We start from the raw sequence: 112,871 nt of genomic DNA, 5'->3' as shown, positions 1-112,871 counted from the left end.
AGAGATCCATGACCGCCGCTCCGCTTATTCGACGATTTCGTATTGCTGGATTTCGGGCCGCCCGGCGAGCACGGCGCCGAGCTTCGGACCTGCGGCCTTGAAGTACTCGGTCTGGCCATGGGCGGCGAGCGCGTCGGCGGAGGCGTACTGCTCCATGAAGATGTATTCGTCTGCCGAACCTTTGGTCTTGTAGAGCTGGTAAGTCAGGCAGCCCGGCTCGTTCGCTTTGACCTTGGCCATCAGGTCCTTTGCAACTTTCTCGAACTCGGACTGTTTACCGTCCCGGATCTTCAGTTTTGCGACGATGCCGATCATGTTCATTCCTCCCGAAATTGTTCTCAATCCACAGTATGTGGTCCGTGGGCACGGGCAAGCCCGTCCCCTAGGGTATGGCTGGAAATCAGGTTTGAGGCGTCCGGAAATTTCCAGCAAAAACAGTTCGGCTATTGGAATCCTCGCCTTTGGAACGAATTTTGCTGCGGGGCACGGTCAGACGGGAGCCTATTAACCGATGCTCGACATGCCCAAAACCCAGCCTTCCCTGCACTGCGATAGCCCGATGCAGGCTGATGCGTCAGCGATTCTGGCCGTGATTCCGACGTTGAACGAAGCGCGCCATATCGAGACATGTATCCGCTCGCTCATGGCGGGATCGCCGGAGCTGCGGCGGGTGCCGCTGACGGTCGCCGATGGCGGCAGCTCGGACGAGACGGTGGCCATCGTCGAGCGCCTGATGGGCGAGTTCCCGAACCTGCGCGTGCTGCACAATCCGAAGCGCCTGCAATCGGCGGCGCTTAACCTTGCGGCCGAAGAGCATGCGGGGCCGGAAACCGGTATCCTGGTGCGGTGCGATGCGCATTCGATCTATCCGGAAAACTTCATTCTCGATGTGGCCCGCGCACTGGCCGACTCCGGCGCCGCGTCGCTGGTCATCCCGATGGATGCGGTCGGGGAAACCTGTTTCGAGAAGGGCAACGCCTGGATCGTGGATACCCCGCTCGGATCGGGCGGCGCCGCCCACCGCGGCGGCAAGGTGTCGGGCTGGGTGGACCACGGCCACCATGCCGGCTTTCGTCTCGACTGGTTCCGCAGGATCGGCGGCTATGACGAGACCTTCTCGCACAACGAAGACGCCGAATATGACGTCCGCCTGAAAAAGGCCGGCGGGCGGGTCTACCTCAATGCGGGCATCCGGATCCGGTATATCCCGCGGGGAACGGTGCGCGGCCTGTTCCGGCAGTACAAGGGTTACGGCAAGGGCCGGGCGCGCAATGTGCGCAAGCACGGCACGCGGCTGAAGCTGCGCCAGCTCATTCCGATCGCGGTGCTGCTCGGATCGGCAGCGGGCGCGCTCGCCTCGTTGGTGTATCTGCCTGCGCTTCTGCTACCGCTGGGTTATATTTCGCTGCTGGCGGCCGCTTCGATCGTGACGGCCATCAGGTATGGCTCGGCTTGCGGCCTGTTTGCCGGGGTCGCTGCCGGAACGATGCATGTTGGTTGGGCAGCCGGCTTCCTGGGCGAAGCACTCGGCCGCAAAGGTTAACGAAACTCATGCGCGGCCTTGGTTTTGCAAGCCGGATTGCGTAGTCTGAGGTTCAACGGGACGCTAATCATGGCCACGTCAATCGACAGGTTCTTGTCGGCCTCGCGTGATCGGCTGAACTTCTTCGGCCGCACGGCCAGCGCATTGCGCAACCGCATCCAGCAGGGACGCGGCCGCGCCGAGCGCGGGAACGACGCAGAACAATCCGCGCCATCGTCAAGGGCGCAGCCGCCGGTCCACCGCAAGTGTGCGGTGCCGGAGGGGGTGTGCCTGTACGCGGTCGGCGATATCCATGGCCGCCGCGACCTGCTTGAGAAACTGGTCGACCTGATTGCAGAGGATGCGGCCAACCTGCCCGACGGCATCAAGCCGCAGATCGTGTTCCTCGGCGACTATATCGACCGCGGCCTGCAGTCGCGCGATGTGATCAACTATTTCACCAGCGGCGCGCTCGACCGGTTCGAGCCGATCTACCTGATGGGCAACCATGAAGAAGCGCTGCTGCGCTTCCTGCAGGAAGCCTCGTTCGGCAGCCAGTGGGCGCGTTATGGCGGATCGGAGACGCTGTATTCCTATGGCCTCGCCCCGCCCAACCAGCGCGCCAGCCTGAACTCGCACGAGGAAATGTCGGCGGCGCGCGATGCCTGGACCCGGGTGTGGAACGAATTCCGCGCGCGTTTCCCCGCAGAGCACCTCGCCTTCTTCCAGTCGCTCCTGCCTTACTATTCTGCGGGCGATTACCTGTTCGTCCACGCCGGCCTGCGTCCGGGCATCGACCTTGCCGAGCAGAGCTCGCGGGACATGCTCTGGATCCGGGACGAATTCCTCGAGGATGAGGCGCCATTCGAGCAGATGGTGGTGCATGGACATACACCAATGGATTCAGTGCATTACGACAACCGGCGCATTGGCCTCGACACCGGCGCCTTCCTGACCGGACGCCTGACAGCGGCCCGGCTGACCGGCACGGATGTTGCTTTCCTGAGCACCTGAGGCATTAAATCGGGCTCTGCTTGGCAATGCCACCGAACGATCTTTTGGAGTAATTCGCCGCCATGATGACTGTGTTTCGTCCCGTCTACATCCTCCTTCTTTCCGCGTTGACCCTGGTGCTCGCCGCGTGCGGCACGACCGGCGGCCAGTCTGCCGGCGCCCGGGAAGCGACACCTGATGCCGTGACCCAGATGACTTCGGCTTATGCGCTGGGCTCCAGCGACCGGTTGCGCGTCACCGTGTTCGGCCATCCTGACCTGTCGGGTGAGTTCGAAGTCGACGGCACGGGATCGATCTCGCTGCCGCTGATCGGCCAGATCAAGGCTGAAGGCCTGTCGACTGCCAACCTCGAGAAGTCGATCTCGGCGTCGCTCGCCAGTGGCTACATCCTTGATCCGCGCGTCAGCGTCGAAGTCATCAACTACCGCCCGTTCTACATCCTCGGCGAAGTCGGCACGCCTGGCGAGTATCCGTACACCAACGGCCTGACCGTCCAGAACGCCGTGGCCGCCGCCGGTGGGTTCACCTACCGCGCCAACAAAAAGGTGGTCTACATCAAGAGCATCGATGGCAAAGCGGAAGTTGCCTACGACCTGACGGCGAACACCGTCGTGAAGCCTGGCGACACGCTGCGGATTGGTGAACGGATCTTCTGATCCGGGCTTGCCCCGACCAAACGAACAAGGCGCGGCGAACCATCGCAGCGCCTTTTTCTTTGCCAGCAAGGCCGGGCCGGATGGCTCGATTTGGGGCATGCGCGCCGGGCCGGATCGCCCGAAACTGCGCAAGATGCACACGATCCCGGCATTCACGGCATTTCAGTGCCGTAATATTTAACGAATACTTCTCCCCACAGGTGAAACTTTTAATTTCCCCTTAATTCGCAACCGCAGCAGTGGTATAGGGTTTGCAGTTGCCAAGTTCAGGACAAGGGAACGTTTCGAATGGCTGCCGTGGGGGCGCCACCGAAGCAAGCCCTGAACCTGGCCCGTAGACTTGAAGGGGAACTACATGGAATTCCGGTTCGGCGATCAGACAGGAAGTCTGACAGACGACACCTACGCGCAGGAAGAGCTGGAACGCTCGCCGAATGGCGGCGATTTCAGCCCGAAGCGCATCTTCGACGTGGTGGCCGCTTCCGCAGGTCTCCTTTTCCTCGCGCCGCTCCTGCTGCTCGTGGCGGCGTTGATCCGCCTCCAGGACGGCCAGAAAGCGCTCTATTCGCAGCCGCGCTGGGGCCTGAACGGCGAGAAGTTCGAATGCTTCAAGCTGCGCTCGATGGTGCCGAATGCGGCCGAGAAACTGCAAGCCGTGCTGGACGCTGATCCGGAAGCGCAGCGCGAGTGGGACCTCACACAGAAGCTGACCAATGACCCGCGCATCACGCCGCTCGGCAAGTTCATCCGCGCCACCTCAATCGACGAGCTGCCGCAGCTGCTGAACATCATCCGGGGCGACATGTCGGTCGTCGGCCCGCGTCCGATTCCGCTCTATGAGCGCGCCAAATACGGCGAGGATTTCGAGCATTATTGCAGCGTTCGTCCCGGCCTGACTGGCCTGTGGCAGACCAGCGGCCGCAGCAACACGACCTATTCCGAGCGCATCCAGCTCGACAAGACCTACGTCCAGACCCGCACCTTCTGGGGCGACCTCTGGATCATCGCGAAAACCGTGCCTGCAGTGCTTTTGTCCGTCGGCGCAAAATAAGATCCGGGGCGGGCGCGCGCCCGCCCCGATCATCCTGCAAGCTGTCTGAAACCTCCGCTGGCGGTTTCCTCAACCAAGAGACTCCAGCACATGGCCCGGCACGGCAGGATTCCGACTTTCGACGTCTGGCGGATTGGCGTTTTCGTGCTGATGGCCGCCGTCTTCCTGGCCGCGCTCGCCGCCGCCATGTCGCCGCCACCCCGGGAAATGGACGCCGCTTCGCTTCCTCGCGATACATCCGTGCGCCAGCTCGGCGGTTCGTTCGTCCACCAGTTCGCCGGCAAGTATGACGAGACGAACTGGCTGAAGTCTGACTTCTACTATCCCAACTCCGACCACCCCGCCTGGAAGGCCGGGCTGGTGCATTTCAAGCGCGACCGGCTGGAGCTGGAAGTGCGGCGACAGAAGACCGCCTACAAGGCGATTGCGGGCGGCGAACTGCAGCGGCGGGGCTTTTACCATTTCGGACGATATGAAGTTGTCATGCAGGCCGCGCCCGGTTCAGGCACGGTCTCTGCAATGTTCACCCACACGCATAAACAGTTCGGTGATCCGCATGACGAAATCGACATCGAATTCCTGGGTAAAGACCTCACCCGGATGCACGCCAACTATTTTACGGACGGCAAGCAGCACGGCTCCATCTACATTCCGCTCGGGTTCGATGCGAGCAAACAGATCCACCTCTACGCGTTTGAATGGGATCCGGACGAGATCCGCTGGTATGTCGATGACCGGCTGGTACATACCGCGCGGCCGTCGGATTTCCCGATTCCGCAGGCACCCGGGCGCCTCATGCTGCACCTCTGGAGCGGCGGTCGCGACCAGGTCAGCTGGGCAGGCGAACCGACATTCCGCGATGGCGCCCGTGCCAAGTATTACTGCCTCAGCTACCAGGCCGCGGGCGATTCGAGCAGCCAGTGCTCGGACACGTTCGTTCCCAGGCGTTACAAGAAATGACGGCGCCAGCCGCGCCGCGTGGGTTGCGCTAGCGGCGTCCAGCATTGCAAACCTGATCCATGACTGATCCCCGCCCCCAACCTGCGACGCCGGAGAAGGCCTCCGACCGCCATGAGAAGCGGCTGGCGCACGCCTTCGGCTCATCGATGGTCTGGAACATTGCGAACAACCTCGCCACCAACGGCGTGACGCTGTTCGTTTTCATCTTCCTGACCTACCGGCTGGATGCGGCGGTCTTCGGCCTGTTCGCGCTGGGCGTGATCATCGTCGACTACTTCAACTTCCAGGCCCGTTCGGCCTGTCTTGATGCAGCGGTGCAGCGCCGGCTTTATTCCAAGCCGGAGATGGACACGATCTTCTGGGCCATGATGGGCGTCACGGCGTGCGTGATCGTCGTATGCGCGTTTGCCGGCAGCTGGCTGGCAAGCGCAAACCGCGAACCGAGCCTGACCTATATCATGCCGGTGCTGGCGCTGACGCTGTTGCCGGTGCCGCTGTCGATTCCGCCGAATGCCGTGATGCTGCGCGATTATGATTTCCGGGGCGGCGCCATTCGCGGCATCATCGGCGCAATTGCCGGCGGCGGCGCGGCCCTGCTGGTGGTGTTCAGTCCGTATGCGGACTGGGCGCTCGTTGCGCAGCGCGGAACCCAGGTCGCGGTGTCGGCGGTCATCATGGCCTGGCGCGTACGCTGGTGGCCAGGCTTCCATTTCTCGGGACGCCTCGCCGCCGGGTTTCTCAAGGATGCCGGGCGCATCTTCGCGGCGCAGGGCATCGCCTCGTCCTACATGCGCGTGCTTGACCTGATCGTGGCCTTCAGCTTCGGCGCGGCAGCGGTCGGTTTCATGCGCATCGCCAGCCGCTTCGTGGACATCATCTACGGCACGTTCATCGCGCCGATCAGTTCGCTCTGGGTTGTGCTGCTGTCCGAAGGCACGCAGTCCAGGGGCGACCGCGACATGATCTACCGGCGCCTGTCGCAGATGTCAGCGCTGATCGCCCTGCCGATCTTCGGCGGACTCGCGCTGACGAGCCACGATGTGGTGGCCGTGACGCTGAGCGCCGACTATGCGCCGACCGCCACGATGCTGGTCATCCTGTGCATCGTCGGCCTGCTGTCGCCGCTCACCTATTTCCGGAATGCGGCGCTCGTGGCCGTCAAGCGGCTGAACCTTCTGATCGCCTATTCGGTGCTCGATCTGGTGATCGTGATCGTGGCCGCGCTTGCCTTGTCCAGATATTCCGCCGAAGCCGTCGTTGGCGCGCTGGTGGTGATGGAAGCGGTGCGCCTTGTGCTGACGGTGCCGGTGCTCTTGAAGGACATGCACACCAAGGCGCTCGGGCTGCTGCTGGCGGTGTTGCCAGCCTACGTCGCCTGCGCCGTGATGGCGGGCGCGGTGCTGCTGGTGCAGACGCAGACGGAGAGCCTCGACCCGTGGGTGCGTCTCGGAATTGAAATAGCGACAGGCGGCATTGCCTATACGGGCTACCTGCTGGCCTTCCACCGCGACTGGTCGATGACCGCAATCCGGATGTTGCGCCCGAGCGGCCGGCCGGTTGCGGCGCCAGAGGCCGCACCGGCGCCGGCGTGACGCCTAGCGGCGGCCGCCGGCCTGGCTGCGCGGCTGAGCGCCGGTTTCCGACTTCATGCTGAGGGCGATACGCTTGCGGGCGGCATCGACTTCCTTGACGCGCACGCGCACCACCTGTCCCGCTTTGACGACCGTGTGCGGATCCTTCACGAAGGTGTCCGACAATTCGGAAATGTGGACGAGACCATCCTGATGCACGCCGATGTCGACGAAGGCGCCGAAGGCGGTGACGTTGGTGACGACACCTTCCAGCGTCATGCCGGGCTTCAGGTCTGACAGGGTCTCGACACCATCCTTGAACGTAGCGGTCTTGAACTCGGGGCGCGGATCGCGGCCCGGCTTTTCGAGCTCCTTCAGGATGTCGGCCACGGTGGGTTCACCGAACGTGGCGTCAGCGAAATCTCGCGGCTTAAGCTTCGACAGGAAGGCCTTGTCGCCGACCAGGCTTTTCACGTCGCGGCCGGTCTTCTCGGAAATCCGTTCGACCACGGAGTAAGCCTCCGGATGGACACCGGAGCCATCCAGCGGGTTCTTCGCATCGCGGATGCGCAGGAAGCCGGCCGACTGTTCAAACGCTTTCGGCCCCATGCGCGCAACCTTTTTCAAGGCCGAGCGCGACTTGAAAGCACCGTTCTCATTGCGGAAGGCGACGATATTGGTCGCAAGTGTCTCGTTCAACCCGGAAACCCGTGCGAGCAGCGGGACCGACGCCGTGTTCACATCCACACCCACCGCGTTCACGCAGTCTTCGACGACGGCGTCCAGCGAACTGGAGAGCGCCGACTGGTCGACATCGTGCTGGTACTGGCCAACGCCGATCGCCTTTGGCTCGATCTTCACAAGTTCGGCGAGCGGATCCTGCAGGCGCCGCGCAATTGAGACAGCGCCGCGGATGGACACATCAAGATCCGGGAACTCCTTCGCTGCGAGTTCGGAGGCCGAATAAACCGACGCGCCGGCCTCGGACACCATGACGCGTGTGAGGCCGAGTTCCGGCATCTTCGCCGTGAGTTCGGCGACGAGCTTGTCCGTCTCGCGGCCTGCGGTGCCGTTGCCGACGCTGACGAGCTCAGCCTTGTGCTTCTTCGCAAGCTTCGCGAGCGTCATGAGCGCGCCGGCCCAGTCGCGCTTCGGCTCATGCGGATAGATGGTGGCGGTGTCGAGCAGCTTGCCGGTCGCGTCGACGACGGCGACCTTGCAGCCCGTGCGGATTCCGGGGTCGATGCCCATCACTGTTTTCGGTCCCGCCGGCGCGGCCAGCAGCAGTGCTTTGACGTTGGTCGAGAAGACCTTGATGGCTTCGGCGTCGGCGCGCTCCTTGACGCGGGCGAACAGGTCGTTTGTGCAGGCGGGCGCGAGGCGCGTCTTCCAGGCGATTTCCGCTGTCTCGGCGAGCCAGGCATCGGCGGGGCGTCCCTTGCGGGCAATGCCGCCCTTGGCCATCACCGTGCTGACGGCGGGATGCATGCTCTTGTCCGCATGCGGAATATCAAGGCCGATCTTCAGGACGCCTTCCTTCTCGCCCCGCAACAGCGCGAGCAGGCGGTGGGACGGCAGCGCCTCGATCGGTTGGTCGAAATCGAAATAGTCGGAGAACTTGGCGCCCTCCTCCGCCTTGCCTTTGGCGACGGTGGAGCGGACCTTGCCTTCGGCCCACATCTTCTCGCGTACAGCGCCGACGATGGCCGGCGTTTCGGCAAGCATCTCGACAACAATGTGACGGGCGCCTTCAAGTGCTTCCGCGGTGGTCGTCACGCCCGCCTTCTTCGAAACGAACTGCGCCGCGAAGGTCGCCGGATCGAGCGCCGGATTTGCCAGCAGCTGCTCGGCCAACGGCGCGAGCCCGGCCTCGCGCGCAGCGGTGGCCTTGGTGCGGCGCTTCGGCTTGAACGGCGCATAGAGGTCTTCCAGCGCTACCTTGGTTTCGGCGGCAAGGATCAGTTTCTCAAGCGCGGGGGTCAGCTTGCCTTGTTCGCGGATGGACTTGGTCTGCCTCCCGCAAAGTGGTCCAGTATTTGAGTTAGTCCCGGCTCCGATTATGGAGTTGAGACATGGGCAAGAGAGCCAAGCCTGAAGAGATCATTGCGAAGCTGCGGGAGGTGGAGGTTCGCCTTGCCCGCGGTGAGACAGCTGCTGCGGCGGCGCGTGCCGTGGGTGTGACGGAGCAGAGCTATTACCGCTGGCGCAAAGAGTATGGTGGCCTGCAGGTCGACCAGGCGAAGCGCATGAAGGACCTTGAGAAGGAGAACCAGCGTCTGCGCCGGGCGGTCTCCGACCTCACGCTTGATAACCAGATCCTCAAGGAGGTTGCTCAGGGAAAGTTCTGAGCCCCTCCCGCAAGCGCGCTGCGGTCGATCATGTGGTGGAAGAGCTTGGCGTGACTGAGCGCCGGGCGTGCCGCGTGATCGGCCAGCATCGTTCGACCCAGCGTAAGCCGCACATCCGGCGAGACGATGAAGACGCCGTGACAACGGCGATCACTCGCCTGGCAGAGCGGTTTGGTCGGTACGGCTACCGGCGGATCACGGCCCTGCTCAGGGACGATGGCTGGCATGAACGAGAAGCGGGTTTACCGCATCTGGCGGCGAGAGGGGCTGAAAGTACCGATGAAACAACCAAAACGCGGCCGTCTCTGGCTGAATGATGGCTCGTGTGTGCGGCTGCGGCCGGCGCACAAAGGCCATGTCTGGTCCTATGACTTCGTCCAGGACCGCACCCACGATGGAAGGGTGTTCCGTATGCTGTGCGTGATCGACGAGTACACACGCGAGTGCCTCGCTATCCGGGTTGAGCGCAAGCTCTCCTCCAGGGATGTCCTCGACACGCTGGGCGAGCTGTTCGTTCATCACGGGGCACCCGAGCACATACGATCCGACAACGGCCCCGAGTTCATTGCTAAAGCTCTGCGCGAATGGCTCGAACGCATCGGCGTGAAGACGCTTTACATCGAGCCTGGCAGCCCATGGGAAAACGGCTATTGCGAAAGCTTCAACAGCAAGCTGCGCGACGAGTTGCTGGCGAGGGAAATCTTCTTCGATCTGCGCGAGGCAAAGATCCTGATCGAAGCGTGGCGGCAACACTACAACACCGCCCGGCCGCACTCGTCCCTCGGCTACAAACCACCCGCCCCAAAAGCCATCTTGCCCGCGGCGTTCATGCCGCCTTACTATGGGGAGGTGGCAGCATGAACGCCGCTACCGTGAAACCGCCGGGCTAACAAATCTGGCGGACCACTGCTGAGGGGCAGGCCAACGACACCCGAAAAAGGAAAACCCCGGTCTCCTTTCGGAGCCGGGGCTTTTTGGGTGCGGGAACAGGATTTGAACCTGTGACCTTCAGGTTATGAGCCTGACGAGCTACCGGACTGCTCCATCCCGCGTCAAACTTGGTTCGTGTGCGGAAGAGTTTGCCCCCGAAACACAAAGTCCGGCCTGCCAGGTGGCGAGAGCCGGACGAAGCCTTGATGACCATCCGGATCATCGCGGCCAGCCGCCCGAGAGCGACTATTCGTTGTAAGAGAAAGAATGTCTGCAAGAAGAATTCGCGGTGACTGGGCTCTGCAGACCCGGCAGCGACCTACTCTCCCACGCCTTAAGACGTAGTACCATCGGCGCAAGGGGGCTTAACGACCGAGTTCGAGATGGGATCGGGTGGGGACCCCCTGCCATAACCACCAGGTCGGCGGAAACCAGTCAGGGATGCGAATACCAACAACTTGTCTGTACAAAGATCATGTCGCGGAAAGCCTGCGCTTTCAACTACACATGAATTAAAGAGATCAAACCTATCGAGCAATTAGTACCGGTTAGCTTCACACCTCGCGGCGCTTCCACATCCGGCCTATCGACGTCCTGGTCTTGGACGGCTCTCAAGGGAAACCTGGTTTTGAGGTTAGTTTCCCGCTTAGATGCTTTCAGCGGTTATCTAGTCCACACATAGCTACCCTGCAATGCGGCTGGCGCCACAACAGGTCCACCAGAGGTGTGTTCATCCCGGTCCTCTCGTACTAGGGACAAATCCTCTCAAGTTTCCAACACCCACGGCAGATAGGGACCAAACTGTCTCGCGACGTTCTGAACCCAGCTCACGTACCACTTTAAATGGCGAACAGCCATACCCTTGGGACCTTCTCCAGCCCCAGGATGTGATGAGCCGACATCGAGGTGCCAAACGATGCCGTCGATATGGACTCTTGGGCATCATCAGCCTGTTATCCCCGGAGTACCTTTTATCCGTTGAGCGATGGCCCTTCCACTCGGGACCACCGGATCACTATGACCGACTTTCGTCTCTGCTTGGACCGTCGCCCTCGCAGTCAGGCAGGCTTATGCCATTGCACTCAACGAGCGATGTCCGACCGCTCTGAGCCTACCATCGCGCGCCTCCGTTACACTTTGGGAGGCGACCGCCCCAGTCAAACTACCCGCCACACAGGGTCCCGGATCCCGATAAGGGATCGCGGTTAGACATCAAAGAAAACAAGGGTGGTATTTCAAGGTTGGCTCCACTCCAGCTGGCGCCAGAGCTTCAAAGCCTCCCACCTATCCTACACATATTTTCTTTAATGCCACTGTGAAGCTGTAGTAAAGGTTCACGGGGTCTTTCCGTCTGACCGCGGGTACCCCGCATCTTCACGGGGAATTCAATTTCGCTGAGTCTATGTTGGAGACAGTGGGGAAGTCGTTACGCCATTCGTGCAGGTCGGAACTTACCCGACAAGGAATTTCGCTACCTTAGGACCGTTATAGTTACGGCCGCCGTTCACCGGGGCTTCAATTCAAGGCTTGCACCTCTCCTTTTAACCTTCCGGCACCGGGCAGGCGTCAGACCCTATACGTCGCCTTGCGGCTTCGCAGAGCCCTGTGTTTTTGATAAACAGTCGCAACCCCCAGTTTTGTGCCCCTCAGACCTGGTTGCCCAGATTGAGGCCTCCTTCTCCCGAAGTTACGGAGGTAATTTGCCGAGTTCCTTCAACATAGTTCTCTCAAGCGCCTTGGTATGCTCTACCAGTCCACCTGTGTCGGTTTAGGGTACGGTCTAGTGGGGAGGCTATTTCCAGGGACTTCCAGGCAGCATTCTCAATCCAATAAGAGAACACTGCTTTCGAAATCCGTCACTCATCCCCTGGCCCACGAATATTAACGTGGTTCCCATCGGCTACGCCTTTCGGCCTGACCTTAGGGGCCGGCTAACCCTGCGCAGATTAGCTTTACGCAGGAACCCTTGGACTTTCGGCGAGAGGGTCTCTCACCCTCTTTGTCGCTACTCATGTCAACATTCTCACTTCCGATACCTCCAGCAAACCTCACGGTTCACCTTCATCGGCTTACGGAACGCTCCGCTACCACTCTTACGAGTCCGCGATTTCGGCGCATAACTTTAGTCCCGATACATTTTCCGCGCAGGATCGCTTGATCAGTGAGCTGTTACGCTTTCTTTAAAGGATGGCTGCTTCTAAGCCAACCTCCTGATTGTCTCTGCAATCCCACATCGTTTCGCACTTAGCTATGACTTGGGGGCCTTAATCGGCGGTCTGGGTTGTTTCCCTTTTCACGACGGACGTTAGCACCCGCCGTGTGTCTGCCACGCATAACTTCCAGGTATTCGGAGTTTGAGAAGGTTTGGTAATCCGGTAAGGACCCCTAGCCCATTCAGTGCTCTACCCCCTGGAGTCTAAATCGTGACGCTCTACCTAAATAGATTTCGCGGAGAACCAGCTATCAGCAAGTTTGATTGGCCTTTCACCCCTAGGCACAGGTCATCCGAGAATTTTTCAACATTCAACGGTTCGGCCCTCCAGTGCGTGTTACCGCACCTTCAGCCTGCCCATACCTAGATCACTTGCCTTCGGGTCTAATGCTACGTACTCAGTCGCCCTATTCAGACTCGCTTTCGCTATGCCTACACCTAACGGCTTAAGCTCGCACGCAACACTAAGTCGTTGACCCATTATACAAAAGGTACGAGGTCACTCCGAAGAGCTCCCTCAGCTTGTAGGCATCCGGTTTCAGGATCTGTTTCACTCCCCTCATCGGGGTTCTTTTCATCATTCCCTCACGGTACTTGTTCACTATCGGTCGGTAAGGAGTACTTAGGCTTGGAGGGTGGTCCCCCCATGTTCAGACAGGATTTCACGTGTCCCGCCCTACTCTTAAAGGTCTTCATTTTACGGATACGGGGCTATCACCCACTACGGCGCACCTTCCCAGATGCTTCTCCTTGTTTCAGACCAGGCCTGGTCCGCGTTCGCTCGCCGCTACTAACGGAGTCTCAATTGATGTCCTTTCCTCCGGGTACTCAGATGTTTCAATTCCCCGGGTTTGCTTTTTAACCCTATGTATTCAGGTTAAAATACCTCTCTATTGAAATGTCAGACATATCATCCGCGAACGGATGATTTATCCAACATCTCGGAGGTGGGTTTCCCCATTCAGAAATCACCGGATCAAAGGGTGCTCTCGCCTCCCCGGTGCTTATCGCAGAGTGCCACGTCTTTCATCGCCTCTTACCGCCAAGACATCCCCCGGATGCCCTTTTGACGCTTGATCTCATGAAATCCATGTGCAGTGAAAAGCGCAGAACGCTCCACGTCACACAGATCTCTGTCAGACTATTTTGTTGGTTTCTTGCAGACTGACCCTTTGCATGCCGGCATTGCTGCAGGCACGTTATCGGCTGAAGCAAGCACGCACGGAACCTCTTGCGAGGTCCACCAGGCGCGTTGCCGGATCAATCTTTCCCTTACGATGACAAATATCCCGGAGCGCGTACGCTCCGGAAACGGATAAACTTCTTTCGTTCGTGTGCGGAGCAGGATGGTGGAGCCAGACGGAGTCGAACCGACGGCCTCCTGAATGCAAATCAGGCGCTCTCCCAACTGAGCTATGGCCCCGATCCTGTACGACTGGATCCCGCGACTCCAAACTGGATGCAGGCTTCGATGGTGGGCCGAGGAAGAGTTGAACTTCCGACCTCACGCTTATCAGGCGTGCGCTCTAACCACCTGAGCTACCGGCCCGAGCCGGGCTGGCCGAAGCCGCCGCAGCCTAGTCGAAGACAGGCGACAGGCGCCCGCGGGGCTCGCAAAACAACCCGGCCGGATGGCCAGGTCAACGAACGAAGGAAGAGAAACGAAGACGGCGTGATCGCCGCATACTGTTTTGTCTTTCCGAAGAAAGACTATGTCTTAGGGCAGCAGAGTTTCGCGTGAGCAAAACAATCTGATGCATCCTTAGAAAGGAGGTGATCCAGCCGCAGGTTCCCCTACGGCTACCTTGTTACGACTTCATCCCAGTCACTGATCCTACCGTGGCTCGCTGCCTCCGAAGTTAGCGCACGATCTTCGGGTAGAACCAATTCCCATGATGTGACGGGCGGTGTGTACAAGGCCCGGGAACGTATTCACCGTGGCATGCTGATCCACGATTACTAGCGATTCCACCTTCATGCCCTCGAGTTGCAGAGGACAATCTGAACTGAGACAGCTTTTTGGGATTATCCCATTGTCACTGCCATTGTAGCACGTGTGTAGCCCTACCCGTAAGGGCCATGAGGACTTGACGTCATCCCCACCTTCCTCCGGCTTACCACCGGCAGTTTCCTTAGAGTGCCCACCCAAACGTGATGGCAACTAAGGATGAGGGTTGCGCTCGTTGCGGGACTTAACCCAACATCTCACGACACGAGCTGACGACAGCCATGCAGCACCTGTCACCGGACCAGCCGAACTGATGGACACCATCTCTGGATACCGAAACCGGGATGTCAAGGGTAGGTAAGGTTCTGCGCGTTGCTTCGAATTAAACCACATGCTCCACCGCTTGTGCGGGCCCCCGTCAATTTCTTTGAGTTTTAACCTTGCGGCCGTACTCCCCAGGCGGAGAGCTTAATGCGTTAGCTGCGTCACCGACAGGCATGCCTGCCAACAACTAGCTCTCATCGTTTACGGTGTGGACTACCAGGGTATCTAATCCTGTTTGCTCCCCACACTTTCGCACCTCAGCGTCAGTACCAGTCCAGTTAGCCGCCTTCGCCACTGGTGTTCCACCGAATATCTACGAATTTCACCTCTACACTCGGTATTCCGCTAACCTCTCCTGGTCTCAAGACTTCCAGTTTCAAATGCAGTTCCGAGGTTGAGCCCCGGGATTTCACACCTGACTTAAAAGTCCGCCTACGTGCGCTTTACGCCCAGTAATTCCGAACAACGCTAGCCCCCTTCGTATTACCGCGGCTGCTGGCACGAAGTTAGCCGGGGCTTCTTCTTCAGGTACGGTCATTATCATCCCTGACGAAAGAATTTTACAACCCTAAGGCCTTCATCATTCACGCGGCATGGCTGCATCAGGCTTTCGCCCATTGTGCAAGATTCCCCACTGCTGCCTCCCGTAGGAGTCTGGGCCGTGTCTCAGTCCCAGTGTGGCTGATCATCCTCTCAGACCAGCTATGGATCGTCGCCTTTGTGAGCCATTACCTCACCAACTAGCTAATCCAACGCGGGCCGATCCTTCGCCGATAAATCTTTCCCAATACGGCGTATCCGGTATTACTCCCAGTTTCCCGGGGCTATTCCGAAGCGAAGGGCACGTTCCCACGCGTTACTCACCCGTCTGCCACTATATCGTTCGACTTGCATGTGTTAGGCCTGCCGCCAGCGTTCGTTCTGAGCCAGAATCAAACTCTCAAGTTGAGTGTTGATCTGACGATACCATCCATTGGAATATGGACGGCCACTTTGCTGTTAAGCATAAGTATTGCGTTCTTTGACGAGAAACCCTTTTAGCAAAGACCAGGTCGAAACCTGATCGATGGAAAAAAGAATTCTCTCAAGAAACACATTCGTCGTGATCGTTTGGACATCTCGCGATGTCCGCAAGCCATCACGCCGCCTGCGTTTCTCTTCCTATCTCTTACGATGTCAAACAGCTGGAGCGGCGCTCCGGGAAGTCTAGTTCCGAACCCCGTGGGGCCCGGCGAAGTGGCGGCTTATATGGGCCACCTTTTACCCCGTCAACACCCTTTTTTCGCTCTTCTGCAGTTCAGTGGATTAACCACAAAGCCTGCCGTTTTCAGAGCGAACAGAACCCTTAGACCGATTGTCTCGGCCCAAAAATTCAGGCGTTCAGAGGAACCGAACATATAGCCTCTGTTCGGGGGAAAGGGCAAGCCCTTTTCTTCCGAGAGGCGACCGTTTCGGGTCTCCGCCTCACCCGCCCCAAGGGGCCGGTTCAGCGAAGTGCGCGAGATAGCGGCGAGCGTTCGAAGCCGCAAGCCCTTTCTCTGCGAATTTCACAGGTTAGGTGCGATTTTCTGCGGTCTCAGTACTGGGCCGACAGATAGGACTTCATTGCCTGCGCTTCGGCCTCGGCTTCGGCGATCTTCCACTTCACCAGATCGCCGATCGAGATCACGCCGGTGAGGCGCTCGTTGTGCACCACAGGAAGGTGCCGGATGCGCCGGTCGGTCATCGTCTGCAGCGCTTCGTCGATCGGGGTCGCGGCATGCACGGTCACCACCGAGCGCGTCATCGCCGCGCCAACCAGCATTTGCAGGGCGTCTGCGCCCTGCCGTGCCACCTGGCGCACGATATCGCGTTCCGACAGTACACCGATGATCTCGTCATTGGCGCCCAGCGTCACCACCGCGCCGATCTTCTTGTCATCGAGCAACTGGGCGGCCTCTTTCAGCGTGTGGTCCGCTTTCAGGGTCACCACCACCCGGCCTTTGTCATTCAGGATCTGCTCGACAATCATCGTTTGGGCCTCCCGTCCCGCATCGCCCGGCTTTGCCGGTGCGTGCCTGCGGCAGGATAGCACACCCCCGCGCCCGAATCGACCGGCTTCCTGGCCCCTACGTCGCCGGCGCCTGCATCCGCCAGATCAGGCCGCGCATGAACAATGCGCCGCCGATATAGCCGCCGACGTGCGCTTCCCAGGCGATACTGGCCCCCAGCAATTGCGGCCCCATGAACGCGAACAGGGCGTTGCCGGCGACAAACATCGCGCTGGTCACCAGGAATCGGCGACTGGCGAGCCAGGTGCCGGGCCCTTCCCTTAGCAGCAGGACCGCCGCCAGGAGGCCGCTGGCGCCGCCCGATGCGCCAATCGCAGGCCCGCCGTCCGGAATGTTCGAGAACAGGTAAGCGAGGCTGCTGACGATCTGGGAGAACAGGAAGAGCCCGAGCAACCAGGCCGATGCCGAAGGTTCGCGCCCCGGCCACGCCCGCCGCAACAGCTCAAGCAACGGCTTTCCCAGTGCCACGATAAACGCCGCGTTGAGGATCACGTGCATCCAGTCGGAGTGGATCAGCGCGCTTGCAACCATCGGCACGAAAGCTTCCACCGGACCGGAATAGGCGGGCAGCCCGGTCACCGAAAACGCCCCCGCCGGCGCCCAAAATCGCTCCGGCATCAGCGCTCCATAATAGAAGACCGCATTCTGGAGCCCGTTCGGCAGCAATATCCGGGCGAGGTGCAGGCCGATCAGCACGAGCGCAAAGCCAGCCACTGGCCAGGGCGCATTGATGATGGGGGGCTGGCGATTCTTGGTGGTCATGCAGGCTCCGGCTTCGGCGAACGAGCGCGCCGCCACTCTATATAGGGTCGCCCGGCCCGCCATCCCTACCCCGCGCCGCCATTGCCGCCGCCGCGCCGCCGCCTACTTACTCCCGCATGCTGATCCGCATTTTCCTCGCCCTCATGGCGCTCATGTTCGCTGCCTTCGGCCTCTGGTCGCTCGTGAGCCCCCTTGAGATGGCCTCAGGGCTCGGCATGCAGGTTTCCGGGCCCAATGGCGCCTACGAGCTGCGGGGTATCTACGGCGGCGTCAGCCTCGCGGCGGCGGGCCTGTGCGGGGCAGGCGCTGCCCGCACCGCACTCCGCCAGCCCGCCTTGTGGTTCCTCGTCGTCTATATGGGCGGCTATAGCTTCGCCCGCGCCGCCGCGCTGTTGCTCGGCCCGCCGCCTGCCCCGGCCTTTGCGACCTTCGTGGCATTTGAAGTCATCAGCTTCGTCCTCGCAGCGGCCGCCCTGCGGGCAACGCACAAGGCCTGAAACGACAAAGGCCCCGCCGTCACCAGCGGGGCCTCCTTCATTTTGGCGTCTGGCGAAGCCTAGAAACGCTTCTTCACCGTCACGCCGAACGTGCGCGGCTGGTTCGGGTAACCCGAGATCGACCCAGCCTGTGCCACCGACGGGAAAGCCACGGTGATGTACTGCTCGTCCGTCAGGTTGCGTGCCCAGACCGTCACGCCCAGACCGCCATCCGTTTCGAAACCGGCCGAAGCGTTGAAGATGCTGGCCTCTTTCTCGATGCCGATGGCCGCCTGGTCTGCCGGCGAGTCGAAGTAGGTCGACGGGCCTTCATACTGCCAGTCAGCCCGCACGAAGGATTCCATGCCGGCAACTTCGAAGAAGTAGGTCGCAGCCGTCGACGTGATGACCTCGGGGATATCCGATGGCACTAGGCCCGAGATGTCGCCCGAAGCCGAATTCTCGAAGCTGTCATACAGCGGATCCTGGAAGGTGCCGGCGAAGGTCAGCAGCAGCGGATCGATCGGCGTCCAGGTGACGTCGACTTCCACGCCCTGGTTCGACTGCTTGCCCGCGTTGGCGAGGGCAAAGCCGGTACCGGTGAACACGTTCGACTGGAACCCGTCGATCACCTGGTCGAACACAGCGAGGTTGAACGCCAGGCGGTCGAACTGGGCCTTGACGCCTGCCTCGATCACCGACGCTTCCTCCGGACCGGCGAACCGTGTGCCGGTTCCGAGGTTCGGCACGGCGAGGCCGGCATCGCGGATCGGCGATCCGGCCGGGGCCGGCGACGAAGCCGGCGAGCCCGGAACAAAGTCCGACGCGAACGGACGCGAGTCGCGTGACAGGTTCCAGGACGTCGCCTTGAAGCCGGTCGCATACGACAGGTAGACGTTCACGTTGTCCGTCAGGTCGAATGCGAACCGCGTCGTCGTGCTGATGTCGTTGTCGTGGGTCTGGCCCGACTCGACCGCGTTCGGGAACGCCAGGAACGGCGGCAGGAACTGCAGCGGACGCAGCGCCAGGAACGGGTTGAAGGTGGGGTTGTTGGCAACCGGGGCCGGAACGCCGGCCGCAACGCCGAGTGCCACGAGATCGAGCGCGGAGAAGGCGTCGGTATTGACGATCCGTCCGTAGGCGTCCTTCTCGTCATCCGTGTAGTTCAAGCCGAACGTCACGGTCGCGCGGTCATTGACATGATAGTCCACGGTGCCGAACAGCGAGACGGACTGGTTGTCCAGACCGAACTCTTCGGCAAGACCTTGGCCGGACTGGCCGAACAGGTTACCGACCGCCGGTGCTCCGCCGAGCAGGAACTCGACCGTGTTGAGCGCGCCGCCCGACAGGACATCCGCATACGCACGGAAATCGTCGCCGTAACGGAAGTCGTTCTCGATGGCGACGGATTCGTCGAAATAGAACGCGCCTAGCATCCAGTCGATGTTGCCATCGCCCGACGACGATACGCGGAATTCCTGCGTGAACGTCTGGATGTCGGTCTTGTTGGCGTTGCGGCCAATCAGGTCTGCGCTGGTGAAGTCGGAGTCCTGGTTGGTGTCCATTTTCGATTCACGGTAAGCCGTGATCGAGGTCAGCTGCACTTCGCCGAGATCATAGTCGGCCTGGAAGGACAGACCGCCATTGTCGATCTTGTTGGTCGAACCGTAGTTGTAATAGACCTCGTAGCTGAACGGATCTTCGGCAGCGAGATTGCCGCCGATGGCCTGGACGATTGCGCCCGTCGGCCCGTTGATCACGTTGCCCGCCGCGCAGCAGACTTCGTCGATCGTGTCATAGTCGCCCATCAGGCGCATTGAGAGGTTCTCGTTCGGCTCGAACAGCAGGTCGCCGCGGATGCCGTAACGGTTGCGCTCGTTCTGGTCCGGGCCGCCGCCCAGGTCTTCAACATAGCCGTCGCGCTTGTTGTAGGTCACACCCACAGCGCCGGCGATATTGTCCGTCAGCGGACCGGTCACGTAGCCGTTCACGCGGTAGCCGTTGAAGTTGCTGATCGTGGCATCCACCACGCCGCCGAACTCGAATTGCGGCTTCTTGGTCACCACCGAGATGACGCCCGCCGAAGCGTTCTTGCCGAACAGCGTCGATTGCGGACCGCGAAGCACCTCAACCCGCTCGATGTTCGGAAGGTCCGAAATCTGCGAGGCCGAACGCGACCGGTAAACGCCGTCGATGAACACGCCGACCGAAGGCTCGATGCCGGCGTTGTTTGCGCCGTTGCCAAAGCCGCGGATCACGAAGTTGGTATTGGCCGACGATTGCAGCTGGCCAACCTGCAGCGACGGAACGATCGACTGGAGATCGTTGAGGTCAACGATGGCCGCGCGCTCAATGGTCGAATCGTCGACCACGGAGACGGCAATCGGCACGTCCTGAAGGGTCTGCTCGCGCTTGGTGGCCGTGATCGTGACGGTCTGCAGCGTGCGCGACTCGTCATCGGCCTCTTCCTGTGCGACCGCCGGGGCGGCCAGCGCGGTGAGGGCGGTCACGCCCACGCCAAGGCAAAGAATCGCCTTAAGCCCGCCGAAGCGGGCCTTGTTCGAATTATAAGAAAACACTCGGAATTTCCTTCCTGGGAGTTGAAGCTCAAACGGTAGTCTCGAGACCGGGTTTTCGCAGGCGAATCCCGTCTTCATTTATTTTCGGAAAGGATAAATCAGCCTGCCAGAACGAGCGCAAGTGCCGCCTCTGCCTTCGGTGCGCGCGCCGGCCCATGAAATCAGCGCTTCCGCGCAAATAGATTTCGCCTGTTGCGGCCAATGCACACCCGGGCAGAGTGTTCCGCCTTGGAACGGCCTTCGAGGCCGGCAGATTGCCGTTTCCCCTGACGCGCGATGGACCACCGGGGAGGGATGCGCTCTTGGGGGATAAGAGGCGTCTTTTGAGGCGAGACTTTCCCATCCCCGGTGAACCGCGATCTGGAATGGATATTGCGATTGTGAGCTCCGGACGGGTCTCCCACGGGCCCGGAAATTGTCACCCGGAGTACTCCCGTTTCATGATCGACAGGTCGATCCACCCGAATACCCGCGTCCTGCTGGACGCCTGGCGCCGCATGCAGGCCGACCCCAAGGCGCATGCGCTTGCCGGCCCCGACGCACGCGACCATGAGAGCCTGATTGACCGCATCTTTGTGGTCGAGCAGCGCGACGACCAGTCCTGGCTGGTGCGCACTTCCGGCGCCGTGCTGAACGTGCTCGTCGGCCGCAACCTCGTGAACCACAACTACCTAGACCTCTGGACCGGCCCCGACCGCGCCATGATGGCCGCCTTCATGGAAGCCATCCGCTTCGACGGCGCGCCCGGCGTCGTGCGTGGCCGCGGCGAGACGCTCAACGGCGAATGTGTCGAACTCGAAATCACGCTGATGCCCCTCAGCGTCGAATCGGGCCGCTCGCCCCGCCTGCGCATGCTCGGCCTCTACCAGACGCTTGCCAGTGAGCCGATGCTCACCAGCAAGCCGGTCTTCCGCCACCGCATCTCGATGCTGGTGCCGCCGGATACCCGCCGGTCAGGCCCGCAGCTGCGGCTCGTCGCCAACCACTAGGCCGGCGCCAATGCGCGCTTTGGCTCCTCTGGCGCCGGCGGCTTTGCGCCCAGGATCATGTCGGCGGCCTTCTCGGCCACCATGATCGTCGGCGCGTTGGTATTGCCGCCGATCAGGGTCGGCATGACCGACGCATCCACGACCCGCAGCCCCTCGATGCCGCGCACCCTGAGCTCGCCGTCGACCGGGCTCGACGACGCCGTACCCATCGAGACCGTCCCCACCGGGTGGTAGATCGTCTCGCCCTTGGCGCGGATGAAGGCATCCACGTCGGCATCCGACACCACGCCCGAACCGGGCATGATTTCGTCGCCCTTGTACGGTGCCAGCGCCGCCTGGCGGCAAACATCGCGCACCATCTTCACCGACTGGCGCAGCGCCCGGCGGTCTTCCTCAGTCGCGAGATAGTTCGGGTCAATTGCCGGATGATCGAACGGATCCGCTGATTTCAGCATCACCGTGCCCTTGCTCTCCGGCCGCAGCTGGCAGGCGTGCACAGTGAACCCATCTTCCGTCGGCTGATGGTTTCCGTGGTTCATCATGATGGCGTTGACGACGTGCAATTGCAGGTCAGGCATCTCCAGCCCTTCACGCGATTTCAGGAACGCGCCGGCCTGCAGGAAGTTGTCGGCGCCGGCGCCCTTCTGGGTCGCCAGATACTGGATCCCGACGAACAGCTTCTTGATGCCTTTCTGCATTGAATAGGCCGACTGGCCCTGCGTCATCTTGTTGATCACGGTCACGTCGAGGTGATCCTGGAGGTTCTTGCCAACGTTTGGCGACGCCGCTTTCACGTCGATGCCAAGCGCCTTCAGCGCGTCCGGATCGCCGATGCCGGACAGCTGCAACAGTTGCGGCGACTGCACGGCCCCGGCGCAAACAATCACTTCCCGGCTCGCGCGGACGCTCGAGGCGACCTGCCCCTTCGCTTCCACGAACTCGGCGCCCACCGCCTTGCCGCCCTCGATCAGCACCCGCGTTACAAGCCCGGTCGAGATCACCTTGAGGTTCGCCCGCGTCCCTTCGATCGGGCGCAGGTAGGCAAACGACGCGCTCCAGCGCTCGCCCCTGTGGATCGTGCGCTGGTAGGGCCCAAAGCCTTCCTGCTGGGCGCCGTTGAAGTCGTTCGTGACCGGATAACCCGCCTCGCGGCCCGCTTCGATGAACGCCTTGTAGATCGGGCTTGTCAGCGGGCTCTCGGAAACATTCAGTGGCCCGCCGCCGCCATGGAAATCATTGGCGCCGCCCTCATACGTCTCGGCGCGCTTGAAATAGGGCAGCACGTCCGCATAGCTCCAGCCCTTCAGACCCATCTGACCCCATTGATCATAGTCGCCCGCATGCCCGCGGATGTAGATCATCCCGTTGATCGACGACGACCCGCCCCAGCCCTTGCCGCGCGGCCAGTAAAGCTTGCGCCCGTCCATGTGCTTCTGTGGCTCGGTGTAAAAACCCCAGTTATGGTCATTGGCCTCCTTGATGAGGCTGCCGACGCCGGCCGGCATGCGCACCATCAGCGCCGTGTCCTTCTTGCCCGCCTCGATCAGGCAGACCCGGATCGCCGGATCGGCCGACAGCCGGTTGGCCAGCACGCACCCGGCGCTGCCGGCCCCGACGATCACATAGTCAAACGTTTCGGTACTCACGTGGGGTCAACTCCTGACATGGTTTATGCACTATTATGCCTAACGCCGTTGCCGCGATCGAGGCAACCAATTGTCAATCTTCCGATCTTATCTGGAAGGCGGGAACGCTGCGGCCGGCGGTGTTCCTGCAGCCAGGATTCCGTCGAGATGACGATGCCAGACTTCCTCCGCCCGGCGCCCACTTCCGGCGCCATCCCCAAGCGGGACCGGCGTAGCTACAAGCGCGTCGACCTTCGCCTGTCGGGCCGTTTCCTGACATCCGAAGCCGAAGACCGCGAACTGCTGACCTCGAACGTCTCCTGCGACGGCGCTTTCATCCTGTCCTCGGTGCCGCCGGATTCCGGCCAGCAGATTGTCTGCTATTTCGACGAGCTCGGCCGCGTCGTCGCCGACGTCGTCCGCATGACCCCCGGCGGCTTCGCCGTCCGCTTCAAGACCTCGACCCTCAAGCGGGACAAGCTCGCTGACCGGCTCACCTGGCTCCTCAACAAGGATACGCTCGGCCTCGCCGAGGACCGAGGCGCCACCCGCTACCCCGCCAACGGGCAGGCGGTCGTTGTCCTCTCCGACGGCACGCAGCTGCAGTGCCGCCTCACCGACATCTCGCTCACCGGCGCCGCGTTCGAAGCGCTCGGCACCCCGCCCTTTGTCGGCGACCGGGTCCACACCGGCAACCTTCCCGCAGAAGTCGTGCGCGTTGCCGGCCGCAAGTTCGCCGTCCGCTACCTGCGCGGCGCCGAGGCGGCCGAGGGCTGACCATGCGCGCACGTCCCCGCATCGACCGCGTCCTGCCGTCCAAGGCGGCGCGTCCCGCACCGGACTCCGCCCTCAACCTGGCCGACCTTGACCCCGCTGTCTGGCATGTGATGAGCCGCAACGAGGCACACGGCCCCTTCACGCTTGGCCAGCTTCAGGCCTTCGCCGATGCCGGCAAGATCAACCCGCTCACGCGCATCTCGTGCGGCGACGGCGAACCCTTCCTGCCCGCACTCGACCACCCGCCGCTGCGCGCCCGCATCGAGGCCTATCTCGCAATCCGCGCCGCACGCCGCGCCGAGGCCTCGAACTTCGTGATCATCGCCGGCGCCGAGACCGCCGCAAGCCGCCGGCACGTCATCGGCGCCGCGCTCAACCTGCTCGGGCGCTTTTCAGAGCCTATGCCCGGCACCTTTATCCTGCGCTCCTCGCGCGGGCTCAGCGACATCCGCCGCGCGCTCGAGGCCGCCGCGCCTGCCGGCGCCCAGTTCCTGATCTTCGAATCCCGGGACGCGCGCCTCGGCTGGACCGGCCTGTCCGCCCAGGGCTCGGAAGCCATCCTTGCCGTGTGGAACGCGTCCCTTCCGTCTGCGGACTAAACGATCTTGACCAGCTTCGCCTGGTGCTTCTTCCAGTTCTCCACATAGTGCAGCGCCGACATCCTGATCATCTGCACCTGCTGCGGCGAGAGCTCCTTCACCACCTTGCCCGGCGCGCCCATCACCAGCGAATTGTCCGGAATCTCCTTGCCTTCGGAGATCAGTGTGTTCGCACCGATAATGCAGTTACGGCCGATCTTCACGCGGTTGAGGATGGTCGAGCCCATCCCGATCAGCGTGTCGTCGCCAATCTCGCACCCGTGCAGGATCACCCGGTGACCCACCGTCACGTTCGCCCCGATGGTGACCGGCGCACCGATGTCCGTATGGATCACGCTCAGGTCCTGGATATTCGTATTCTCGCCGATCGTGATCGGGTCATTGTCGCCGCGCAGCACACAGCCATACCAGACTGATGCATTTTCGCGCAGGATTACGTTGCCCATCACCTCGGCGCTGCCGGCAATCCAGCAGTTTCCGCTCGCCGGCAACGTGGGCCTGACTCCATCCAGTTCATACGTGGCCATTTTTTGGGCTCCCCTGTCGCATTTGTTGTTCCGGCTGCGGAATGTCACTTAACCGTCTGATAATGGTGGTAGTCTATAAAGGTTGTAGATTCGGAGAGGCAATGGCCGTTTACGCGCCAGTTCATCCCTCACCGCCGGGAGCAATCCTTCCGGAGACCGGCTGCCCGCCTCACCACGGGCGCGCCCCCACCTCACCATTTCGCCGAGCCGCTGCGCAGTCGCCAGCGGCTTTTTTCATGCCCGCAGCCAAGGAGGCATCCCATGGGTAAACGCAACGCAGCCAAGCGCCTGAAGACAGCTACCGAGGTTCGTCCCTCGGCCTGGTTCGACGAGCCGGCCCGCAGCAAGGGACCTCAACTCCACGCCATAGAAGGCGGCCGGCGCAGCTGGCATCCGGACGACGGCGACACGATCACCAACGTCCAGCCGCACGAGCGCACCCAGCGCTACCAGAAAACCGTCAAGCCGCGCTCGGAAAACCAGGCCCAGCTGATGAACGCCATGGAAAGCCACGCCCTGGTCTGCGCCCTCGGCCCGGCCGGCACCGGCAAGACCTACCTCGCCATCTGCAAAGCGGTCGAAGCGCTGCAGAAAGGCAAGGTCTCGAAGATCATCCTGTCGCGCCCCGCCGTTGAGGCAGGCGAGCAGCTCGGCTTCCTGCCGGGCGGAATGGAAGACAAGCTCGCGCCCTACCTGCGCCCACTTTACGACGCCCTCGCCGACCGGCTCTCGCCCGCCCAGCTGAAACACATGCTCGCCGAAGGCACGATCGAGATCGCGCCCATCGGCTTCATGCGCGGCCGTACACTGAACAATGCCTTCGTGGTCATCGATGAAGCGCAGAACTGCACCTACACGCAGCTCAAGATGCTCCTCACCCGCCTCGGCTGGCATTCCACCATGGTCATCACCGGCGACCCCGGCCAGTCGGACCTGCTCCCGGAATTCTCCGGCCTCGCCAAAGCCGCCGAGCGCCTCGAAGCGCTCTCCGGCGCCGCCGTCATCCGGCTCGAAGCCGCCGACGTGGTTCGCCACCCCCTCGTTGCGGAAATGCTGGACGTGCTCTAGTATCGGGCCCAGCAAGTAAGAAGCCCGCCCGAGATCTCCGGGCGGGCTTTTCTTTTGGGGCAAGCTTGACGCCCGCGCTGGCTCACGTCCACCTGCCCGCCATGAAAACCTACAGCTCCTTCGACGGCACGCCGGTCAGCTACCATGATCTCGGCAGCGGCCCGCTCGTCTTCCTGCTTCACGGCTTCTCCGGCAACGCAGACCTGAACTGGTTCCAGCCAGGCATCGCGCAAAAGATCGCCGCCGCTGGCTACCGCGTCATCGCGCCGGACCTGCGCGGACATGGCGCCTCGCCCTTCGACGCGCCGCCGGAAGCCTGGCCCGCCGACGCCGTCGCGCGCGACCAGATCGCGCTGGTCCGCCATCTCGGCGCGCCGCCCTTCGCCACCATCGGCTACTCGATGGGCGCCATCTCTGCGCTCCGCTTCCACCTGCTCTTCCGCCAGACCGGCCGCCTCATCCTGGGCGGCATAGGCGACGCCGTCGCGGACGAGTTCGACGCCCGCCGCAACACGGCTTTCCGCGCCGCTATCGAAGAGGGCCTCGCCGGCAAGGACACGCCCGGCGCCAAGGCCATCCTCGCCCGCGCCAGAGCGACCGGCGGCACGTTGAAAGGCTACCTCGGCGCCCTCTCGGCGCGCACCTACACGCCCGCCGACCTGCTTGCGACCTTCGACGTGCCCACCCTCGTCCTCACCGGCGACCAGGATCTCGACAACGGCTCCGGCCCCACCCTCGCAGCGAAAATTCCCGGCGCCCGCTACCAGCAGCTCACGGGCACCCACATCACCGCCGTCATCGATCCGGCCCTCCCCGCCGCCATCCTCGCCGACCTCGCCCTCGCCCGCTGAGCGGCTTCCCCAACGTCCCCCCTCGCCCCGGCTTTCCGTGCGCGTTAAACCGCCGGGACACAGGCTTCAGGGAGTAATGTCATGGCCAAAGGTGATCTTCCGGTCCTCATCGGCGTCGGCCAGTCACTCAGCCAATGGGACGGCAAGTCCGGCGCCGCCGGCGCGCCCTCGCCGCTCTCCCTGATGGCAGACGCCTCGAAGGCGGCCCTCGCCGACACCGGCGCATCTGGTATCGCGGGCGCCATCGACACGATTGCTATCGTGCGTATCTTCGAAGACTCCGTCGGCCGCGCCGCGCATCCGCACGGCCACAACACCAACCTGCCGGGCACCCTCGCCCGCGAGACCGGCACCAGCCCCGCGCGCCTGATCTACGAAACCGTCGGCGGCCAGAGCCCGCAGGCCCTCGTCAACGAGATGGCCCGCCGCATCCATGCCGGCGAAATCGACGCCGTGCTCATTTCCGGATCGGAAGCGAACCGCGCCTCGAAGGGCGCGCGCAAGCACAATGTCGGCATCAACTGGGCCGACAGCGACGATGCTCCGTATGAGGATCGCGGCATGGGTCCGATGATGCTGTCGCGCGAGGAGATCAAGCACGGCCTTGTCGCACCGGCCTATTTCTACGGCCTGTTCGAAAACGCCATCGCCGCCCGCGAAGGCCGCTCGCGCTCCGGCCAGCGCAAGGCCATGGCCGAACTCTTCCAGCCCTTCACCGCCGTCGCCGCTAAGAACAAGTATGCCCAGTTCCCGGTCGAGCACAGCATCGACTTCCTCTCGACGCCGTCGAAAGAAAACTACGAATACGCCGACCCCTTCCTGAAATGGTTCATCGCGCAGGACGCCGTGAACCAGGGCGCCGCGGCGATCCTCGTATCGTCATCCAAAGCCGATGAGCTCGGCGTGCCGGAATCGAAGCGCGTCTACCTGCACGGCGGCGGCGATGCGGGCGACGACCTGATCTCGCTTCGCCCCGTACTCGACCGCTCCTGGGCGATGGACACCGCCGTCTCCCGCGCCCTCGCGCAAGCCGGCAAGGCCCAGTCCGAGATCCGGCATTTCGATCTCTATTCCTGCTTCCCCTGCGCCGTCTTCTCCGGCGCCGCCGCCCTCGGTCTCGACTGGAAGACCGACAAGCGCCCGCTGACCCTGACAGGCGGCCTGCCCTTCTTCGGCGGCCCGGGAAACAATTACTCCCTGCACGGAATAGCCGAGATGGTGCAGACGCTGCGCAAGAACCACGGCAATTTCGGCCTCGTCCTCGCCAACGGCGGCTGGATGACGAAGGAGTCCGCCGGCGTCTATTCGACCACGCCGCCCAAATCCTTCTCACCTGCCGAGCCCTCCGCGAAACCAAAGACGCAGGTTGAAGTCGCCATCGTCTCGGGCGACGCGACCCTCGAGACCTTCACCGTCACCCACGGCAAGGACGGCCCGGAGCGCGGCATCATCTTCGCCCGCTTTGCCGACGGCCGCCGCGTCATCGCCAACAATGCAGGCGCCACCGAACTCGCCGTCCTGCGCCAGGACGCGAGCCCGGTCGGCCGCAAGGTGAAGATCACCGCCGGCGACGAGTCCGCCACCTTCGTCTTCGCCTGAGGCGCGGGGGCGTGGCACTGAAAGTCACTCGCCCCGCCATCCCGCCAACCGTCTGGGCCCTCGGCCTCGTCAGCCTGTTCATGGACATCTCTTCGGAGATGATTCACTCGCTGCTGCCGCTCTTTCTCACCGCCACGCTCGGCGCCAGCGTCCTGCTCGTAGGCATCATCGACGGCGTCGCTGAGTCCACTGCCGCGATCTCTAAAATCTTTTCCGGCTACATCTCGGACAAGATCGGGCGGCGTAAGCCGCTGCTCCTCCTCGGTTACGGCCTCGGCGCGTTCACCAAGCCCTTCTTCGCCCTCGCTGGCGGCCCGATGGTCGTCCTCGCCGCGCGCTTCGCGGACCGGATCGGCAAGGGCATCCGCGGCGCACCCCGCGATGCGCTCGTGGCCGACGTCACGCCGCCAGAAATCCGCGGCCGCGCCTTTGGCCTGCGCCAGTCGCTCGACACCGTCGGCGCCTTCGCTGGTCCGCTTCTCGCCATCGGCCTGATGGCGCTCTTCGCCTCCGACATCCGCGCAGTCTTCTGGGTCGCCGTCATCCCTGGAATGATCGCCGTCCTCTGCGTCATCTTCGGCGTGCGCGACCGCCGCCCGGCCTCCGCCGAAGCCGTCCGCAGGCCACCCATCGACTTCAAATCCATCGGCCAGTTCAGCCACATATTCTGGACAGTCGTCGCCATCGGAGTCGTCTTCACGCTCGCCCGGTTCAGCGAAGCCTTCCTCATCCTGCGCGCCAGCGAAGCAGGCCTGCCGCTCGCGCTGACGCCGATCGTCTTTGTCGTCATGAACCTCATCTATTCCGCAGGCGCCTACCCCGCCGGCTCCGCCTCGGACCGTCTCAACGCCTCAACGCTCCTGCTGCTGGGCCTTGCCGCCCTCATCGGCGCGGACCTTTGCCTCGCCCTCGCTCCCGGCTTGGCAGGCGTCTTCGCCGGCACCTGCCTCTGGGGCGCTCACATGGCGCTCACGCAAGGCCTCCTCGCCAAACTCGTTGCCGACCACGCGCCGGCCCACTTGCGCGGCTCCGCCTTCGGCCTGTTCAACCTGTCCTCCGGCATCGCGCTGCTGCTCGCCAGCGTCATCGCCGGCGCGCTGTGGGACTGGAAAGGCTCCGTCGCCACCTTCCTCGCCGGCGCCGCCTTCGCCGCGCTTGCCGCACTGATCGTGCTCGCCGCCCGCCGCCGCCTCGACGCCGTCACCCACCCCGCCAGCTGAGCCCGGCTTGCCCCTCGCCCCGGCTTCGGCCAAACCAGCGCCATGACAACGCACTTCAAATCCATCGGCGTCATCGGCGGCGGCGCCTGGGGCACCGCCATCGCGCAGATGCTGACGCGCGAGGGCCAGTCCGTGCTGATATGGGCGCTCGAGCCGGAGGTCGTCGAGGCGATCAACACGCGCCACGAGAACACGCCCTTCCTTCCCGGCGTGCCGCTCAATCCCGCCCTGCGCGCCACGACGAACCTCGGCGACCTCGCCGGCTTCGACGCGCTCTTCGCGGTCGCGCCCGCGCAGCATACACGCGGCGTGCTGACCCGCCTGGAAGGCTGGCTGAAGCCCGGCGCGCCGGTCGTGCTCTGCTCCAAAGGCATCGAGCTCTCGACGGCCAAGTTCATGACCGAAGTGCTCGCCGAGGAACTCCCGGAAGCCGTGCCCGCCGTGATGTCCGGCCCCTCGTTCGCGATCGACGTCGCCAAGGGCCTGCCCACCGCCGTCACCCTCGCCATGCAGGACGCCGCGCTCGGCGCCGAACTGATCCAGGCGATCTCCACCCCGACCTTCCGGCCTTATCTGGGTACGGACCTTCTCGGTGCGGAAATCGGCGGCGCCGTGAAGAACGTCCTCGCCATCGCGTGCGGCATCACGCTCGGCAAAGGCCTCGGCCGCTCCGCCCACGCCGCCACGCTCGCGCGCGGCTATGCCGAGATGACGCGCCTCGCCCTCGCCATGGGCGCGCAGGCTGAAACCTTGACCGGCCTCTCCGGCCTCGGCGACCTCGTGCTCACCTGCTCTTCCGAGACCAGCCGCAACATGTCGCTCGGCCTCGCGCTCGGACAGGGCCAGTCCCTCGCCAGCGTTCTCGGTGCCCGCAACTCCGTCACCGAAGGCGTCGCGACAGCGCCCGTGCTGCGCCAGCTTGCCCGCTCGAAAGGCATCGAGATGCCGATCAGCGAAGCCGTCGCCGCCGTCGTCGAAGGCGAAATCAGCGTCGACCAGGCCATCGTGACCCTGCTCGCCCGCCCAGTCCGGGCCGAAACCGCGAAGGCCTGACGCCGCCGCTGGCTGATCACGAACGCGTGATCGAGACGGCCAATCCGCACGGGCCTGCGTATGCGATGCATCGAACCAACAATCCGGCTCGATCCCACATACACGAAGGATACCAGATTCATGAAACTCCGTACCCTGATGCTCGGCGCCGCCGCCGCAGCGCTCGCGGCCGCTTGCACGCCGACCGAAGCCGCTAAGCCTGCCGCCCTCTCTGCCGAGGCCGAAACCACCGCAACCACCAGCGAAAAGATGCCGGAAGAAGCCCCGATGACGACCGTCATGGTCGGCGGCGCCGAAATGTATCCGAACCGCAACATCGTCGAGAACGCCGTCAATTCAGCCGACCACACCACCCTCGTTGCGGCCGTCACGGCTGCCGGTCTCGTCGAAACCCTCTCCGGTCCGGGCCCGTTCACGGTCTTCGCGCCGGTCAACAGCGCCTTCGAAGCCCTGCCCGCCGGCACTGTCGACAGCCTGCTCCTGCCGGAGAACAAGGACACGCTGACGAAGATCCTCACCGCCCACGTTGTTGCCGGCGACCTCAAGGCGGCCGATCTCATCGCCCTGGCAGAGGCTGAAGGTGGCAAGGCCACGCTGACCACCGTCAGCGGCGACACGCTGACCTTCTGGACGAAGGACGGCGCTGCCTATGTCACCGACGAGAGCGGCAATGCCGCCACCGTCACCATCGCCGATGTCGACCAGTCGAACGGCGTCATTCACGTCGTCGACAAGGTACTCCTGCCGAACTGACCCCCTTTGTTCGAACGGATGTGCTGGGAGGGGGAGCGCGTGAGCGCTCCCCCTTTGGCATCCGCAGCAAGGGCTCCCCCCGCGTCACCCCTCGCCGCTCCCCGCCAGCCTGCTACACTCCGCACCAAACGGAGGAACCTGCCCATGCTGAAAAAATCCTACGAGGCCTTCAAGGTCACCATCGAGGACAAGGTCGCCCACATCCAGATGAACCGTCCCGAGGCGATGAACACGATGAACAAGGCTTTCTGGAACGAGCTTCCGGAAATCGTCCGCACCATCGACCAGCACGCCCTCGCCCGCGTCATCGTCATCTCGTCCACAGGCAAGCATTTCTCCGCCGGCATGGACACATCCGTCTTCACCTCGCCCCGCCCCGCCGCCGAGCATGACCGCTATGTCATGGCCGAGGCTTTCCGCACCAACGTGAAAGCCATCCAGGCTTCCTTCAACTGCATGGAAGACGCGCGCATCCCCGTCCTCTTCGCCTGCCACGGCGCAGTCATCGGCGGCGCCATCGACATGATCACCGCCGGCGACATCCGCTGGTGCACGAAAGACGCCTATTTCTGCATCATGGAAATCAACATCGCGATGACCGCCGATGTCGGCACCTTCCCGCGCCTGCAGCGCTACATCCCGGAAGGCTGGGTGAAAGAACTCGCCTATACCGGCCGCCGCATCGACGCCGCGAAGGCGAAGGAAATCGGCCTCGTCAACGACATCTATGACACGCATGAAGAGCTCGTCGCCGGCGTCCTCGCCACGGCCCGCGAGATCGCCTCGAAAAACCCGCTCGCCGTCACCGGCTCGAAAGTTCTGATCAATTACGGCCGCGACCACACCACCGCCGAAACGCTCGACTATATCGGCCTCTGGAACACAGCCATGTTCCCGCCGCCGCACATGGCCGAAGCCTTCGCCGCCCGCGCCGAAAAGCGCGAGCCGGTCTTCCCTGACCTCGCGCCCTATCGGACGGAGCCGATGTAGGCCTCACCAAACAAATCAAACGCTCATCCTGAGCGAAATCGAAGGATGGGCCAAGCCCAGCGCCCGCAAGCCCCGGCTCGTCCTTCGACTTCGCTCAGGATGAGCCGTTCGAGGCAGCCGGATGCCTGCTTACTCCGCCGCCAGCATCCGCGGCGCGTCCGAACGAACGGCGCGCCGCAGCACATCGCCATAGCCGCGCGAGATGCAGTCGAAACCGTCATAGTAGCCGCGTGATTCCAGCAGCCGGTGCAGCTTGCCGAGCCGGTAAGGCGGAATGCTCGCGAACATGTGGTGCTCGAGGTGGTAGTTCACGTCGTTCGGCGCAATGAACACGCGCTGCCAGAACGGCGCCACGGTCGTGCCGGTATTGAGGCGCGGGTCTAGGCTCGTGCGGTCCTTTGCCGTGCCATGCTCGCCGATCTGCCGCAGGCGGACGATCGCCGGATACACGGTCAGCTCCGCCGCCCACCACATCAAGTAGGCCCACGGCGCCCCCGCCAGCGTCAGCGTGCCCAGCAGCAGCACATGGAAGGTCAGCCAGGGCCAGTTCTTCGACAGCTTGAAATTCCGGATCTTGCGCAGCGTGTCGCGGTAGCCCGTCTGGCCCGTCAGGTCACGGATGAATTTCCGGCGCAGGCTTTCCGCCGGCACCGGGTAATTCTTGACGAAACCGATATCCGGGTCATCCGGCGTGCCGGCAAACTTGTGATGCTTCAGGTGATACGCCCGGTAGACATGCAGCGATGTATTGAGCGGCGCGCCGCACAGCCAGTGGCCGACGAATTCGTCCACCTTCGGGTTCTTGAAGAAGGCATGGTGCGCGCAGTCATGGTTCATAACGCCGAGTGCCAGCAGCCGCCCGCCCAGGATGATGACGCCGAGCAGGATCGTCGCCGGGTTCGGCCAGACGATGGCAACGGCAAACGCGCCCGCAATCAGCGTCCAGGTAAACACGAACGAAGCCGCCGCCCGCAGGTCAGACTTCTGCCGCAGGTCGCGCAGCTCGTCTTTTGACAGCGCGTCCGAAAGCTTGATGGTTGCAGCCACGGTGTCCTCCAGAACCTTCCTTAGTGATTTATTACACGATATGTCATATCACGTCAAATGATGTATCATTTTCAACCCCTCGCTCCCGCCGACGTCTCGGCCCGCGCCCTCGTCCTGTCGCTGCTCAGCAGCACGGGCGCGAAGACCGACACGTCCATTGCGCGCCTCGTCCACGCCGCCGCGCTGTTCGGCATCGAGGCGCCCACCCTGCGTGTGGCGGTCACGCGCCTGCTCAAGGACGGCCTGGTCGAGAGCCCGGACCGCGGCGTTTACCGCCCCGGCCCGAAAGCGCGCGGCCTCACCCGCCGCGTGCAGGACTGGCAGAATGTCCGCGCCCGCCTCGCGCCCTGGAAGGGCGACTGGCTCGTCGCGCTGACCCACAATCTCGGCCGCACCGACCGCAAGCAGGTGCGCGCCCGCGAACGCGCCCTCGCCCTCTCCGGCTACCGTGAGGCCGGCGCCGCCCTGTGGGTGCGCCCCGCAAACCTCGCCCGCGCGCTGGATGACCACAGGGCCGACCTGATCGACATTGGCGCCGACGAAGCGATCAGCCTGATGAACGTCACGGCCACCGCCATGCCGGCCGCCCCCGGCTGGCCGGACCTCTGGTCCGCCGGCGATCTCGCCGCCTCCTACGCCGCCGCCATGCACGCCATGCGGGAAAGCCTCGCCTGTCTGCCAGCGCTCGGCGCCGACGCCGCCGCGCGCGAAACCTTGCTCATAGGCCAGGCCGTCATCCGCCAGATCAACTTCGATCCGCTCCTGCCGCCCGAGCTCGGCGACCAGCGCGCCTTTCTCGAAATGGTCGACGGCATGCGCGCCTATAACAGGACCGGCCAGAAATGCTGGCGGGACTATTACGCGAGCGTCGAAGCCTGACCTTCAAGTCCCCTCTCCCCCCGGGAGAGGGGGTTGTGGGTGAGGGGGCGCTACGCCTCCTCCAGCCACTCCGCTTCCAGCGGAATCGCCTACCCCAGCCGCTTCACCAGATCGCGCACCGACAGGCGGGACCGTTCGACCACGGACGAAACCAGCTCATGCGAGAAGGTTGCGCCGCTGAACCAGGTCCGCTTGCCGCCCTGCGCCTCGCGCATCGCGGAAAACAGGCCGTCGGCCACCGCTTCAGCGCGGTACTGCGGGAAATACTTCCACGTCCGCGCATAGATCAGCGTATCGGCCACCACGCCCAGGCGCTCCAGGTCCGCGAGCAGGATCTCGCGCAATTCCGGCGGCGTCAGGCCGTTGGAGAACTGCCCCGTCACGTAGAGATGCGCGCCGTCTTCTGTCATCTCGCCTTCGCGCCGAGAGCCCAGCATCGCGCCGCGCAGCGACGGGTCCTTGCAGGCCCGCGAATAGCCATGCACCTGCGCGCCCGTGAACCAGTTCTTGGATGAGACCAGCGTCGTCGTGTAATTCTGCCACTCCACGCCGTACAGCACTGCACGCTCGGCCGGCAGCAGCGGCGTCAGGCGCATGAACTCGTCCATCGGCACGGTCGATACCGCCGCATCGAACGCCTCGCCCTTGCCGCCCGCGACCACCACCACCCGGTCCTCGCTACGGTCAAGCGCGTCCACCGGCGCCTCGAGCCGCACCTCGAACCTTGTGGCGAACCGGTTCCAGAACTCGCTCCATCCCTCCACCGGCATGTGCATGTCGTTCAGCACGCCGGAGATCAGCAGGTCGAAATCGCACCACTGCACCGTCTGGCCGATGGTGACTTCCTGCGCGTAGCCATAGCCCTGCGCCGGCAGGATCCGGTGCATCGCGAGGTCCAGTTTCGGCAGGTTCAGACGCGCCAGCCAGTCGTTCACGGTCATCGCCGATTCCGCCAGCACCGCCGGGTTCGACGGCTCGGCCGCAATCCGCCGCCGCAGCCGGCCGGCCTCGCTGACGAACTTCAGCGCCTGCACCGCCAGCGGCGGCCCGGCGCCCTTTTTCACATAGTCCACCACCGGCGCATCGTCATACCGCGCCTCGCCCAGGCGCTTCAGGTGGATGCCGTGCTGCTTCATCCAGCGCTTGACGATGACATGCTGGCGGGTCGTGTAGCAGGTGCCCATCTCATTGAAGGCATCCCCGTTCCCGAACGAGAAGGACTTGCCGCCGATCCGGTTTTCGCGTTCGAAAACAACGGGATGATGGCCGGACTCGCGGAGGAACTGAGCTGCGCTCAAGCCCCCCGGTCCGCCGCCGATCACCGCTATTTTCAACTCTGGCATGCCGTTTATTCCCTGCGCGCAGCCTGCTGGTGCCAGCATGTCCGCAGCCTGTCCACCTCGCGATCGAGGGTGCCGGCGCGGCCACGCAGGCAGGCAATCGGGACATTGCCAGCAAGCAAAGCAGGTGTGCTGGTTAACAACCCGGAAATTCCACCGCGAAAATCGATGCGATGGCTCAAGCCTGAAAAAAACGTTTCCCTGCCATAAGCCGGAGAATGAGTGATACGCACAACTTCCTGCGGTATGTCCTGACGGACAAGCCGAATGAGGACGCGGCCATCGGCCCGCGCGTTCGCTTGCAACAACACCTCGACCTGTCGCGCGCCGTCCAGCTGATGGCGATGATCACGATCTTCAACACGATGATCGCCGGCTATGTCGCCTATTCGATGACCCATGACGGCATGGTCGTGGCCTGGGCCGCGACCAACTTCGTGATGGCCGCGCTGATGCTGTTCGACTACCTGCGCAAATCCGGCCGCGCGACTCCCAAGACCGTCAGTGGCCGCTATGTGCGCCGCTCGGAGTCGATGTCGATCTTCACCGGCTTCGTGTTCGGCAGCCTGCCGCTCTACCTCAGGTCCGACCCGTTCGACTCGCTGATCTTCTCGAGCCTCTTCACCGTTTCGATGTGCGCCGGCCTGATGTGCGTCCTGCCGCGCAACCCGCGCCTCGTGATGCGCTACCTCGTCGGCTCGGTCCTGCCGCTGCTGGTCCACATCATCGTCCACTTCAACGACCGGATGATCGCCATCGCGATCGGCCTGTCGCTGTTGTTCTTCACGATCTATTTCGGCGCCCGCGCCGCTTTCAAGCTGTACCTGAAGGAAGTCAAATCGGTCGAGGAAGCCACCCAGCTGCGCGAAATCCTTGAAGTCGCGCTCGACGGGTCCGGCCAGGCCTTCGCCGTTCTGTCCACGGACGGAAAGGTCGTCTTCGAGAACGAACTCTATACCCAGGTCAAACCCGCCCTGCGCAACGTCGAATCCCTCGGCGGCGTCGTCCACGCCCACGACCGCTACTGGCAGACGGCCACCTACGAAGTCGCCAGCATCGGCTCGGTCGAGATCTTCACCGACGTGACGCGCATCGAAGACGCCCGCCAGGAAGCAGAATCGCTGCGCCAGGAGGCCGACGAGGCGAGCAACGCCAAGACCCGCTTCCTGCGCTCCGTCACGTCCGAACTGCTGGTGCCCCTGCGCACCATCCGCCTGCAGGCCTCGATGATGGATGCCGGCTCGCGCATCCCTGTCACCAAGACCGACATGAACCGCGCCGCCGACCAGATCCGCCTGCTGACGGAATCCCTCGAAGGCCGCGTCGAACAGATCATCGGCTATGCCAGCGGCGAAGCAACGCAGGCCGATCTCGCCGCCACCAGCGACCTGCGCGAAACCGACCACAATCCGGTCCTCAAGCTCGAATCCTTCCTTCGCCGTTCGCTGCGCGCCGGCCCGAACAGCTGATCCGGCCGCCCTGCCCTGCGGTCACCCACGTAGTTTCCCGGATTCCGCGCCCGCCGCCCCGGCCTGATCCTCGCGTCCAGATGCAAGGACGCAACGATGGACGGCTGCCTGCCCCTCGCGGAAGACGCCGCTGACCTCGCCGACGGCGAATTCCGCGCCGAGGTCGACGCCTTTCTCGGCCGCGAACTCACCGAAGACCTGCGCGCCGCCGGCCGTGCCACCACGGGCCTCAAGTCGTCGCCCGAGGCCTGCCGCGCCTGGGGCGACAAGCTGCGCGCCCGCGGCTGGTACGCGCCCTCCTGGCCCACCGCCTTCGGCGGCGCCGGCTGGACCACGGCCCAGCGCCTCTACTTCGAGAACGCCTGCGCTGCCCGCGACGCGCCGCTGCTCCAATCCTCCGGTGTGCGCACCATCGGTCCACTGATCATCGCCGAAGGCACCCGCCAGCAACAGGCGCGCTACCTGCCGGCCATCCTCTCCGGCGCCCATGAATGGTGCCAGGGCTTTTCAGAGCCGCAGGCCGGCTCCGATCTCTCGGCCCTCACCCTGCGCGCCGAGCGTGACGGCGACGACTTCATCCTCACCGGCAGCAAGCTCTGGACGAGCTTTGCCCAGTACGCGACGCACATGTTCCTGCTCGCCCGCTGCGATCCGAACACACGCGGCGGCGAAGGCCTCGTCTTCCTCCTCGTCGAGATGAACCGCCCCGGCATCGAGGTTCGCCCCATCCGCTTCCTCGACGGCGAATGCGAAACCAACGAAGTCTTCTTCAATGGCGTGCGCACACCCGCCGCCGACCGCATCGGCGCCATCGGCGAAGGCTGGAAAGCCGCCAAGACGCTGATGGCCATCGCGCGCGGCAACAACACCACCACCGGCGTCCTGCGCCGCGCCCTGCGCGCCGCCCGCCATGCCGCCGCAGGCGCGGGAGACATCGACGCCCGCCTGTCCGAACGCTTCGCCCACCTCGACCTGCGCATCGACCTGTTCGAAGCGCTGGAGCGACGCGCCGGATCGTCCGGCCTCGGAATAGACGACGCGCCCGCCACCTCCGCCCTGAAACTCCTCGCCACAGAGCTGCATCAGGCGATCACCGAAACCGGCCTCGAAGCCGCCCCCTGGTCGGACTTCGCCCCGGCCAAGTATCTCGCGACCCGCGCGGCCACGATCTATTCCGGCACATCCGAAGTCCACCGCAACATCCTCGCCCGCGCCATCGGCTGTCCGTGAGGGGAATGGTGGGCGATGACGGGCTCGAACCGCCGACATCCTGCGTGTAAAGCAGGCGCTCTACCAACTGAGCTAATCGCCCCCAGATCGGTATGCCGCCTCTTTGCCGTTCCGCAAATCGAAACGCAAGGGCAAAGCCCCTCACCTCCCACGCCCTTTGGGCGCGGGCCCCTCCTCTCCCGCGTTGCGGGAGAGGGGTTTCACCTCGCCGCCCCGATCGCCACCTGCCCCCTCTCCCATGAAATGGGAGAGGGGGGACCCATTGCGCAGCAATGGGAGGTGAGGGTCTTTCCGCAACGCCACAAACAAAAAGGCCCGCCGAAGCGGGCCTTTCCAATTATCAGTTCCCCAAAGCTCAGTGCGGCGCACGGATCGTGTCGGAGTCGCCGGCCGAGGTGCCCGGTGTGCCCGAGAGGCTCGCCTGCAGCGCGGCCTCGTCCGCTTCGGACCATTCGATCGGCGTCAGCGGGCGCATCAGCGCCAGCTTCAGCACTTCCTGGATGTCGGAGACCGGGATGATCTTCAGGCCGGTCTTCACATTGTCCGGGATCTCGTCGAGATCCTTCTCGTTCTCCTTCGGGATCAGCACCGTCTTGATGCCGCCGCGCAAGGCCGCGAGCAGTTTCTCCTTGAGGCCGCCGATCGGCAGCACCCGTCCGCGAAGGCTTACCTCGCCCGTCATCGCGACCTCGCGGTTGACCGGAACCCCGGTCAGCAGCGAGACGATGGCGGTCGTCATGGCGATACCTGCCGAAGGGCCATCCTTCGGCGTCGCGCCATCCGGCACGTGCACGTGGATGTCCGTCGTATTGAAGGCCGTCGGCTTGATGCCGAACGTCACCGACCGTGCACGGACGAGCGAGCTCGCCGCCTGGATCGATTCCTTCATCACGTCGCGCAGGTTGCCCGTCACCTTCATGGCGCCGCGGCCCGGCATCTTGACCGCCTCGATGGTGAGGAGGTCGCCGCCGACTTCCGTCCAGGCAAGGCCGGTCACGGCCCCGATCTGGTCGGTCTCGTCGGCAAGGCCGTAGCGGTGCTTGCGCACGCCCGCGAAGGTCGCGAGGTTGCCCTCGGTCACCGTCAGGCTTGAGCCTTCGTTCAGCGCCAGTTCGCGCACTGCCTTGCGGGCAAGGCGCGCAATCTCGCGCTTCAGGCTGCGCACGCCGGCTTCACGGGTGTAGAAGCGGATGAGATCGCGGATCGCGCCATCGGTGACGATCCACTCCTCGGCCTTCAGGCCATGGTCCTCGCGCACCTGAGGGATCAGGTGGCGCTTGGTGATCTCGAGCTTCTCTTCTTCCGTGTACCCCGCAATCCGGATGATCTCCATCCGGTCGAGCAAGGGCTGCGGCATGTTGAGCGAGTTCGCCGTCGTCACGAACATCACATCCGAGAGGTCGTAGTCGACTTCCAGGTAGTGGTCGTTGAACGTCGAGTTCTGCTCGGGGTCGAGCACTTCGAGCAGGGCCGAGGCCGGGTCGCCCCGGTGGTCCATGCCCATCTTGTCGATCTCGTCGAGAAGGAACAGCGGGTTGCCGCTCTTCGTCTTCTTCAGCGACTGGATCACCCGTCCCGGCATCGAGCCGATATAGGTCCGGCGGTGGCCGCGGATCTCGCTCTCGTCGCGCACGCCGCCGAGCGACACGCGCACGAAGTCACGACCCGTCGCCTCGGCAATCGACTTGCCGAGCGAGGTCTTGCCGACGCCCGGCGGGCCCACGAGGCAGAGGATCGGTCCCTTCAGCTTGCCGGTGCGTTTCTGCACGGCAAGGTATTCGAGGATCCGCTCTTTCACCTTGTCGAGACCGTAGTGGTCATCGTCGAGCTGTTTCTCGGCCTTGCGGAGGTCGGTGACGATCTCCTTGCGCTTGCCCCAGGGCAGCGACAGCAGCCAGTCGAGATAGTTGCGCACCACGGTCGATTCCGCCGACATCGGCGACATCTGACGCAGCTTCTTCATCTCGGCCTCGGCCTTGGCGCGGGCTTCCTGGCTGAGCGGCGTGTCGGCAATCTTCTGGTCGAGTTCGGCCAGCTCATCGCGCTCGCCGCCTTCGCCCTGGTCGCCCAGCTCGCGCTGGATCGCCTTCATCTGCTCGTTCAGGTAATACTCGCGCTGGGTCTTCTCCATCTGCCGCTTGACGCGGTTTTTGATCTTCCGCTCCATCTGCAGCATGCCCATTTCGCCTTCCATGAGGGCGAACACCTTCTCGAGGCGGTCCTTGGCATCCGGCAGCTCCAGCAGTTCCTGCTTGTCGGAGAGTTTCACCGACAGGTTCGACGCCACCTGGTCGGCCAGGCGCCCCGGCTCGGTCATCTGCCCGATCGAGGACACCGCTTCCGGCGGGATCTTGCGGTTCAGCTTCACATAGCTCTCGAACTGTTCCTGCACGGCGCGCATCAGCGCCGTCACGTCGCCGCCGGCCGTCTCGGCCTCGGCAATCGCCTCCACTTCCGCCTCGAAATACTCGCCCCGGTCGTGCAGCTGCACCAGCCGCGCGCGGGTCTTGCCTTCCACCAGCACCTTCACGGTGCCGTCGGGCAATTTCAGAAGTTGCAGGATGGTCGCCAGCGTACCCACGGTATGCATGTCGCCGGAGGTCGGGTTGTCGATCGCGGCATCCTTCTGCGCGACCAGCATGATCTCGTTCTCGCTCTCCTCGATCATCTCGAGGGCGCGGACGGACTTGTCGCGGCCGACAAACAGCGGCGCCACCATGTCCGGGAAAACAACGATGTCCCTCAGCGGCAACACCGGCACAGTCTTCGATCTTGGCATATGCAATGCCTCCTTGTAGCGGGCCCCGTCTCAGCGGCGGCCCAGAAACCCTCGACCACCGATATGGCGATTGTCGGGCGGTAAACGGTATTTGGAAACCACGAATGACCGCTTCAAGCTTAACCCTGCTCAACAAAGGTGTGAAAAGAGCTACTGCACAGCGCCCGGTGCCGGCCTGCCCTTCCCGAATCCCCGCGGAACCGCTACGCCCCAACCCCCGAGGTTAACGGCGTATTAAGCGGCGCAAGCCTTGATGGGCCGATACGTGACACGACCGATTTGGAGACCAGAATGGCCGCCGCCAAGCAATTGAAGTCCGACGACCTCCTGTCCCATTCCAGCGCCTACTCCGCCAAGGACATCGAGGTCCTGGAAGGCCTGGAGCCCGTCCGCAAGCGCCCCGGCATGTATATCGGCGGCACCGACGAGCGCGCCTGGCACCACCTGTTCGCCGAAGTCCTCGACAACGCGATGGACGAGGCGGTCGCCGGCTACGCCAACCGTATCGAGATCAAGCTCACCAATGACGGCTACCTCGCCGTCACCGACAACGGACGCGGCATCCCGGTCGACCCGCACCCGAAATTCCCCAAGAAATCAGCGCTCGAAGTCATCATGACCACGCTGCACTCGGGCGGCAAGTTCTCCGACAAGGCCTACTCGACCGCCGGCGGCCTGCACGGCGTCGGCATCTCGGTCGTCAACGCGCTCTCCGAACACGTGGAAGTCGAAGTCGCCCGCGACCGCACCGTCTACCGCCAGGAATTCTCCCGCGGCACCCCCATGGGCAAGCTCGCCAAGGTCGGCACCACGCCGAACCGCCGCGGCACCATGGTCCGCTTCAAGCCGGACCCGCAGATCTTCGGCGACAAGCTGCGCTGGCGCCCGGCCCGCCTGTTCCAGATGGCCCGCTCGAAGGCCTATCTCTTCCGGGGTGTCGAAGTGCGCTGGTCCTGCGACGCAGACCTGCTGCCGGAAGACTCGAAAATCCCCGCCGACGCGGTCCTCTCCTATCCGAACGGCCTCGCCGACCAGCTGGACGAAGTGTTCCACGACAAGGCCACGATCACCGAATCGGCCTTCACCGGCCTCGTCGACATGGGCCATGACGGCAAGGTCGAGTGGGCCATCGCCTGGACCCAGGCCGGCTTCGGCGAACAGGACGGCTTCGCCCGCTCCTACTGCAACACCATCCCGACCCCCGAAGGCGGCACCCACGAGGCCGGCTTCCGCTCGGCCATCACCAAGGGCCTGCGCAATTTCGGCGAACTGACCGGCAACAAGAAAGCCGCCGAGATCACCGCCGAGGATGTCATGGGCCATTCCGGCTTCCTGCTCTCGGTCTTCATCCGCGGCCCGGAATTCGTCGGCCAGACGAAAGACAAGCTCTCTTCCACGCACGCCTTCCGCCTCGTCGAAGCCGCCGTGCGCGACCACTTCGACCACTGGCTCGCCCAGTCCCCCAAGGAAGCCAACAAGCTCCTCTCCTGGGCGATCGACCGCGCCGACGAGCGCGCCCGCCGCCGCAAGGCGAAGGAAGTCTCCCGCAAGTCGGCGACCAAGAAGCTGCGCCTGCCCGGCAAGCTCGCCGACTGTTCGGCGAAGGGCCCGGAAGGCACCGAACTCTTCCTCGTCGAAGGCGACTCGGCCGGCGGCTCCGCCAAGCAGGGCCGCAACCGCGAGACGCAGGCCATCCTGCCCCTGCGCGGCAAGATCCTGAACGTCGAATCCGCTTCCGACGACAAGCTGATGGGCAACCAGGAACTCTCGGACCTCTCCCTTGCCCTCGGCACCGAGCTCGGCCGCCGCTTCAACCTCGATGACCTGCGCTATGAGCGCATCATCATCATGACCGACGCCGACGTCGACGGCGCCCATATCGCCGCGCTGCTGATCACCTTCTTCTACCGCCTGACCCCCGGCCTGATCGAAGCCGGTCGCCTCTACCTCGCCCAGCCGCCGCTCTACAAGCTCGCGAACAAGGGCAACATCCATTATGCGATGGACGACGAGGACCGTGCACGGATCACCAGGGAACACTTCAAGGGCAACCAGAAGATCGAGCTGACCCGCTTCAAGGGTCTCGGCGAGATGAACCCGGCCCAGCTGAAGGAAACTACGATGAGCCCGGGCAGCCGCATCCTCGCCCGCGTCACCCTGCCGGACTCGATGGACGAGCTGACCGAGATGAAGCCCGCCGAACTCATCAACACGCTGATGGGCAAGAAGGCCGAACTCCGCTTCAAATTCATCCAGGAAAACGCCGCCTTCGTCGAAGAGCTGGATATCTAAACCACTTAACCCCTCTGCCTGTGGGAGAGGCTGCGAGGGACAAGCATTTGCACTGCAAATGCCCCGAGCAGGCCCATCGCAAAGCGATGGGAGGTGAGGGTCTTGAATGCAGCCCTTACGCAACAAAAAACCCCTTCCCCAAAAACAAAATCCCCAGCTCCATCAACGGCTTACAAAATAATAACCGGAAACTTACGCCACCCCTCTGCCAGCGGGCGTATACTCGCCACATGGCAAAGACAGCTCCGCGTACGGATCATCCAGAGCGCGCCCTCCTCAGCGAGGCGCAGCACCTGCTTGTCTGGCTGATCGACACGCTGCACGGCCTGCTCGGCGCGGCCGGCGCGCGTCCCACCCTCCGCGAACTCAGGCTCTGGATGCGCGACTACCTCGCCCCGGCAGAAGGCGCCATGCGCCGCGCCCTGCGTCTGCTCGCAGCAACGCTTGCACCTGATCCTGTCCGTACACGGACCCATGCGCCGCCGCCGCCCGCCGGCGGCAAGCCTTCACAACCGGCCCGTCGTCCGGCATTCCGCCTCTTCGAAGCCCCGCCCCGCAAAGGCAGCCTGCCGCTTGCGCGCCGCCCGCAAATCTCCATCGCCGGCGAGGCCCCGCCGCCTGTCCCTGCCGCCCGTCGCCCCGTGGACGAGGCCGCCACTTACCGCCGGTTCCTGCGCCGGCTCGAGGCGCTGGAACTCGCCTTCGAAAACCCGCTGCGCCATGCCCGCCGGCTTGCCCGGCGCCGCCGCCCGGACCGCAAACTCACGCTTGCCTATACGGTCCCGCCCGGCGCCCGCGCCCGCAGCCTCACAGGTGACGCCGCCGATCTCCTGAGCCGCCTCAACCACGCTGCGTTGCAGGCCGAACTGAGCCCGGACTCCTCCTGACGCGCACGCGCAACCTGCCCTGCCACACCGGGCGGCCCCCGCCGCGCCGGCCCTTCGTGCTGCGCGCAAAGCGTGCTAGCTTCCGGCCATGATCCGCGCGTCCCTCATTTCCGCTCTCAGCCTCCTTGCCGCCTGCGCCACTGCGCCCGAAACGGCGGCGCAATCCGCAGCCGCATCGCCGCCGCCGCCCTGCAGCACGCCCGCCCACCACGCCTTCGATTTCTGGATCGGCGAGTGGGACGTGTTCAATGCCGCCGGCAATCAGGTCGGCACCAACACGATCACGCGCGAGGAATATGGCTGCCTGCTCGTCGAGCACTGGACCGATGCCAACGGCATCACCGGCCAGAGCTACAACTTCCTTGATCCGTCGACGGACAAATGGCGCCAGCTCTGGATCAGTGGCGGCGAAGTGACTGACTTCGAAGGCGCACCCGATGCGGCCGGCGTCCTGCGTCTGGACGGCGTCTCCCGCCCCCGCAATCCCGGCGGCACGACCTCCATCGTCCGTGGCACATGGACCGCCAATCCCGACGGCACCGTCACCCAGCATTTCGAACGACAGGACCCCGCGACCGGCAGCTGGAGCGACACCTTCGTCGGCACCTATGTCCGCAAGGACGCGCCCTAGAGCCTGACCACATCCCCAAGCTTCACCCGCACCTGGCGCATCCCGGCCACCTCGAAAACCGTGCCCCGGATCATCACGGGATCGGCCACCAGCGGCAGGATTTCCGGCCCGAACGCGCGCCCCTGCGCATTGAGGAAGAGCAGCGCGCCCTTGCCGTCGCCGCAGCGACCCGTCTCGCAGAACGCCAGCGGCAACCCGCCCCGCGCGCACAGCGCTGCGCACGCCTTGTGCGTCTTGCCATAGCCCGGCCGCATCGCGCCGAACCAGCATTTCGCATCGAGGATTTCGCCAGTCATTGCGACCTCGCCGAAGTCGGTCGGCGGCGGCGCGCGCAGGCGTCCCGGCGCCGGATCGGGATACACCCCGTCGACCGCCATCATCGCATGCTCGCCCCGTTCGATCAGCGTGCCGGTCACCGCCGCCCCGGTGAAGGTCAGCGCCGGGCGCACCGTGATCCGGTCCTTGCCTGCCCCGACGAGGAACACGGGTCGCAGCCCGCCGCCAAGGTCTTCCGTGAGCAGATGCAGATAGGGCTCGGGATAAATGGTCCCCGTCACCGCCACCTTCTTGCCCTGGTCCCACACGCCCGGCCCCGGATGCGGCGAGGCCGCGCCGAGGCCGAGGCCCAGCGCGCCGGCGCCCGCCGCGAGGCTCAGCCCCGCGCCCAGCATCTGCCGCCGCGTCGGCTTCGCCAGCTCGCCGCTCCAGCCGATGAAGAAAGGCTCCTCCGCCATCAGCCCGCCTCGCCGATCACCGACGGCGCCATCGCCGTGCCGGGCGGCTGCGCAACGGGCTCGACCCGCACCCGCCCCTCTACGATCCGTGTACGGTAAGTCGGTATCTTCTCGCTGTAGGGCGGCGGCGAGCAGCCATCTTCCGGCCGGTACTGGAAGCCGTGCCAGGGGCAGACGATACACCCGCCGATGATCCGCCCCTCGCCCAGCGGCCCGCCCTGGTGCCGGCAGGCATTGGCAACCGCATGGATATTCGCCCCGTCGCGGAACACGGCGATCCGCTCGCCCACCGGCGGCACGAGGATCACCGCCCGCCCGTCCGGAATCGCGGCCGCCTCGCCCGCGTCCAGCCAGCCGTCGACCTCGGTTGCCATTGCACGGTCCGCAGCCCGCGTCTTCAACCCCGCCGCCAGATGCAGCCCGCAGACCAGCAGCGCCGACCCGCCCGCCAGCGCCGCCGGCGCAAGCCCCGCCTCGCCCTGCGCGGCGCCCAGCATCACATGCGCCACAAGCAGTCCGTAGGCGGCATAAACGCCCATGTGGATCCACTTCCACAGCCGCGCGCCCAGCACGCCGTTCCAGAAATCATGGCTCGTCGCCGCCATCACGAACAGGATCAGCAGCGCCGCCAGCCCAAGGCTCTCGAAAGGAAACCCGCCGAACGAGGCATAGCGCGGATTGGAAATCAGCAGCGAGACAAACGCGTTCACCTGCGAGAAGCCGTGATACCAGAGGATCACCAGCGCCGCATGCACCAGCGCGATGAGGAAGCAGACCACCCCCAGATGCCGACGGTTGTACAGCACCGGCAAAGCCTTCGGCGTCAGCCGCGCCAGCGGCCCGATGCAGAGGATGATCGTCAGCAGGCTGAACGCCGCCGCTCCGCAGGTGCGGATCACCATCTGGATCAGCGACACCTCCTGCCCCGCCGGCGCCGCCATCAGGCCGGCCCCAAGGTGCGCCGCGAAGAACAGCGCAAGGCCAAGACCCAGCACCGCGTCATACGCCTTCTTGAAGGGGGTCCAGCTGACCACCGTGAAGCGCGCCGCCATCAGCCCGCCTCCACGGCAGCGGCCGCCTCGGCCACCCGTGCGCGCTCGTGGAGGGCGCCGCCGGTCACCGCCGCCAGCCCCAGCGCCAGCAACGGCCAGATCACCCAGTGCGCCGCGCGCTGCCTTCGGGTCACGCCCGGTCCTCCGGCGGCTTCACGCCGATGAGGCGCAACAGGATCACCGGCCACAGCGCCGCCATCCCCGGCAGCACCAGCAGGCGCACGCGCCCTGGCACCTCCGCCGCCGTCAACCGCTTCATGCCGAACAGGATCACGCCGGCCCCGATCGCCAGCCCGATCCCCAGATACCCCGCCAGGGCCAGCCAGACGGCCCCGGCCACGCTTGCACTCATCCGCGCTCCCTCCGGATTGGCGACAGGGTTACGCTGTGAGGGCGGCGGCGCAAGTCACGATTTTGTAGGGTAGCAGACGGCCGCCCCGACCGGACCTACACCGTCACCAACTCGCTGTGGGCAAAGCCTTTGGAATAATCGAGCACCGAAATCACCACCGGTTTCAGCTGGAAGAGCGCGACCGTCTCAGGCGGCGGCGGCTCCATCTGGAAATCCTTCTGGGCGGGATAGCGCGCGAACAGAAAACTGATCGCCTTGCGCCCTTCTTCCGGATCAGTGATGCGCTCCGCCCGCGCCGCCATCGACAGGCCCTTGATGTCCAACACCTGGTCCACATCGCTGTCGATGGTGACAGAGACCCGGTTGTCCTTCGCCAGGTTCGCCGCCTTCTGGCTTTCCTGTCCGCAGAGGAAGTACAGCGTCATGCCTTCGTTGGAATATCCGACCGTCGTGGCCTGCGGCCATCCGTCGGGCCGCAACGTTGCAACCGTCATGATCCGGTGAGCGTCCAGCAGTTCCAGAATCTGTTTCTCGAGCGCCTTGTCCATGGCCAACCTCCGGCTCCGGTGCCGCTCGCTTCTACCAGCCGGGCGCGCGACGGTTGATACGTATGAGCCGCATCCGGGGCGGACCCATGTTGCCCCCCTGCGGGATAAATCCCGCCCAAAGCCGGGAAGCCCGATGACAGGGGACCCGAACGGGCCTAAATGCTCTTTATGAGCAAAAATCTGAAAATCCTTGCGGCGCAGTTGAACCCGGTGGTGGGGGATATCGAGGGAAACCTCGCGCTCGCCCGGGGCGCGCTGGCCGAGGGCAAGGCGCGCGGGGCCGATCTCGTGGTGCTGTCGGAGCATTTCATGCTCGGCTATCCGGCCGAGGACCTGGTGCTGAAGCCGTCGGCGGTCGAGCTGTCGATGGCCGCCGTCCAGCGCCTCGCGCGCGACACCGAAGGCGCCCCGGCGATGGTCGTCGGCGCGCCCTGGCGCGACGGCGGCAAGCTCTACAACTCGGCGCTGTTCCTTGAGGGCGGGCGCATCACCGCCCGGCATGACAAGCGCGAGCTGCCGAACTACGGCGTATTCGACGAGAAGCGCCACTACCAGCCCGGCGAAGGCCCGGCCGTCGTCGTCGACTTCAAGGGCGTGCGCCTCGGCCTTGCGATCTGCGAGGACATCTGGTTCGAGCCGGTGACCCGCGCCGCCAAGGCCGCCGGCGCCGAGCTGATGCTGGTGCCGAACGCCTCGCCGTGGCGCCGCGCCATCCAGGAAGAGCGGGCCGCCGCCTTCGACCGCTGGGCCGACCTCGGCCTGCCCTACCTGTTCGTCAACCAGATGGGCGGGCAGGACGAACTCGTCTTCGACGGCGCCTCCTTCGCCACCAACTCGACCCATGCCGCGCGCTGCGGCCTCGTCGGCCAGTTCGAGACGGGCTATGCGCTGGTGGAGTTTGATCCGGGTACGAAGCAATTCACCGGACTCGGAAAATCCTGCGCGCCGGATCTTGAAGGCTGGGCGGCGGAATACCGCGCGGCGATGCAAGGCCTCGGCGACTATGTGCGCAAGAACCGGTTTCCCGGCGTTGTGCTTGGCATGTCCGGCGGCATCGACTCGGCGATCACGGCGGCCATCGCCGCCGACGCGCTGGGGCCGGACAAGGTCTGGTGCGTGATGATGCCGTCGAAGTATACGAGCACGGACAGCCTCGAAGACGCGAAGGCCTGCGCCGAAGCGCTCGGCTGCAAATACGACATCATCAACATTGCGCCGGGCGTGGGCGCGCTGGGCGAGATGCTGGCGCCGGCATTCGAAGGCAAGAAAGCCGATACGACCGAAGAAAACATCCAGTCCCGCCTGCGCGCGGTAACGCTGATGGCGCTGTCCAACAAGTTCGGCCACATGGTCGTCACCACCGGCAACAAGAGCGAGATGGCGGTCGGCTACGCGACGCTCTACGGCGACATGTGCGGCGGCTACAATGCGCTGAAGGATTTCTACAAGACCGAAGTGTTCGAGCTGTCGAAATGGCGCAATGCCAACGTGCCGCCGGGCGCGCTGGTGAATGCGAAGAATGTCATCCCGGAACGGATCATCACGAAACCTCCGTCGGCGGAGCTGCGCGAAGACCAGAAGGACGAGGATTCCCTGCCGCCCTATCCGGTGCTGGATGATATCCTGCGCGGGCTTGTCGATCTCGAAGAAGACGTGGACGACATCCTCGCGCGCGGCCATGACGCGGCCACCGTGCGGCGCATCGAGCACCTCGTCTACATCGCCGAATACAAGCGCCGGCAGGCCCCTCCGGGCGTCAAGGTCGGCGGCAAGAATTTCGGCCGCGACCGGCGCTATCCGATCACGAACCGGTTCCGGGACGATTGAGTCCGGAACCCGGAGCCCGCCGAGCTCATGCTGAGCGAAGTCGAAGCATGGGCGCGCGGGAAACGTGCCCGCTCGATCCTTCGACTTCGCTCAGGATGAGCTCCGCGCCGAGCGAAGCTGGGTTCCGGCTTTCGCCGGGATGACACGATCGGCAGACCGCTATTCCTCAGACGGCGGAATGACTTCCTCGCCCTGATCGGCGACGCCGTAGGCATCGGTCGCGACCGCTTCGCGCACTGCGTCGACATCGCCGGGCAGGATATCGGCCGCGTCGCCATAGCCGGTGATCGGCGAGGGGTAGACGCCCTTCTCGGTGATCACTTCGTCGAACATCAGCCAGGCCTGCTTGCCGGCGAGGCACGAGACGCGCACCCAGAGGTTTTCCTCGAGCTTCGTGTCGGCGATGTTGGTGACGTTCGAGAGCTCGCCCTCGTTGATGTCGAATTCCTTGCCGTTGAACGACAGGACCGTGAAGCCTTCGCCGATATAGCGCAGGTAGGTCAGCTCATCGCCCTTCTTGAGGCTCAGCTTCTCGATGCCGTTGTCGCCGACAAATTCCACCTCGGTGTCTTCCAGCACCGTGACCGGCACCTTCTTGGTGGCGACGAAATATTCCAGATCGTCTTCCTCGGTGCGGGCATTATTCCACAGCTGGTAGTTGGCATATTGCGGCAGGATGCAGGAGATGTCCTGCGGGTCGGTCGGGTTCGGCCGCGCCCGGGCCGGCACCTTCACATCCGCGTCCAACACGGCGAAACCCGGCGGGTATTCGCCCGGCCAGCCGGGGCTGAGGAACCAGGTTTGCGTGTCGTAGCCGGAGATCGCCGCATAATCGAGCGACGGCTTGACCGCCGCATCCACCGCCACGCTTTCAGCGCCGGCGGGGCCTGCGCCCTCCGCGGCCGTTCCCGGGGCCGCTCCGTCTTTTTGCCCGCACGCTGCGAGCAGCAGCGCCCCAGCCAGCACCCAGCCGAATCTCATGACCCTCTCCCGGATTTGCGGTATCGTAGATGGTCGTTAAACAAAACAATAGCAAGAATGTGGCGCGGGCGCTTGGCTTTTGTCCCGATTTGATGTCGAAAGCGCGTTTTCCAGCCCCTGAAGGCCCCTGCCCATGACCGCCCCTGTCGTCCGATTCGCCCCGTCGCCCACTGGCCGCCTGCATGTCGGCAATGTGCGCACCGCGCTCGTGAACTGGCTGTTCTCGCAGGGCCAGGGCGGCAAATTCATCCTGCGGATCGACGATACGGACCTTGAGCGCTCGACCAAGGAGAATGAGGCGATCCTGAAGGAGGACCTCACCTGGCTGGGCCTGACCTGGGCCGACACGTTCAACCAGTCCGACCGGTTCGGCATTTATGACACGGCCGCCGACAAACTGCGTGCCATGGGCCTGCTCTACCCCGCCTACGAGACGGCCGAGGAGTTGGACGTCAAACGCAAGATCGCCCAGTCGCGCGGCCGGCCCCCGGTGTATGACCGGGCGGCGCTGAAGCTGACCGATGCGGAGCGGGCGAAACTGGAAGCGGACGGCGTGAAGCCGCACTGGCGCTTCAAGCTGTCGGGCGAACGCGTCGAGTGGAACGACCTTGTGCGCGGGCCGCAGAGCATCGACACGTCCTCGGTGTCCGACCCCGTGCTGATCCGCGAGGATGGCAGCTATCTCTACACCCTCCCCTCGGTCGTCGACGATATCGAGGCCGGCATCACGCATGTGGTGCGCGGCGAGGACCATGTGACGAACTCCGGCGCGCAGATCGAGATCTTCATGGCGCTCGGGGGCAAGGCCCCCGAGATGGCGCACATGCCGCTGCTGGTCGGCGCGGATGGCTCGGCGCTGTCGAAACGGATCGGGTCGCTGTCGGTCGGCCAGCTGCGAGATCAAGGCATCGAGGCGATGGCAATCTGCAGCCACCTCGCCAAGCTCGGCACATCGGACAATATCGAGCCGCGCGAGACGCTGGCGCAGCTCGCCGGCGAGTTCGCCTTTTCAAAGATCGGCCGTGCGCCGGCCCGGTTCGATGAAGCCGACCTCGAGAACCTCAACGCGGCGCTGGTGCATGCGATGCCCTTCTCCGCCGTGAAGGATCGCCTGGCGGCGCTTGATCCGCGTGCGGACAATGAGGCCTTCTGGCTGGCGGTGCGCGAGAACTGCGCGCGCGTCACCTCGGCCAAGCCATGGGTGGAAGTAATCTATGGCAAGGCTGAGCCGGACGTGGCCGACGAGGACCGCGACTTCATCGCCGCCGCCGCCGCGCACCTGCCCGCCGGCGAGCTGACCGCCGCCAGCTGGGGCGAGTGGACGAATGCGCTGAAGGCCGCCACGGGCCGCAAGGGCAAAGGCCTGTTCATGCCGCTGCGCAAGGCGCTGACGGGCATGGAGCACGGCCCTGACATGGGCGCCGTGCTGCCGCTGATCGGGCGCGCCAAAGTGCTCGAACGCCTCGGTTAGTCGTAGAGCGCGACGAGCTGGCGGCCTACGAGAACGGGCCGGCCGGCCGCGTCAAACATCTCGGTCATTTGGAACGAGAAGCCGTCCTGCACGAAGCCGCTGGTCGTGCGGGCGAAGAACCAGCCGGACGGCGAGACGTCCGCACCGCAAAAGTCCACGGTCCAGGTGACCGTGCTGATCGGCGCCGGCGCGCTGAACAGCGGAAAGACGGCTGGCGGCGAGGCATCGGCGAGCGCGGTGAGCGCGACGTCGGCCGAGACCGCGCCCGTTTCGCGGTGACGCAGCCACATTTCGAGCGCCGGAACGGCAGCTCCGGAGAAGGGCGCGTGGCCACCCACGAGCCGGCCTTCGAAGTTCACCGTATTGCGCGGCGCGCCGGGGGAATCGAAGAGGGAGAAGCCGCCTTCCGGACCTTGGAAAGGTTCGGCGCGCAGGAGATTGAGGGCATGCCGTGATGGGCGCGCCTGGCCGAACGTGAGGACGGCGCGCATCACGATGCCGCCATTGGCGCGGACATCGACACCGATGAAGGTCGTCGACTTGCCGGACCGGATGAGTTCGGGGCGCACGTGCAGCACGCCCTGCGCTGGGCCCGCGAGGGTGAACTGCGCGCTGCGCAGGGGCGGCAGGTCCGGATAGGCGCGGCGGGCCGCTTCGACCGCGAAGGCCGCGACGAGGCCGCCGAACACGGTGCGCCCCTGCCCCCAATTCTCGTCCGGCTGGACGGTATAGCCGTCAGCTTCGGGTTTCAGGGCGGCGATGGTTTCGGAAAACGGGGTCATGGTGCGTGCGTCTTCAGGCGGGACGCGGGGCGGCCGCGCGGGTGCGCGCACCGGGGAGCAGCGCGGCGACGCCGAGCAGCGCGCCGAGGGTGAGGATGGCGGCGAGCGAGACGACCGGCGCGAAGGGCAGCTGGCTGACGAGGGTCGCGCCGAGCGCGGCCGAGCCCATCTGCAGGAAGCCGAGCAAGGCCGAGGCGAGACCCGCCTGCGCGCCGAAGGGGTGGAGCGCGACGGCAGTGCCAACCGGGTTGGCGATGCCCATGCCGAACAGGAACAGCGAGAAGCCGGTGGTGAGCGGGATCAGACCCGGCGTGCCGGAGGTGCCCAGCACGAGTGCGCCGCCGGCGAGCGCGATCACGGCGCCCAGCAGGGCCGCGACCGGCTGGCCCCAGCGGCGCGCGAGGCGCGGCGCGAGGAAACCGGCGGTGAACACGATGCCGACCGTAGCCGCAAAGTAGATGGCCAGCTGGAAACCCGTCAGCCCAAGGACGTTTATCAGGATCGCTGGCGCGGCGGCAAAGAAGGTGTAGAGGCCGCCGATGATGAAGCTGACGGCGAGCGCCGGCAGCATGAAGCGCGTATCGCGGGCGAGCGAAAGGTATGACCCGGCGATCGCGGCGGGGGAATGATGGATGCGCCGGCTGGGCGGGAGGGTCTCGCCGATGGTGGCGAGGTAGACCCAGGCGATGACCGCGCCGAAAGCGGCGACGCCGGCGAAGATGAGCTGCCAGCTTAGCAGGCTGTCGAGCGCGGTGCCGATCAGCGGCGAAAAGCCCGGCGAGGCCGCCATGGCGACCATGACGAGGGCAAGCGCGCGGGCGAGCGCGTCGCCATCGAACAGGTCCCGCGCGATGGCCCGCGACAGGACCGACGCGGCGCAGGCCCCGAGCGCCTGGATGATCCGGCCAAGGATCATCACGTCGAGATTGGGCGCGAAGGCGCAAAGCGCGCTGCCGAGACCGAAGAGGACAATGCCGCCGAGCACGAGGCCCTTGCGGCCGAACCGGTCCGAGAGCGGACCGACGAAAAGCTGGCCCACGGCGAAGGCGATGAAGAAGCTGCTGAGCGTCAGGGCGAGGTCGCGCTCGTTGACGCCGAGGTCTGCACCGATGTGCGGAAAGGCCGGCAGGATGATGTTGGTCGCAAGTGAACCGAGCGCCGCGAGACCCGCTAGCAGGAACAACATGGCGCCGCTGAGCGACTGGGGGCGTGCGGGCACGGATGCGTCGGGAAGGCCGGTCATTTCTGTATCACCCCTTGAAATCGGACTTCCGGCAATGTAACTCCAATCATAAGAGTTACAAGGGAGCCTGCCCATGAAAGTCAAATCCTTTGCCGGCATGCGCTGTTCGGTGGCGGGCGCGCTGGAGCTGATCGGCGACCGGTGGACCTTGTTGTTGCTGAGGGATTTCAGCTTTGGCCTCACCCGGTTCGACGAGTTCCAGGAGAGCACCGGCATCGCCAACACGACGTTGACTTCCCGCCTGAAGGAGCTTGAGGCGCACGGCATCATTGCACGTCATCCGTATCAGGAGCGCCCGCCGCGGCACGAATACCGCCTCACGGAAAAGGGGCGCGACCTGTGGAAGGTTCTGACCGCCCTGCGCGAATGGGGCGACAAGTGGGACGCCTCCGGCTACGGCGCGCCGCCCATCGAAGCGGTGGACCGCAAGACCGGCCGGCCGCTCGAACTGGCGATGGTTGACCCGGAAACACAACGCGCGGTGCCGCGCGAGCGCGTGGCGCTGAAAGCCGGACCCGGCGCCGACGACAACACCCATACCCGCCTTGCCAAAATTGGAGTGCGCAAATGAGCCAGAAGCTGGAATTCTTCTTCGATTTCGTCAGCCCTTACAGCTACCTGGCGCATAGCCAGCTGCCCGGGCTGCATGCCGATGTGGTGCTGCGCCCGATGCATGTGCTGAGCGTGATGAAGGAAGTGGGCAATACGCCGACCACCGTGACCTGCGCGGCCAAGGGACGATATGCGGGCAAGGATCTGGCGCGCTGGGCGCGCCGCTACGGCGTGGCGGTGGTGGGTCCGGACATGCGGACGCTGAATAACGGCGCCTGCCTGCGCGCGGTGCTGGCTGCGCCGTCGGATGCGGTGGCCGCGCAATCGACCAGGGCCCTCTTCGCCGCCATCTGGGGCCGAGGCCAGACGCTGCTGACCTCGGAGGAGGTCATCCGTGTACTGGACGAGGCCGGCGTCGATACGAGGGACCTTGCGGCGCGCATTGATGCGCCGGACATCGTGCAGAAACTCGCCGACAACAATGCGGAGGCGGCCCGCCGCGGCGTGTTCGGCGCGCCGACGATCCTGATCGGCGAGGAAATGTTCTTCGGCAATGACCGGCTCGATTTCGTCCGCGACCACCTGCTTGAAGGAGCTGCCGCATGAGCGCTGCAAAACCCCTTGCCCTGATCACCGGCGTGGGCCCCGGCACCGGATCGGCGCTGGTTCGCCGGTTCGTTGAAGGTGGCTACCGGGTCGCCATGCTGGCGCGGGACGATGATCGGCTCGCGGCGCTGGCGGCGGAACTGCCGGACGCGTTCGCTGTGCCATGTGACGTGACCGACGCGGCGGCGCTGAAGCGCGCGATTGAACGCGCCGAGGCGCCGAAGGTCGTGGTGCACAACGCGGTGGGCGGCGCCTTTGCGCCGTTCATGGACACAGATCCCGCGGTCCTGCAGCGCAATTTCGACATCAATACCAAGGCCCTGCTGTACCTCGCCCAGCTGACCACACCGGCGATGGTGGCGGCGGGCGAAGGCGCGCTGATCGTGACCGGCAATACATCGGCGACGCGCGGCAAGCCGCATTTTGCCGGCTTCGCGCCGACCAAGGCGGCGCAGCGTATCCTTGCGGAATCGCTGGCGCGCGACCTTGGGCCGAAGGGCGTGCATGTTGCCTACCTGATCATCGACGCCGTGATCGACGTGCCGTGGGCGCGCGAACTGCACAAGACGAAGCCGGATGACTTCTTCATCTCGCCGAAGAGCATCGCGGCGGAAGTGTACCATCTGGCGCACCAGCCGAAGGATGCCTGGTCTTTCAACGCTGAGATCCGGCCCTTCCACGAGCCCTGGTGAGGCGCGGTCAGTCGCAGCCGGCGGCGGCGGCGCAGGAGACCTGCGCCACGTCCCGGCCTTCGGCGAGGTCGCGCACCCAGTCCACGGCGCGCACGCCGGCGGTTTCGGTCGTGTACAGACGGTCATATCGCAGCAAGGTATGGTCCTTGCCGGCGGCTGAATAGGATCGGAAATTCGGGATGTCCGCCGCCAGCTCGTCCAGGTTTGCCTGCATCAGGCCGCGCACCGGATCGCTGACGCCCATCAGGCCGAGGAACATCTGCTGGACCTCGTCGTCGGCATTGTTGAACTGGCTCATCCGCATGCCGGGATGACGCGCGGCGGTGACGCGGTAGAAGTCTTCGGTTGAGAAGGTTGCGCGGTCGAAGCCTGCAAGCTCCGGCCAGTCCGGCGCATCGAGGAAGGTGCCCCAGGTTTCGAGCAGGCCGGCGACGGCGGTGGCCCGGTAGCCGCCTGCCCCGCCGCCATACTGGATGACCTCCGCCTGCGGATAATGGTCGGCCACGAGGCCCGCATAGTAAGGCGAGGCAATCGCCCCGGCGCTGCCGCCGCCGACAAAGATGCGGCCCGGCGCGGGGTATTTGCCGTAGACCCAGTCGAGCGCCGACTGGACGTTTGCCTTGCCGCGATGGTGGATCGTCAGTTCGCTGCCGTCCTGCTTCGGATAGCTGACATCGCGGCCGCCGAGATGGGCGTCGCCGGTGCAGTAGGACACGAAGACCTGCGTCCAGCCGGCGAAGGGGTTTTCCGGATTGGCGAGGTCGAACACGCCGCCTTTCGTGCCCGGCTGGTTGGAGTCCATTTCGGCGAAAGGTGTGTAGGCGTTGAGGCCGAGGGCGGGATCGCACAGCTCGCCGGACCAGCAGGCGCCGCCCCCGTTGAGGAAGATCATCACGCGCGAGGCGTCGCCCTCGCGGACGTGGAAGGTGTAGGGCGTGCCGGTGGCGCAGAGCGTATCGCCGCCGGGCGCGATGGTGGTCCAGGCAGGCGCGGGCGCCGCTTCGGCAAGCTCCGGCGCGGCGGTGCCGGGGGCCTTGCAGCCGGTCAGCAGGGCCGCAGCGGCGGCGGCCGCGAGCGTAAGTTTAAGGGTCATGGCGTTCCTCCCGCGGCCACTTGCGGGCCAGCTGGGGACGAGCCTAGGCGGACGCTGGCGGGCTGGCAATCAGGCCTGTGCGGGGACTTCCGGGACGGCGGGTTCCGGCGCTTCGCCGATGCCGAGCCAGCGGGACAGGAGGCCGACCGTGGTGCTTTGCAGGACGAGGCTGACGAGGACGACGAGGAAGGCGATGTTGAAGAAGTTACCCGGCACGCCGAGCAGCACCGGGATGATCGCGAGGTAGATCGGGATGGCGCCGCGCAGGCCGACCCAGCTGATGAAGACCTTCTCGCGCCAGGTAAACTTCTCGAACGCGAGGCTGATGAAGACAGCCGCCGGGCGCGCGACGAAGATGAGGATGGCCGAGATCAGCAGCGCTTCCGGGATGTCGGCGACGAGGTGCGAGGGCGTGACGAGCAGGCCGAGGATGAGCAGCATGGCCAGCTGGGCGAGCCAGGCGATGCCGTCCATGAACTGCTTGACGACCTGCTTGGCGCGGTAGGCGTGGTTGCCGAGGATGAGGCCCGCGAGGTAGACGGCGAGGAAGCCGGAGCCGCCGAGGATGTTGGCGGCGCCGAAGATCAGGAGGCCGGAGGCGAGCGCGAAGATCGGGTTGAGGCCGAGCTCGAGCTGGATACGGTCGTAGATGAAGGTGAGGAGGCGCCCGCCCGCCACACCCAGCAGCGCGCCGATGCCGAACTGCTGCACGAAGCCTGCCGGGACGGTCCAGGCCGCATCCATCGCCTCGCCGGTGCCGCCGGAGAGGATGAGGCCGGTGAAGGTCAGTGCAAGGAAGATCGCCATCGGGTCGTTGACGCCGGATTCCACTTCCAGCGTGTTCGACACCGCCGGCTTTAGCTTGATGCCCTGCTGGCGCAGCAGCAGGAACACGGCGGCCGCATCGGTGGAGGCGACGAGCGAGCCGAGCAGCAGGGCGTAGAGCGGATCAGTGCCGAGGATTGCCCACATGCCGAGGGCGACGACGGACGTGGTGACCAGCACGCCAATGCTGGCGAGGATGACCGCCGGGCGCAGGGCCTGACGGAAATTGGCCATCGGCGTGTGGATGCCGCCATCATAGAGGATGATGGCGAGCGCGAAGGAACAGGCGAGATAGCTGAGCGGGACATCGTTGAAGACGATGCCGCCGGGGCCGTCTTCGCCGAACAGGATGCCGACGACGAGGAAGGTGACGAGCAGCGGCGCTCCGATGCGGCGCGAGACGAAGCTCGCAAAGATGGCTGCGCAGAGCAGCAGCCCGCAAAAGAAGATCAGCTGGTTGGTCGCTTCCATTCGGCCCCGGGCATGACGTTTGAATTGTGACGGTGACCTGCATTTGGAGGCGCAGGCCCGCCGGCACAACCGCTAGTTTGCGCCCGGACGACAAAATGTTGCGGGTCGACCGTGCCTTACCGGGTCACAACGTCCTTCTGCATGGGGGCGAGCTTGGCCAGGAGCTTGTTCTGGGCGCGGAAGGGCACGCCTTCGGCGCTCATTGCAATCTGAAGGTTTTCGACGAGGGCATTCAGCTCGCGGTTGGTGAGGCCGAGATCCTTGTGGGAGGACTGCATGTCGCGGCCTGTATAGGTGCAGCCGCCGCCGAGGATGTAGCAGAACTGCTCCTTCAGGGTGCGGCGCAGGCGGACAAGGTCGGAGGCGACGAGCACTTCGCCGATCACGGGATCTTCCAGAGAGCGGTCGACCATGGCGTCGACAACGCGGCCGACGCCGGCCTCGCCGCCGAAGGCTTCGTAGAGCGCCGGGCCGTCATAGGGGTCGGCGCCGGCATTGTCGTTGCTCATCTCGTAGGGATCGACGGGCAGTTCGCCGGCCGGTGGCTCAGCGAGGGCGAGACCGGTGGGCAGCAGGAGGGCGGCGAGGAGGCAGTAGAATCTGGTCATCGGTCAGAATCCGATCTGGGCGCTGAGATACAGCCCGCGCTGCTTGTCGAAGAGGGCGACCGAGCCGAGGTCGGCATAGCCCGCGGTGAGTGTCAGCGTGTCGTTGACGGCATAGGCGCCGAACAGGTCGAAGAAATCGTCTTCCTGCGCGAAGGCGAGTTCATCCGGCTTGAAGCGGTATTCGCCGCCGACGACGAGGCGGCGGCTGAGCATGTAGCCAAGCGAGAATTCGGGCTGAAGGCTGGCGTCTTCGCCGAAGCCGAGCAGGCCGGTCTGGTGGGCCTTGGTGTAACGCAGCGTGGCGTTGGCAAGCAGGCTTTCAGCGAGGAACAGCTTGGTGGCGGAGGCGTAGACGTCGACGCCTTCGTGATCGTCTGCCCCCAGAGCACCGACGAAGGCTTCCTGGTTCGACTGCTTGAACTCGGCGCCCACCGCGATCTGCGGCAGCCAGGTATCCTGTCCGTACACGGCATCCCCGGCGACGCGCAGCTTGGCGCCCCAGATGTCCTGCTTGAATTCGAACCCTTCGCCAAGGCCGAGCGCGGCGCCGGCTTCGCGGGTGTCGAAGATCATCTGCGAATACGAGACTTCAAACCGGTCATGAAAACCTACGGCGGCCCCGAAACTGGTCACGTCGAAGTCTTCCAGCGTGACATAGCTATAGTGGGCCGTGGCGCCGATTCCGCGATCGGTTTCGTTGCCGGTGATCAGCGCCCAGGGTGTCAGCGCGCCGCCCCCTGCCCCCTCGAGGTTGGAAATGCCGCGGGTGAGCAGCAACTTTCCGCCGGGCTCGAGATGCAACGCCTGCGCGGCGCTGACTGGCGCAACTGCAGCAGCAAGGCCGGTCGCAAGTAGGATCGATCTGGTAAGCATTCGGGAGGAGGCTTTCTGGCTTCGGGTGAATTGTGGACGCGCGTCCGTCACCCGGTTCGTTGTCATTAAGTGCATGATCTTTAGATAATTTTTCCAAGTGCTTAACGGCGCAGAAATTATATCGTGCGAGGGATAAAATATGATCCATTCCCTCCGTATGCTTACGGTCTGCGCGATGTTTGCAGGCCTCTTCACCGGCGCGGCCATGGCCGAGAAGGTGACATTCTCCGTGTCAGATTCCGCAGGAAACCCGCTGCAGGACGCTGTCGTGATGGTCGCTGCCGATGCGGGCGCGGGCCCGATCAAGTTCGCCTGGCCGCTGGAGATGAAACAGATCGACCTGACGTTTGATCCCTTCGTGCTGATCGTGCCGGTCGGCGCGGATGTGAAGTTTCCGAACTTCGACCGCGTGCGCCATCACGTCTATTCCTTTTCCAAGGGCAACAAGTTCGAACTGAAGCTCTACGGCAAGGACGAGTCGCGCTCCGTGAAGATGGAGAAGGCCGGCGTCGCGGCGATCGGCTGCAACATCCACGACACGATGGTGGCCTATATCCGCGTGGTCGACACGCCCTACGCCGCCAAGACCGGCGCCGACGGAAAGGTCGTGCTTGACCTGCCCGCGGGCGCCGCCTCGGCCACCGTGTGGCATCCGAACGCCTCGCCGGCGGAAGTGAAGGTGGCCCTGCCCGCCGTGCGCACGTCACCTGTCGCGGTGACTCTTAAGGTCAAGCGCCATGAACATTGAGCGCTTTTTCAACGGCTCGCTGCGGCGCAAGCTGACGCTGATCTATTCGGCGCTGTTCGGCGTGATCATCCTGATGGTCGCCGGCGCGGTTTATTTCAGCATCAAGGTGAACGCCGAGCGCACGGTGAAGCGCGAGCTGCTGGCCAGCCTCGCGGCGTTCGAGCAGCTGTGGGACCTCTCGTCGAGCAACATGGAATCCAGCGCGGAAGTGCTCGCGGCCGATTTCGGATTCCGTGATGCGGTGGCGTCGGAAGATACCGAGACGATCGCGTCGGCGGTGTCCAACGCGATGCTGCGTCTCGACGACGTGCAGGTTGGCGTGGCCTTCCCGGACGGACGGATCGTGACGAGCGACGGGCGGGAATCCCAGTTGCCGGACGACGTCCATGCCGCCCTCCTCGATGAGGATCGCCCGCACGGCGTGGTGCATTTCGATGACCGCCATTACCAGACGGTCGCGGTGCCGGTCAGGGCGCCGGGGCTGGTCGGCTGGGCGATGTTCTGGACGGAACTTGACGCAGACCGGATGGCGCAGCTCGAGTCGATGTCGGCGATCAACGTCAACGCGTCGATCGTGCACGGCGACGATGCTCAGCAGGCGGACGGCACGCTGTTCAAGACCAGGGACGCCCTTGGCGCGGTGCACCGGATCGATGCTTTCGGGCTTGTGACGCCGGTCAACCTCGTCATCACGTATCCGCTCGACGCCGCAATGGCGCCCTACCGGCCGATGCTGCTGGCCATCCTGATCTTCAGCCTGTTTGGCGCCGCGCTGCTTGTGGTCAGCGGCGGCTTCGTGGCGCGCAGCCTGACGCGGCCGATTGGCGCGCTGGACAAGGCAGTGCACGCCCTGGCGAGCGGCGACCGTCATCCGGTGGACGTGTCAACCGACGACGAATTTGGCCGCCTCGCCGCAAGTTTCAATGCCATGCTGGGCGACCTTGAGGCGCGCGAGGACGCCATCGTCCGGATGTCGCGCGAAGACAGCGAAACCCTGCTCGCCAACCGGCGCGCGATGGACGACGACCTTGCCGCGCGCGGCGACGAGGCGGGCCTGCGAATCGCGGTGATCCGTGTCATGCGCTTCCGCCATGTGCGCGCGGCGGTGGGCCATGCCGCGGCGGCCGAAGCGGTGCGCCTCCTGGCGCTCAGGGTCAGCGAATTTGCCGGCGGCGCGGTGGCCTACCGGATCAGCGCGGCGGATCTCGGTCTTATCCTTCCGGCCGGAAGCCCGTTTGCTTCGCGCGAAGCGCTGCGCCATCTGGTGATCGGCTGCTCGCAGCCCGCGACCATTGGCGAGGCCTCGGTCGACCTGCTGCTGTGCTGCGGCTTTGCCGAACCGGGCGCAACCGGCGACGCGCCGATCGGGCCGATCGACCAGGCGGTGGTGGCGGCGGACTTTGCCGAGAAGCGCCAGGAACCGGTCAACCGCTTTGATCTGGCCGAGTATGGCAACCCGGCGGCCACGCTCTCGCTGATGAGCGAGATGATGATGGCGATGGGCAATGGCGGCCTCGAGCTTCACTACCAGCCCAAATACAGCCTCTCCTCCGAAAGCGTATCCGGCTTCGAGGCATTGATCCGGTGGACGCATCCGGTTCGTGGACGGATCATGCCGGACGATTTCATCCCGGTGGCGGAAGAGACCGGGCACATCCGCCAGCTGACGGAATGGGTTGTCTCGCAGGCGATCCATGACCAGGCGGTGCTGAAGATGCGCGGCTTTGACCTGCCGATCTCCGTGAACGTTTCGGGCCGCCAGCTGAATGACGAGAGCTTCGCGCTGTGGGCCATCGGCAAGGTGAAATCGTCGGGCGCGAAACTGTGCTTCGAGATCACCGAGACGGCGGTGATCAACGATCCCGAGAAAGCGCTGCGGATCATCAACCTGTTCCGTCAGACCGGCATCGGCATTTCGATCGACGACTACGGCGCGGGGCTGTCCTCGTTGTCCTATCTCAAGCAGATCCCCGCCAACGAGCTGAAGATCGACAAGTCGTTCATCCTGACCCTGACGGAAGGCCCGTCGGACCAGCTGATGATCAAGTCGACCATCGACCTGGCGCATGCGATGGGCATGTCGGTGGTCGCCGAAGGCGTCGAGACCGAGCATGCCATGGCGCTGCTCAAGGTGATGGGCGCCGATACCGCGCAGGGCTACTTCATTTCGAAGCCGCAGCCGCTGGACGGCATGCTGGACTTCCTCGGCGCCCGGACACCGCGCAGGGAATCCGCCTGACCCTCGCGGATCAGTTGACCGTGACAGCCGGCCCCTTGAACTGGGATACCGCCCCGCGCGCGCGGGCCTCGATGGTGAGGTAGCCAGTCTGAGGCGCCTGGCCGGTGACCGCGAGCTTCTGTCCGCGGCCGGAGGAAAGCTCGGCGCCGTCGGCAGCGACAATCATCCAGCGCGTGCGCTCTTCGGCCGGATTGGCGAAGCTTGCCTTGACGACCGTGCCGCCGGCGACCGTGGCGGACAGTGGCGCATCGAGCACGCCTGCCCGCTCCGCGAACAGCTGGACGACGTAGATCTGGCCATCCTTCTGGGCGACGCCGACGCCGAGATGCGTGAAGTCCGTACGCAGAAGGTTTTCAGCGTTTGCCGGATCCGACAAGAGGGCGAGCTGGATGTCCTTCGCCGATGCGCCGGCCGGCACCACGGTGACGTTTGCGCCAAAGGCCCCGAACAGCGAGACGCGGTCAAGCTGGCGCACGCGGTCGAGATGCGAGCGGCCCTCGGGATCGTAGTGGGCCGCGTAGCCGCGCACGGCCATGTCCATCGCGTGGAGGCGGGCAGCTTCATTCAGCGACTCAAGTGCCTGCAGCGAGGACTTGCTGGCGCCGCTGCGGGCGACGCCCGTGAGGCGGACAAGTTCGGATTCCAGCAGCGCGCGGGTCTGCACATCCGGCGTGCCCTTCACACAAACCTTTGCTTCTTCGATGAAGTCCTGGGTCGTGACCGCGAGACCATTGGTCAGGTCACACGCTTCGGCCGCATGCGCCGATCCCCCCGCAACCGCAAAAGCCAGCGCGGTGAATACCGAAGAACATGCAAGTTTCTGTAGGTTGTTTGACATGCCTGTGACAGTACGTCTGTCACACTTTCATGTCAATAACCTACAGTTTTCATTGGGTTTTTTGTAGGTCAGGCCGGGTCGTCCCCGGGAGGCAGGCCGCAAGGCCAGCCGCGGGGACAAGCGTTTCCCAGCCGTCCGGCGTGACGATTGTCACCTGTGCCGCGCGCGTGCGCTGGCCGCCTTCGATGCGCTCGCCCGGCTCAAGCGCGACATGCACCTTACCGCCATCCGGCGCGGCATAGTCGAGACGGGTCATGAACTGCGCGAACAGGTCGCCGGACTGGCGAGCGAGCGTGAGCGTCTGCGCGCCGCCGGGCAGCGAGGCGTCCGCCGTGTTGCTGCCGGCTTTCGTGAACAGGACCAGCGCGCGCGGCGCACTGACGGTCCACAGAAAGAGACCGCACTCGCCTGCCCGCAGGTTCTGGGCCGGAAGGCTGGCGAGCCCGTCGAAGGCGGGCACCGAGGCCGACGCTGGTGCGGGCGGCGCGGGGGACGGCGGTGCGGCGGCACAGGCGGAGAGCATGGCGGCGGCGAAGAGGGAAAGCATCTGGGTGCGGGTCATGGAACTACTCAGTGTAAGGAATTTCTATGGAGACCTGGCCGCTGGCGGTTTCGAGGCCGGCGAAGGCGAGCGCCTGGGCCGTGGCGGGATCCAGCTGCTCTATGCGGATGCGGGTTGGGCCTCGCCGGGCCGCGTCAAGCGTGAAGACGGCGCCGGCTTCCGACGTGCCGGTCAGGTGGAGTGACCAGGCGCCTGCCTCGCAGCGCAGCGTGCCGGTCAGCGCCGGCCAGCCGAGCCCGGCGGCCTGCCCGAGCTTGCGGGCTGCGTCCGATGCGGCGGCGGCTTCGCCGGACTGGCAGGCGCCGTTCGCCAGAATGAAGCGGCCATCCTGCAGGCGCAGGGACGAGGCGGGCACTTCAAGGCCGAAGCCGGCGATGCGGCGCGCCGGCAGGCGAAGGCGCGCTTCGAGGCCGGAAAACGCCGCGCCGCCGGGGCCCAGGCCGATGCGGGCGAAACCATCACTCGACGGGCCGGACCAGTCGGCCACGAGCGGCGGGCCGGCTTGCAACCCTCTCAGAAGGTCGGCGCGCACCGAGACCTGTCCGATGCGCCAGCCCTGCCAGGCCGCGCCGACAATGTCGCCGTCAACAGCGCGGCCCAGCGCCTGCGACCAGGACACGCCCTGCCCTGACAGGCCGGACAAGCGCAGCGCCGCAGACATCGGCATGAACCAGACGAGCGCGGCCACGAAAGCAGCGAGCGAAAAGACGATGGCGGAGACCGTGAGACGCATGATCAGCCCCCCGCGAATGACAGGCTGGCGGTGATCCGGCCATCGGCTTCGGATTCGATGACGGCCTCGGTGGGCACGAGGCCCGCGTCGCGCTCGGCTTCAGCCAGCCAGACGAACAGCGCCTGGGCGCTCACCTTGTCGAACTGGATGACGATGCCGCGCTCGGTGTTCTGGAGGCGCGAAACCGGCAGGCCGGTCCGGTTGGCAAGGTCGATGAGTTTCTGGCTGCGTTGTTCGGCGGGAACCGGCTGCACCACGGAAGACGAAGTGCCCGTCGCTCCTTGTGCGGACCATTCCAGAAGCGCCGAGGCGTCGGCGAGGCGGCTGCGCGCCGCCGCAAGATCGAGCCGGAGCGAGGGAATGATGTTTATGGCCAGGAGACAGGCGAGCGCAACGGCAGCTAACGCGCCGAGCGCGATCAGATCGCGGCGGGTAACAGATGAAGGCATCAGGTTCACGGCATGGCTCCCAGCGTGATGTCCATCTCGAACAGGCCACCTTCGGCGGTGAATTGCTCCTGCCGGAAGCCGGGACTGGCGGACTTCAGGGACGCGGCGATCTCGTCGCCGGCCTGCACGTCGCGCAGGATCAACTTTGCCTGCAGCTGTCCGCTTGCCGCTTCGTAGCGCATGGATTTGATCCGCACACGGCCGCCGGAGGCTTCTACCGATGCATAGAGCCGGGCCGCGAGTTCGCGGAAGCCGGCTGCACGGGCGCCTTGCGGGTCAAGCGCGACTGCCTCGGCCAGAGTGGCGGGCAGGACGGCGCCGGGATGGATTGCCGCATAGTCAGCGGCGGCGCGGGCGCGCAGCCGTGTGTCCAGCGCTTCGGCAGCGTTCAGCGACAGGATGAGGTTCAAGATCGAGACGGCGCCCACGGTGACTGCGAGCGCGGCGGCGACACGCCAGGGCTTCAGCGCCGCGCCGGTTGCCGCGCGCGCGCCGTACCGGCCGGTTCGAAGGTCCACGAGGCGTGCCTGCTGCAGCGCCAGGTTTGCGAGCCAGGACAACGGATCGGAAACGCGCGGCGCCGTTTCGCTGCCGGGCACCAGCACCGCGCGTGCGTCGGGCGGAAAGGCCATGTCGGCGGCAACAGGGCGATCGACCGACCAGCCAAGGCAGACCGGCCCGCAGATTACGGGCGAAGAGGACGGTGTGAACAACGACTGGGGCGGAACGAGAAGCACCGTACCCGGAAGGGTGCGCGCGGCGCCCGTCCAGGCTTCCATCGTGGCGCGCGAGGCGGCAAAGGCCATGCGCGGCGCGCCGGCCCCGAGCGGCGCGGAGACGACCGTGTGAACCTGTTCGGGCGGTTCGGCGAGCTCGTCTTCGATGGCGAAGGTGGCGGCTTCCGGATTGCCTTCCGGCAACTGCCCGCCGAAGCGGAGCGGCGCGGCGATGACGTCCTCGGCGGGCACGAACACGATGACGCGGTCGCGCGGCTGCGGCGCCTCGACGGGTTCGAAGCGCCCTGCAGGAAGCCGCTGGACGCAAGCCCAGGGCTCACCTTCTTCCGGCATGAGGGCAAACAGCGTCCGGCTCATTGAAGCACCTCCCAGCGGGGCTGCGACGCGCGGACACGGCCATCCGCCTGCGGCTGCAATTCCGCCTCGACGATCATCTTGCGGCCAGCCGCCTCGATCAGGACGCGGGCGCGGAAAGCCTGCGGCGCCGTTCGCAGCAGGCTCGCAGACGACTCCGGCAAACCGATACCGCGTTCCGTCAGCCCAAGGATGAACTCATCTACCGTCAGCCAGCCGCCGGCAGGGCGCAGCTCGACTAGGCCGGCAAGCGGCCCGGTCTCCGCGCCGTCCGACAATAGCGCAGCGAGGACCGGCAGTTCGTCGCGTGTCAGCGTGTTGATGTTGACCGGTCCGGCAAGGCCGGGCTGGCGCGCGCAAAGCAGCGGTGCGAGCCGCAGCCGGACGTCCGGCTCAAAGCCCTCGATGGCGCCGAGTTCGCCGGGCGAACGGAAGCCGGGCCAGCTACCGCGCGCGGCGGGATCGCGCTTCTGCGCGGCGATCCAGGCGGCGGTCTGGCGCGTCAGCGCTTCAGCGTCCGTCCCGGTGAGGCCGGCGGCCGTCAGCAAGCGGCGGAAGGCGTCCTCATTGGCCGCCAGCGCGCCGGCATCCGGTTCGGACGCGCCGGCAGCGACGAGGGCGTTGATGTTGAAACAGTTCGTCGCGTCCGCGAAATGCACCTGCGCCTTGCCGGACGGAAGCGCGATGTCGGCGTCGGGCGGCACGCCGTCTGCGGACTGGGCGCGAAACTGCTCGAGCGCGGAGGCGGCGGTTTCGGCGGCGGCCAGCGCCAGCCAGCTAGCCTCCTGCGAGCCGTGCGTGCTGCGCACCGAGGCAATCATGCCGGTGACAGCCTGGGTCGTGGCAAGGGCAGCGGCCGACATCAGGAACGCGATGAACAGCACCGTGAGCAGCGTTGCGCCGCGCTCGGAAGAATGGGGGACCAAGCGACGGCTCATCCGCGCGCACCTACGAGGATGGAGACGACACCGCGGCCGCCGCGGTCGAACTGCAATTCGATCAACCTCGCATCAAGCCTCGTGCGGACGCCGGGGATGTCTTGCAGCTCGCTGCCTGCGGCGACCTTCAGGGCGCAAGCCTTGAGGCCGGAGAGGAGTTCCTCGCGCAGGGCGGGTTCGTGCGTCTGCGGAAGGGCGGACGGCCAGACAGAGCGCGCGAAGGTGCCGTCTTCGCAGGCGTATTCGATGTACTGAACATCGCCGCGGGCGAAGGCTTCGCCGGGGTTGTCAAAGCCGCCGGCGACGAAGGCGGCGCGCCAGCCCTGCGGGGTGCGTTCGACTTCAAGTGACTTGGCGCTGCTCTCGCTACCGATGGGCCCGGAGGCGGCCGCGGCGGTGAAGTCGCGGCGGATCAGGGTGTAAGCGGAGGCGAGCGACTGGCTGCGCGCGGCGGACGCCTCGGCGGCGTCGCCGGCGAGCAGGGTCTGGTGGAGCACGGCGCCGCCGGCCACCGCGATCATCGCCGAGAGGGCGAGCGCGACGAGCACTTCGAGGAGACTGAACCCCGCGCTCATCGTTCGCTCCGGAGCGCGGTGGACTGGCGCGCAAGCACCTGCCCGGTTTCGGCCGAGGCGACTTCGACGGTGATGAGGTTGAGGCCAGCGAGCGGCGACGGCGCAACGGCGAGGCGCCAGTCTAGTTCGGCCTTGCCCTGGATCGAGCGCCCCTTCGTTTCGGAAAAGGCGGGATCGTTGACGGCCCGGAACAGGAGATTGTTCGCCTCGATCTCGGCCAGCAACTTCCGCTCGGCATGCGCGCTGGCGGAGACCGATGTGGGCGCGAGCTCTGACAGCGAGATCGCAGCAACGGCGAAGACAGCCAGCGCCACGAGCACTTCGACGAGGGAGAAGCCGCGCGCGTTCATCCGGCGCGCTCCAGCCGGGTGCCATCCCGCGCAATGACGAGGCGGAGGGTTGCGGACGGCGTGTCGACCAGAAAACCAGCCCCTTCAAGGATGCCTGTGGGTGAGGCGACGAGCGAAGGGACGTCACTGCGGCTGCGGGCGGCATTGCGCAGGCCTTCCAGCGTGACCGGCGGCGTGTGCGGATCGGTGGTCCATTCGCCAGCTTTCCAGACGAGCCGGTGGAGGGCGCCGTCGCCCGCCTGCAGCGCGAGGATGCGGCCCTGCGTGACGGCGTCCTGGCGCAGGCGGGCGGCGGCCTGTGTAAGCGTGCCGGCGGGATCGCTGGCGGCGGCGCGGGTGAAGTCGAGATTCATCACGATGCCGGTCGCCACCAACGTGCTGACGAGCATCGCCACAAGCAACTCGACGAGCGAGAAGCCGGCTTCTGCCGTAGACGGAGGATGGCGTCCCGGAAGCATCATTCGCCCCAGTTGCCGATATCGTCGGCGTTGCCAGCCTGACCATCGGGGCCCGAAGAGAACAGGTCATAGGCCGAGGCGGAGCGCGGACCGGGCGCGGCGTACTGATAGGGATTTCCCCAGGGGTCGTTGCGAAGGCGCTTGATGTAACCGCCGGGTCGGTAGCTTGCGGCGTCGGCGCCGGCCGGGGGCTGACGGAGGGCGGCAAGGCCGACTTCCGGCGCGGGATAGCGCGACATGTCGAGATTGTACATTTCGAGCGCGCTTTCGAGGGAGGCGATGTCCGCCTGCGCTTTCGTGGTGCGCGACTGGTCGCCGACGGGTGCAAGCGTCACGAGGATCGTGGTGGCGAGGAGGCCCATGATGAGGATCACCACCATCAGCTCGATCAGCGAGAAACCAACTTCGGCGCGGCGCTTGGTCAGAGACGGTTTGATGGTCGGGCGCATGCTGCCTCCTATTGGGCCACAAGGGTGTTGAGCTGGATGATCGGCAGCATGACCGCGAGGACGATCGTGCCGATGAACAGGCCGAGCAGGAGGATCACGACGGGCTCCAGCAAGGACAGGAAGGTCTGGGTCTTCGTCTCGAACTCGCGCTCGAGATAGTCAGCGGCGCGTTGCAGCATGCCGCCGATGTTGCGGCCAGCCTCGCCGCTGAGCGCCATGTGGCAGAGCATCGGCGGGAAGTCGCCGGATTCGCGCAGGGCCGCAGCGAGCGAGCCCCCTGCCCGGATCTTGCGGGCGGCGGCCTGCCCCGCTTCGGCAATCACCGCGTTGCCGGCGGCGGCATTTGCGGCGTTGAGGGATTCGATGACGGTTGCGCCGGAGGTCGACAGGATGGCGAAGACGCGGGCGAAGCGCGCAGCGGCAACATCGCGGATCAGCGCGCCGATGATCGGTAGACGGAGCAAGGCGGCGTCGCGCGCGAGGCGCCCTGCCCGGCTTTTCCAGAGCTGGCGGAAGAGAAAGGTGGCGGCGACGATAGCCAGCACGATCAACGGCCAACCCGTGCGCACGGCATCGGACAGTGCGATGACAGCGCGGGTGAGCGGCGGGAGCTCAGAGCCGTGGACTTCGAACTGGCTGACGAGGCGCGGCACGATGACAACCAGCAGCGCGACCACCATGAGCGCGGCCATGGCGAAAAGGAAAGCGGGATAGACCAGCGCGGCACGGATCTTCGAATTGGTCTGGAGCGCGCGCTCCATCTGGGTGGCGAGGCGGTCGGTGACGGCGGCGAGTTGACCAGAGGCCTCACCGGCGGAAATGACGGCGCGGGCGATGTCCGGAAAGACCTGCGGCGCAGTGCGCATAGCGGCGGCGAGCGGCTCGCCTTCCCGCACGCTTTCGGCAACCCGGAGCAGCGCGGCCTGGACGGGGCGCGGCGATGAAGAAGCGGCCGTGGTGAGCGCCTGCTCGACCGGCATGCCGGATTCCAGCAGGGCAGCCAGCTGGCGGAACATTTGCACACGGTGTTTCTCGCTGATACGCGCCCAGGCGGGCGCGGCGCCGGCGCGCTTCTCGGCCAGCGGGCGGATATCGGTCGCGAGCAGTTCCTTGAGGCGCAACTCCCGGCGCGCGAGACGGGCGTCCGCGGCGGTGATGACGCCGGACTGCTTGCGGCCGCCCGCATCGATGGCGACATACTCAAACGCCGGCATCGCGGTCCTCCCTTCGGCAGACGCGGATCACTTCGCCGGGCGTTGTCTCGCCGGCAAGGATGTAGCGGTGGGCGTTCTCGATCAGGCGGTGCTCGCCGGCGAAGGCGGCCTCGGCAATGGCGTCTTCCGGGGCGTTATCGCCGATCATCTGGCGGATGCGGCTGTCAGCTACGAGAAGCTCGTAGATGCTGAGGCGGCCCTTGAAGCCGCTCTGGGCGCAGCTCATGCAGCCGACGGCTTCGCAGACCTGAAGGTCACGGTCGAGCGGCAGTCCGAGTCCGGACTTTTCAGCTTCAGTGGCGCAGCGGCGGCGTTTGCAGACCGGACACAGGCGTCGAACGAGACGTTGGGCCAGCACGGCGCGAAGGGTGGACGACAACAGGTAAGGCTCGACGCCCATGTCGCGCAGGCGCGTGATGGCGCCGGCGGCGCTGTTGGTATGCAGGGTCGAGAGCGCGAGGCGGCCGGTGGAGGCAAACTCGAAGGCGACGTCGGCGGTTTCGGCGTCACGGATCTCGCCGACCATGACGATGTTCGGGTCCTGCCGCAGGATGGAGCGCAGGGCGGAGGCGAAGGAAAGGCCGACGCGGTGATCCATCTGGGTCTGGCTGATGCCTGCGAGGCCATACTCGACAGGATCTTCGAGGGTCATGATGTTTTCCCGGCCCGTCTTCAGGCGCGAGAGCGTAGCATAGAGCGTCGTCGTCTTGCCGGAGCCGACGGGGCCGGTGACGAGGATCACGCCGTTCGGCTGCAGAAGCGCGGCTTCGAAGCGCTCCAGCGTCTGCGGGTCCATGCCAAGCTGGTCGAGCGAGAGGATGACATTGCGGGCATCAAGCAGACGCAGCACGACGCGCTCGCCGAAACGCGTCGGCAGCGTCGCAACGCGTACGTCGAACGAGCGGCCGCCGGCGTTCAGCGAGATGCGTCCGTCCTGCGGCAGGCGGCGCTCGGCAATGTCGAGACGGGCCATGACCTTGATTCGGCTGGCGACCGGCGCGGCGAGCTTGCGCGGCAGCGAGATGACGTCGACCAGGTCGCCGTCGATCCGGTAGCGGATCGAGAGGGAGGTGTCGAAGGGCTCGATATGGATATCCGAGGCGCGGCGGCCGACGGCGTCGTGGACAATACCGTTCAGCAGGCGGATGACCGGGGCGTCGTCGCCGGAATCGAGCACGTCAAGCGACTGCGGGATCTCCTCGACGAGGCTGGCAAGGTCGCCGCCGGCGGAGAAGGAATCTCCGATCTCGCCGAGATTGGACTGGGCGGAGGCGAAGACGTCCGACAGCACCTGTTCGTAGGCCTCGCGCGTGATGACTTCGATGTCGAACATGCGCCCGAGGACACGGCGTGCTTCCAGCAAAGACTTCGGATCGGCGCCTTCCCGGAATGCGACCGTCAGCGCCTCACGCGCCGGCAGGCACACGAGGCCTTTCTCGCGCGCGAAGGTGTAGCTGAACTGGTCTGCGGCGGCGATCATTGGGGCGGCGGGCTTCCGAGAACTTGCGTCATGAAAGTGTCGAGCGAGTTGGCAGCATCGGCCGCGCCGTCCCAGAGTTCCTCGGCGCGGATGTAGCGGTAGGAGCGGCGCGTGACTTCGTCAGCGCCGGCCTGGTCGCGCACTATGGTTGGCCGCAGGAACACCATCAGGTTGGTGCGCGTCATCGCCTTGCCTTCGGAGCGGAACAGGCGGCCGGCGACGGGGATGTCGCCGAGCACCGGGACCTTGTCGCTGATGCGGTCTTCCTGTTGCTCGGTGAGGCCGCCGAGGACGATGATCTCGCCGTCATCGGCGATCACGCTGGTTTCGATCTCGCGTGTATTGAAGACGAGGTCTGTCGTGGCGACGCCGACGGAGCCAGCGATGTTCGAGACCTCCTGACGGATATCGAGCCGGATGGTGCCGTCATTGGCGATCTTCGGCGTGACTTCCAGGCCGATGCCGATCTTCTTGCGGTCAACCGTGCGGAACGGATTGGAGTTGCTGTCGCCGAGGACTTCGCCCGTGGCGATCGGGACTTCCTGGCCGACGAGCAGAGAGGACTTGCCGTGGTCGAGCGTCATGTTGAACGGCTTCGACAGGACACGGGAGGCGCCGTCGCGCTCCACCGCATTGAGCACCGCGCCGAAAAGGGCATTGCCGTCCTGCCCGCCTGCCCCGATGGTGAGGCCTTCGAGACCGAGCAGCGAGGAGATCGCCGCTTGGGTGAAGAGGTTGCCGCCGGTTGTCGAGGTGCTGCCGCCGAGCGGATTGTCTTTCACGAGCGCGCCCGCCAGTGCGAGCAGGTTCGGCGCCGAGCGCGAGAAGTTCGTCGACATGAACGGGATCGTCGAGTCGCCGGTGCCGGAGAGCAGGAATTGCAGGCCGAGTTCGCGGGCGGTGTCGTCCGACATCTCGACGATGATAGCCTCCACAAGAACCTGCGCGCGGCGGCGGTCGAGATCGGCGATGACGCGTTCGAGGGCGGCGAGCGTTTCCGGCGGTGCGCTCATGACGATGGAGTTGGTCGGCTTGTGCTGGGCAATCGTAGTGAGCGGCACGTCGCCGGTCGCGGCGCCGAAACCGCGGCGGGCATCCATCGCATCAGCCATCTGCTGCAGGATCGGCACGAGATCTTCGGCGTCGGAATTGTTGAGGACGACGACCTTCAAGGAGGTGTCCTGACGGTCGGTCTGGTCCAGCTGGGCGCAGACTTCGCGGGCGCGGGAGACGGCAGCGGGGGTGCCGTAGAGGACGACCGAATTGCCGGAGTCAGAGGCGACCGCGCGGAAGGCAGACGGCGTGCCGTCATTGCTCGGGCCGCCCGCAAGCGAGACGAGGATCTGCGCCATCTCGCGCGCGGGCACATTGCGCAGCGCAATCGTCTCGACGACGGAGGGATCGCGGTCGATCTTGGCGACGAGCTCGCGCACGCGCTTCATGTTTGACGCATAGTCGACGACCACGATCGTGCGCGACTGCGGGTTGGCGACTACCTGCCCCTGCGCGTCGGTGACGGTCTTGACGAGGCGCGCGGCCTCGTTGGTGTCGGCATAGGCAAGCGGGATGACTTCCGTGACAAATCCGTTGGCGGAATAAGCGCGCAGGCCCGCGTCCCCGATGGCGCTCTCTTCCGGCACGATGCGATAGGTCGAGGCGCCGGCCGGCACCGCCGTGAAGCCCTGCACGCGCAGCGAGGAGAGGAAGACGTCGAACACCTGGTCGCGCGTCAGCGGCGCGGCCGACATCAGCGTGATGCGCTTGGTGCGCGCGTCGGGATGGACAATGAAGGTGTAACCGGTGACCGACGACACGTCGGCGATCACGGTGTTGAGTTCGACATCGTCGAAGTTCATCACATGCGACGCCGCGCCTTCGGCGCAGGCCGGCGCGGCGACGGAGGCGATCACGCCGGCGGCGAGGAAAGTCCTGGCGAAGCTCATTGGGTGGGGATTTCCTGGGTCTGGAATGTCTGGACAAGATTCCGGCCGCCGCGCTGGAGGCCAACCTGCACGGACGCGCCGGAGGTCAGCCGCGTGCGGAGTTCGGCGGGATTGATCTGGGCGAGCGACTGGCCGCCGGCTGTCAGCAGCACGTCGCCCTGGTCGAGCCCGAGCCGGGCAAGGACGCCGCTGTCATTGGCCGCGGCGACGCGGTAGCCGGTGAGCGCGCCGCCCTGAAGGAATGGCTCCAGCGTGAGCGCCGACAGGTCGGCGGCTGAGACAAGGCGGGCCCCGTTTGTGGCGGGCATCGCCGCCTCACTCGCCGCCGACTGGCTGTGGCCGGGTTCACCCCGGAAGGAGAGGGTCTCGAGGCCGTCGCGCTTGCGCAGGACGACATAGGCGGCGTGGATGCTTTCGAGCTGGACACCATCGACCAGCGCATCGCCGGGACGGAACAGTTTAGCCGGAGCGCCGGATACGGAGATGATCGCCATGCCGGAGCCGTCTTCGGCGCTGCGCAGACCGGCGAGGCGCAGGTTGAGCTGGGTCTCGGGCACGTCGGCGAGGGAGGCGTTGTCGAACTGCTCACCGAACAGGGCGGCGCGTTCGAGAATGGCCAGGTCGGCCGGGGGCAGCGCGGATGCGCCGTTTGGTTCGGATTGAAGCGAAGCGGTGCGCACTGGTGCGACCGACCCGGCGGGATCCGCGACAAGCCACACAGTGCGACCTGCAGTCCAGGCGAGTGCGACGAGCAGGCCGCCCTCGAGCAGACGGCGGGCGATCTTCAATTCCGGTCCCGGCCGGAAGCCGGCGAGGCTGCGCAGCACGTCGAGCGGTTCACGCCGCGCGGTCGACGCGTCAGCCACGCTCGGCTCCGGACGTTCGTGTCCGGACGATCGCTCGCCTGCAAGGATGCCGTTTCTCGGCATGACCACCTTCCCACCTGCTGCACCCTGCAGCTTCCAAACCGGGGCACGTCCTGTTGCGCGCCCTCACCTTCAATCCGCCACGATCAAACCTGCAGGCACCTGCAGCGCGGCGGCCAGTTTCAGCGCCGTCCTCAGGCCAAACCCCTTGCCGGTCTCGATTGCGGAAATGTGCGTCTCCGCCAGCCCGCAACTTTGCGACAATTGCTTCTGAGTGATCTTGCGGAACTTGCGGACCACCCTGACCGGATTGCCGCCCGACCGGATCTGCACGAAGACTTCTTCGGGAAGACCGGCATCGACAAAACGACCTTCGACTTCATTCCTGACCTTCACCGCCGCCAGCAGGCGGCTTGTGCGCTCTTCGAGCTCGATGACCCGCACTTCCAGGTCGTACAGCCATCTGGACTGTTCCACCGTCGCTGCCCCTCGCTCAGACACAATGTCTTTATGGGAGATGCTTGATGGTTTGGTGTCGGATATTCTAAGTTTATGTGACAGGCGCGTAGCAGCGCTGGCGCGTGTCTTTTTTGCAACCGGACATGCAACAGGGCCGGCGGACATCACGCCCGCCGGCCCTGCGCAATCTACCTCGCCGCCGGACTAGAACCGGGCGGTGACACTGGCCGACAGGCTGACGCCGCGGTCATAGGTGTTGAACTCGGTTTCGCCGAGGATCGCATCGTTCTGGTATTCGCGGTGCGCTTCGTCGAGCAGGTTGCGGCCTGCAAGGCTGAGCGTCAGGTCGCGGCCCAACAGGGAAAGATCGCGCTTGTAGACGAGGTCGAGCTGGACGCCCGGATCCTCGATCACGTCCGGCAGGTCGGCGCCCGGCTGGCGCAGGCCGCGCTGCAGGATGCGCTCGTCGACCCAGCCGAGGAGGAGCGTCAGCTGGTCGTTGCTGCTTTCCCATCCAAACTGAACGTTGGCGATGTTTTCCGGCGTGCCCTGCAGCTGAGAGCCGTCGATGGCGAACACCGATGCATCTCGTACGCTGCGCGAGATCGGATCGAAGATCGTGTCGCCGGGCGCGGCGCTCACCTCGGAGTCGGTGAAGGTATAGTTCACCGAGAACAGCCATTCGCGGTCATCGAAGAAGGCGCCTTTCAGAGGCATCGCGAACCGGGTGCGGTACTCGAACTCGGCGCCCTGGATCTCGGCTTTCGGCGAGTTGATGAAGGTCGTCTCGAACACGAAGGTCGAGGTCGAGAACTGGACCTCCTCGATCGGGCGTTCGATTTCCTTGTAGAAGGCGGCGAGCGTGATGAACTGGTTGCGGCCGAAATAGTATTCGAGACGCGCATCATAGTTCTTCAGCTGGCTGTCCACGAGGCCGCTGTTGCCGCGGTACACACGGTCCGTCTCCGGATCGAAATAGCTCGACAAGGCAAGTTCGCGGAATTGCGGGCGGGCGATCGTTTCCGAATAGGCCGCGCGCAACTGCAGGTCATCCGCGAAGTTCCACGTACCGGTCACAGCCGGCAGCGTGTAGTCGTTGTTCAGGTTGACGGCGGCGGCCCCGAGGTTGCCGAAACGGTCATAGGTCTGGACGTACTGGTCGCCCTCTTCCCGGCGCACGCCGAGCGTCAGCTGGATGTAGGGCGTGACGTCAAACTCCGCCTGGCCGTAATAGGCCGACACATCGAGCGAGGCCTTGTAGGAGTCGTTCGGCGAGACGATCTCGATCAGCTGGAAACGGGCGGGATCGATATTGTCCGGCGAGAAGAGGTAGTCCGGACGGGCGACCTGCACATCGTCGGGCAGCGAGTTGCCGCCGGCGAAGCGAAGGGCGAGGAAGTCATACGTCCGGTCCGTGGTGGAGTAGTCGTAGCCGCCCGAGAGCTTCAGTTCCTGGCCGTCGCCATACTGGACGGTGTAGATCACGTCGGCGCCGAAACCGGCCACGTCGTCCTGCAGTTCAGAGAAGCGGATGCCGTAATTGTTGGCGACCGAATAACGCGGCACGCCCTGCGCATCGAGCAGGCGGTTCAGCGAACGCTCATACGGTGCATCGCGCTTCGACTGGGCGAGCGAGCCGCGCCAGTTGAACTCCAGGTCGTTGAAGCGGTGTTCGCCGCGCAGCTGGCCGAAGGTCAAGGCACGCTCGTACCAGCCCGAGGACTCGTTGTAGACGAGACCGGTGCCCGGCTGGTTGAAGTCGAAGCCTGTATTGACCTGCGCGTCCTTCGAGGTCGAATGGACGTAGAGGCCGGTCGCCTGGACGAGTTGGTCACCCCAGATCAGCGAGGCCGAGCCGAGGGCGTTGGTGTTCACGTCGAGCGTCGAGGAGAACGAGCGCTGGTCGTTACCGAGCAGGCCGCCTTGCACGCGCTGCTGAACGGCGTCGCGCGTGGTCCAACCCTGGTTGTAGCCAGCGACGCCGACGAGACCGAGTTCGTACTGGTCAAAATTGTAGCGCTTGCCGGCATCGATCTGGAACTCCGAGCCGGGGCCGAGATCGCCTGATTGCAGGACCGAGAGCGGCGAGTTGACGAGGCTTTCGCCGATCAGTTCCACCTGGTCAGACGGCAGCGAGTTCAGCGGGGTACCGCTCGACAGGATGCTTTGCAGCGGGCCCGGGATGTCGCGCAGGCCGTCGTCATAGCCGGTCCAGTCACGGTCGCCGCCGCGTACGAAGAGGCCTTCCGACGCCGTCGTGGCGGTATTGTAGCCGATGCCCGCCTTCAGGTTGGCGAAGGTGTCGGCCGGGGCTCGCAGCGTCTTGAGGTCGATCACGCCGCCGCCGAATTCGCCGGGATAGTCAGCCGAGAAGGTCTTCTGCACCTGCGCGCCGTCGAGCACGCTGGCGGGGAAGAGATCAAGCGGCACCGTACGGCGCAGCGGCTCCGGGCTCGGCAGCGGCGAGCCGTTCAGGCGCGCCGACGAATAGCGGTCGCCGAGGCCGCGCACATACGCGAAGCGGCCGGACACGACGCTGAGGCCTGACAGGCGCGTCAGAGCGAGCGCCGCGTTATCGTCGCCGGTGCGCGCGAGGTCTTCGGCGGAAAGGAAGCTTGCGACCTGGGAGGTCTGGCGCTGCGGCTCGGGAATGAACTCGCCGCGCACGACGACGGCCTGGAGCTTGCGCTCGCCATCATCCGGGGCCGGAGCAGTTGCCGCGTCGGCGCCCGCTTCGTTGGTGGCGGGGTCTTCCTGCGCGATGGCGAAGGAGAGCGGGCTGCTCACGAGCGCCGTGGTCAGGAGCATCGGGAACATGAAACGTGAGGTGAACATCAGCGAGCCTCTCGAGGAGCTAAATTCGGAAGAATCGCCCGGGTCCGGATACGGAGCATCGGGCCGGAAAAAGGTGCCAGGCGCCCCGGAAGGCGCCTGGCGGTGAGCGATCAGCAGGGATCAGAGGCTTCGAGGCCGCACGACCAGTTCTGCCACCAGGTATCCTGGGCGTTCTGGACGGCGCCGATATGCGTGACCGGTTCAAAGAACGGCGAGATCGTCGTGGCGTTGAAGGCGGGACGCGCGGTCTCGTTGGCGCCGTTGATGAAGAGGTTGATCAACGTGTCAGCGAGCGCTGTGGTGTTGTTGGTGTCGGCTGCCACCGCGTCTGCAGCAGCTGCAGCATCGGAGTTGGCCGTGTTGAGGCCGAGCGTGCAGTCGAACAGGACCGAGTTGAAGTTCGTGTCGTTCGCGGCGTTGAAGCCGGCCACGCCGTCGCCGGCGGAGCCTTCCCAGCGCATGCACTCTTTGCCGTAGGAGACGACACCGTTCATGTAGCGCCCGACCGTACCCGTGTTCAGGCGGAAGGCGTTGGTGCGGTTGCCGACGATGGTGAAGTTCGAGATCTTGCCGTTGGACAGCGGCGTGGTCGAAGGCGCGACACTGGAGGCTTCGAAGCCGTTGTCACCGCCCGCCGTGCGCTGGGTGATGATCATGTACTGGACGTTGCCGTTCCAGCCATTGTCCGTATCGAACGAGTCGTCATCGTTGCCGGTCAGAACCACATGGCGCAGGTCAACGGTGCCACCGAACATCTCGATGCCGTCGTCCGAGCTGTTGTGGACCTGGACATAGTCAACCGTGGTGCCGGAGCCGACGCCGCCGAAGCTGATGCCGTTCAGTTCGTTGCCGGTCGACAGCGGGAAGCCGGAATACTTGACCTGCACGTAGCGAAGCGAGCCGCTCGAGTCGCCGGCAAGGGCGCCGCCATAGATGGCGTCCGGGTTGGTCACGCCTTCGATGGCGTTGACGCAGTCGACGGTGCCGGGCGTGACGGCTGCGTTGGCGCAGCGGTTGATCGGGGCACGGCCGAGGATTACCAGGCCGCCCCACTCGCCGATGGCGTTATCCGGATCGGGCTGGGTGTTGGCAACGTCGTTCTCCGAGGTGAACACGATCGGAGCGGTGACAGTGCCGTTGGCGATGATGCGCGAGCCGCGGTTGACGACCATGTGGTCGGTGCCTTCGTCGCCGAACAGCGTGACACCGGCTTCGATGGTCAGCGTGACCGGGTTGCCGCCGGCGAGGTTGCCGTCAGCGCCGACGTCGGCGCCGACGTTCACGCGGTTGTCGATCTCATAGAGCACACCGGTGGTCAGGCGCGTATTGGCCGTCAGGTTGCCAGAGAGGCGGCAGACTTTCTGACCAGCAAGGGTTGAGCTCGTGTCAGTTGTTCCGGCCGGGCAAGTCGCGGCCGGGAACACGTTGAACGTCCAGCCCGAAGCCCAGTTGGAGGTCGGCGTCTCGGTCGACGAGAACGCGCCGACGTAAGGCGCCGAGGTGAAGAAGGGCGAGATCGCAGTCGCATTGAACGGCGTGATCGCGAGTTCGTTCGGGCCCGGGAAGTAGTTCGCCGACAGAGAGTCTGCACCCTGGACGTTGTTGGCGTCGGCGGCGACGGCTGCGGCGGGCGCGGTAGCGTCCGAGTTGGCAGTGGCGAGGCCGAGGTCACAGTCGAACAGGACGGAGTTGAAGTTCGGGTCGCCTGCGGCGGAGAAGCCGGCCACGCCATCACCGGCGGTAGCTTCCCAGCGCATGCACTGTGCGCCGTAGTTCACGACGCCGTTCATGTAGCGGCCCACGGTGCCGGTGTTCAGGCGGAACGCGTTGGTGCGGCTGCCGACGACCGTGAAGTTGGCGATCTTGCCGTTGGACAGCGGCGTGGTGCCCGGCGCAACGCTGGACGCTTCGAAGATGTTGTCGCCGCCCGCAGCACGCTGCTGGACGAGCAGGAACTGCACGTTGCCGTTCCAGCCGTTGTCGGTGTCGAAGGAGTCGTCGTCGTTGCCGGTGAGGACAACGTGGCGCAGGTTGGCGGTGCCGCCGAACATCTCGATGCCGTCATCGGAGTTGTTGTGGACCTGCACAAAATCGACAGTGGTACCCGAACCGACACCGCCGAAGCTGATGCCGTTCAGTTCGTTACCGGTGGCCAGCGGGAAGCCGGCGAAGCGGACCTGCACATAGCGCAGCGTGCCTGAATTGTCCGCAGACTGAGCGCCGCCGTAGATGGCGTCCGGGTTGGTGACGCCTTCGATGGCGTTTTCGCACTGGGCCGAGCCCGGCGTGACAGCCGTGGCGCAGCGGTTGATCGGCGCGCGGCCGAGGATGACGATACCGCCCCACTCCCCGATGGCGTCGCCGCCGGTGTCGTTGGCGGGGTCCGCATCAGTGCGGCGCGTCAGGTCCGCGGCGCTGGTGAAGATGATCGGGGCGGCGGCGGTGCCGGCCGCTTCGAGGCGCGAGCCGCGGTTGACGACCAGGTGGTCAGCGCCCGTTGCACCGATCAGGGTGACGCCCGGCTCGATGGTGAGCACCGCGGGTGCCGCGCCGGCCTTCGCACCGTCAGCGCCGACATCGACGCCGACATCCACGCGGCCGTTCAGGCGGTAGACGACGCCAGCAGTGGCGCGCAGCGTAGTGTTGGTGAGGATGACGCCCGAGATGTTGCAGGTCGTGAAGGTGCCAATGGGCGTGCCGGCCGTGAAACCCGTCGGGCAGGTTGCCGTGCCACCGCCGCCACCGCCACCGCCGCCGCCGCCCGTCGGCGGCGTGCCGCCCGACGACGAACCCGGCGACGCGATGTCGCTGCCTTGCGAACAGGCTGCCAGCAGCCCGAGCGCCACCGCTCCTGCGATCGATCGAATGCGCATGAAATCACCCCTTCCAGATGCTCTTTGGAACCCGTCAGGCGGCGTATGGAAAAGAACCGAGTGCCTGACGCTCAGCGGGGGGCTTAATAAAAGTTTATGACGATCAGTCCTTGGCGAGCCTCATGATCTCTGTAGGTTCCGCGGATTCATTCCGAACGCGGGCACCAAGCCGGGACATTGTTGTATTTGCACCACACCGGATATTGGCAGCACACGCGGCGGCAGCGCGCGGGCGTCAGAAATTCGATGCGTGTTCGCTGATTCATTCTGCGCCTTCATTCGGTCCCCCGGACCGAATGATCCGCTGCGCGGACCGGCTTGAATGGTGCGGTCAAGAGGACTCGAACCTCCACGGGTTGCCCCACAGCGACCTCAACGCTGCGCGTCTACCAATTCCGCCATGACCGCACGACTGGTCTCTATCGAGGCAGACGGGCCGTATAAGGCGGCGTTCCGGCTTTGTGAAGCCCTGAAAAACGCCTATATGACGGGCGCATGACGAATTCCCCGGACATCGAGTGGGCGGTCTCCGAGACCCCTGTTTCCTATGGCGCGGCCCTGGCTGTGATGGACGCCCGGGCCCGGGCGATCCGTGAAGGTACAGCCCGGGAACTGGTCTGGTTCCTGGAGCATCCCCCGCTCTACACGGCGGGCACCTCGGCCAAACCGGCCGACTTGCGCGATCCCGGCCGTTTTCCCGTGTTCGATGCCGGGCGCGGCGGGCAGTACACCTATCACGGGCCCGGCCAGCGGGTGGCCTACGTGATGCTGGACGTGGCCGCGCGGGGCCGCGATGTGCGGGCCTTCGTGGCCGATCTGGAGGCCTGGATCATCCGGGCGCTGGCGGCGTTCAACGTGGACGCGGGCGTGCGTGAAGGCCGGGTCGGCGTATGGGTAGACCGCACTGCCCCCGGCGGCCCCCTGCGCGAGGACAAGATTGCCGCCATCGGCGTGCGTCTCCGGCGCTGGGTGAGCCTGCACGGCATTTCGCTCAACGTTGAGCCGGAGCTGGAGCATTTTACCGGCATCACGCCGTGCGGCATCGCCGACGAGCGCTACGGCGTAACCAGCCTCGCGGGCCTCGGGCGCGTCGTGACGATGGCCGAGGCCGACATGGCCCTCAAGGCGGCGTTCGAAGAGGTGTTCGCGAGCCGGCTGGTGCGCGTCGAGGCGCCCGAACCGGCAGGCGTAGCCTGAGGCCGGGGCCTCAGATGCCCGCTTCGATCTCTTCCGGGGTCAAGTGGCTGCCGGTGCGCAGGACGCCCTGACCGCCGTTCGGCAGACGGGCCACATACATCAGCGTCCAGAGCATCACGCCAAACGAAGCCAGCAGCCAGATCGGGAAGCCCATGCCGAGCCCGGTGGAGATCGCCATCTGGCGCTCACTTTGCGGCGGCCCCTGGCGCTGGGGCGGACCCTTGCGTTCAGGTTGCTTCTTTTCGTCCGCCTTCGCTTCGCTTTCCTTGGCGGCGTCTGCGGCCTTGGGTGCTTCGGCGGCCGCAGCAGGCTTGGGCGCATGCTGGGCGCGGTGGTCTGCAGCGCCCTTGCTGGCGCCGGCGGTGTAGGCGGCAAGACCAAGGATCATCGGTACAAGGACGATCGCGGCCAGCCAGGTCGGCCGCTGCGCATCCGCTAGGCGGCGCATGTGGGCGACGAAGGAAGCAAGATCGGTGAAGAACGCGAATACCGCGAACGGCGCCAGAAGCATCGGCACGGCCAGCAGGCCGAGGTTCACGGGCGCATTGAGGAAGTCGACCTTGACACCTGCGATGCCGAGGATGCCGGCGGTGAAGGACGGGATCAGGTAGAGCAGCAGACGGCCCATGAAGCTGAACGTCCAGAAGCGGCTGAAATGCAACTTCGACGATTCCCCGAACGGGTTGGCCATCGTCTCAAGCCAGTTCATCGCACCCGGATCATCGCGGTGGTCGCGGATCCACGGGCGGTGGTGATCGATCTCACCGGAATTGGTTTCCATGGGCCGGTCGCCTTCTGCTTGGGTCAGGAGAATGTGCCGTGGACGCGCGCCGAATCGTCGGTCGGCGGGCCGTGGCGGTTGGTGGTCTTGTCAGAGCGCATGCGGTAGGCCGCAAAGCCGGTGAGCGCGCTGGAAATCAGGAAGGCCGCAACCGTGGTGACGACCGAGAGGTGGGCAATCTCGCCCGCGCGCTCAGCCATCATTTCGAAGCCCGCCGCAAGACCGCGCGTCTCCATCGCCTCCTGCATCTCCGCTTGGAGCGCGAAGGCGTCCGGCGACAGGACAGGCAGCAGCAGGATCGAAATGAACATGTTCAGCGCGCTGAAGCCCAACAGGTAGGCGAGCCAGAGCCAGGCGCTGAGGCCCGCATCGTGCAGGCGTTTGCCGAACAGGCAGATGTACGGGAACACGAGGGCATACTGCAGCACCCCGATGCCAGGCGCGGCAATCGCAGCGGCAATCGTGATCAACATGAACACAGCCGTGAGCAGCACGAAGCCGCGGCCGAAAGGTTTCGGCGCAAGGCGGCCCTGCGGCTCGAGGAACAGGAAGCGGAAGTCCATGGCGCGAGGCGTGTGTCCCTGAAGGTCGAGGCCGGTATGCATACCGGCCCCTTATCAATAAACGATAAAGCGGCGCAACAAAAAAAGAGCCGGGCACCCGGCCCGGCTCCCTGATCAGTGTGCCAGACGGCGCGCCTCAGACAAAGACGTCTGCCGCCGCCGCGGGATTTTTCGGGTCGGGGCCGTACTTGTTCGGGCCGACCGTGCCCGGGATCACGCCGATCACGATCTGCGCGATCGACGCAAGCAGGCCGACAATCGGGACCACGCCGAGGATGTAAAGGCCGAGCGCGATCCAGCCGGTCTGGTTGATGTCGTGAAGGCGGCGCACGAACAGCGCGATGCTGGGCACGATGATGGCCAGGACGTAGATCGCCAGGATCCCGATCAGGACCATGCCGATAGGGTTGATGTCACCACTGCCGTAGCCGCCGAGGACAGCAAGCAGGATGCCGCCGACGAAGCCGACGATCAGGTTCATGAGAAACACCCACCAGTATTCAGAGCGGCGAGAACGGCCCTGGAAATCGGTGTAGCGCTTGAAGAAAAGCTGGATGGCTTCCGGAAATGTGACCATGCGGGTCCCCTTTTTGGTCAGTTGGCGGAGGGCGTGAAATCGAAGCCGGAGCCGGCGGGGCCGGGACCGTGCACATTGTCGTTCGGATCAGTCTTGAACAGGCTCATCACGAGCCCGATGATGCCGGTGGCGATCAGGGTGGAGATGATCTCGGGCACCATGCTCGCCTTGGCAGCCTCGCGCGCGGCGCTGAAGAACGCCTGGAAATCCGGGCTGCGGCCCGACAGGGCGTCGGACATGGCGCTCGAAGCGGCCTCAATGTCGCCGCCGACCAGCGGCGCCAGGAAAAGCTGAAGGACGTAGAGCACGAGCCAGGCAAACAGGATGACGAACAGTTGCAGCCAGCCGGTCTTGCCATTGTCGTGGAACCGCTTGGCGTGGACAGCGATCCAGCACCACATGACGACGAAGCTCAGCAGGCCGATTATCCCGGTCACGTAGGTCGAGAGCACCGTCACCGCCGTGCTCGCCACAAACAGGATCAGCACGGCGCGCCAGTAGGTGGGCTGGTCGATCCGGCCGTTCGGATTGAACAACAGGTCCATCATGTCCGGACTCCCTCGCCTGCGGCTGCGCGCCGCCGACTTCTCCGCTCAGGGGAGAATAGCAGGCTGAACCGGTTTCCGGAACGTTAAGTGCGTGTCAGGCGAATTCAACCATGATCTCGTCGGCGGCGACGCTGTCGCCCGCCTTGACGTTGATCGCCTTCACCTTCCCGTTGGCACCGGCGCGGATGATGTTCTGCATCTTCATCGCTTCGACGATGCAGACCGCCTCGCCTTCCTGCACTTCCTGGCCGAGCGCGACTTCCATCGACACGACCAGCCCCGGCATCGGTGAGATGATCAGCTTCGACGTGTCCGCCTTCGGTTTTTCCGGCAGTCGGCCATGCAGGTCGGCAACGAACGGTGTGCACACCAGTGCGCGCAGCGCGACGCCGCGGGCGCGGAAGAGGTAGCCTTCCGTGCGATCGGCGAACTTCACGGCGAACGACTTGCCGTCGAGCACGCCTTCGACGAGGTGCTGGCCGGGCTGCCAGGCGGTCACGAAGCTGTGCGCCTTGCCGCCGTTCACGGTGATCTGCGCTTCACCGGCGGCGCCGAGATCGATGCTGACGGGGTGGTGCTTGTCGCCGAGGATGACGACCCATTCCTTGCGCGAGGCGCCGGGCGACATGCGGCCGGACACCTGCTTGGCACGGCGATCGAAGAAGGCGTGGACATAGGCGGCCGAACAGATCAGCTGCAACTCCTGCGCCTTGGTCGGCGCGACGCCTTCGAAGCCCTGCGGGAACTCGTCCTTGATGTAGGCAGTGGTGATGTTGCCAGAGCGGAACCGCTTCTCGTCCATCACCGCCGCGATGAACGGGATATTGTCCTGGATGCCCTCGATGTGGAACCGGTCCAGCGCCTCGCCGTGCACGTCCAGCGCGGTGTCGCGGTCCTTGCCCCACGTCACCAGCTTGGCGATCATCGGGTCATAGTACATCGAGATCTCGTCGCCTTCGCGCACACCGGAATCCATGCGGACCTCGCCCTTGCCCAGCTTTCCCTCCGTCGGCGGATGGAAACGCTTCAGGCGGCCGATCGACGGCAGGAAGTTGCGGTAGGGATCTTCCGCATACACACGGCTTTCGACCGCCCAGCCGTTGATCTTCACGTCGGACTGCTTGAGCTTCAGCTTCTCGCCATACGCCGAGCGGATCATCTGTTCGACGAGGTCGATGCCGGTGATCATCTCGGTCACCGGATGCTCCACCTGCAGGCGGGTATTCATTTCAAGGAAGTAGAAGCCCTTGTCCTTGCCGGACGCGACGAACTCCACCGTGCCCGCGCTGTCATAGTTCACGGCCTTGGCGAGGGCCACGGCCTGCTCGCCCATCTTCTTGCGCGTCTCCGGATCGAGCAGCGGCGACGGCGCTTCCTCGATGACTTTCTGGTTGCGGCGCTGGATCGAGCATTCGCGCTCATTCAGCCAGAGGCAATTGCCATGCTTGTCGCCGAGCACCTGGATTTCAATGTGGCGCGGCTGCAGGATGAACTTCTCGATGAACACGCGGTCGTCGCCGAACGAGGCCTTCGCCTCCGCCTTCACCGCCGGGAAGCCTTCTTCGACCTCCTTGTCATTGTCGGCCACGCGGATGCCCTTGCCGCCGCCGCCGGCCGAAGCCTTGATCATCACCGGATAGCCGATCTCGCGGCTGATCTTCACGGCTTCCTTGGTGTCTTCGATCAGGCCCATATGTCCCGGCACAGTCGACACGCCTGCCTCGGCGGCGAGCTTCTTCGAGGAAATCTTGTCGCCCATCGAATCGATGGCGTGGGCGTTCGGGCCGATCCAGCCGATCTTTTCCTTCTCGAGGCGTTTGGCGAAGGCCGCATTCTCCGAAAGGAAGCCGAAGCCGGGGTGGATCGCCTCGGCGCCCGTCTGGCGGACCGCGTCGATGATCTTGTCGGCAAGCAGGTAGCTCTGCGCAGCGGGCGACGGACCGATATGCACGGCCTCGTCCGCCATTTCGACCGCCATGGAGCCGGCATCCGCGTCGGAGTAGACGACGACTGTCTTGATGCCCATCCGCCGGCACGTCTTGATGACGCGGACGGCAATTTCCCCGCGATTGGCGATCAAAATCTTGCTGAACATGCGCCGGGAAACCCCTCAAACTGGAAAAACATGTCGAATTAAGCCGCGTATCCGCCCTTGTCCATGCTTGCCGCACCGGCAATTTGGCGCGCTTCCCCTTGCAGCGCTGCAGGGCGCCATTAGGCTGCGCCATCGGGAAACACCTTGGGGGATGTGAGGGATGTCCAATACGCAGACTTGGCTTGGCCGGCTGGGCGTGGGGCTTGTGGTTCTGGCGGGGCTGGCCGGCGCCGGCTGGTGGCTGATCGGGCCGGACTGGCGGGCGCTGATCGCCAATCCGCCGTCCGGGCGCGACGTACTTTTCTGGTCCGTGCCGCAGCGCGACGCGGCGTTCCGGATGATCGACCAACTTCCGATGATCATCGAATCGCGTCCCATCAAGGCGGGCGGCGATGCCCATTCCCTGCCCGAGGGCACGCCGCTGGATCTGGCCCCGGCGGTCGACCTCGACGCCTTCATGCAGACGCAGAACGCAGCTTCACTGGTGATCCTGCAGGACGGCAAGGTGCGGCTCGAGCGCTACGGGATCGGGTTCACGGCCAAGGGCAAGTGGACGAGTTTCTCGGTGGCGAAGTCGCTGACCTCGACGCTGGTCGGCGCCGCGATCAAGGATGGCCATATCAAGCGTCTCGACGACAAGGTGACCGACTACATTCCGGACCTTGCAGGCTCGCCGTATGACGATGTGACGGTGGCGCAGTTGCTGACGATGACCTCCGGTGTGGCCTGGAACGAAGACTATGAAGACCCGGCCTCGGACGTCGCGTTGTTCGACAAGCAGGAGGTTGAACCTGGCAAGAGCGGCATCGTCGCCTACATGCGCACGCTGGAGCGCGCCCACCCGCCCGGCGAGCAGTGGAACTATTCGACCGGCGAGACCAATCTGATCGGTGTGCTGGTCAGCGAGGCGGTGGGCAAGCCGGTTGCCGAATACCTCACGGAGAAGATCTGGACGCCGTACGGCATGGAGTCCGATGCGTCCTGGCTGCTTGGCGCCGATGGCCACGAGATCAGTGGCTGCTGCATCCAGGCGACGACGCGGGACTTCGCCCGGTTCGGCCAGTTCATCCTCGATGGCGCCGCGACACCCGAAGGCGCCGTGGTGCCGGCTGACTGGCTGCCGGTGGCGACCACCCGGCAGGCCGATATCGGCGAGCCGGGCTTCGGCTACGGGTATCAGTGGTGGACCTGGGATGATGGGTCGTTCCAGGCCGACGGCATCTTCGGGCAAGGCATCTTCATCGATCCGAAGCGCCGGCTTGTGATCGCCTCGAACGCCAACTGGAAAACAGCGCTGGGCGCCGCAGATGGCGAGTGGGCCGCCCGGGCAGACTTCTACCGCGCCGTGCAGGCGGCGGTCGATGCGGAGACTGACCAACCGGACTGAGTTTGAAGGGTGCGCGACAACCCTCATCCCGCGGGTGTTGCGGACATCTCAAATTTATGTTAGTGAACGCTCACTAATTGGAAATCAGCCCATGTCCATCATCCGGCTCGACCTGACGGCGCTGCTCGCTTCCGGCGCATTGACGGCGGCAGAGGCCGACCGGCTGCGCGGCCTCGCCCTGCCCGACAAGCGCGGCAGCTTGCTCGTGAACGTGCTCCTGATCTTTGGCGCGCTCGCCGTGGCGGCCGCAGCCATCGCCTTGATCAAGACGCCCTCGATCGGCCTGCTGCTGGCGCTCGCCGCATTGGCGGGGGCGGAGAGCCTACGGCGCCTTCAGGTCGGGGATGAGTTCAAGGTGCTCTCGACAGGACTGGCCCTGATGGGCACGCTCGGGCTTGCAGGCTGGACGGCGTGGGAATTCGGTGAAGCCGTTTCCCCCACCCTGCCGGCTGTGCTGATCACGATCGTGCTCGGCGCCGGCGCGCTCTGGTTCCGGTCGGCCTTTCTCGCCGCGCTCGCCGTCGTGGCGCTCGGCGCTGTGTTCGGCACGGGCAGCGGCTATTGGCACGCCTCTTACGCCCTGTTCGTCGAGGAACCGGTGCTGACCATCGGCGTGTTCGGGGCGCTTGCGGCGGGCGTTTACCGCGCCCGCAGCGTTGCGGCCGAGGCGTGGAAAGGCCTTGCGACGGTGGCCGCACGCACGGCGATGTTCCTCGTCCACTTCGCGTTCTGGGTCGGCTCGCTGTGGGGCGACGTCATCGGCGACAGCAGCTGGAGCCAGACACGCTGGGACGACTACGCCTCGTATGAGGCGTGGGAGAAGACGGCGCTGACGATCCCGGAATGGCCTTTCTCCGCCGGCTGGGCCGCGCTCTGCCTGGCGCTCGCCTTCCTCACGCGGCGCGGCGGTTTCCTCTCGGTCAGCGCGCTCGTGTTCCTCGCGATCCATGGCTACACGCAATACTTCGAGGTGTTCGGCGCCGAGCCCATGACGCTGCTTCTGGCCGGCGCGGTGCTGGTCGCGCTGGCGGTCGCCGTCGCCCGTATCCAGCGCCACAAGACGCCAGCGGGATGAGGACCCCTACTTCTCCAGTTTTTCGATCCTAGCTTCGAAGGCGCGCAGCCGGCCGGTGAGGGAAACGAGGAAGGCGGTCGACCAACCGATCAGCAGGAAGCCGTTCGCCCCTTCGGCCGCTCCGAGCAAGCGCCAGTTTTCGGAGGGGATGACATCGCCGAAGCCAACGGTCGTGAAGCAGGCGATCGAGAAATAGAGGGCGGTCTCGACCGTGCCGAACTCGCCCAGCGTGAGATAGGCGAACGCATACAGCCATATCTGGACCGAATGGAGCGCAAAGAGGCCGAATACAGCGGCGAGGATCGACCGCCCTTCACGGAACACCGACGCGTCCGGCCCGGCGCGCCTGCCGGCCCGGTGGAGCATCAGCGTCAGTCCCATCAGGCCGATGAAGTGGACCGAGAAGGTGATCGCCACCATGAACCCGGCGACGAGCAGATTGAGCAACAGTATCATCGGAGCCTCCCGCGCTTCCGGCGTTGTGCAACGCGCCGGGCTTCGTTGACGGTCCCGGAAACACCGGCCACAAGCAATGCGACACAGAAATCAGACCGTATCGGGGAGAGAAAAAATGGCCGACCTGAAAGACCTTGCCGGACGCCGGGCCATCGTGACCGGATCGGCCACCGGCCTCGGCCGATCGATTGCGCTTCGCTTGGCAGAACGCGGCGCCGATGTGATCATCAACTGCACCAAGTCGGTTGCCGACGGTGAGGCGACAGTGGCCGATTGCCAGAAGGCCGGCGCGCAGGCGCGGCTGGTGCAGGCCGATGTGTCGACCGAAGCCGGCTGCAAGGCGCTTGCCGATGCCGCCGCTGCCTGGGGCCGGCTCGACATCCTCGTCAACAATGCCGGCATCACGCGCCACGCCCGCGACCACGCGGACCTGAACGCGCTCTCGCGGCAGGACTTCCTCGACATCTACGCCGTCAACGTGGCGGGTCCGTTCCTGATGATGCAGGCCTGCAAGGACCTTTTGGAGAAGACCTACAAGGACACCGGCCGGGCCGCCGCCGTGCTCAACGTCTCGTCCATCGCCGGCGTCACCGGCATCGGCTCGTCCGTCGCCTACGCGGCTTCCAAGGGCGCCTTCAACACGATGACGATCAGCCTGGCGCGCGCGCTCGCCCCGGCGATCCGGGTTAACGCGATCTGCCCGGGTTTCATCGGCACGCGCTGGTTCAAGGACGAGATGAGCGCCGAGCAGTACGCGAAAATGGAAGCCGGCGTCGCGGCTTCGGTGCCGCTGCATGTGGCGAGCGGGCCGGATGACATCGCCGATTCGGCCGTGTTCTTCCTCACCGATGCGTCCCGGCACGTCACCGGCGAGACGTTGCTGGTGGATGCCGGCATGCATCTCGGCTACGCGCCGATGGTGGCACGCTAGCTGCCGCAACGTGTTGCGAATCCGCCACAGAACAGTGGATTCGCTGCAACGCACAAACCGAAGGCAGGGCGCCCAATGCCTGCCCAAAAGCCCGGCGAACCGGGGCTGTACAGACCGTTTACCTTGCGTTCGGCATCGAAATTTCCGTCGCTCCCCGGCAGCGTCGGGCGTGGCGCTCGATCAGGAGCGTGATGAAAGAAGCGAGGTTTCCTCCAATGAAAAACACACTCACACGGGCCAGCTTGCTCGCAATCGCCCTCGTGTCTGCCGCCGGCGCCGCCGCAGCTGAAGGCGATCTTTCGGCCAACGTGGCCGTGGCAAACGACTATGTCTGGCGCGGCATTTCGCAAACCGACAACAACGCCACGCTGCAAGCGGGCGTCGACTACACCAACGGCGCCTTCTACGCCGGGGCCTGGGCATCCAACGTCGATTTCGGCTCGGACGCTGACATCGAAGTCGACCTCTATGGCGGCTTCCGGGGCGCCTTCACGGAAACGCTGTCCTGGGACATCGGCGTGATCCAGTACGTCTATCCGGGCGAAGACGACCTCAACTTCCTCGAAGTCAAAGCCGGCCTCGGCTTTGCCGTGGATGCGGTTTCCGGCGGCGCAACGGTCTATTATGACCCCGACAACAAGAACACCTATGTCGAGGGCACCGGCGCCTATGCCTTCACGGACAAGCTCAAGGCCCTCGCCAGCGTCGGCAACTACAGCTTCGATGCCGGCGGCGACTACACCAACTGGTCGCTCGGCGGCGCTTACAGCTTCGACCTGTTCGACCTCACCGTGAAGTACACCGACACGGACATCGATGACGCAATTGCCGGCGATATCGCCGACGAGAACTTCGTCGTGATGATTTCGAAAGTCTTCTAAGGGTCGGACCTACCGATATCAGCGGGATGGAAACATCCGGCACGTTGTCCCCTTCGGTCCTGCCGGAGGGGACAATTTTTTTGGCGGGCCAGCCGCCGCGCGCCGGGTCGCGTGTGCTGCGCCGCGTGAGGGCTGGAAGTTGCCGGAAAGGAAAGCTATAGGCATGGACTTTCCCCGGGGAGAGGCTGCATGCGCATTGGCGTTCCAACTGAAATCAAGAAACAGGAATCCCGTGTCGGGCTGACCCCGGAAAGCGTGGGCGAACTGGTACGGGCCGGGCACTCGGTTCTGGTTCAGGCGGGCGCGGGCATCAATTCCGGATTTGCCGATGCCGCCTATGTTTCCGTCGGTGCCGCTATCGCGCCCGATGCCGCCGCCGTGTTTGCCGACAGCGAACTGATCGTGAAGGTGAAGGAGCCGCAACCGGAAGAAACGGCGCGCCTCACGCCCGGCCATACGCTGTTCACCTACCTGCACCTCGCGCCCGATCCGGTCCAGGCCAAGGGCCTGATGAAGTCCGGCTGCCTTGCCATCGCCTATGAGACGGTGACCGACCATGAAGGCGGCCTGCCGCTGCTGCGCCCGATGAGCCAGGTGGCGGGGCGCATGTCGATGCAGGTGGCGGCCTGGGCGCTGATGCGCACCAAGCGGGGGCGCGGCATCCTCCTCGGCGGCGTGCCGGGCGTGGCGCCGTCGAAGGTGGTGATTATCGGCGGCGGCGTGTCAGGCACCCACGCAGCAGAGATCGCGGTGGGCATGCGGGCGGATGTGACGGTGTTCGACCGCAACAATATCCGCCTCGGCCAGCTCGACGAGCAGTTCCGAGGCAGCCTTAAGACGATGTACTCGACCGCCCATTCATTGGCTGAAGCGATCAAGGAAGCAGACCTCGTGATCGGCGCCGTGCTGATCCCCGGCGCCTCAGCGCCCAAACTGATCAGCCGCGAACAGCTCAAGACCATGAAACCCGGCGCCGTACTGGTGGACATTGCGATCGACCAGGGCGGCTGTTTCGAGACGAGCCATGCGACGACCCACGAAGACCCGATTTATGACGTGGACGGAATACTGCATTACTGCGTCGCCAACATGCCGGGCGCTGTGCCGCGCACATCGACTTATGCGCTGAACAACGCGACCCTGCCCTTCGTGATGCAGATTGCGAACCTCGGCGCCCGCGGCGCGATCAACGCGAACCGCCACCTCGCCAACGGCCTCACCGTCGATCAGGGCACCATCGCCCACAAGCTCGTGGCGCGCGACCTCGGCGAGACTTATGTGCGGCCCGACTGGCTGAACGTCGCCTTTACCTGACGGATCGATCCGCCGGCGGAGCGTTATGAACTGAGGGCTGCGATCGCGTCGTCGATCGTCGCGCGCGGCTTGTCGAGGATGGCGGCGATCTGCGCGCGCTGCTCGATGGCGAGCCAGAGGCCAAGCACTTCGACGTCCACAACGCGCCACTCATTCTCGCGCTGCATCACGCGCCAGCGCACCGTCATTGCCTCGCCATCCTTCGGCACGATGCGTGTTTCCACTACTGAGTCGGTGGGGCTGCGGTCGACCGAACCGATCACATCGATCTTCGCGTTGGCGAAGTCTTCGCTGTGCTCGACGTAGGTGTCCGCGAGAAAACGGTCGAAGGCCGCCGTGAAGCGCTCGCGCTCCGTGGCACTGATCCGGTTGGCATACTTGCCCAGCGTGAAGCGCGCGACCGTCGGCACATCAATTGACTCGCGGAAGGCGTCCTGCCCGGCAGCGGGGTCCGCAATGCGGCTGGCCGCCTGCACGATCAGGGCTTCGGCTTCCTCGCCGGCGAAGGCGGCGGGCGCAGCGAAAGCGATCGCGGCGGACAGGAACAGGGCACGCATGGACATCAGGTCGGATCCTTCAAGCTTCTGCACGTGTTCAAGTAATGCGTGCGGCTGTGAATTGCTCCCGGCCCTGACGAATTTTTTTGCATGCCCCTGCGTGAGGCCAAACGAAACTCTTGGAAAGGTTTCGTTAACGCGCTGGCGGTGTGACATCTCGGCAACACAGCGCGCGCCGAGGACGCGTCTTGCCTACTGCTCGATCACCTCGCCGCGCGCCATGACGAACCCGACGGATTTCAGCACCTTCACATCTTTCAGCGGATCGCCCTTCACGGCAATCAGGTCAGCGCTCTTGCCGGGCTCGAGCGTCCCGATCTCGGCGGAAAGGCCGAGGAGATCGGCTGCGTTGACGGTGGCGGCCTTGATTGCTTCGACCGGCGGCATGCCGAACTTCACCATCAGTTCGAACTCATCTGCATTACGGCCGTGCTTGGAGACGCCGGCATCGGTGCCGAAGGCGATCTTCACGCCGCGCCCGTAGAGTATCTCGAGGCTCTTGCCGGTGATGCCGATGCGCCATTCGATCTTGGCACGGACATCCGGCTCATAGGCGTCAGGATTCGCGGCGAGACGCTCGATATATCCGTTCACGGTGGACAATGTCGGGACATAGTAGGTGTCGGACGCCGCGAAGGCCTCGATGGTTTCCGGATCGAGGATCGTGCCATGTTCGATCGAATCGACTCCCACGCTCAGCGCAAGCAAGATCCCGTCGGCGCCGTGCGCATGCACCGCGACCTTCTTGCCGAACAGGCGGGCTGTCTCGACGATGGCGCGTGCTTCGTCCTCGAACATCTGGCGGCCGAGACCGGCGCCGATCCGGCTGTTGACGCCGCCGGTGGTCGCAAACTTGATCACGTCCGCCCCGCGCGCGACCTGCAGGCGCACCGCGCGGCGGCAATCCTCAGCGCCGCTGCAGGTATTACCGGCCGCATTGAAATAATCGCGCAGCTCGTCGCGGTAGCCGAGCGAGCCATCCATGTGACCCGCCGTGCCGGAGATCGAGTTTCCGGCATCGAGGATGCGCGGGCCGGTGACCTGGCCATCATTGACGGCATCACGCAGCGCGAGCACCGCGCCGTCGCCATCGCCAAGATTGCGCACGGTCGTGAAGCCGGCGCGCAGCGTCTTCATGCCGTTGTCCCAGGCGTTGAAAGCCTGCGCCGCCGGCGAGAGCGTCACGTCCTCCAGCTGCGAGGCGATGCCGCCGGTGTCAGACGTGAGATGCACGTGCGCGTCGATGAGCCCCGGCAGCACATAGCTATCCTTGAGGTCGATAACCGCCGTCTTCTTGTCCCGGGGCGTCTTGTAGCCGTCTTCCAGCGAAACGATCCGTCCGTCGGTGACGATGATCGTCGTCTCGCCGCGCACGGCCTCGCCCGGCACAGCCATCACCTTGCCGGCCTGGATATAGGTCGTCTCGCAAACCGCCGGAAGCGCGATCAGGGACAGTGCGACAGTCAGCGCCGCATGCAGGACAGGTTTCATCAGCCGGGATTCCTCTTCTTCTGCGCCCGGGCTTAGCAAGCCGGGCGCGGGCAGGAAAGCCTGACCCGTTTTCCGCACCGCTTTCGCCTCCGGGAATGACACCAGACCCGGCCTGAAGGACGAATGACATGAACCACGCCCCCACTCCTGCCCGCAGCCGCTCGAACGGGCTGGTCGCCGCCTTGTTTGGACGCAAGGCGAGCGCGCCGCCCGCGCCGGCAGTGGATCCCTGTGTCGCGGAATTCCTGGCCTGGCCCTGGGTGCCGGTGCACGACACGGCAGCGGCGCCCTTCGGCCCGCTGACGCCTCACGCAACCTCCCGGAAGAGCGGCAACTGGCGCATGGAACGCAACGCCCGCGGTCTGCGCCTCCACGGCAACACCGACCCTTCATCGGCGATCACCTTGGGCGGCTCGATCGCGCCGGGCATGCCGGGGTGCCGGATCACTGCGGAAATCTACGTGCGGCGCCTGCGCGGCGATGAATCGCTGGCCGCTCTGGTCGTCTCGGCGCACGGACATGACCGCCTGATCATGGGCCTGCTCAGCGATGGCGACCTGATCGTGTTCCGGATGCGCGGGACCGACACCGAGATCATTGGCCAATGCCCGCTGGCGCCGCATCCTTCGGGCGAGGCCGCGCGCCTGACGCTTCAGGCAATGCTGTTCGAGGAGAACGGCATACTGTTCGCCAACGGACAATATCTCGGAACGGTGACCGACAAGGAGTTGGTCGGCGAGTCGGCTGGGACGGGCTTCCAGGTGAAGGGCGACAGCGACGTCACCCTGCGCAGCCTGACCGTCGAAGGGCTGGACCTGACGCGCCCTCCGCCGCGGCCATAAGTGTTATCCCGCCAGCGGCGGCACAAAACACTTCGCGGTGCCCGGCGTTGCCGCTAGGTTGCGCCCAGCAGAAGGAGCGCGCCATGATTGATCTCATCATCGACAAGCGAACGCGCGACCTCGGCGGCGGGTTCGAAGTCGGCCGGGTGCTGCCATTCGCCAAGCGGCGGATGGTGGGACCCTTCGTGTTCTTCGACCAGATGGGGCCGGTGGACTTCGCGCCCGGCATTCCGCGCACGCTGGACGTGCGCCCGCATCCGCATATCGGCCTGTCGACCGTCACCTATCTCTATTCCGGCGCGATGACCCATCGTGACAGCCTCGGCTTCCAGCAGGAAATCAAGCCCGGCGCGGTCAACTGGATGACCGCCGGCAAGGGGATAACCCATTCGGAGCGCCTCGAGCATGCGCGCCTGCACGGCGCCCACATGCACGGCATCCAGGCCTGGGTCGCCCTGCCGAACGAGGACGAGGAAACCGCGCCCGGCTTCTGGCACCATCCCGCTGAAAGCCTGCCGACATGGACCGAAGCGGGGCTCAGGGGTCGTCTGATTGCCGGCAAGGCGGACGGACTCGATGCGAAGGTAAAGACCAACTCGCCGCTCTTCTACATGCATTGGGAGATGGACGCCGGCGCCGCCCGCGCCGTGCCGCAGGAGTATACCGAACGCGCGGTGTATCTCACCCGCGGCGCCATCGAAATCAACGGACAGGCGCTGCAGCCCGGACAGATGGCGGTGCTGGGCAAGGGCGGGGCGCGCGTTTCGGCGCAGGCCCCCTCCACTGTGATGGTGCTGGGCGGTGAGCCGGTCGGCGAGCGGTTCATTTTCTGGAATTTCGTCTCCTCGTCAAAAGACAGGCTGGAACAGGCGAAGGAAGACTGGAAACAGGGCCGGATGAAACTGCCGGACGGCGACGACTTGGAATTCACGCCGCTTCCGGAAAGCTGAACGCGAGGGCCGCGCCATGAAAACCGATACCGTAACTTTTACCGGCGCAGCCGGGCACGTGCTGTCCGGGCGACTGGAGCGGCCACCGGGCGCGCCGCGTGCCTGGGCCGTGTTCGCCCACTGCTTCACATGCAGCAAGGAATCGGCAGCCGCCGTGCGTGTCTCGCGCGCGCTCGCGGCGCATGGGTTCGCGGTGCTGCGGTTTGACTTTGCGGGGATCGGCGCCTCGGGCGGCAGCTTTGCCGATACAACCTTCTCGTCCAATGTCGATGACCTCGTGGCGGCGGCCGATTATCTGCGTGCGGAGCATGGCGTCCCGTCGATGCTGATCGGTCACAGCCTCGGCGGCGCGGCGGTTCTGGCCGCCGCGGCCCGCATTCCTGACGCCGCGGCGGTGGTCACGCTCGGCGCACCGGCAGATGTCGCACATGTCGAACATAACTTCGCCGGCGCTGTCGCGGCGATCGAAGCGGAAGGCGCCGCCGATGTGACGCTCGGCGGCAAGATGTTCACGATCAACCGTGCTCACCTGAAGGACTTCCGCAACCAGCCACAGGCAGAGCGTATCGCCGGCCTTCGCAAGGCGCTGCTTGTGCTGCATGCGCCCGCCGACCATCTCGTCAGCATCGACAATGCCACGGCCATCTTCGTGGCGGCCCGGCATCCCAAGAGTTTCGTGTCTCTCGACGACGCCGACCATTTCCTGACGCGGCCGGAGGACGCCGCCTATGCGGCCGAGGTGATCGCCGGCTGGTCGGCGCGCTACCTCCCGAAGCCTGCCCTTCCCCGTCACCCGGAAGGCGCCGTGGTCGCCGAAGAGACCGGCGCCGGTCCGTACACGAACATCATCCGGTCCGGCGCGCATATCCTGACGGCGGATGAACCGGAAGATGTTGGCGGAAACGACGCCGGCCCTTCGCCTTACGACTTGCTGGCAGCGAGCCTTGCAGCCTGCAAGTCGATGACAATGCGGATGTATGCCAACCAGAAGAAATGGAACGTCAGCCGTATTGCCGTGTCGGTGAAGCATGACAAGGTTCATGCGGCCGACTGCGCCGATTGCGAAACCCGCGAAGGCAAGATCGACCTGTTCCAGGTTGGCCTCACGCTTGAGGGCGATCTCGATGCGGCGCAGCGCGCCAAGCTTGCCGAAATCTCTGCAAAGTGCCCGGTTCACCGCACGCTCAGCAGCGAAGTCAAGATCGTGACGGCACCCCTCCCCGGACAGCAGTAGGCGCAACAGACACTCTGTTGACAAGCGCGCGCCGGGCATTTAGTTGCCTAGTCAACAAAGGTCACCCCATGCCTCCCCTGAAGCCCGCCTCCGACCTGACAGACCATCTCGGATTCTGGCTCCGTCTGGTGTCCAACCAGGTATCGCAGGCCTTTGCGGCGCGCCTGGACGCGCGCGGCGTCACGGTGGCGGAATGGGTCATGCTCCGGGCACTGTATGATGCGCCGCCAACTGCGCCGACCCAGCTGGCTGAAACCATGGGCATGACCAAGGGCGCCATAACCCGTCTGGCGGACCGGCTGATTGCCAAGAGCCTCTTGCTGCGCCGTGCAAATGAAGAGGACGCGCGCGCCCATACGCTGTCGCTGACTCCTGAAGGCAAGCGCCTCGTGCCGCAACTGGCGGCGCTCGCCGATGCGAATGATCAGGCGTTTTTCGCCGACCTCAGCCCGGCTGAACGCGCGGCGCTGGAGGACACCTTGCGCCGGCTCGCCGCGCGCTTCGGCAAGACATCTCTGCCAATAAGTTAGGATGCACCATGACACCGCAACAGCAAGCCACCGCCGCGGCCTGCCTCAACGGCGCCGAAACTGGCGCGATGGACTTCCCCGCAATCGTGGGACAACTCATTGCTGCCGGCTTTGAAAGCTATTCGGTCGATTTCCGCCGGGCACGGAACATCTACTACCTGCCGTCTGGTGACAGCCTCGAACTGGCCGCCCATGACGCCGGCACGCCCGTTGCCGCCGCGCTCGATGCAGCGTCGCTGCAAGCCGCCATCCGGGAAGCCCAGACGAATGCCCCCGGATACACCTATCCCGGCTTCTGCCGGAAAGCCGCGCGCGCAGGCTGTGCCGGCTACATCGTCTCCTTCAGCGGCCGCCGCGCTGTTTATTTCGGCCGCACAGGGGAAACGCATGTGGAGCATTTCCCGGACTGACCGGACGATCCGCTGCGCGGGATGGTGCGGGCGGCCGGGCTTGAACCGGCAAGGCCTTGCGGCCGAGGGATTTTAAGTCCCTTGCGTCTACCAATTTCGCCACGCCCGCAGCGCCGGCAACGGCCCGAGGGTTAGGGCGAGCCCGATGCGAAGGCAAGCGGTCCCGGCGGTTCCCCCTCCCCGCAAAGCAGGCTAAGCCTGCCCCAAAGATCAGGGGCCGAGGACACCATGACCGAGACGGGCGAGCCACTCCCGCCGCGCACAGCTGCGCCATCCGACGCGTCGGGAGGCGGACGCGGTGCGCGCCTTGGCCTCCTGCTTGGCCCGGCGCTCGCGCTGCTGGTCGCCGTCGCCCCCGCGCCGGAAGGGCTCGAACGCGGCGGCATGCTGGTGGCCGGCGTGCTGACGCTGATGGCGGTGTGGTGGGCCACCGAGGCGGTGCCGATTGCAGTCACCTCGCTGCTCCCGCTCGCGCTCCTTCCCCTGATACAAGTCATGCCCCTGAAGGCCGTCGCGGCGCCCTACGCCGACCCTGTCGTGTTGCTGCTGCTCGGCGGCTTCATCGTCGCGCTGGCAATCGAGAAGTGGAACCTGCACCGGCGCATCGCGCTGAATGTGCTGGTCGTGTCCGGCGCCCGGCTGAAGCTTCTGGCGGCAGGCTTCATGCTGACCACAGCGCTCCTCTCCATGTGGATTTCCAACACAGCGACGAGCCTGATGATGGCGCCGATTGCGCTGTCGGTGGCGTTCGCCGCCGGCGGCGGCATGCGGCTGGCGGGCGCCTTGCTGCTCGGTGTGGCCTACAGCGCCTCGATCGGCGGCCTGGCGACACCGGTTGGCACGCCGACCAACCTGATCGCGATGGGGTGGCTCTCGGAAAATGGTGGCCGCGAGATTTCCTTCAGGGAGTGGATGTCGTTCGGTTTGCCGGTGGTCGCGCTGATGCTGCCGGCCGCCTGGCTGGTGGTGACCTGGGGCCTGAAGTCCGACCCGGCCGGCGCGCGGGCGGCCCAGGCAGAAATCCGCGACCAGCATCGGGGATTGGGCAAGATCACCACGCCTGAAGCGCGTGTCGCAATGGTGTTCGCGGTGATTGCCTCGGCCTGGATATTCCGTGAGCAGCTGGTGAAGGTGCCCGGGCTCGGCGGGCTGACCGACATGGGAATCGCCATCATCGGCGCGGTGGCAATGTTTCTCGTGCCGCACAGCGACGCAAAGACACGTGCCTCGGGGCGCGGCTTCGCCCTGCTGGACTGGGATGACGGCAAGTCGATCCCCTGGGACGTGGTTCTGCTGTTTGGCGGCGGACTGTCGATTGCGGCCGCTGTGCAGGAATCCGGACTGGCCGGATGGCTCGGCAATTCGCTCGCGGGTTTCGGCGCGCTTCCGGCAATCATCCTGATACTGATCATCGTCACGCTACTGATCTTCCTGACCGAAGTGATGTCGAACGTGGCGGCGATGACGACCTTCCTGCCCGTGCTGGGCGCGCTGGCCGGCGCAACTGGCATCGATGTGGAAACGCTGGTCATCCCGTGTGCAATGGCAGCGTCCTGCGCGTTCATGCTGCCGATCGCGACCGGCCCGAACGCCGTCGTTTTCGGCACCCGCCAGATCTCGATCGCCCGGATGGCGACGGCCGGCATCTGGCTGAACGCAGCCTGCATCCTCATCGTGACCCTGTTCTTCGGCCTGTGACACGTAAACGTAAGTTTTTGTCCGGATCTGTCACAAAAGTTCAATGAAACCCACGTAGAGGCGGATCATTGAATGGCCGCGCAGAAGCAGCGGCCGAGGGACCGGGAGTTTCCAGATGTTGCGCAACCTGCTCTTGGCCGCCCTTGCGGCACTTCTGCTCGCCCCCGCCGCGACGGCCGAGAACCAGATCTGGACAACCATTGGGCTCAAGAAAAAGCCCGATGCTGACTCGCGCTACGAGTTCGAACTCAACAACGAGATTCGCTTCCAGCCCGACGGCTATCTCGACACCGTCGAAATCCGCCCCGGAGTCTCCTACAAGCTGGACAATGGCATGAAGCTGAGCGGCGGATACCTGTTCGCCCTCAACCGCCGCGACGGTCCGGACCGGCGCGAACACCGCCTCTGGGAACAGCTGTCATACGACATCGCCGAGATCGGTGACGGCAAGATCGACGGCCGCTCGAAGATCGAACAGCGGTGGCGCGAAGGCGCTGACGGCACCGGCTGGCGCCTGCGCCAACAATTCGCCTTCGAACATCCCATCGCCGGCACAGACCTCAAATTCAACATCAGCGATGAAGCCACGATCGGCCTCAACGACACGGCCTGGGGCAACAGCGAAGGCCTGCAGGAAAACCGCGCCAAGGCGGTGGTGAAATGGAAAACCGGCAAGGCAACCTGGGAAGCCGGTTACATGAACCAGTACCGCAACGGCGTGAACGGCGCTGCCGACCAGGACAACCACCACATCGTGCTCGGCCTGTCCGCCGGCTTCTGAAACGCGCGCAAAAAAAAGCGCGCCCCGTTGCCGGGACGCGCCTTTTCCGATTTGCCGCTGAGGCAGCCACGCAAAGCGCAGCGCCAGCAGCTGCCGATCAGGCCAGTTCGATCGTGCTCACGGCGATTTTGCCCGAGCGCTGATCTTTTGCCGTGTCGAAGTTGACCTTCTGGCCTTCGTTCAGGGTCGCGATGCCCGAGCGCTCAAGAGCGGTGACGTGAACGAACACGTCGTTGCCACCGTTTGCAGGCGCGATGAAGCCGAAGCCTTTTTGGCTGTTGAAGAATTTCACAGTACCGTTCGTCATATAAGTAGTTCTCATACCAGTTTGTGGACTGACAATGCGTCAGCCCTTGCATATCGAAGTTTTGGAGGGGGTCTTCTGAAACTGCGCCCTTTCGGGTGCTGCGCCTGATCGTCCGGCCAATGTCGATGCGGGGCATATGCGCCCCGCTCCGCCAAATAGCAAGTTATTTATCCGTAGGGTTTGAATTCGCCCGGCCGACCGGCGCGCTCAGCCCGGCCCCGGCAGGCCGTCCAGCTTTGGCACAGCGCCCAGATCCGCGTCCCATCCGGCGCGGCTCGCCCAGCAGATGTGTGCGTCCGGGCGGATGTCGACCTCGCTGTCGAGCGCGCCCGCGGGCACGACCAGGAGCGCGCCGTCCATTTGCAATTGCGGCAGCGGCGATCCACATTCCGTACAGAAACATTTCTGGTGACGCGTGTCCGGCACGCGGTAGACCTTCACGCACGCCTCGCCGGAAATCCAGCTGAGGGCGGCGCCCGGCGCAAACAGGTTCGCCGCATTCGCCGATCCGCTCCCCTTCCGGCAGCGCCCGCAATGGCACAGGAAAAAGCTGGCGAAGGCGCCGCTAATCTCGAATTTCACAGCGCCGCACAGGCAGCTGCCGTGGGCCATATCCGCCATGCGAGCGCCGGTCAGTTCACACGCTCGAACACCGCCGCAAGCCCCTGCCCGCCGCCGATGCACATGGTCTCAAGGCCGTAGCGAGCCTCGCGCCGGTCCATCTCGCGCAGCAACGTCGCAAGGATGCGCCCGCCGGTCGCGCCGACCGGGTGGCCGAGCGAGATGCCGGAGCCGTGGACGTTGAGCCGCGCATAGTCATCGTCCGTGAACCCCATCGCCTTGGTGCAGGCCAGCACCTGCGCGGCGAATGCCTCATTCAGCTCGATCAGGTCGAGATCCTTGAGCGTCAGCCCGGCGCGCTTCAGCGCTTTCTCCGTGGACGGAACAGGGCCGATGCCCATGACCGCCGGGCCAACCCCGGCAACTGCCCAGGAGACCAGCCGCGCCATCGGCTTCAGGCCGTACTGGTCAGCCATCTCGCGCGTCATCACGAGGCAGGCCGAGGCGCCATCATTCTGGCCGCTCGCGTTGCCCGCCGTGACCGTGGCATCGGGATCCTGCTTGGCGCGGATGGCGCGCAGCTTGCCGAGCACCTCCACCGTGGAATCCGCACGCGGATGTTCGTCCTTCGTCACCACCGTATCGCCCTTCCGGCCGGGCACGGTCACCGGGATGATCTCCTCGTCGAACACGCCGCTCTTCTGCGCCGCCACCGCCTTCGCGTGCGAGGCAGCTGCAAACTCGTCCTGCTGCGCGCGAGAAATCTGATAATCGCGCCGAAGGTTTTCGGCCGTCTCCAGCATGCCGCCCGGCACCGGGAAGTTCTTGCCGCCCGCTGTCAGGCGGCCGGTGATCAGGCCGTCATTGACGGTCATGTTGCCCTGGCCGAGGCCCCAGCGCCAGTTGGTGGAGTAGAACGGCGCATTGCTCATCGACTCGGCGCCGCCCGCGATCACGCAGTCCATCGCGCCGGTCGCAACCTGCATCGTCGCATTGATGATCGCCTGCAGGCCGGAGCCGCAGCGCCGGTCGATCTGCATGCCGCTGACTTCGATCGGCAGGCCGGCATCGAGCGCCACGACGCGGCCGAGCGCCGGCGCGTCCATCGAAGGATAGCACTGCGCGAAGATCACATCGTCGACCTTATCCTTCGGCAGCTTCGTGCGCTCCATCAGGCCCGACACGACCGCCGCGCCCAGCACATGCGCCTGCACGTCCCGGTAGGACCCGCCAAAGCCGCCCACGGCCGTCCGCACCGGTTCACAGATCACGACATCGCGCATGGTAGTCTCCTCTCGGGTTTGCGGGGATGGTGATAGGACGGGCGGGCGCCTGCGCGCAACGCCTAACCCGTCATGCCGTTACGGCATAGGTGTTACGCAGGCCCGGCAGGCTGACGTATCTGCGCGGACAGCCTACATGGGCAGTGGACGCGCTGGCGCGCTCCAAAGGAGTGCCTGATGATTGCCCCCCTCTTCGTTTCCCACGGCTCGCCGACGCTGCTGTTCGACGACGTGCCGGCGCGCGACTTCCTCCGCGAGCTCGGCCGCACCTTGCCGCCCCCCAAGGCGGTCCTCGTCGTCTCGGCGCATTGGGAGACGAATATCCCCGCGCTGAATGCGGTCGAGGTGAACGACACGATCCACGATTTCGGCGGCTTCCCCCAGATCCTGTTCGACCAGCGCTATCCTGCGCCCGGCGCGCCGGCGCTGGCGCAGCGGATTGCGGCACTGATCCGGGCGGCCGGCCTGCCCGCCGGCATCGACACTGCACGCGGGCTCGACCACGGCGCCTGGGTGCCGCTCAAACTGATGTATCCGGCGAACGACATTCCGGTGTTGCAGCTTTCGGTTCAGACCCACCTCGGCGTGGCGCACCATCTCAAGCTCGGCGAAGCGCTGCGTCCGCTCGCGGAGGAGGACGTGCTGATCCTCGCCAGCGGCAGCTTCACGCACGACCTGCGCTCTGTGTCCTGGCGCGGGCCGAACGAGGAACCTGACTGGGTGCGAGGCTTTGCGGACTGGATGGTCAAGGCGCTTGCCGAAGGCCGAACGGACGACCTTGTCGACTACCGCCGCCTCGCGCCGAACGCGGCGCGCAACCATCCGACCGAAGAACACATCCTGCCGCTGTTCGTCGCGCTCGGCGCCGGCGGAAGCGCCCATGCCGGACACCTCCACCAGTCGCTGACCTTCAGCGTACTGAGGATGGATGCTTACGAGTTTGCAGCCTGACGGTCGAAGCCCCTTCTCCCTTGGGTGAAAGGGTCCTGAAGGTCAGCCCTGCTGGTCGCGCCCGCGCGCCGTCACCTGCTTGCGCGCCTCTTCCACGGCTTCGGCAGAAACCGACGCCGAATGCTCGATGGAGCGCTTCACTTCTTCCTTCATCGCGGCGGCGAAGTTCATGCCGAAGCCGTCATCGATCAGCGCCTTGTACTTGCGCAGCAGCACCGGCTGCGTGCCGGTCATCTCCTGCGCGAGCTTCATCGCCGCCGGCACCAGTTCGTCGTGCGGGTAGACCCGGTTGACGAGGCCCCAGCGCTCGGCGGTGTGCGCATCGAGGAAGTTTCCGGTGAAGGACAACTCCTTGGCGCGGCTGATGCCGATCAGGCGCGAGAGCTTCTGCGACAGGCCCCAGCCCGGCACGATGCCGACGCGCGCATGCGTGTCGGCAAATTTCGCATGCTCCGAGGCCAGCAGCACATCGCACATCAGCGCCAGCTCGAAGCCGCCGGTGATCGCGAACCCGTTGATCGCGCCGATGATCGGCCAGGGATAGGCCTCCAGCGCGGCCAGCATGTTGATGGCTTTCGAATCCTCATCGGCGCCGAGCGCAAATCCGGTCTGGCCGGCTTCCTTCAGATCAATGCCCGCAGTGAAGGCCCGGCCCGCGCCGGTCAGCACGACCGCGCGGATGTCGGGGTCGTCCTTCAGCTCGGTGAACACTTTCACGATCTCGGCGCGCAGCGCGCGCGACAAGGCGTTCAGCGCATCGGCGCGGTTCAGCGTGACAAGGGCCACGGCGCCGTCGCGCTCGACTAGGACGATGGGTTCGGACATGGGCGGGCTCCTCTGGTTTCGGTCTCAGTCCTGATACCGCCCGGAAGCGTCCCGCGCCAAGCCTGACCTTGGGGAGGCTTCAGGCTGCCGGTTTGCGGACCATGCGGAACACCGCAATGCCCAGCGCCACCAGCGCAATCAGGGCGGCGAGATAGAACAGGTTGAACTTCAGCGGCGTGATCCACGCCTTCGGCTCCAGGAAATCACCTGCCCCCGCCAGTGTCAGGGCCTGCAGCGTGTTCTCCGTCAGGTCGACGATCATCACCGCAAAGGCGGGCACTGCGGCAAGCCGGCCCCACCGCCCGAAGAAGCGCAGCGCCATACCGGCAAAGAACAGGCCGTAGGCGAACGGATAGGCCGTATCGAGCAGCACCGTGATCCAGAAATGCGCTGTCCGCTGGCTCTCCGACAATCCGGCCACCAGCGCCCGGCTTGCTTCTGGATCCGACAGACGGTCGAGAAACTGCCCGCCTGCAGCCGGCGCCAGCACGACAAACCCGCCAGTGATGGCCAGCGTCAACACGAACAGCGTCCACAGCACCGGCGTGCGCGTGATCAGATTCATGGCATTTCCCCCCGCCGTCTTGCTGCGGCGGTTCAAGACTAGCGTCCGGCACACCCTCTTGTCGATGACCTGCTCGTCGCCGGGAACCGCCCGGAGCGTGCGCCATTAGTTCTGGGTCAAGACTGACAGAAGGGTCTGCCCATGCTCGATCATACCGGCTTTGTCGTCACCAATCTGGACGCGTCTCGAAAGTTCTACGACGCCGTCGCGAAGGCGCTCGGCCTGCAGACGGTCGACAATGGCGAGCACGGCTTCCTGCTCGGCAAGGGCCCGGAAGAGTATCCCTATCTGTGGATTGGAACCCTGCGTCCCTCCTACTGGAAGGAAGGCTCCCATGCCGGCGTCAACCAGTCCCATGTCGCCTTCCGAGCCAAGAACGAGGCGATGGTGCGCGCTTTCCACAAGGCCGCCATCGAAGCGGGCGGCACCGATTTCGGCGCACCGGGCCCGCGCGAGGGCCTGAAGGCGTATTTCGGCGCTTTCGTGCTTGATCCGGACGGGAACAATATCGAAGCCTGCTTTCGCAAGGACGGCTAGGCGACCACTTCGGGCTCGACGCCCAGCCGGCGTGCCAGCGCTTCCAGCTCGCCGCGCACCCGCGTCAGTGCCTCCACGTCCGTCGAACGGGCGACCAGCGCGACCCCGTGATCTTCGATCGATCCGTACCAGGGATAGGACCCGATCGCCACGTTCGCGTGTTCCTTGGCGATGGCACCGAGGCTCTCGGCCAAGTCCCCCTCGCGCAGGCCTTTGCCGCGCACGGTTACCTTGTGCACCACCGCGCCGGACTGCAGCCGCGGCCCGATGTCTTCCAGCATCGCGCGCGCAATCTGCGGCACGCCGGCCATCGTGAACACGTTCTCCATCTGGAATCCGGGCGCGCCCGACACGGGGTTTGCCACCAGGCTTGCGCCATGCGGCACGCGCGCCATCCGCCGGCGCGGCGCGGTGAATTCAGTGTTCATCGCGGCATAGCGCGCCGCCATGTCGCGGATCGCGTCCGGGTGTTCCGATATGCCGACCCCGAACGCCGCCGCGATGGCATCTGCCGTGATGTCATCATGGGTCGGGCCAATGCCGCCGGTAGTGAAGACATAGGTGTAGCGGGCACGCAGCGCATTCACGGCGGCAACGATCTCCGCCTCGATATCCGGCACCGTCCGGCACTCCATGACCGGGATGCCGAGCGGCTCCAGGAATTGCGCGACCTGTTGCAGGTTGATGTCGCGGGTGCGGCCGGAGAGCAGTTCATCGCCGATCAGAAGGACGGCGGCAGTCGGTTGTGAGCGTGTCATGGCGGTGAAATGGCACGACCCCGAGGTGTCGCCAAGCCGGAACGTAGAGGCATCTGGCGCTTTGATAGGACGTTCCCCTCCCACCGAAGAAAGGAAACCCGCGATGAAACGCACCGCCAAAGCCATCTGGAAAGGCAACCTGCGCGACGGAACCGGAACGCTCGACACCCAGAGCGGCGCCCTGCACTCGGCGCCCTATTCCTTCAAGGCGCGCTTCGAAGACGAAAGCGGCAAGGCTGGCACCAATCCCGAGGAACTGCTCGCCGCCGCCCATGCCGGATGTTTCACCATGCAGCTGTCGCACCTGCTGGCGGAAGCCGGCCATCCGGCGGACAAGCTGGAGACGAGCGCCGCCGTCTCGGTCGAACCCAAGGACGGCGGCGGCTTCAGGATCACCCGGAGCGACCTCACACTGACCGCCCACGTGCCGGGCATCCCCGAGGACGTGTTCGACGCCATCGCCGGCAAGGCAAAAACCGGCTGCCCGCTGTCGGTTGCGCTGCAATCCATCGAGATCACGCTGACTTCGACGCTCAATCCGGGCTGACCCGGGCCCCGGTCATTGCGCCGGGGTCAGAGCCTCATACACCATCCGGGCCGACGTCTCGCGCGCATCAAAGGGCGGGCCGCCTTGCCCGAAGCGCTGCACCATGCCGATGAAATAGAGATTGTTGACCGGGTCCACCCAGAACCAGGTGCCGGCCGCGCCGCCCCACATGAAAGCGCCATCCGGAAAGCCGTTGCCTGTCGCCGCGCCGTCTGTGACGACGCCGAAGTCGAGGCCGAACCCACCGCCCGCCGGGTCCGTGCCGGAAATGCCGTCATGTCCGACGAACACGTTCTCGGGCAGCACGTTGGTCGCCATCATCTTCACGGTTTCCGGCTTCAGGATCCGCACGCCGTCAAGCTCGCCGCCATTCGCGAGCATATGCGCGAACCGGTCATAGTCGCGCATCGTCGAGACCAGTCCGTGCCCTCCGAGTTCGGCGGCGACCGTGTCCTTGCGGAACTGGAAGGCCGGCATCGGCAGCGGCACAAACGCGAACTGTTCCGGGCTCCAGCCCCAGACATCCGAGAACCGGTCATAGTCGGCGTCGCGCACGTAGAAACCGGTATCGCCCATGCCGAGTGGGGCGAGCACACGCGCCTTCAGGGCATGGCTGAACCGCTCGCCGGTCAGCAGCTCGACAAGCCGGGCCTGCAGGTCGACGGATATCGAATAGGACCAGGTCGTGCCCGGCTCATACATCAGCGGAATGGTCGAAACCCGCGTGGCAAGCTCCGCAAGGTCGGGTGACTGGAACACCTGCTTGGCCTGGAACTGGTCGTTGACATAGTCGCCGCTGCGCAGGCCGTAGCCGAACCCTGCGGTGTGGCTCATCAGGTCGCGCACCGTGGCCACCCGGGCCGGCGTCTCGAGGATGGGCTGGCCGGCTGCATCGAGGCCCTTGAACACCTTCATTCCCTCGAATTCCGGGAAGTATTTCGTGATCGGGTCATCCAGCTGGAAAGCGCCCTCTTCCCACAGGGTCATCAGGGCGACCCCGGTCACCGGCTTCGACATCGAATAGATCCGCCAGATCGTGTCATCCTCGACCGGGGCCTCGTCCGCGGCGCGCCGGATGCCGGCTTTCATCTCGCTGACCACCTCGCCGTCCTTGACCAGCCGGGTGGCGATGCCCTGCACCGCGCCGTCATCGACATAGGCCTGCATCCGCGCTTCCAGCGCGGCGAGGCCCTCGGCGCTGAATGCGGGCTGCGGCGCGGCCTTCGCCGCCTCTACTGCGGGCGGGGCGACCGGCGCATGGCTGCAGGCCGCCATCATCAAGGCCGCCGCCAGCGCCCAACCCGTTCTGCTCGTCCGCATCATGCCTTCCCTCCGGTGATTTTCTGCCCCGTTAACTGGCAGCGACCGCTCGTTTCGGCAAGTTGGCGCACAAGAAGCAGTGGAATCCCCCGCCCCGACCTGCCATATTGCCAGCATGACCGACACAAACCTCCTCCTGCCCATGCGCACGGGCGAAATCCGCATCCACGATGCCGAAGGCTTCGAAGGCATGCGCCGCTCCGGCCGCCTCGTGGCGGAATGCCTCGACATGCTGGTGCCCGAAGTGAAACCGGGCGTGACGACCGAGTATCTTGACCGGCGCGTCTTCGAATTCGTGCACGACCATGGCGCGACCTCGGCCACGATCGGCTATCGCGGCTATCGCCATGCCTCGTGCATCTCGGTGAACCACGTCATCTGCCACGGCATCCCCGGCCCCAAGGCCCTCAAGGATGGCGACATCGCCAATATCGACGTGACGCTGATCATCGACGGCTGGCACGGCGACCATAGCCGGATGTACGGCGTCGGCGAAGTGAAGCGCAAGGCCGAGCGCCTGATGGAAGTGACCTACGAAGCGATGATGGCCGGCATTGCCCAGGTGAAGCCCGGCAACCGGTTCGGCGACATCGGCGGCGCGATCAGCGAAGTGGCCCGGCTCAACCGCTATTCGGTCGTCGACGATTTCTGCGGCCACGGGCTGGGCAAGCTCTTCCATGACGAGCCGAACGTCGTGCACTCCTCCGCCTACGGAACGGGACCGGAGCTGAAGCCCGGCATGTTCTTCACCATCGAACCGATGCTGAACCTCGGCCGCAAGGATGCCGCGATCTTGCCGGACGGCTGGACGGCCGTGACGCGCGACCGCCAGCTCTCGGCCCAGTTCGAACATTCGGTCGGCGTGACCGAAACCGGCGTCGAAATCTTCTCCGCCTCGCCCAAGGGCTGGCATGAGCCGCACAAGGTCCGCGCCGGATGAAATTCGCAGCCGTAGCGGCAGCCCTGCTGTTCGCCGCGGCCTGCTCCGGCGCGCCGGACGTGCCGGCTGTTCCACAGGCGGAAATCGAAGCCGCCGCCGCGCAGCTCGTCACCTACCCCCTTTCGCTCGATCCCGCCTGCCGGGGCGGGCGCCAGCGTGCCTATGACGAATGCTCCAACCAGCTGGACCTGTTCAATGCCGCCCTCGACCGCGCGAACGCGGAGGACAAGGCCTTGCTGGTGGTCATCGGCGCGGAGTGGTGTGGCTGGTGCCGCGCCTTCGACGCCCACCTCGACGGCGCCACGGGCCCCTATGACCGGCTGAACGCCAAGAAGCGCGGCGATGTCAGCCGGGCGGCGCTGGAACTCGTGACCTACACGGCCGGAAACTACGTCATCGTCCACATCGAGGACGAATACGCTCCGGGCACGGATGAGGTCGTCGCGGCGACTGAAGTGGGCGACAATTTCCAGCACTACTACCCGACGATCTTTTCGGTCACCCCGGACGGCAAGTTCGCTGCCAAGCTCGACCATCCCTATGTAAAGATCCAGCTCGGCGCGCCGCAGCCCTACCAGGGCTATGACCGCGCCCGCGTCCTCTCCGAACTGAAACGCCTGCGCAAGGCGGCGCGCGCAGCATGAGCGATGCCGCTGATCCCCCGCCCCACTGGCAGGGTCACCGGGAACGGCTGCGCACGAAGCTGCTGGCGCGGGGTGCGGGCGCGCTGGACGATTATGAAGTGCTCGAAGTGCTGCTGATGGCCTTCATTCCGCGCCGCGACGTGAAGCCGATTGCCAAGGCGCTGCAGGCAAGGTTCCGCAGCCTGTCGGCCATCCTCGCTGCGCCGGCCGAAGATCTCGTGAAGGTCGACGGGGTCGGCGAAACCGTCGCCGCCTATATCAGGGCGACTGCGGAGCTGAACTCCCGCGCGGGCCGCGAGACACTTCAGGGCCGCGAAGTCATTTCCTCCTGGACCGCGCTCGTCGGCTACGTGCAGCGCGAGATCCAGCACGAGAGCCGCGAGCAGTTCCGCGTGCTTTTCCTCGACCGGAAGAACCAGCTCCTCGTCGACGAGATCATGGGCCGCGGAACAGTGGATCATGCCCCGGTCTATCCGCGCGAGATCGCCCGGCGCGCCCTCGAAGTGCAGTGTTCCAGCCTGATCCTCGTTCACAACCATCCGTCCGGCGACCCGAAGCCCTCGCGCGCCGACATCGAGATCACGCGCGAGATCATCGACGTGCTGCAGCCGTTCGACATCACCGTCCACGACCACCTGATCGTCGGCACGTCCGGCGTCGTCAGCTTTCGCTCGGCCGGCCTGATCTGAGATCGATCCTGCGCGCGATGCCGATGCGCTCCAGGAAGGCCGCATCATGGCTGACCACCAGCAGCGCGCCGTCATAGGCGGAGAGGCCCGCCTCGACCGCTTCGAGCGAGGCGATGTCGAGATGGTTCGTCGGCTCATCGAGGATCAGGAGCTGCGGCGGCGAAAGCCCGCCGAGTACCGCCGCGAGGCCCGCGCGCAGCCGCTCTCCGCCGCTGAGCGAGGCCGCCCCCTGAAGCGCCGCCCCGGCCCGGAAACGGAAGCGTGCAAGCGCCGCCCGGCAGGCGTTTTCGTCCGCCTGCGGATTAAGACGCCGGAAGTTTTCGAGGATGGTCTGGGCCGGATCCAGCAGGCTGACATCCTGATCCAGCATCACCCAGGGCACATGCACACGCACCTCACCTGCGAAAGGCGCAAGCGCGCCCGTGATGACCTTCAGCAGCGTCGACTTGCCGGCCCCGTTCGGCCCGCTCACGGCGACGCGTTCCGGCCCGCGAATCTCGAAGCTGAGCCCGCGCAGCACCGGCGCTGACGGCGCATAGCCCGCCGACACATCGGCCAGCTTCAGCACGACCTTGCCGGGCGCCAGCCTCGAGGGCGGCACCGCCACCTTCATCTTCTCGAGCACTTCGATACGCGCCCGCGCCGCCGCTGCCGAGGCTTCCGCTTCGGCGACGAGGCGTTCGGAGAGGTTCTGCAGGTCACCGCTGGAGGCTTCGGCGCGCCGCTTCATGGCACCGAGCAGGATGCGCGGCGCGCCGCCCCGCGCGGCCTTGCGCTTGCCGGCGCCGTCGCGCCGGGCCTTGCGTTCGGCGGCGCGCTGCACCTTCTCCGCCGTCTCGTCCAGCTGGCGTTCGGCCTCTGCGAGATCCTGCCGGGCGGCGCCGAGCTCGAGCGCCTTGCGCGCCTCGAACGCGCTCCAGCCGCCGCCATAACGGGCCGCGCCCAGCGTCGTGAGTTCGACGATCGCGTCCATGCCTTCGAGCAATTCGCGGTCGTGGCTGACGACCAGCGCGCCGCCCTTCCATTCCGCCAGCATCTGCGCCACCGCCCGCCGGCCGTCGCGGTCGAGATTGTTGGTCGGCTCGTCGAGCAGCAGGAAATCCGGCGCGTCGAAAATCAGGGCAGCGAGGGCGGCGCGGGTGCGCTGACCGCCCGAGAGCGCCGAAAGCGGAGTGCCCGGCGCTGCTTCGAGCCCGGCGCGGGCGAGCGCCTCGGCGAGGCGCGCGTCCAGCGTCCAGTCGGCCGCGCCGAAGTCAGCCTCGCTGCCCTCGCCGGCTTCGATCCGGCTCAGGCAGGCAAGCGCGCCGGCGATTCCGAACAGGTCCGCCAGCGTTTCGTCCGGCGAAGGCGCCAGCACCTGACGCAGCACCCCGATCCCGCCGGTAACCGACACGGTCCCGGCGGCGGGCGCCGCCTCACCCGTGATCAGGCGAAGCAGCGTCGACTTGCCGACGCCGTTCTGGCCGACGAGACCAGTGCGTTCCTGATTGAAACTGAAATCAAGGTCTGAAAAAAGAACCCGGCCGTCAGGCAGCGCGAAGGTCAGGTGAGACAGGGTAATCGAGGCAGGCATGAGCATGGGTCTTCCGGCAAACTGATCCGAGGGCGGTCGATTTGCTGAAGTGATCCATGATGCAGGCTCTCCTGTTCCGGGCGTGCGACGGCGAGTTAAGCATACAAGCGGGCGGTTACAACTCCCGCCGGGGAAGAAAACCGGCCCGCGCCAACCTGACCTGACGATAAGACTTGCAGGGCGCAGCGGTCACGTTACCGTCCCGCAAAGATCAAGGCGCGCCGGCAGAAGCGCGTTTATCCCCTGGGAGGCGA

General features: G+C 65.2%; 104 protein-coding genes, 6 tRNA genes, 3 rRNA genes and 1 pseudogene (1 of these 114 running past the window's edge). 50 read left to right on the top strand and 64 right to left on the bottom strand.

The genetic code is table 11. The features are described from left to right. A protein-coding gene (locus tag IPK75_11290) for an acyl-CoA dehydrogenase family protein (protein MBK8198940.1) crosses the window boundary here: on the bottom strand, window positions 1-10 show its 5' portion. The gene continues 1,214 nt to the left of window position 1, outside the view; 10 of the gene's 1,224 nt are visible here — the first part of the coding sequence; its start codon is at window positions 8-10; its stop codon lies off the left edge, out of view. 14 nt (window positions 11-24) lie between these two features. Then, window positions 25-315 (bottom strand): antibiotic biosynthesis monooxygenase, encoded by a 291-nt coding sequence (locus IPK75_11285; protein ID MBK8198939.1) that lies wholly within the window; start codon window positions 313-315, stop codon window positions 25-27. Window positions 316-520: 205 nt separating this feature from the next. On the opposite strand from IPK75_11285, the gene IPK75_11280 reads away from it, so the two are divergent. The 6 genes from IPK75_11280 (at window position 521) to IPK75_11255 (ending at window position 6,795) form a co-directional block, all read left to right on the top strand. Next, entirely contained in the window at window positions 521-1,543 is a 1,023-nt protein-coding gene (locus IPK75_11280) for a glycosyltransferase family 2 protein (protein MBK8198938.1), read from the top strand. A gap of 69 nt (window positions 1,544-1,612) precedes the next feature. Further along, window positions 1,613-2,536: a serine/threonine protein phosphatase gene (locus IPK75_11275; protein MBK8198937.1), complete on the top strand. Its 924-nt coding sequence runs from the start codon at window positions 1,613-1,615 to the stop codon at window positions 2,534-2,536. Between the two features lie 65 nt (window positions 2,537-2,601). Next, window positions 2,602-3,192: a polysaccharide export protein gene (locus tag IPK75_11270; GenBank protein MBK8198936.1), complete on the top strand. Its 591-nt coding sequence runs from the start codon at window positions 2,602-2,604 to the stop codon at window positions 3,190-3,192. A gap of 355 nt (window positions 3,193-3,547) precedes the next feature. Then, a complete protein-coding gene (locus IPK75_11265; protein MBK8198935.1) occupies window positions 3,548-4,243 on the top strand; it encodes a sugar transferase in 696 nt (231 codons plus the stop codon). 90 nt (window positions 4,244-4,333) lie between these two features. Then, window positions 4,334-5,203 (top strand): family 16 glycosylhydrolase, encoded by an 870-nt coding sequence (locus IPK75_11260; protein ID MBK8198934.1) that lies wholly within the window; start codon window positions 4,334-4,336, stop codon window positions 5,201-5,203. A gap of 59 nt (window positions 5,204-5,262) precedes the next feature. Next, window positions 5,263-6,795 (top strand): oligosaccharide flippase family protein, encoded by a 1,533-nt coding sequence (locus tag IPK75_11255; GenBank protein ID MBK8198933.1) that lies wholly within the window; start codon window positions 5,263-5,265, stop codon window positions 6,793-6,795. 3 nt (window positions 6,796-6,798) lie between these two features. Here IPK75_11255 and IPK75_11250 read toward each other — a convergent pair whose 3' ends face one another. Then, window positions 6,799-8,835 (bottom strand): RNA-binding transcriptional accessory protein, encoded by a 2,037-nt coding sequence (locus IPK75_11250; protein MBK8198932.1) that lies wholly within the window; start codon window positions 8,833-8,835, stop codon window positions 6,799-6,801. 11 nt (window positions 8,836-8,846) lie between these two features. Between IPK75_11250 and IPK75_11245 the strand changes: the two are divergent. Further along, window positions 8,847-9,983: pseudogene (locus IPK75_11245) on the top strand (IS3 family transposase). A gap of 114 nt (window positions 9,984-10,097) precedes the next feature. On the opposite strand, the gene IPK75_11240 reads toward IPK75_11245, so the two are convergent. From IPK75_11240 to IPK75_11205, 8 genes are all read right to left on the bottom strand, one after another. Then, window positions 10,098-10,174 (bottom strand) — tRNA-Met (locus IPK75_11240). Between the two features lie 184 nt (window positions 10,175-10,358). Further along, window positions 10,359-10,473, bottom strand: a 5S ribosomal RNA gene (rrf, locus tag IPK75_11235). Window positions 10,474-10,569: 96 nt separating this feature from the next. Further along, window positions 10,570-13,343: ribosomal RNA gene (locus IPK75_11230) — 23S ribosomal RNA — on the bottom strand. A 268-nt stretch (window positions 13,344-13,611) separates the two neighbouring features. Continuing rightward, window positions 13,612-13,687 (bottom strand) — tRNA-Ala (locus IPK75_11225). A 49-nt stretch (window positions 13,688-13,736) separates the two neighbouring features. Beyond that, window positions 13,737-13,813 (bottom strand) — tRNA-Ile (locus tag IPK75_11220). A gap of 217 nt (window positions 13,814-14,030) precedes the next feature. Continuing rightward, window positions 14,031-15,484: ribosomal RNA gene (locus IPK75_11215) — 16S ribosomal RNA — on the bottom strand. Together the 16S, 23S and 5S rRNA genes with 3 tRNA genes alongside form the textbook arrangement of a ribosomal RNA operon. Before the next feature lie 628 nt (window positions 15,485-16,112). Next, a complete protein-coding gene (locus IPK75_11210; protein ID MBK8198931.1) occupies window positions 16,113-16,547 on the bottom strand; it encodes a CBS domain-containing protein in 435 nt (144 codons plus the stop codon). Window positions 16,548-16,644: 97 nt separating this feature from the next. Next, entirely contained in the window at window positions 16,645-17,349 is a 705-nt protein-coding gene (locus tag IPK75_11205; protein MBK8198930.1) for a rhomboid family intramembrane serine protease, read from the bottom strand. Between the two features lie 116 nt (window positions 17,350-17,465). On the opposite strand from IPK75_11205, the gene IPK75_11200 reads away from it, so the two are divergent. Beyond that, entirely contained in the window at window positions 17,466-17,846 is a 381-nt protein-coding gene (locus IPK75_11200; GenBank protein ID MBK8198929.1) for a DUF4345 family protein, read from the top strand. 59 nt (window positions 17,847-17,905) lie between these two features. On the opposite strand, the gene IPK75_11195 is transcribed toward IPK75_11200, so the two are convergent. Further along, window positions 17,906-20,482, bottom strand: a complete 2,577-nt coding sequence (locus tag IPK75_11195) for a TonB-dependent receptor (GenBank protein ID MBK8198928.1) — start codon at window positions 20,480-20,482, stop codon at window positions 17,906-17,908. Between the two features lie 362 nt (window positions 20,483-20,844). On the opposite strand from IPK75_11195, the gene IPK75_11190 reads away from it, so the two are divergent. Further along, the gene (locus IPK75_11190; GenBank protein ID MBK8198927.1) at window positions 20,845-21,393 is read left to right on the top strand and encodes a PAS domain-containing protein; all 549 of its coding nucleotides are present in this window, start codon (window positions 20,845-20,847) and stop codon (window positions 21,391-21,393) included. On the opposite strand, the gene IPK75_11185 is transcribed toward IPK75_11190, so the two are convergent. Beyond that, the gene (locus IPK75_11185; GenBank protein MBK8198926.1) at window positions 21,390-23,039 is read right to left on the bottom strand and encodes a choline dehydrogenase; all 1,650 of its coding nucleotides are present in this window, start codon (window positions 23,037-23,039) and stop codon (window positions 21,390-21,392) included. The genes IPK75_11190 and IPK75_11185 overlap by 4 nt on opposite strands. A 147-nt stretch (window positions 23,040-23,186) precedes the next feature. Here IPK75_11185 and IPK75_11180 point away from each other — a divergent pair, with 147 nt between their 5' ends. After that, window positions 23,187-23,795 (top strand): PilZ domain-containing protein, encoded by a 609-nt coding sequence (locus IPK75_11180; GenBank protein ID MBK8198925.1) that lies wholly within the window; start codon window positions 23,187-23,189, stop codon window positions 23,793-23,795. 2 nt (window positions 23,796-23,797) lie between these two features. Further along, window positions 23,798-24,394 carry a DUF4339 domain-containing protein gene (locus IPK75_11175; protein MBK8198924.1) on the top strand — a complete coding sequence of 199 codons (597 nt, stop codon included), beginning with the start codon at window positions 23,798-23,800 and terminating at the stop codon, window positions 24,392-24,394. On the opposite strand, the gene IPK75_11170 is transcribed toward IPK75_11175, so the two are convergent. Then, the gene (locus IPK75_11170) at window positions 24,391-24,921 is read right to left on the bottom strand and encodes a gamma carbonic anhydrase family protein (GenBank protein MBK8198923.1); all 531 of its coding nucleotides are present in this window, start codon (window positions 24,919-24,921) and stop codon (window positions 24,391-24,393) included. The two genes, IPK75_11175 and IPK75_11170, sit on opposite strands and share 4 nt — an antisense overlap. 261 nt (window positions 24,922-25,182) lie before the next feature. Between IPK75_11170 and IPK75_11165 the strand changes: the two genes are divergently transcribed. The 7 genes from IPK75_11165 (at window position 25,183) to IPK75_11135 (ending at window position 32,455) form a co-directional block, all read left to right on the top strand. Then, the gene (locus IPK75_11165) at window positions 25,183-25,989 is read left to right on the top strand and encodes a PhoH family protein (GenBank protein MBK8198922.1); all 807 of its coding nucleotides are present in this window, start codon (window positions 25,183-25,185) and stop codon (window positions 25,987-25,989) included. A 101-nt stretch (window positions 25,990-26,090) separates the two neighbouring features. Beyond that, on the top strand, window positions 26,091-26,840 hold the full coding sequence (locus IPK75_11160) for an alpha/beta fold hydrolase (GenBank protein MBK8198921.1): 750 nt from the start codon (window positions 26,091-26,093) through the stop codon (window positions 26,838-26,840). Window positions 26,841-26,921: 81 nt separating this feature from the next. After that, complete coding sequence (locus IPK75_11155; protein ID MBK8198920.1) at window positions 26,922-28,439, top strand: acetyl-CoA acetyltransferase; 1,518 nt, start codon at window positions 26,922-26,924, stop codon at window positions 28,437-28,439. 80 nt (window positions 28,440-28,519) lie between these two features. Further along, a complete protein-coding gene (locus tag IPK75_11150; protein MBK8198919.1) occupies window positions 28,520-29,659 on the top strand; it encodes an MFS transporter in 1,140 nt (379 codons plus the stop codon). Between the two features lie 42 nt (window positions 29,660-29,701). Beyond that, window positions 29,702-30,712 (top strand): NAD(P)-dependent glycerol-3-phosphate dehydrogenase, encoded by a 1,011-nt coding sequence (locus IPK75_11145; protein ID MBK8198918.1) that lies wholly within the window; start codon window positions 29,702-29,704, stop codon window positions 30,710-30,712. 120 nt (window positions 30,713-30,832) lie between these two features. After that, window positions 30,833-31,465 (top strand): fasciclin domain-containing protein, encoded by a 633-nt coding sequence (locus IPK75_11140; GenBank protein ID MBK8198917.1) that lies wholly within the window; start codon window positions 30,833-30,835, stop codon window positions 31,463-31,465. A 144-nt stretch (window positions 31,466-31,609) separates the two neighbouring features. Next, entirely contained in the window at window positions 31,610-32,455 is an 846-nt protein-coding gene (locus IPK75_11135) for a crotonase/enoyl-CoA hydratase family protein (protein MBK8198916.1), read from the top strand. Between the two features lie 129 nt (window positions 32,456-32,584). On the opposite strand, the gene IPK75_11130 is transcribed toward IPK75_11135, so the two are convergent. Continuing rightward, a complete protein-coding gene (locus IPK75_11130) occupies window positions 32,585-33,502 on the bottom strand; it encodes a fatty acid desaturase family protein (GenBank protein MBK8198915.1) in 918 nt (305 codons plus the stop codon). Window positions 33,503-33,562: 60 nt separating this feature from the next. On the opposite strand from IPK75_11130, the gene IPK75_11125 reads away from it, so the two are divergent. Then, the gene (locus IPK75_11125; protein ID MBK8198914.1) at window positions 33,563-34,381 is read left to right on the top strand and encodes a hypothetical protein; all 819 of its coding nucleotides are present in this window, start codon (window positions 33,563-33,565) and stop codon (window positions 34,379-34,381) included. Between the two features lie 89 nt (window positions 34,382-34,470). Here the strand turns inward: IPK75_11125 and IPK75_11120 are convergent, their stop codons facing one another. Beyond that, window positions 34,471-35,724: an FAD-dependent oxidoreductase gene (locus IPK75_11120; protein MBK8198913.1), complete on the bottom strand. Its 1,254-nt coding sequence runs from the start codon at window positions 35,722-35,724 to the stop codon at window positions 34,471-34,473. A 215-nt stretch (window positions 35,725-35,939) separates the two neighbouring features. Between IPK75_11120 and IPK75_11115 the strand changes: the two genes are divergently transcribed. After that, the gene (locus IPK75_11115; GenBank protein ID MBK8198912.1) at window positions 35,940-37,190 is read left to right on the top strand and encodes a HAMP domain-containing histidine kinase; all 1,251 of its coding nucleotides are present in this window, start codon (window positions 35,940-35,942) and stop codon (window positions 37,188-37,190) included. Between the two features lie 96 nt (window positions 37,191-37,286). After that, window positions 37,287-38,420 (top strand): acyl-CoA dehydrogenase family protein, encoded by a 1,134-nt coding sequence (locus tag IPK75_11110; protein ID MBK8198911.1) that lies wholly within the window; start codon window positions 37,287-37,289, stop codon window positions 38,418-38,420. Window positions 38,421-38,426: 6 nt separating this feature from the next. Here IPK75_11110 and IPK75_11105 read toward each other — a convergent pair. Next, a tRNA-Val gene (locus tag IPK75_11105) sits at window positions 38,427-38,502 on the bottom strand. A gap of 273 nt (window positions 38,503-38,775) precedes the next feature. Beyond that, window positions 38,776-41,199: an endopeptidase La gene (gene lon / locus IPK75_11100; protein ID MBK8198910.1), complete on the bottom strand. Its 2,424-nt coding sequence runs from the start codon at window positions 41,197-41,199 to the stop codon at window positions 38,776-38,778. 291 nt (window positions 41,200-41,490) lie between these two features. Here lon and parE point away from each other — a divergent pair, with 291 nt between their 5' ends. From parE to IPK75_11085, 3 genes are all read left to right on the top strand, one after another. After that, window positions 41,491-43,491: a DNA topoisomerase IV subunit B gene (gene parE / locus IPK75_11095; GenBank protein MBK8198909.1), complete on the top strand. Its 2,001-nt coding sequence runs from the start codon at window positions 41,491-41,493 to the stop codon at window positions 43,489-43,491. A gap of 230 nt (window positions 43,492-43,721) precedes the next feature. Further along, on the top strand, window positions 43,722-44,378 hold the full coding sequence (locus tag IPK75_11090) for a hypothetical protein (protein ID MBK8198908.1): 657 nt from the start codon (window positions 43,722-43,724) through the stop codon (window positions 44,376-44,378). Between the two features lie 88 nt (window positions 44,379-44,466). Further along, the gene (locus IPK75_11085) at window positions 44,467-45,009 is read left to right on the top strand and encodes a hypothetical protein (protein ID MBK8198907.1); all 543 of its coding nucleotides are present in this window, start codon (window positions 44,467-44,469) and stop codon (window positions 45,007-45,009) included. Here IPK75_11085 and IPK75_11080 read toward each other — a convergent pair. The 4 genes from IPK75_11080 to IPK75_11065 all read right to left on the bottom strand — a co-directional run bounded on the left by IPK75_11080 (window position 45,006) and on the right by IPK75_11065 (window position 47,695). After that, window positions 45,006-45,743 carry a hypothetical protein gene (locus IPK75_11080; protein MBK8198906.1) on the bottom strand — a complete coding sequence of 246 codons (738 nt, stop codon included), beginning with the start codon at window positions 45,741-45,743 and terminating at the stop codon, window positions 45,006-45,008. The genes IPK75_11085 and IPK75_11080 overlap by 4 nt on opposite strands. Beyond that, window positions 45,743-46,795, bottom strand: a complete 1,053-nt coding sequence (locus IPK75_11075) for a ferric reductase-like transmembrane domain-containing protein (protein ID MBK8198905.1) — start codon at window positions 46,793-46,795, stop codon at window positions 45,743-45,745. The genes IPK75_11080 and IPK75_11075 overlap by 1 nt, the downstream gene beginning before the upstream one ends. A gap of 130 nt (window positions 46,796-46,925) precedes the next feature. Continuing rightward, window positions 46,926-47,147 (bottom strand): hypothetical protein, encoded by a 222-nt coding sequence (locus IPK75_11070; GenBank protein MBK8198904.1) that lies wholly within the window; start codon window positions 47,145-47,147, stop codon window positions 46,926-46,928. 95 nt (window positions 47,148-47,242) lie between these two features. Beyond that, entirely contained in the window at window positions 47,243-47,695 is a 453-nt protein-coding gene (locus IPK75_11065) for a pyridoxamine 5'-phosphate oxidase family protein (protein MBK8198903.1), read from the bottom strand. A 168-nt stretch (window positions 47,696-47,863) separates the two neighbouring features. On the opposite strand from IPK75_11065, the gene IPK75_11060 reads away from it, so the two are divergent. Further along, window positions 47,864-49,522, top strand: coding sequence for an NAD+ synthase (locus tag IPK75_11060; protein ID MBK8198902.1), 1,659 nt, complete (start codon window positions 47,864-47,866; stop codon window positions 49,520-49,522). A gap of 159 nt (window positions 49,523-49,681) precedes the next feature. Here IPK75_11060 and IPK75_11055 read toward each other — a convergent pair whose 3' ends face one another. After that, entirely contained in the window at window positions 49,682-50,503 is an 822-nt protein-coding gene (locus IPK75_11055; GenBank protein MBK8198901.1) for a hypothetical protein, read from the bottom strand. Window positions 50,504-50,636: 133 nt separating this feature from the next. Between IPK75_11055 and IPK75_11050 the strand changes: the two genes are divergently transcribed. Next, a complete protein-coding gene (locus IPK75_11050; protein MBK8198900.1) occupies window positions 50,637-51,974 on the top strand; it encodes a glutamate--tRNA ligase in 1,338 nt (445 codons plus the stop codon). Here IPK75_11050 and IPK75_11045 read toward each other — a convergent pair. Together IPK75_11045 and IPK75_11040 are read right to left on the bottom strand one after the other, a co-directional pair. Then, window positions 51,971-52,756, bottom strand: a complete 786-nt coding sequence (locus IPK75_11045; protein ID MBK8198899.1) for a thioesterase family protein — start codon at window positions 52,754-52,756, stop codon at window positions 51,971-51,973. The two genes, IPK75_11050 and IPK75_11045, sit on opposite strands and share 4 nt — an antisense overlap. Before the next feature lie 13 nt (window positions 52,757-52,769). Continuing rightward, window positions 52,770-53,999, bottom strand: coding sequence for a multidrug effflux MFS transporter (locus IPK75_11040; GenBank protein ID MBK8198898.1), 1,230 nt, complete (start codon window positions 53,997-53,999; stop codon window positions 52,770-52,772). Between the two features lie 73 nt (window positions 54,000-54,072). Here IPK75_11040 and IPK75_11035 point away from each other — a divergent pair, with 73 nt between their 5' ends. From IPK75_11035 to IPK75_11025, 3 genes are read left to right on the top strand one after another with little or no spacing between them, the layout of a single operon-like run. Then, window positions 54,073-54,570, top strand: a complete 498-nt coding sequence (locus IPK75_11035; GenBank protein MBK8198897.1) for a helix-turn-helix transcriptional regulator — start codon at window positions 54,073-54,075, stop codon at window positions 54,568-54,570. Continuing rightward, window positions 54,567-55,157: a 2-hydroxychromene-2-carboxylate isomerase gene (locus IPK75_11030; GenBank protein MBK8198896.1), complete on the top strand. Its 591-nt coding sequence runs from the start codon at window positions 54,567-54,569 to the stop codon at window positions 55,155-55,157. Before IPK75_11035 ends, IPK75_11030 begins: the two co-directional genes overlap by 4 nt. Next, window positions 55,154-55,849 carry an SDR family NAD(P)-dependent oxidoreductase gene (locus IPK75_11025; GenBank protein MBK8198895.1) on the top strand — a complete coding sequence of 232 codons (696 nt, stop codon included), beginning with the start codon at window positions 55,154-55,156 and terminating at the stop codon, window positions 55,847-55,849. The genes IPK75_11030 and IPK75_11025 overlap by 4 nt, the downstream gene beginning before the upstream one ends. A gap of 7 nt (window positions 55,850-55,856) precedes the next feature. Here IPK75_11025 and IPK75_11020 read toward each other — a convergent pair whose 3' ends face one another. From IPK75_11020 to IPK75_11005, 4 genes are all read right to left on the bottom strand, one after another. After that, window positions 55,857-56,942, bottom strand: a complete 1,086-nt coding sequence (locus tag IPK75_11020) for a hypothetical protein (protein MBK8198894.1) — start codon at window positions 56,940-56,942, stop codon at window positions 55,857-55,859. Between the two features lie 69 nt (window positions 56,943-57,011). After that, a complete protein-coding gene (locus tag IPK75_11015) occupies window positions 57,012-58,238 on the bottom strand; it encodes a potassium/proton antiporter (protein ID MBK8198893.1) in 1,227 nt (408 codons plus the stop codon). Between the two features lie 116 nt (window positions 58,239-58,354). Then, complete coding sequence (locus IPK75_11010; protein ID MBK8198892.1) at window positions 58,355-58,846, bottom strand: group 1 truncated hemoglobin; 492 nt, start codon at window positions 58,844-58,846, stop codon at window positions 58,355-58,357. 3 nt (window positions 58,847-58,849) lie between these two features. Continuing rightward, on the bottom strand, window positions 58,850-59,719 hold the full coding sequence (locus tag IPK75_11005) for a DUF3034 family protein (GenBank protein ID MBK8198891.1): 870 nt from the start codon (window positions 59,717-59,719) through the stop codon (window positions 58,850-58,852). Between the two features lie 139 nt (window positions 59,720-59,858). Between IPK75_11005 and IPK75_11000 the strand changes: the two genes are divergently transcribed. Together IPK75_11000 and IPK75_10995 are read left to right on the top strand one after the other, a co-directional pair. Beyond that, window positions 59,859-60,467, top strand: a complete 609-nt coding sequence (locus tag IPK75_11000; protein MBK8198890.1) for a methylamine utilization protein — start codon at window positions 59,859-59,861, stop codon at window positions 60,465-60,467. Continuing rightward, a complete protein-coding gene (locus IPK75_10995) occupies window positions 60,457-62,706 on the top strand; it encodes an EAL domain-containing protein (GenBank protein ID MBK8198889.1) in 2,250 nt (749 codons plus the stop codon). The genes IPK75_11000 and IPK75_10995 overlap by 11 nt, the downstream gene beginning before the upstream one ends. Before the next feature lie 10 nt (window positions 62,707-62,716). Here the strand turns inward: IPK75_10995 and IPK75_10990 are convergent, their stop codons facing one another. The 18 genes from IPK75_10990 to IPK75_10905 form a co-directional block, all read right to left on the bottom strand. Continuing rightward, on the bottom strand, window positions 62,717-63,544 hold the full coding sequence (locus tag IPK75_10990; GenBank protein ID MBK8198888.1) for a CAP domain-containing protein: 828 nt from the start codon (window positions 63,542-63,544) through the stop codon (window positions 62,717-62,719). Between the two features lie 49 nt (window positions 63,545-63,593). Beyond that, a complete protein-coding gene (locus IPK75_10985) occupies window positions 63,594-64,106 on the bottom strand; it encodes a hypothetical protein (GenBank protein MBK8198887.1) in 513 nt (170 codons plus the stop codon). A gap of 4 nt (window positions 64,107-64,110) precedes the next feature. Then, window positions 64,111-64,839 carry a type II secretion system protein N gene (gene gspN, locus IPK75_10980; protein ID MBK8198886.1) on the bottom strand — a complete coding sequence of 243 codons (729 nt, stop codon included), beginning with the start codon at window positions 64,837-64,839 and terminating at the stop codon, window positions 64,111-64,113. A gap of 2 nt (window positions 64,840-64,841) precedes the next feature. Then, window positions 64,842-65,297, bottom strand: coding sequence for a type II secretion system protein M (locus IPK75_10975; protein MBK8198885.1), 456 nt, complete (start codon window positions 65,295-65,297; stop codon window positions 64,842-64,844). Beyond that, window positions 65,294-66,382: a hypothetical protein gene (locus IPK75_10970; GenBank protein ID MBK8198884.1), complete on the bottom strand. Its 1,089-nt coding sequence runs from the start codon at window positions 66,380-66,382 to the stop codon at window positions 65,294-65,296. The genes IPK75_10975 and IPK75_10970 overlap by 4 nt, the downstream gene beginning before the upstream one ends. Continuing rightward, complete coding sequence (locus IPK75_10965; protein ID MBK8198883.1) at window positions 66,379-67,317, bottom strand: general secretion pathway protein GspK; 939 nt, start codon at window positions 67,315-67,317, stop codon at window positions 66,379-66,381. The genes IPK75_10970 and IPK75_10965 overlap by 4 nt, the downstream gene beginning before the upstream one ends. Beyond that, a complete protein-coding gene (locus tag IPK75_10960) occupies window positions 67,314-67,892 on the bottom strand; it encodes a prepilin-type N-terminal cleavage/methylation domain-containing protein (GenBank protein MBK8198882.1) in 579 nt (192 codons plus the stop codon). The genes IPK75_10965 and IPK75_10960 overlap by 4 nt, the downstream gene beginning before the upstream one ends. Further along, on the bottom strand, window positions 67,889-68,242 hold the full coding sequence (locus IPK75_10955) for a type II secretion system protein (GenBank protein ID MBK8198881.1): 354 nt from the start codon (window positions 68,240-68,242) through the stop codon (window positions 67,889-67,891). Before IPK75_10955 ends, IPK75_10960 begins: the two co-directional genes overlap by 4 nt. Beyond that, entirely contained in the window at window positions 68,239-68,703 is a 465-nt protein-coding gene (locus IPK75_10950) for a prepilin-type N-terminal cleavage/methylation domain-containing protein (protein MBK8198880.1), read from the bottom strand. Before IPK75_10950 ends, IPK75_10955 begins: the two co-directional genes overlap by 4 nt. Beyond that, window positions 68,700-69,149 (bottom strand): type II secretion system major pseudopilin GspG, encoded by a 450-nt coding sequence (gene gspG, locus IPK75_10945; GenBank protein ID MBK8198879.1) that lies wholly within the window; start codon window positions 69,147-69,149, stop codon window positions 68,700-68,702. Before gspG ends, IPK75_10950 begins: the two co-directional genes overlap by 4 nt. A gap of 8 nt (window positions 69,150-69,157) precedes the next feature. Next, window positions 69,158-70,363: a type II secretion system F family protein gene (locus IPK75_10940; protein MBK8198878.1), complete on the bottom strand. Its 1,206-nt coding sequence runs from the start codon at window positions 70,361-70,363 to the stop codon at window positions 69,158-69,160. Further along, window positions 70,350-71,843, bottom strand: coding sequence for a Flp pilus assembly complex ATPase component TadA (gene tadA / locus IPK75_10935; protein MBK8198877.1), 1,494 nt, complete (start codon window positions 71,841-71,843; stop codon window positions 70,350-70,352). The genes IPK75_10940 and tadA overlap by 14 nt, the downstream gene beginning before the upstream one ends. Then, window positions 71,840-73,786, bottom strand: coding sequence for a type II secretion system secretin GspD (gspD, locus tag IPK75_10930; protein MBK8198876.1), 1,947 nt, complete (start codon window positions 73,784-73,786; stop codon window positions 71,840-71,842). The genes tadA and gspD overlap by 4 nt, the downstream gene beginning before the upstream one ends. Continuing rightward, window positions 73,783-74,715: a hypothetical protein gene (locus IPK75_10925; protein MBK8198875.1), complete on the bottom strand. Its 933-nt coding sequence runs from the start codon at window positions 74,713-74,715 to the stop codon at window positions 73,783-73,785. The genes gspD and IPK75_10925 overlap by 4 nt, the downstream gene beginning before the upstream one ends. Window positions 74,716-74,784: 69 nt before the next feature. Continuing rightward, the gene (locus tag IPK75_10920; GenBank protein ID MBK8198874.1) at window positions 74,785-75,129 is read right to left on the bottom strand and encodes a helix-turn-helix transcriptional regulator; all 345 of its coding nucleotides are present in this window, start codon (window positions 75,127-75,129) and stop codon (window positions 74,785-74,787) included. A 186-nt stretch (window positions 75,130-75,315) separates the two neighbouring features. After that, on the bottom strand, window positions 75,316-77,919 hold the full coding sequence (locus tag IPK75_10915; protein ID MBK8198873.1) for a TonB-dependent receptor: 2,604 nt from the start codon (window positions 77,917-77,919) through the stop codon (window positions 75,316-75,318). A gap of 137 nt (window positions 77,920-78,056) precedes the next feature. After that, window positions 78,057-80,819 carry a hypothetical protein gene (locus IPK75_10910; GenBank protein MBK8198872.1) on the bottom strand — a complete coding sequence of 921 codons (2,763 nt, stop codon included), beginning with the start codon at window positions 80,817-80,819 and terminating at the stop codon, window positions 78,057-78,059. A 323-nt stretch (window positions 80,820-81,142) separates the two neighbouring features. Then, window positions 81,143-81,227 (bottom strand) — tRNA-Leu (locus tag IPK75_10905). 87 nt (window positions 81,228-81,314) lie between these two features. Here IPK75_10905 and lipB point away from each other — a divergent pair. Continuing rightward, window positions 81,315-82,016, top strand: a complete 702-nt coding sequence (gene lipB, locus IPK75_10900) for a lipoyl(octanoyl) transferase LipB (GenBank protein MBK8198871.1) — start codon at window positions 81,315-81,317, stop codon at window positions 82,014-82,016. Window positions 82,017-82,026: 10 nt separating this feature from the next. On the opposite strand, the gene IPK75_10895 is transcribed toward lipB, so the two are convergent. From IPK75_10895 to IPK75_10875, 5 genes are all read right to left on the bottom strand, one after another. Beyond that, window positions 82,027-82,797: a hypothetical protein gene (locus IPK75_10895; GenBank protein ID MBK8198870.1), complete on the bottom strand. Its 771-nt coding sequence runs from the start codon at window positions 82,795-82,797 to the stop codon at window positions 82,027-82,029. 23 nt (window positions 82,798-82,820) lie between these two features. Continuing rightward, window positions 82,821-83,402, bottom strand: coding sequence for a DUF805 domain-containing protein (locus IPK75_10890; protein ID MBK8198869.1), 582 nt, complete (start codon window positions 83,400-83,402; stop codon window positions 82,821-82,823). Window positions 83,403-83,496: 94 nt separating this feature from the next. Continuing rightward, window positions 83,497-83,937, bottom strand: a complete 441-nt coding sequence (locus tag IPK75_10885; protein ID MBK8198868.1) for a DUF805 domain-containing protein — start codon at window positions 83,935-83,937, stop codon at window positions 83,497-83,499. Window positions 83,938-83,954: 17 nt separating this feature from the next. Continuing rightward, window positions 83,955-84,485 carry a DUF805 domain-containing protein gene (locus IPK75_10880; protein ID MBK8198867.1) on the bottom strand — a complete coding sequence of 177 codons (531 nt, stop codon included), beginning with the start codon at window positions 84,483-84,485 and terminating at the stop codon, window positions 83,955-83,957. Between the two features lie 94 nt (window positions 84,486-84,579). Beyond that, a complete protein-coding gene (locus IPK75_10875) occupies window positions 84,580-86,580 on the bottom strand; it encodes an acetyl/propionyl/methylcrotonyl-CoA carboxylase subunit alpha (protein ID MBK8198866.1) in 2,001 nt (666 codons plus the stop codon). Window positions 86,581-86,740: 160 nt separating this feature from the next. Here IPK75_10875 and IPK75_10870 point away from each other — a divergent pair, with 160 nt between their 5' ends. Together IPK75_10870 and IPK75_10865 are read left to right on the top strand one after the other, a co-directional pair. Continuing rightward, entirely contained in the window at window positions 86,741-87,967 is a 1,227-nt protein-coding gene (locus IPK75_10870; protein MBK8198865.1) for a beta-lactamase family protein, read from the top strand. A 91-nt stretch (window positions 87,968-88,058) separates the two neighbouring features. Next, the gene (locus IPK75_10865; GenBank protein ID MBK8198864.1) at window positions 88,059-89,042 is read left to right on the top strand and encodes a hypothetical protein; all 984 of its coding nucleotides are present in this window, start codon (window positions 88,059-88,061) and stop codon (window positions 89,040-89,042) included. A gap of 6 nt (window positions 89,043-89,048) precedes the next feature. On the opposite strand, the gene IPK75_10860 is transcribed toward IPK75_10865, so the two are convergent. Beyond that, window positions 89,049-89,495 carry a two pore domain potassium channel family protein gene (locus tag IPK75_10860; protein MBK8198863.1) on the bottom strand — a complete coding sequence of 149 codons (447 nt, stop codon included), beginning with the start codon at window positions 89,493-89,495 and terminating at the stop codon, window positions 89,049-89,051. 118 nt (window positions 89,496-89,613) lie between these two features. Between IPK75_10860 and IPK75_10855 the strand changes: the two genes are divergently transcribed. The 3 genes from IPK75_10855 to ald all read left to right on the top strand — a co-directional run bounded on the left by IPK75_10855 (window position 89,614) and on the right by ald (window position 92,624). After that, window positions 89,614-90,429, top strand: a complete 816-nt coding sequence (locus IPK75_10855; GenBank protein ID MBK8198862.1) for an SDR family oxidoreductase — start codon at window positions 89,614-89,616, stop codon at window positions 90,427-90,429. Between the two features lie 215 nt (window positions 90,430-90,644). Continuing rightward, window positions 90,645-91,310, top strand: a complete 666-nt coding sequence (locus IPK75_10850) for a hypothetical protein (protein ID MBK8198861.1) — start codon at window positions 90,645-90,647, stop codon at window positions 91,308-91,310. A 189-nt stretch (window positions 91,311-91,499) separates the two neighbouring features. Then, window positions 91,500-92,624, top strand: a complete 1,125-nt coding sequence (gene ald, locus IPK75_10845; GenBank protein ID MBK8198860.1) for an alanine dehydrogenase — start codon at window positions 91,500-91,502, stop codon at window positions 92,622-92,624. A gap of 23 nt (window positions 92,625-92,647) precedes the next feature. Here the strand turns inward: ald and IPK75_10840 are convergent, their stop codons facing one another. Both IPK75_10840 and IPK75_10835 read right to left on the bottom strand, forming a co-directional pair. Next, window positions 92,648-93,187: an ABC transporter substrate-binding protein gene (locus IPK75_10840; GenBank protein ID MBK8198859.1), complete on the bottom strand. Its 540-nt coding sequence runs from the start codon at window positions 93,185-93,187 to the stop codon at window positions 92,648-92,650. A gap of 186 nt (window positions 93,188-93,373) precedes the next feature. Beyond that, a complete protein-coding gene (locus IPK75_10835) occupies window positions 93,374-94,672 on the bottom strand; it encodes an amidohydrolase family protein (protein MBK8198858.1) in 1,299 nt (432 codons plus the stop codon). 128 nt (window positions 94,673-94,800) lie between these two features. Here IPK75_10835 and IPK75_10830 point away from each other — a divergent pair, with 128 nt between their 5' ends. The 5 genes from IPK75_10830 to IPK75_10810 all read left to right on the top strand — a co-directional run bounded on the left by IPK75_10830 (window position 94,801) and on the right by IPK75_10810 (window position 98,638). After that, window positions 94,801-95,514: a hypothetical protein gene (locus IPK75_10830; protein MBK8198857.1), complete on the top strand. Its 714-nt coding sequence runs from the start codon at window positions 94,801-94,803 to the stop codon at window positions 95,512-95,514. A gap of 83 nt (window positions 95,515-95,597) precedes the next feature. After that, window positions 95,598-96,464 carry a pirin family protein gene (locus IPK75_10825; protein MBK8198856.1) on the top strand — a complete coding sequence of 289 codons (867 nt, stop codon included), beginning with the start codon at window positions 95,598-95,600 and terminating at the stop codon, window positions 96,462-96,464. A gap of 16 nt (window positions 96,465-96,480) precedes the next feature. Next, window positions 96,481-97,698: an alpha/beta fold hydrolase gene (locus IPK75_10820; protein ID MBK8198855.1), complete on the top strand. Its 1,218-nt coding sequence runs from the start codon at window positions 96,481-96,483 to the stop codon at window positions 97,696-97,698. Between the two features lie 68 nt (window positions 97,699-97,766). Further along, window positions 97,767-98,228: a MarR family transcriptional regulator gene (locus tag IPK75_10815; GenBank protein MBK8198854.1), complete on the top strand. Its 462-nt coding sequence runs from the start codon at window positions 97,767-97,769 to the stop codon at window positions 98,226-98,228. Window positions 98,229-98,236: 8 nt separating this feature from the next. Continuing rightward, complete coding sequence (locus IPK75_10810) at window positions 98,237-98,638, top strand: DUF1398 family protein (GenBank protein MBK8198853.1); 402 nt, start codon at window positions 98,237-98,239, stop codon at window positions 98,636-98,638. 22 nt (window positions 98,639-98,660) lie between these two features. On the opposite strand, the gene IPK75_10805 is transcribed toward IPK75_10810, so the two are convergent. Continuing rightward, window positions 98,661-98,747 (bottom strand) — tRNA-Leu (locus IPK75_10805). Window positions 98,748-98,866: 119 nt separating this feature from the next. Between IPK75_10805 and IPK75_10800 the strand changes: the two genes are divergently transcribed. Together IPK75_10800 and IPK75_10795 are read left to right on the top strand one after the other, a co-directional pair. Next, window positions 98,867-100,336 (top strand): SLC13/DASS family transporter, encoded by a 1,470-nt coding sequence (locus IPK75_10800; GenBank protein MBK8198852.1) that lies wholly within the window; start codon window positions 98,867-98,869, stop codon window positions 100,334-100,336. 115 nt (window positions 100,337-100,451) lie between these two features. Continuing rightward, window positions 100,452-101,117 (top strand): DUF2490 domain-containing protein, encoded by a 666-nt coding sequence (locus IPK75_10795; protein ID MBK8198851.1) that lies wholly within the window; start codon window positions 100,452-100,454, stop codon window positions 101,115-101,117. A gap of 97 nt (window positions 101,118-101,214) precedes the next feature. On the opposite strand, the gene IPK75_10790 is transcribed toward IPK75_10795, so the two are convergent. The 3 genes from IPK75_10790 to IPK75_10780 form a co-directional block, all read right to left on the bottom strand. Beyond that, on the bottom strand, window positions 101,215-101,424 hold the full coding sequence (locus tag IPK75_10790; GenBank protein MBK8198850.1) for a cold-shock protein: 210 nt from the start codon (window positions 101,422-101,424) through the stop codon (window positions 101,215-101,217). A gap of 207 nt (window positions 101,425-101,631) precedes the next feature. After that, window positions 101,632-102,045, bottom strand: a complete 414-nt coding sequence (locus tag IPK75_10785; protein MBK8198849.1) for a GFA family protein — start codon at window positions 102,043-102,045, stop codon at window positions 101,632-101,634. Between the two features lie 11 nt (window positions 102,046-102,056). Next, complete coding sequence (locus IPK75_10780; protein MBK8198848.1) at window positions 102,057-103,268, bottom strand: acetyl-CoA C-acetyltransferase; 1,212 nt, start codon at window positions 103,266-103,268, stop codon at window positions 102,057-102,059. A 177-nt stretch (window positions 103,269-103,445) separates the two neighbouring features. Here IPK75_10780 and IPK75_10775 point away from each other — a divergent pair, with 177 nt between their 5' ends. Continuing rightward, window positions 103,446-104,219: a dioxygenase gene (locus IPK75_10775; GenBank protein ID MBK8198847.1), complete on the top strand. Its 774-nt coding sequence runs from the start codon at window positions 103,446-103,448 to the stop codon at window positions 104,217-104,219. 42 nt (window positions 104,220-104,261) lie between these two features. On the opposite strand, the gene IPK75_10770 is transcribed toward IPK75_10775, so the two are convergent. Together IPK75_10770 and IPK75_10765 are read right to left on the bottom strand one after the other, a co-directional pair. Beyond that, the gene (locus IPK75_10770) at window positions 104,262-105,044 is read right to left on the bottom strand and encodes an enoyl-CoA hydratase (protein MBK8198846.1); all 783 of its coding nucleotides are present in this window, start codon (window positions 105,042-105,044) and stop codon (window positions 104,262-104,264) included. Between the two features lie 79 nt (window positions 105,045-105,123). Continuing rightward, the gene (locus IPK75_10765; GenBank protein MBK8198845.1) at window positions 105,124-105,609 is read right to left on the bottom strand and encodes a hypothetical protein; all 486 of its coding nucleotides are present in this window, start codon (window positions 105,607-105,609) and stop codon (window positions 105,124-105,126) included. Window positions 105,610-105,750: 141 nt separating this feature from the next. Between IPK75_10765 and IPK75_10760 the strand changes: the two genes are divergently transcribed. Beyond that, window positions 105,751-106,146 (top strand): VOC family protein, encoded by a 396-nt coding sequence (locus tag IPK75_10760; protein MBK8198844.1) that lies wholly within the window; start codon window positions 105,751-105,753, stop codon window positions 106,144-106,146. On the opposite strand, the gene IPK75_10755 is transcribed toward IPK75_10760, so the two are convergent. Then, window positions 106,143-106,904, bottom strand: a complete 762-nt coding sequence (locus IPK75_10755; GenBank protein ID MBK8198843.1) for a competence/damage-inducible protein A — start codon at window positions 106,902-106,904, stop codon at window positions 106,143-106,145. The two genes, IPK75_10760 and IPK75_10755, sit on opposite strands and share 4 nt — an antisense overlap. 103 nt (window positions 106,905-107,007) lie before the next feature. Here IPK75_10755 and IPK75_10750 point away from each other — a divergent pair, with 103 nt between their 5' ends. Further along, complete coding sequence (locus tag IPK75_10750; protein MBK8198842.1) at window positions 107,008-107,451, top strand: OsmC family protein; 444 nt, start codon at window positions 107,008-107,010, stop codon at window positions 107,449-107,451. Between the two features lie 12 nt (window positions 107,452-107,463). Here the strand turns inward: IPK75_10750 and IPK75_10745 are convergent, their stop codons facing one another. Further along, window positions 107,464-108,774 (bottom strand): beta-lactamase family protein, encoded by a 1,311-nt coding sequence (locus IPK75_10745; protein ID MBK8198841.1) that lies wholly within the window; start codon window positions 108,772-108,774, stop codon window positions 107,464-107,466. A 112-nt stretch (window positions 108,775-108,886) separates the two neighbouring features. On the opposite strand from IPK75_10745, the gene map reads away from it, so the two are divergent. Genes map through radC form a run of 3 tightly spaced genes read left to right on the top strand, consistent with a single transcriptional unit; the run spans window position 108,887 to window position 111,044 of the window. Continuing rightward, window positions 108,887-109,711, top strand: coding sequence for a type I methionyl aminopeptidase (gene map, locus IPK75_10740; protein ID MBK8198840.1), 825 nt, complete (start codon window positions 108,887-108,889; stop codon window positions 109,709-109,711). Beyond that, complete coding sequence (locus IPK75_10735; protein MBK8198839.1) at window positions 109,708-110,355, top strand: hypothetical protein; 648 nt, start codon at window positions 109,708-109,710, stop codon at window positions 110,353-110,355. The genes map and IPK75_10735 overlap by 4 nt, the downstream gene beginning before the upstream one ends. Next, a complete protein-coding gene (gene radC, locus IPK75_10730) occupies window positions 110,352-111,044 on the top strand; it encodes a DNA repair protein RadC (GenBank protein ID MBK8198838.1) in 693 nt (230 codons plus the stop codon). The genes IPK75_10735 and radC overlap by 4 nt, the downstream gene beginning before the upstream one ends. Here radC and IPK75_10725 read toward each other — a convergent pair. Beyond that, window positions 111,016-112,617 carry an ABC-F family ATP-binding cassette domain-containing protein gene (locus IPK75_10725; GenBank protein MBK8198837.1) on the bottom strand — a complete coding sequence of 534 codons (1,602 nt, stop codon included), beginning with the start codon at window positions 112,615-112,617 and terminating at the stop codon, window positions 111,016-111,018. The genes radC and IPK75_10725 overlap by 29 nt on opposite strands. Between the last annotated feature and the right edge of the window lie 254 nt (window positions 112,618-112,871).

The organism is Acidobacteriota bacterium, from assembly GCA_016712445.1.
Taxonomy (GTDB): Bacteria; Pseudomonadota; Alphaproteobacteria; order Caulobacterales; family Hyphomonadaceae; genus Hyphomonas.
Note: the sequence above shows the minus strand (reverse complement) of the source record. Positions and strands in the feature narration are given on the sequence as shown.

Bases quoted from the DNA above. Each gene is read 5' to 3' on its own strand.
- IPK75_11265 (MBK8198935.1), top strand. From the start codon at position 3,548: ATGGAATTCCGGTTCGGCGATCAGACAGGAAGTCTGACAGACGACACC.
- IPK75_11110 (MBK8198911.1), top strand. From the start codon at position 37,287: ATGGACGGCTGCCTGCCCCTCGCGGAAGACGCCGCTGACCTCGCCGAC.
- IPK75_11015 (MBK8198893.1), bottom strand. From the start codon at position 58,238: ATGGAAGCGACCAACCAGCTGATCTTCTTTTGCGGGCTGCTGCTCTGC.
- IPK75_11060 (MBK8198902.1), top strand. From the start codon at position 47,864: ATGAGCAAAAATCTGAAAATCCTTGCGGCGCAGTTGAACCCGGTGGTG.
- IPK75_11115 (MBK8198912.1), top strand. From the start codon at position 35,940: ATGAGTGATACGCACAACTTCCTGCGGTATGTCCTGACGGACAAGCCG.
- IPK75_11135 (MBK8198916.1), top strand. From the start codon at position 31,610: ATGCTGAAAAAATCCTACGAGGCCTTCAAGGTCACCATCGAGGACAAG.
- IPK75_11045 (MBK8198899.1), bottom strand. From the start codon at position 52,756: ATGACCCCGTTTTCCGAAACCATCGCCGCCCTGAAACCCGAAGCTGAC.
- IPK75_10775 (MBK8198847.1), top strand. From the start codon at position 103,446: ATGATTGCCCCCCTCTTCGTTTCCCACGGCTCGCCGACGCTGCTGTTC.
- IPK75_10925 (MBK8198875.1), bottom strand. From the start codon at position 74,715: ATGCCGAGAAACGGCATCCTTGCAGGCGAGCGATCGTCCGGACACGAA.
- gspG (MBK8198879.1), bottom strand. From the start codon at position 69,149: ATGCGCCCGACCATCAAACCGTCTCTGACCAAGCGCCGCGCCGAAGTT.
- lon (MBK8198910.1), bottom strand. From the start codon at position 41,199: ATGCCAAGATCGAAGACTGTGCCGGTGTTGCCGCTGAGGGACATCGTT.
- IPK75_11205 (MBK8198930.1), bottom strand. From the start codon at position 17,349: ATGACCACCAAGAATCGCCAGCCCCCCATCATCAATGCGCCCTGGCCA.
- IPK75_11260 (MBK8198934.1), top strand. From the start codon at position 4,334: ATGGCCCGGCACGGCAGGATTCCGACTTTCGACGTCTGGCGGATTGGC.
- IPK75_11040 (MBK8198898.1), bottom strand. From the start codon at position 53,999: ATGACCGGCCTTCCCGACGCATCCGTGCCCGCACGCCCCCAGTCGCTC.
- ald (MBK8198860.1), top strand. From the start codon at position 91,500: ATGCGCATTGGCGTTCCAACTGAAATCAAGAAACAGGAATCCCGTGTC.
- IPK75_11090 (MBK8198908.1), top strand. From the start codon at position 43,722: ATGGCAAAGACAGCTCCGCGTACGGATCATCCAGAGCGCGCCCTCCTC.
- IPK75_11285 (MBK8198939.1), bottom strand. From the start codon at position 315: ATGATCGGCATCGTCGCAAAACTGAAGATCCGGGACGGTAAACAGTCC.
- IPK75_11010 (MBK8198892.1), bottom strand. From the start codon at position 58,846: ATGACCAGATTCTACTGCCTCCTCGCCGCCCTCCTGCTGCCCACCGGT.
- IPK75_11210 (MBK8198931.1), bottom strand. From the start codon at position 16,547: ATGATTGTCGAGCAGATCCTGAATGACAAAGGCCGGGTGGTGGTGACC.
- IPK75_11150 (MBK8198919.1), top strand. From the start codon at position 28,520: ATGGACATCTCTTCGGAGATGATTCACTCGCTGCTGCCGCTCTTTCTC.
- IPK75_10810 (MBK8198853.1), top strand. From the start codon at position 98,237: ATGACACCGCAACAGCAAGCCACCGCCGCGGCCTGCCTCAACGGCGCC.
- IPK75_11020 (MBK8198894.1), bottom strand. From the start codon at position 56,942: ATGACCCTTAAACTTACGCTCGCGGCCGCCGCCGCTGCGGCCCTGCTG.
- IPK75_11180 (MBK8198925.1), top strand. From the start codon at position 23,187: ATGACGATGCCAGACTTCCTCCGCCCGGCGCCCACTTCCGGCGCCATC.
- IPK75_10830 (MBK8198857.1), top strand. From the start codon at position 94,801: ATGAACCACGCCCCCACTCCTGCCCGCAGCCGCTCGAACGGGCTGGTC.
- IPK75_10815 (MBK8198854.1), top strand. From the start codon at position 97,767: ATGCCTCCCCTGAAGCCCGCCTCCGACCTGACAGACCATCTCGGATTC.
- IPK75_10955 (MBK8198881.1), bottom strand. From the start codon at position 68,242: ATGAACGCGCGCGGCTTCTCCCTCGTCGAAGTGCTCGTGGCGCTGGCT.
- IPK75_10880 (MBK8198867.1), bottom strand. From the start codon at position 84,485: ATGATGGACCTGTTGTTCAATCCGAACGGCCGGATCGACCAGCCCACC.
- IPK75_11255 (MBK8198933.1), top strand. From the start codon at position 5,263: ATGACTGATCCCCGCCCCCAACCTGCGACGCCGGAGAAGGCCTCCGAC.
- IPK75_11170 (MBK8198923.1), bottom strand. From the start codon at position 24,921: ATGGCCACGTATGAACTGGATGGAGTCAGGCCCACGTTGCCGGCGAGC.
- IPK75_11190 (MBK8198927.1), top strand. From the start codon at position 20,845: ATGATCGACAGGTCGATCCACCCGAATACCCGCGTCCTGCTGGACGCC.
- IPK75_10725 (MBK8198837.1), bottom strand. From the start codon at position 112,617: ATGCCTGCCTCGATTACCCTGTCTCACCTGACCTTCGCGCTGCCTGAC.
- IPK75_10790 (MBK8198850.1), bottom strand. From the start codon at position 101,424: ATGACGAACGGTACTGTGAAATTCTTCAACAGCCAAAAAGGCTTCGGC.
- IPK75_11070 (MBK8198904.1), bottom strand. From the start codon at position 47,147: ATGAGTGCAAGCGTGGCCGGGGCCGTCTGGCTGGCCCTGGCGGGGTAT.
- IPK75_10875 (MBK8198866.1), bottom strand. From the start codon at position 86,580: ATGTTCAGCAAGATTTTGATCGCCAATCGCGGGGAAATTGCCGTCCGC.
- IPK75_10795 (MBK8198851.1), top strand. From the start codon at position 100,452: ATGTTGCGCAACCTGCTCTTGGCCGCCCTTGCGGCACTTCTGCTCGCC.
- IPK75_10825 (MBK8198856.1), top strand. From the start codon at position 95,598: ATGATTGATCTCATCATCGACAAGCGAACGCGCGACCTCGGCGGCGGG.
- IPK75_11270 (MBK8198936.1), top strand. From the start codon at position 2,602: ATGACTGTGTTTCGTCCCGTCTACATCCTCCTTCTTTCCGCGTTGACC.
- IPK75_10870 (MBK8198865.1), top strand. From the start codon at position 86,741: ATGTCCAATACGCAGACTTGGCTTGGCCGGCTGGGCGTGGGGCTTGTG.
- IPK75_11120 (MBK8198913.1), bottom strand. From the start codon at position 35,724: ATGCCAGAGTTGAAAATAGCGGTGATCGGCGGCGGACCGGGGGGCTTG.
- IPK75_11005 (MBK8198891.1), bottom strand. From the start codon at position 59,719: ATGCTTACCAGATCGATCCTACTTGCGACCGGCCTTGCTGCTGCAGTT.
- IPK75_11195 (MBK8198928.1), bottom strand. From the start codon at position 20,482: ATGAAGACGGGATTCGCCTGCGAAAACCCGGTCTCGAGACTACCGTTT.
- IPK75_10750 (MBK8198842.1), top strand. From the start codon at position 107,008: ATGAAACGCACCGCCAAAGCCATCTGGAAAGGCAACCTGCGCGACGGA.
- IPK75_11125 (MBK8198914.1), top strand. From the start codon at position 33,563: ATGTATCATTTTCAACCCCTCGCTCCCGCCGACGTCTCGGCCCGCGCC.
- IPK75_11165 (MBK8198922.1), top strand. From the start codon at position 25,183: ATGGGTAAACGCAACGCAGCCAAGCGCCTGAAGACAGCTACCGAGGTT.
- IPK75_10770 (MBK8198846.1), bottom strand. From the start codon at position 105,044: ATGTCCGAACCCATCGTCCTAGTCGAGCGCGACGGCGCCGTGGCCCTT.
- IPK75_11075 (MBK8198905.1), bottom strand. From the start codon at position 46,795: ATGGCGGCGCGCTTCACGGTGGTCAGCTGGACCCCCTTCAAGAAGGCG.
- IPK75_10820 (MBK8198855.1), top strand. From the start codon at position 96,481: ATGAAAACCGATACCGTAACTTTTACCGGCGCAGCCGGGCACGTGCTG.
- parE (MBK8198909.1), top strand. From the start codon at position 41,491: ATGGCCGCCGCCAAGCAATTGAAGTCCGACGACCTCCTGTCCCATTCC.
- IPK75_11000 (MBK8198890.1), top strand. From the start codon at position 59,859: ATGATCCATTCCCTCCGTATGCTTACGGTCTGCGCGATGTTTGCAGGC.
- gspN (MBK8198886.1), bottom strand. From the start codon at position 64,839: ATGCGTCTCACGGTCTCCGCCATCGTCTTTTCGCTCGCTGCTTTCGTG.
- IPK75_10890 (MBK8198869.1), bottom strand. From the start codon at position 83,402: ATGCATACCGGCCTCGACCTTCAGGGACACACGCCTCGCGCCATGGAC.
- lipB (MBK8198871.1), top strand. From the start codon at position 81,315: ATGACGAATTCCCCGGACATCGAGTGGGCGGTCTCCGAGACCCCTGTT.
- IPK75_11140 (MBK8198917.1), top strand. From the start codon at position 30,833: ATGAAACTCCGTACCCTGATGCTCGGCGCCGCCGCCGCAGCGCTCGCG.
- IPK75_11175 (MBK8198924.1), top strand. From the start codon at position 23,798: ATGCGCGCACGTCCCCGCATCGACCGCGTCCTGCCGTCCAAGGCGGCG.
- IPK75_10850 (MBK8198861.1), top strand. From the start codon at position 90,645: ATGAAAAACACACTCACACGGGCCAGCTTGCTCGCAATCGCCCTCGTG.
- IPK75_10785 (MBK8198849.1), bottom strand. From the start codon at position 102,045: ATGGCGGATATGGCCCACGGCAGCTGCCTGTGCGGCGCTGTGAAATTC.
- IPK75_10745 (MBK8198841.1), bottom strand. From the start codon at position 108,774: ATGATGCGGACGAGCAGAACGGGTTGGGCGCTGGCGGCGGCCTTGATG.
- IPK75_10800 (MBK8198852.1), top strand. From the start codon at position 98,867: ATGACCGAGACGGGCGAGCCACTCCCGCCGCGCACAGCTGCGCCATCC.
- IPK75_10835 (MBK8198858.1), bottom strand. From the start codon at position 94,672: ATGAAACCTGTCCTGCATGCGGCGCTGACTGTCGCACTGTCCCTGATC.
- IPK75_10840 (MBK8198859.1), bottom strand. From the start codon at position 93,187: ATGTCCATGCGTGCCCTGTTCCTGTCCGCCGCGATCGCTTTCGCTGCG.
- IPK75_10995 (MBK8198889.1), top strand. From the start codon at position 60,457: ATGAACATTGAGCGCTTTTTCAACGGCTCGCTGCGGCGCAAGCTGACG.
- IPK75_10990 (MBK8198888.1), bottom strand. From the start codon at position 63,544: ATGTCAAACAACCTACAGAAACTTGCATGTTCTTCGGTATTCACCGCG.
- IPK75_11160 (MBK8198921.1), top strand. From the start codon at position 26,091: ATGAAAACCTACAGCTCCTTCGACGGCACGCCGGTCAGCTACCATGAT.
- IPK75_11155 (MBK8198920.1), top strand. From the start codon at position 26,922: ATGGCCAAAGGTGATCTTCCGGTCCTCATCGGCGTCGGCCAGTCACTC.
- map (MBK8198840.1), top strand. From the start codon at position 108,887: ATGACCGACACAAACCTCCTCCTGCCCATGCGCACGGGCGAAATCCGC.
- gspD (MBK8198876.1), bottom strand. From the start codon at position 73,786: ATGAGCTTCGCCAGGACTTTCCTCGCCGCCGGCGTGATCGCCTCCGTC.
- radC (MBK8198838.1), top strand. From the start codon at position 110,352: ATGAGCGATGCCGCTGATCCCCCGCCCCACTGGCAGGGTCACCGGGAA.
- IPK75_11030 (MBK8198896.1), top strand. From the start codon at position 54,567: ATGAGCCAGAAGCTGGAATTCTTCTTCGATTTCGTCAGCCCTTACAGC.
- IPK75_10915 (MBK8198873.1), bottom strand. From the start codon at position 77,919: ATGCTCCTGACCACGGCGCTCGTGAGCAGCCCGCTCTCCTTCGCCATC.
- IPK75_11035 (MBK8198897.1), top strand. From the start codon at position 54,073: ATGAAAGTCAAATCCTTTGCCGGCATGCGCTGTTCGGTGGCGGGCGCG.
- IPK75_11280 (MBK8198938.1), top strand. From the start codon at position 521: ATGCCCAAAACCCAGCCTTCCCTGCACTGCGATAGCCCGATGCAGGCT.
- IPK75_11200 (MBK8198929.1), top strand. From the start codon at position 17,466: ATGCTGATCCGCATTTTCCTCGCCCTCATGGCGCTCATGTTCGCTGCC.
- IPK75_11145 (MBK8198918.1), top strand. From the start codon at position 29,702: ATGACAACGCACTTCAAATCCATCGGCGTCATCGGCGGCGGCGCCTGG.
- IPK75_11080 (MBK8198906.1), bottom strand. From the start codon at position 45,743: ATGGCGGAGGAGCCTTTCTTCATCGGCTGGAGCGGCGAGCTGGCGAAG.
- tadA (MBK8198877.1), bottom strand. From the start codon at position 71,843: ATGATCGCCGCCGCAGACCAGTTCAGCTACACCTTCGCGCGCGAGAAA.
- IPK75_10865 (MBK8198864.1), top strand. From the start codon at position 88,059: ATGTCCATCATCCGGCTCGACCTGACGGCGCTGCTCGCTTCCGGCGCA.
- IPK75_10895 (MBK8198870.1), bottom strand. From the start codon at position 82,797: ATGGAAACCAATTCCGGTGAGATCGATCACCACCGCCCGTGGATCCGC.
- IPK75_11050 (MBK8198900.1), top strand. From the start codon at position 50,637: ATGACCGCCCCTGTCGTCCGATTCGCCCCGTCGCCCACTGGCCGCCTG.
- IPK75_10910 (MBK8198872.1), bottom strand. From the start codon at position 80,819: ATGCGCATTCGATCGATCGCAGGAGCGGTGGCGCTCGGGCTGCTGGCA.
- IPK75_10950 (MBK8198880.1), bottom strand. From the start codon at position 68,703: ATGATGCTTCCGGGACGCCATCCTCCGTCTACGGCAGAAGCCGGCTTC.
- IPK75_10735 (MBK8198839.1), top strand. From the start codon at position 109,708: ATGAAATTCGCAGCCGTAGCGGCAGCCCTGCTGTTCGCCGCGGCCTGC.
- IPK75_10940 (MBK8198878.1), bottom strand. From the start codon at position 70,363: ATGCCGGCGTTTGAGTATGTCGCCATCGATGCGGGCGGCCGCAAGCAG.
- IPK75_10755 (MBK8198843.1), bottom strand. From the start codon at position 106,904: ATGACACGCTCACAACCGACTGCCGCCGTCCTTCTGATCGGCGATGAA.
- IPK75_10985 (MBK8198887.1), bottom strand. From the start codon at position 64,106: ATGACCCGCACCCAGATGCTTTCCCTCTTCGCCGCCGCCATGCTCTCC.
- IPK75_10760 (MBK8198844.1), top strand. From the start codon at position 105,751: ATGCTCGATCATACCGGCTTTGTCGTCACCAATCTGGACGCGTCTCGA.
- IPK75_10965 (MBK8198883.1), bottom strand. From the start codon at position 67,317: ATGAGCCGTCGCTTGGTCCCCCATTCTTCCGAGCGCGGCGCAACGCTG.
- IPK75_11275 (MBK8198937.1), top strand. From the start codon at position 1,613: ATGGCCACGTCAATCGACAGGTTCTTGTCGGCCTCGCGTGATCGGCTG.
- IPK75_10855 (MBK8198862.1), top strand. From the start codon at position 89,614: ATGGCCGACCTGAAAGACCTTGCCGGACGCCGGGCCATCGTGACCGGA.
- IPK75_10780 (MBK8198848.1), bottom strand. From the start codon at position 103,268: ATGCGCGATGTCGTGATCTGTGAACCGGTGCGGACGGCCGTGGGCGGC.
- IPK75_11085 (MBK8198907.1), top strand. From the start codon at position 44,467: ATGATCCGCGCGTCCCTCATTTCCGCTCTCAGCCTCCTTGCCGCCTGC.
- IPK75_11055 (MBK8198901.1), bottom strand. From the start codon at position 50,503: ATGAGATTCGGCTGGGTGCTGGCTGGGGCGCTGCTGCTCGCAGCGTGC.
- IPK75_10960 (MBK8198882.1), bottom strand. From the start codon at position 67,892: ATGAGCGCGGGGTTCAGTCTCCTCGAAGTGCTCGTCGCGCTCGCCCTC.
- IPK75_11025 (MBK8198895.1), top strand. From the start codon at position 55,154: ATGAGCGCTGCAAAACCCCTTGCCCTGATCACCGGCGTGGGCCCCGGC.
- IPK75_10765 (MBK8198845.1), bottom strand. From the start codon at position 105,609: ATGAATCTGATCACGCGCACGCCGGTGCTGTGGACGCTGTTCGTGTTG.
- IPK75_10970 (MBK8198884.1), bottom strand. From the start codon at position 66,382: ATGAGCCGGACGCTGTTTGCCCTCATGCCGGAAGAAGGTGAGCCCTGG.
- IPK75_11065 (MBK8198903.1), bottom strand. From the start codon at position 47,695: ATGGACAAGGCGCTCGAGAAACAGATTCTGGAACTGCTGGACGCTCAC.
- IPK75_10885 (MBK8198868.1), bottom strand. From the start codon at position 83,937: ATGGTCACATTTCCGGAAGCCATCCAGCTTTTCTTCAAGCGCTACACC.